Origin of the sequence: Enterobacter sp. 120016 (assembly GCF_018383635.1) — a bacterium.
GTDB classification, from domain to species: Bacteria; Pseudomonadota; Gammaproteobacteria; order Enterobacterales; family Enterobacteriaceae; genus Enterobacter; species Enterobacter asburiae_D.
In genome coordinates, this window is sequence record NZ_JAHAWC010000005.1 from 1 (window position 1) to 115,343 (window position 115,343).

General features: G+C 55.8%; 103 protein-coding genes, 5 tRNA genes, 1 other RNA gene, 1 pseudogene and 1 other annotated feature (1 of these 111 running past the window's edge). Of the genes and pseudogenes, 57 read left to right on the forward strand and 53 right to left on the reverse strand.

The window, feature by feature from the left end; genetic code table 11:
- Positions 1-379 precede the first annotated feature (379 nt).
- The 3 genes from clpB to rluD form a co-directional block, all read right to left on the reverse strand.
- Entirely contained in the window at positions 380-2,953 is a 2,574-nt protein-coding gene (clpB, locus tag KIF87_RS09365) for an ATP-dependent chaperone ClpB (protein ID WP_213328577.1), read from the reverse strand.
- A 129-nt stretch (positions 2,954-3,082) separates the two neighbouring features.
- Positions 3,083-3,814, reverse strand: coding sequence for a purine nucleoside phosphorylase YfiH (gene yfiH, locus KIF87_RS09370; RefSeq protein ID WP_213328578.1), 732 nt, complete (start codon positions 3,812-3,814; stop codon positions 3,083-3,085).
- Positions 3,811-4,791 (reverse strand): 23S rRNA pseudouridine(1911/1915/1917) synthase RluD, encoded by a 981-nt coding sequence (gene rluD, locus KIF87_RS09375; RefSeq protein WP_023333072.1) that lies wholly within the window; start codon positions 4,789-4,791, stop codon positions 3,811-3,813. The genes yfiH and rluD overlap by 4 nt, the downstream gene beginning before the upstream one ends.
- A 131-nt stretch (positions 4,792-4,922) precedes the next feature.
- Here rluD and bamD point away from each other — a divergent pair, with 131 nt between their 5' ends.
- The 4 genes from bamD to pheA all read left to right on the forward strand — a co-directional run bounded on the left by bamD (position 4,923) and on the right by pheA (position 7,697).
- Positions 4,923-5,660: an outer membrane protein assembly factor BamD gene (gene bamD, locus KIF87_RS09380; RefSeq protein WP_063144127.1), complete on the forward strand. Its 738-nt coding sequence runs from the start codon at positions 4,923-4,925 to the stop codon at positions 5,658-5,660.
- 268 nt (positions 5,661-5,928) lie between these two features.
- On the forward strand, positions 5,929-6,270 hold the full coding sequence (raiA, locus tag KIF87_RS09385) for a ribosome-associated translation inhibitor RaiA (RefSeq protein ID WP_003863162.1): 342 nt from the start codon (positions 5,929-5,931) through the stop codon (positions 6,268-6,270).
- Positions 6,271-6,380: 110 nt separating this feature from the next.
- Positions 6,381-6,506 (forward strand) — a sequence feature (Phe leader region).
- Positions 6,382-6,429 (forward strand): pheA operon leader peptide PheL, encoded by a 48-nt coding sequence (gene pheL / locus KIF87_RS09390; RefSeq protein WP_100249759.1) that lies wholly within the window; start codon positions 6,382-6,384, stop codon positions 6,427-6,429. It overlaps the preceding feature by 48 nt.
- 30 nt (positions 6,507-6,536) lie before the next feature.
- Positions 6,537-7,697, forward strand: coding sequence for a bifunctional chorismate mutase/prephenate dehydratase (gene pheA / locus KIF87_RS09395; RefSeq protein ID WP_063144128.1), 1,161 nt, complete (start codon positions 6,537-6,539; stop codon positions 7,695-7,697).
- Here pheA and KIF87_RS09400 read toward each other — a convergent pair.
- From KIF87_RS09400 to aroF, 3 genes are read right to left on the reverse strand one after another with little or no spacing between them, the layout of a single operon-like run.
- Positions 7,694-8,566, reverse strand: a complete 873-nt coding sequence (locus KIF87_RS09400) for an SMP-30/gluconolactonase/LRE family protein (protein ID WP_213328579.1) — start codon at positions 8,564-8,566, stop codon at positions 7,694-7,696. The two genes, pheA and KIF87_RS09400, sit on opposite strands and share 4 nt — an antisense overlap.
- A 60-nt stretch (positions 8,567-8,626) precedes the next feature.
- Positions 8,627-9,748 carry a bifunctional chorismate mutase/prephenate dehydrogenase gene (tyrA, locus tag KIF87_RS09405; protein ID WP_121424407.1) on the reverse strand — a complete coding sequence of 374 codons (1,122 nt, stop codon included), beginning with the start codon at positions 9,746-9,748 and terminating at the stop codon, positions 8,627-8,629.
- Between the two features lie 10 nt (positions 9,749-9,758).
- Positions 9,759-10,829 (reverse strand): 3-deoxy-7-phosphoheptulonate synthase AroF, encoded by a 1,071-nt coding sequence (gene aroF / locus KIF87_RS09410; RefSeq protein ID WP_213328580.1) that lies wholly within the window; start codon positions 10,827-10,829, stop codon positions 9,759-9,761.
- Between the two features lie 213 nt (positions 10,830-11,042).
- On the opposite strand from aroF, the gene KIF87_RS09415 reads away from it, so the two are divergent.
- The 4 genes from KIF87_RS09415 to KIF87_RS09430 all read left to right on the forward strand — a co-directional run bounded on the left by KIF87_RS09415 (position 11,043) and on the right by KIF87_RS09430 (position 13,818).
- A complete protein-coding gene (locus KIF87_RS09415) occupies positions 11,043-11,417 on the forward strand; it encodes a DUF2799 domain-containing protein (RefSeq protein ID WP_213328581.1) in 375 nt (124 codons plus the stop codon).
- 138 nt (positions 11,418-11,555) lie between these two features.
- Positions 11,556-12,107, forward strand: coding sequence for a regulatory sequestration protein YfiR (gene yfiR, locus KIF87_RS09420; RefSeq protein ID WP_228057921.1), 552 nt, complete (start codon positions 11,556-11,558; stop codon positions 12,105-12,107).
- Complete coding sequence (gene dgcN / locus KIF87_RS09425; RefSeq protein WP_213328582.1) at positions 12,100-13,320, forward strand: diguanylate cyclase DgcN/YfiN; 1,221 nt, start codon at positions 12,100-12,102, stop codon at positions 13,318-13,320. The genes yfiR and dgcN overlap by 8 nt, the downstream gene beginning before the upstream one ends.
- Positions 13,321-13,332: 12 nt before the next feature.
- A complete protein-coding gene (locus KIF87_RS09430) occupies positions 13,333-13,818 on the forward strand; it encodes an OmpA family protein (protein ID WP_213328583.1) in 486 nt (161 codons plus the stop codon).
- 2 nt (positions 13,819-13,820) lie between these two features.
- On the opposite strand, the gene KIF87_RS09435 is transcribed toward KIF87_RS09430, so the two are convergent.
- The 7 genes from KIF87_RS09435 to ffh all read right to left on the reverse strand — a co-directional run bounded on the left by KIF87_RS09435 (position 13,821) and on the right by ffh (position 19,259).
- Complete coding sequence (locus KIF87_RS09435) at positions 13,821-15,191, reverse strand: PepSY-associated TM helix domain-containing protein (RefSeq protein ID WP_213328584.1); 1,371 nt, start codon at positions 15,189-15,191, stop codon at positions 13,821-13,823.
- Between the two features lie 39 nt (positions 15,192-15,230).
- Positions 15,231-15,635, reverse strand: coding sequence for a DUF2946 domain-containing protein (locus tag KIF87_RS09440; protein WP_213328585.1), 405 nt, complete (start codon positions 15,633-15,635; stop codon positions 15,231-15,233).
- Between the two features lie 132 nt (positions 15,636-15,767).
- Positions 15,768-16,115, reverse strand: coding sequence for a 50S ribosomal protein L19 (rplS, locus tag KIF87_RS09445; RefSeq protein ID WP_002914145.1), 348 nt, complete (start codon positions 16,113-16,115; stop codon positions 15,768-15,770).
- A gap of 43 nt (positions 16,116-16,158) precedes the next feature.
- Complete coding sequence (gene trmD, locus KIF87_RS09450) at positions 16,159-16,926, reverse strand: tRNA (guanosine(37)-N1)-methyltransferase TrmD (RefSeq protein WP_014832949.1); 768 nt, start codon at positions 16,924-16,926, stop codon at positions 16,159-16,161.
- Between the two features lie 31 nt (positions 16,927-16,957).
- The gene (rimM, locus tag KIF87_RS09455; RefSeq protein ID WP_029741020.1) at positions 16,958-17,497 is read right to left on the reverse strand and encodes a ribosome maturation factor RimM; all 540 of its coding nucleotides are present in this window, start codon (positions 17,495-17,497) and stop codon (positions 16,958-16,960) included.
- A 15-nt stretch (positions 17,498-17,512) separates the two neighbouring features.
- Positions 17,513-17,761 carry a 30S ribosomal protein S16 gene (gene rpsP, locus KIF87_RS09460; protein ID WP_003863133.1) on the reverse strand — a complete coding sequence of 83 codons (249 nt, stop codon included), beginning with the start codon at positions 17,759-17,761 and terminating at the stop codon, positions 17,513-17,515.
- A 136-nt stretch (positions 17,762-17,897) separates the two neighbouring features.
- Positions 17,898-19,259, reverse strand: a complete 1,362-nt coding sequence (ffh, locus tag KIF87_RS09465; RefSeq protein ID WP_014884878.1) for a signal recognition particle protein — start codon at positions 19,257-19,259, stop codon at positions 17,898-17,900.
- A 166-nt stretch (positions 19,260-19,425) separates the two neighbouring features.
- On the opposite strand from ffh, the gene KIF87_RS09470 reads away from it, so the two are divergent.
- Both KIF87_RS09470 and KIF87_RS09475 read left to right on the forward strand, forming a co-directional pair.
- On the forward strand, positions 19,426-20,217 hold the full coding sequence (locus KIF87_RS09470; protein ID WP_014884879.1) for a cytochrome C assembly family protein: 792 nt from the start codon (positions 19,426-19,428) through the stop codon (positions 20,215-20,217).
- 18 nt (positions 20,218-20,235) lie between these two features.
- Complete coding sequence (locus KIF87_RS09475; protein WP_032640969.1) at positions 20,236-21,522, forward strand: HlyC/CorC family transporter; 1,287 nt, start codon at positions 20,236-20,238, stop codon at positions 21,520-21,522.
- 52 nt (positions 21,523-21,574) lie between these two features.
- Here KIF87_RS09475 and grpE read toward each other — a convergent pair whose 3' ends face one another.
- Positions 21,575-22,168 (reverse strand): nucleotide exchange factor GrpE, encoded by a 594-nt coding sequence (grpE, locus tag KIF87_RS09480; RefSeq protein ID WP_023308880.1) that lies wholly within the window; start codon positions 22,166-22,168, stop codon positions 21,575-21,577.
- Between the two features lie 122 nt (positions 22,169-22,290).
- On the opposite strand from grpE, the gene nadK reads away from it, so the two are divergent.
- The 3 genes from nadK to bamE all read left to right on the forward strand — a co-directional run bounded on the left by nadK (position 22,291) and on the right by bamE (position 25,393).
- Positions 22,291-23,169 (forward strand): NAD(+) kinase, encoded by an 879-nt coding sequence (gene nadK / locus KIF87_RS09485; RefSeq protein WP_008502500.1) that lies wholly within the window; start codon positions 22,291-22,293, stop codon positions 23,167-23,169.
- Positions 23,170-23,254: 85 nt separating this feature from the next.
- Positions 23,255-24,916, forward strand: a complete 1,662-nt coding sequence (gene recN / locus KIF87_RS09490) for a DNA repair protein RecN (protein WP_213328586.1) — start codon at positions 23,255-23,257, stop codon at positions 24,914-24,916.
- A 138-nt stretch (positions 24,917-25,054) separates the two neighbouring features.
- Complete coding sequence (gene bamE, locus KIF87_RS09495) at positions 25,055-25,393, forward strand: outer membrane protein assembly factor BamE (protein ID WP_008502502.1); 339 nt, start codon at positions 25,055-25,057, stop codon at positions 25,391-25,393.
- Between the two features lie 108 nt (positions 25,394-25,501).
- Here the strand turns inward: bamE and KIF87_RS09500 are convergent, their stop codons facing one another.
- A complete protein-coding gene (locus KIF87_RS09500; protein WP_023308884.1) occupies positions 25,502-25,789 on the reverse strand; it encodes an RnfH family protein in 288 nt (95 codons plus the stop codon).
- Positions 25,779-26,216 (reverse strand): type II toxin-antitoxin system RatA family toxin, encoded by a 438-nt coding sequence (locus KIF87_RS09505; protein WP_024908332.1) that lies wholly within the window; start codon positions 26,214-26,216, stop codon positions 25,779-25,781. Before KIF87_RS09505 ends, KIF87_RS09500 begins: the two co-directional genes overlap by 11 nt.
- 156 nt (positions 26,217-26,372) lie before the next feature.
- Here KIF87_RS09505 and smpB point away from each other — a divergent pair, with 156 nt between their 5' ends.
- From smpB to KIF87_RS09520, 3 genes and pseudogenes are all read left to right on the forward strand, one after another.
- On the forward strand, positions 26,373-26,855 hold the full coding sequence (gene smpB, locus KIF87_RS09510; protein ID WP_008502505.1) for an SsrA-binding protein SmpB: 483 nt from the start codon (positions 26,373-26,375) through the stop codon (positions 26,853-26,855).
- A gap of 89 nt (positions 26,856-26,944) precedes the next feature.
- Positions 26,945-27,308: a transfer-messenger RNA gene (ssrA, locus tag KIF87_RS09515) on the forward strand.
- 203 nt (positions 27,309-27,511) lie between these two features.
- Positions 27,512-28,736, forward strand: a pseudogene (locus KIF87_RS09520) (integrase domain-containing protein).
- A 137-nt stretch (positions 28,737-28,873) separates the two neighbouring features.
- Here KIF87_RS09520 and KIF87_RS23265 read toward each other — a convergent pair.
- The gene (locus tag KIF87_RS23265) at positions 28,874-32,620 is read right to left on the reverse strand and encodes a hypothetical protein (protein WP_249665860.1); all 3,747 of its coding nucleotides are present in this window, start codon (positions 32,618-32,620) and stop codon (positions 28,874-28,876) included.
- A gap of 367 nt (positions 32,621-32,987) precedes the next feature.
- On the opposite strand from KIF87_RS23265, the gene KIF87_RS23460 reads away from it, so the two are divergent.
- From KIF87_RS23460 to KIF87_RS09550, 4 genes are all read left to right on the forward strand, one after another.
- Positions 32,988-34,736: a hypothetical protein gene (locus KIF87_RS23460; RefSeq protein ID WP_349628218.1), complete on the forward strand. Its 1,749-nt coding sequence runs from the start codon at positions 32,988-32,990 to the stop codon at positions 34,734-34,736.
- 225 nt (positions 34,737-34,961) lie between these two features.
- Entirely contained in the window at positions 34,962-36,839 is a 1,878-nt protein-coding gene (locus KIF87_RS23465) for a hypothetical protein (RefSeq protein ID WP_349628219.1), read from the forward strand.
- Between the two features lie 45 nt (positions 36,840-36,884).
- Positions 36,885-37,796, forward strand: a complete 912-nt coding sequence (locus KIF87_RS09545; RefSeq protein ID WP_213328588.1) for a hypothetical protein — start codon at positions 36,885-36,887, stop codon at positions 37,794-37,796.
- A gap of 398 nt (positions 37,797-38,194) precedes the next feature.
- A complete protein-coding gene (locus KIF87_RS09550) occupies positions 38,195-38,998 on the forward strand; it encodes a DUF4225 domain-containing protein (RefSeq protein ID WP_213328589.1) in 804 nt (267 codons plus the stop codon).
- On the opposite strand, the gene KIF87_RS09555 is transcribed toward KIF87_RS09550, so the two are convergent.
- Positions 38,976-39,290, reverse strand: a complete 315-nt coding sequence (locus KIF87_RS09555; protein WP_213328590.1) for a hypothetical protein — start codon at positions 39,288-39,290, stop codon at positions 38,976-38,978. The genes KIF87_RS09550 and KIF87_RS09555 overlap by 23 nt on opposite strands.
- Positions 39,291-39,691: 401 nt before the next feature.
- Here KIF87_RS09555 and KIF87_RS09560 point away from each other — a divergent pair, with 401 nt between their 5' ends.
- Both KIF87_RS09560 and KIF87_RS09565 read left to right on the forward strand, forming a co-directional pair.
- Positions 39,692-40,048 (forward strand): KPN_00521 family repetitive protein, encoded by a 357-nt coding sequence (locus tag KIF87_RS09560; RefSeq protein WP_029740047.1) that lies wholly within the window; start codon positions 39,692-39,694, stop codon positions 40,046-40,048.
- Between the two features lie 174 nt (positions 40,049-40,222).
- A complete protein-coding gene (locus KIF87_RS09565; protein WP_213328591.1) occupies positions 40,223-40,780 on the forward strand; it encodes a YceI family protein in 558 nt (185 codons plus the stop codon).
- Here the strand turns inward: KIF87_RS09565 and KIF87_RS09570 are convergent.
- From KIF87_RS09570 to KIF87_RS09580, 3 genes are read right to left on the reverse strand one after another with little or no spacing between them, the layout of a single operon-like run.
- Positions 40,772-41,563: an anti-sigma factor family protein gene (locus KIF87_RS09570; RefSeq protein ID WP_213328592.1), complete on the reverse strand. Its 792-nt coding sequence runs from the start codon at positions 41,561-41,563 to the stop codon at positions 40,772-40,774. The two genes, KIF87_RS09565 and KIF87_RS09570, sit on opposite strands and share 9 nt — an antisense overlap.
- Positions 41,560-42,090 (reverse strand): sigma-70 family RNA polymerase sigma factor, encoded by a 531-nt coding sequence (locus KIF87_RS09575; protein ID WP_213328593.1) that lies wholly within the window; start codon positions 42,088-42,090, stop codon positions 41,560-41,562. Before KIF87_RS09575 ends, KIF87_RS09570 begins: the two co-directional genes overlap by 4 nt.
- 7 nt (positions 42,091-42,097) lie before the next feature.
- Positions 42,098-42,625, reverse strand: coding sequence for a tetratricopeptide repeat protein (locus KIF87_RS09580; protein ID WP_213328594.1), 528 nt, complete (start codon positions 42,623-42,625; stop codon positions 42,098-42,100).
- A 759-nt stretch (positions 42,626-43,384) separates the two neighbouring features.
- Here KIF87_RS09580 and KIF87_RS09585 point away from each other — a divergent pair.
- The 5 genes from KIF87_RS09585 to nudI all read left to right on the forward strand — a co-directional run bounded on the left by KIF87_RS09585 (position 43,385) and on the right by nudI (position 58,945).
- Entirely contained in the window at positions 43,385-53,473 is a 10,089-nt protein-coding gene (locus KIF87_RS09585; protein ID WP_213328595.1) for a BapA/Bap/LapF family large adhesin, read from the forward strand.
- An 80-nt stretch (positions 53,474-53,553) separates the two neighbouring features.
- On the forward strand, positions 53,554-54,957 hold the full coding sequence (locus KIF87_RS09590; RefSeq protein WP_213328596.1) for a TolC family outer membrane protein: 1,404 nt from the start codon (positions 53,554-53,556) through the stop codon (positions 54,955-54,957).
- Positions 54,954-57,149 (forward strand): type I secretion system permease/ATPase, encoded by a 2,196-nt coding sequence (locus KIF87_RS09595; RefSeq protein ID WP_213328597.1) that lies wholly within the window; start codon positions 54,954-54,956, stop codon positions 57,147-57,149. The genes KIF87_RS09590 and KIF87_RS09595 overlap by 4 nt, the downstream gene beginning before the upstream one ends.
- Positions 57,150-57,159: 10 nt before the next feature.
- Positions 57,160-58,329, forward strand: coding sequence for a beta-barrel domain-containing protein (locus KIF87_RS09600; protein WP_213328692.1), 1,170 nt, complete (start codon positions 57,160-57,162; stop codon positions 58,327-58,329).
- A 190-nt stretch (positions 58,330-58,519) separates the two neighbouring features.
- On the forward strand, positions 58,520-58,945 hold the full coding sequence (gene nudI, locus KIF87_RS09605) for a nucleoside triphosphatase NudI (RefSeq protein ID WP_193805780.1): 426 nt from the start codon (positions 58,520-58,522) through the stop codon (positions 58,943-58,945).
- A 2-nt stretch (positions 58,946-58,947) separates the two neighbouring features.
- On the opposite strand, the gene KIF87_RS09610 is transcribed toward nudI, so the two are convergent.
- From KIF87_RS09610 to KIF87_RS09620, 3 genes are all read right to left on the reverse strand, one after another.
- A complete protein-coding gene (locus KIF87_RS09610; RefSeq protein ID WP_213328598.1) occupies positions 58,948-59,457 on the reverse strand; it encodes a DUF6622 family protein in 510 nt (169 codons plus the stop codon).
- An 85-nt stretch (positions 59,458-59,542) separates the two neighbouring features.
- Positions 59,543-60,724, reverse strand: coding sequence for an aminotransferase-like domain-containing protein (locus KIF87_RS09615; RefSeq protein WP_213328599.1), 1,182 nt, complete (start codon positions 60,722-60,724; stop codon positions 59,543-59,545).
- A 20-nt stretch (positions 60,725-60,744) separates the two neighbouring features.
- The gene (locus KIF87_RS09620; RefSeq protein ID WP_213328600.1) at positions 60,745-61,632 is read right to left on the reverse strand and encodes a LysR substrate-binding domain-containing protein; all 888 of its coding nucleotides are present in this window, start codon (positions 61,630-61,632) and stop codon (positions 60,745-60,747) included.
- Positions 61,633-61,729: 97 nt separating this feature from the next.
- Here KIF87_RS09620 and KIF87_RS09625 point away from each other — a divergent pair, with 97 nt between their 5' ends.
- Positions 61,730-62,332, forward strand: a complete 603-nt coding sequence (locus KIF87_RS09625; protein ID WP_213328601.1) for a short chain dehydrogenase — start codon at positions 61,730-61,732, stop codon at positions 62,330-62,332.
- Here the strand turns inward: KIF87_RS09625 and KIF87_RS09630 are convergent.
- From KIF87_RS09630 to KIF87_RS09660, 7 genes are all read right to left on the reverse strand, one after another.
- The gene (locus KIF87_RS09630; RefSeq protein WP_213328602.1) at positions 62,326-63,060 is read right to left on the reverse strand and encodes a class I SAM-dependent methyltransferase; all 735 of its coding nucleotides are present in this window, start codon (positions 63,058-63,060) and stop codon (positions 62,326-62,328) included. The genes KIF87_RS09625 and KIF87_RS09630 overlap by 7 nt on opposite strands.
- Before the next feature lie 126 nt (positions 63,061-63,186).
- Positions 63,187-64,566, reverse strand: coding sequence for an amidohydrolase family protein (locus KIF87_RS09635; RefSeq protein WP_213328603.1), 1,380 nt, complete (start codon positions 64,564-64,566; stop codon positions 63,187-63,189).
- Position 64,567: 1 nt separating this feature from the next.
- Positions 64,568-65,524 carry a carbamate kinase family protein gene (locus KIF87_RS09640; RefSeq protein WP_213328604.1) on the reverse strand — a complete coding sequence of 319 codons (957 nt, stop codon included), beginning with the start codon at positions 65,522-65,524 and terminating at the stop codon, positions 64,568-64,570.
- Entirely contained in the window at positions 65,521-67,101 is a 1,581-nt protein-coding gene (locus KIF87_RS09645) for a xanthine permease (protein WP_213328605.1), read from the reverse strand. The genes KIF87_RS09640 and KIF87_RS09645 overlap by 4 nt, the downstream gene beginning before the upstream one ends.
- Positions 67,102-67,112: 11 nt before the next feature.
- Positions 67,113-68,528: a YlbE family protein gene (locus KIF87_RS09650; RefSeq protein ID WP_213328606.1), complete on the reverse strand. Its 1,416-nt coding sequence runs from the start codon at positions 68,526-68,528 to the stop codon at positions 67,113-67,115.
- On the reverse strand, positions 68,528-70,069 hold the full coding sequence (fdrA, locus tag KIF87_RS09655; RefSeq protein WP_213328607.1) for an acyl-CoA synthetase FdrA: 1,542 nt from the start codon (positions 70,067-70,069) through the stop codon (positions 68,528-68,530). The genes KIF87_RS09650 and fdrA overlap by 1 nt, the downstream gene beginning before the upstream one ends.
- 107 nt (positions 70,070-70,176) lie before the next feature.
- The gene (locus tag KIF87_RS09660; RefSeq protein ID WP_213328608.1) at positions 70,177-70,782 is read right to left on the reverse strand and encodes an ankyrin repeat domain-containing protein; all 606 of its coding nucleotides are present in this window, start codon (positions 70,780-70,782) and stop codon (positions 70,177-70,179) included.
- A gap of 320 nt (positions 70,783-71,102) precedes the next feature.
- Here KIF87_RS09660 and KIF87_RS09665 point away from each other — a divergent pair, with 320 nt between their 5' ends.
- From KIF87_RS09665 to KIF87_RS09680, 4 genes are all read left to right on the forward strand, one after another.
- Positions 71,103-72,041, forward strand: coding sequence for a LysR substrate-binding domain-containing protein (locus tag KIF87_RS09665; RefSeq protein WP_213328609.1), 939 nt, complete (start codon positions 71,103-71,105; stop codon positions 72,039-72,041).
- Positions 72,042-72,078: 37 nt separating this feature from the next.
- Positions 72,079-72,378 (forward strand): ArsR/SmtB family transcription factor, encoded by a 300-nt coding sequence (locus KIF87_RS09670; protein ID WP_063144167.1) that lies wholly within the window; start codon positions 72,079-72,081, stop codon positions 72,376-72,378.
- A gap of 9 nt (positions 72,379-72,387) precedes the next feature.
- Positions 72,388-72,909 carry a rhodanese family protein gene (locus tag KIF87_RS09675; protein WP_213328610.1) on the forward strand — a complete coding sequence of 174 codons (522 nt, stop codon included), beginning with the start codon at positions 72,388-72,390 and terminating at the stop codon, positions 72,907-72,909.
- Between the two features lie 79 nt (positions 72,910-72,988).
- Positions 72,989-73,168, forward strand: coding sequence for a GDFGVC terminal motif YodC-like protein (locus KIF87_RS09680; RefSeq protein ID WP_121424487.1), 180 nt, complete (start codon positions 72,989-72,991; stop codon positions 73,166-73,168).
- A gap of 38 nt (positions 73,169-73,206) precedes the next feature.
- On the opposite strand, the gene stpA is transcribed toward KIF87_RS09680, so the two are convergent.
- Entirely contained in the window at positions 73,207-73,611 is a 405-nt protein-coding gene (gene stpA, locus KIF87_RS09685) for a DNA-binding protein StpA (protein WP_213328611.1), read from the reverse strand.
- Positions 73,612-74,104: 493 nt separating this feature from the next.
- Between stpA and alaE the strand changes: the two genes are divergently transcribed.
- Positions 74,105-74,554: an L-alanine exporter AlaE gene (gene alaE / locus KIF87_RS09690; RefSeq protein WP_213328612.1), complete on the forward strand. Its 450-nt coding sequence runs from the start codon at positions 74,105-74,107 to the stop codon at positions 74,552-74,554.
- A gap of 32 nt (positions 74,555-74,586) precedes the next feature.
- On the opposite strand, the gene KIF87_RS09695 is transcribed toward alaE, so the two are convergent.
- Positions 74,587-74,931 (reverse strand): DUF2002 family protein, encoded by a 345-nt coding sequence (locus tag KIF87_RS09695; protein ID WP_023333165.1) that lies wholly within the window; start codon positions 74,929-74,931, stop codon positions 74,587-74,589.
- Positions 74,932-75,091: 160 nt separating this feature from the next.
- Here KIF87_RS09695 and KIF87_RS09700 point away from each other — a divergent pair, with 160 nt between their 5' ends.
- From KIF87_RS09700 to leuA, 13 genes are all read left to right on the forward strand, one after another.
- Entirely contained in the window at positions 75,092-75,418 is a 327-nt protein-coding gene (locus tag KIF87_RS09700) for an ElaB/YgaM/YqjD family protein (protein WP_213328613.1), read from the forward strand.
- A gap of 253 nt (positions 75,419-75,671) precedes the next feature.
- Entirely contained in the window at positions 75,672-75,911 is a 240-nt protein-coding gene (nrdH, locus tag KIF87_RS09705; protein ID WP_213328614.1) for a glutaredoxin-like protein NrdH, read from the forward strand.
- Complete coding sequence (gene nrdI, locus KIF87_RS09710; RefSeq protein WP_213328615.1) at positions 75,908-76,318, forward strand: class Ib ribonucleoside-diphosphate reductase assembly flavoprotein NrdI; 411 nt, start codon at positions 75,908-75,910, stop codon at positions 76,316-76,318. The genes nrdH and nrdI overlap by 4 nt, the downstream gene beginning before the upstream one ends.
- Positions 76,291-78,435 (forward strand): class 1b ribonucleoside-diphosphate reductase subunit alpha, encoded by a 2,145-nt coding sequence (gene nrdE / locus KIF87_RS09715; RefSeq protein WP_213328616.1) that lies wholly within the window; start codon positions 76,291-76,293, stop codon positions 78,433-78,435. Before nrdI ends, nrdE begins: the two co-directional genes overlap by 28 nt.
- Before the next feature lie 9 nt (positions 78,436-78,444).
- Positions 78,445-79,404 (forward strand): class 1b ribonucleoside-diphosphate reductase subunit beta, encoded by a 960-nt coding sequence (gene nrdF, locus KIF87_RS09720; RefSeq protein ID WP_213328617.1) that lies wholly within the window; start codon positions 78,445-78,447, stop codon positions 79,402-79,404.
- Between the two features lie 331 nt (positions 79,405-79,735).
- Positions 79,736-80,947 carry a glycine betaine/L-proline ABC transporter ATP-binding protein ProV gene (gene proV, locus KIF87_RS09725; protein ID WP_213328618.1) on the forward strand — a complete coding sequence of 404 codons (1,212 nt, stop codon included), beginning with the start codon at positions 79,736-79,738 and terminating at the stop codon, positions 80,945-80,947.
- Positions 80,931-82,001, forward strand: coding sequence for a glycine betaine/L-proline ABC transporter permease ProW (gene proW / locus KIF87_RS09730; protein WP_159514766.1), 1,071 nt, complete (start codon positions 80,931-80,933; stop codon positions 81,999-82,001). The genes proV and proW overlap by 17 nt, the downstream gene beginning before the upstream one ends.
- 9 nt (positions 82,002-82,010) lie before the next feature.
- Positions 82,011-83,006: a glycine betaine/L-proline ABC transporter substrate-binding protein ProX gene (gene proX / locus KIF87_RS09735; protein WP_213328619.1), complete on the forward strand. Its 996-nt coding sequence runs from the start codon at positions 82,011-82,013 to the stop codon at positions 83,004-83,006.
- Positions 83,007-83,213: 207 nt separating this feature from the next.
- Positions 83,214-84,398 (forward strand): MFS transporter, encoded by a 1,185-nt coding sequence (locus KIF87_RS09740; RefSeq protein ID WP_213328620.1) that lies wholly within the window; start codon positions 83,214-83,216, stop codon positions 84,396-84,398.
- 313 nt (positions 84,399-84,711) lie between these two features.
- Entirely contained in the window at positions 84,712-85,242 is a 531-nt protein-coding gene (gene mprA / locus KIF87_RS09745) for a transcriptional repressor MprA (protein WP_023308933.1), read from the forward strand.
- A gap of 126 nt (positions 85,243-85,368) precedes the next feature.
- A complete protein-coding gene (gene emrA / locus KIF87_RS09750; protein ID WP_063144178.1) occupies positions 85,369-86,541 on the forward strand; it encodes a multidrug efflux MFS transporter periplasmic adaptor subunit EmrA in 1,173 nt (390 codons plus the stop codon).
- A gap of 16 nt (positions 86,542-86,557) precedes the next feature.
- Complete coding sequence (gene emrB, locus KIF87_RS09755; protein WP_038417314.1) at positions 86,558-88,105, forward strand: multidrug efflux MFS transporter permease subunit EmrB; 1,548 nt, start codon at positions 86,558-86,560, stop codon at positions 88,103-88,105.
- 197 nt (positions 88,106-88,302) lie between these two features.
- Positions 88,303-89,958, forward strand: a complete 1,656-nt coding sequence (gene leuA, locus KIF87_RS09760) for a 2-isopropylmalate synthase (RefSeq protein ID WP_213328621.1) — start codon at positions 88,303-88,305, stop codon at positions 89,956-89,958.
- On the opposite strand, the gene KIF87_RS09765 is transcribed toward leuA, so the two are convergent.
- The 19 genes from KIF87_RS09765 to mltB all read right to left on the reverse strand — a co-directional run bounded on the left by KIF87_RS09765 (position 89,945) and on the right by mltB (position 104,506).
- Positions 89,945-90,709, reverse strand: coding sequence for an AraC family transcriptional regulator (locus KIF87_RS09765; protein WP_213328622.1), 765 nt, complete (start codon positions 90,707-90,709; stop codon positions 89,945-89,947). The two genes, leuA and KIF87_RS09765, sit on opposite strands and share 14 nt — an antisense overlap.
- Before the next feature lie 54 nt (positions 90,710-90,763).
- A complete protein-coding gene (gene luxS, locus KIF87_RS09770) occupies positions 90,764-91,279 on the reverse strand; it encodes an S-ribosylhomocysteine lyase (RefSeq protein ID WP_047646219.1) in 516 nt (171 codons plus the stop codon).
- A 153-nt stretch (positions 91,280-91,432) separates the two neighbouring features.
- Positions 91,433-92,977: a glutamate--cysteine ligase gene (gshA, locus tag KIF87_RS09775; protein ID WP_159514771.1), complete on the reverse strand. Its 1,545-nt coding sequence runs from the start codon at positions 92,975-92,977 to the stop codon at positions 91,433-91,435.
- An 83-nt stretch (positions 92,978-93,060) separates the two neighbouring features.
- Complete coding sequence (locus tag KIF87_RS09780) at positions 93,061-93,489, reverse strand: YqaA family protein (RefSeq protein ID WP_008499541.1); 429 nt, start codon at positions 93,487-93,489, stop codon at positions 93,061-93,063.
- On the reverse strand, positions 93,486-94,052 hold the full coding sequence (yqaB, locus tag KIF87_RS09785) for a fructose-1-phosphate/6-phosphogluconate phosphatase (protein WP_032648006.1): 567 nt from the start codon (positions 94,050-94,052) through the stop codon (positions 93,486-93,488). The genes KIF87_RS09780 and yqaB overlap by 4 nt, the downstream gene beginning before the upstream one ends.
- Before the next feature lie 117 nt (positions 94,053-94,169).
- Positions 94,170-94,246 (reverse strand) — tRNA-Arg (locus tag KIF87_RS09790).
- 160 nt (positions 94,247-94,406) lie between these two features.
- A tRNA-Arg gene (locus KIF87_RS09795) sits at positions 94,407-94,483 on the reverse strand.
- A gap of 29 nt (positions 94,484-94,512) precedes the next feature.
- Positions 94,513-94,589: transfer RNA gene (locus tag KIF87_RS09800), tRNA-Arg, on the reverse strand.
- Positions 94,590-94,653: 64 nt separating this feature from the next.
- Positions 94,654-94,730 (reverse strand) — tRNA-Arg (locus tag KIF87_RS09805).
- A 4-nt stretch (positions 94,731-94,734) separates the two neighbouring features.
- Positions 94,735-94,827: transfer RNA gene (locus KIF87_RS09810), tRNA-Ser, on the reverse strand.
- A 342-nt stretch (positions 94,828-95,169) separates the two neighbouring features.
- Positions 95,170-95,355 (reverse strand): carbon storage regulator CsrA, encoded by a 186-nt coding sequence (csrA, locus tag KIF87_RS09815; protein WP_000906486.1) that lies wholly within the window; start codon positions 95,353-95,355, stop codon positions 95,170-95,172.
- Positions 95,356-95,596: 241 nt separating this feature from the next.
- On the reverse strand, positions 95,597-98,224 hold the full coding sequence (alaS, locus tag KIF87_RS09820; protein ID WP_213328623.1) for an alanine--tRNA ligase: 2,628 nt from the start codon (positions 98,222-98,224) through the stop codon (positions 95,597-95,599).
- A 131-nt stretch (positions 98,225-98,355) separates the two neighbouring features.
- Positions 98,356-98,856 carry a recombination regulator RecX gene (gene recX / locus KIF87_RS09825; RefSeq protein ID WP_213328624.1) on the reverse strand — a complete coding sequence of 167 codons (501 nt, stop codon included), beginning with the start codon at positions 98,854-98,856 and terminating at the stop codon, positions 98,356-98,358.
- A 69-nt stretch (positions 98,857-98,925) separates the two neighbouring features.
- Positions 98,926-99,984, reverse strand: coding sequence for a recombinase RecA (gene recA, locus KIF87_RS09830; RefSeq protein WP_023308943.1), 1,059 nt, complete (start codon positions 99,982-99,984; stop codon positions 98,926-98,928).
- A gap of 89 nt (positions 99,985-100,073) precedes the next feature.
- Positions 100,074-100,571, reverse strand: a complete 498-nt coding sequence (gene pncC / locus KIF87_RS09835; protein WP_023308944.1) for a nicotinamide-nucleotide amidase — start codon at positions 100,569-100,571, stop codon at positions 100,074-100,076.
- A 129-nt stretch (positions 100,572-100,700) separates the two neighbouring features.
- Entirely contained in the window at positions 100,701-101,579 is an 879-nt protein-coding gene (locus KIF87_RS09840; RefSeq protein WP_213328625.1) for a metal ABC transporter substrate-binding protein, read from the reverse strand.
- A 14-nt stretch (positions 101,580-101,593) separates the two neighbouring features.
- Positions 101,594-102,454, reverse strand: a complete 861-nt coding sequence (locus tag KIF87_RS09845) for a metal ABC transporter permease (RefSeq protein ID WP_032660373.1) — start codon at positions 102,452-102,454, stop codon at positions 101,594-101,596.
- Positions 102,451-103,104, reverse strand: a complete 654-nt coding sequence (locus tag KIF87_RS09850; protein ID WP_045355803.1) for a metal ABC transporter ATP-binding protein — start codon at positions 103,102-103,104, stop codon at positions 102,451-102,453. Before KIF87_RS09850 ends, KIF87_RS09845 begins: the two co-directional genes overlap by 4 nt.
- 301 nt (positions 103,105-103,405) lie before the next feature.
- The gene (gene mltB / locus KIF87_RS09855) at positions 103,406-104,506 is read right to left on the reverse strand and encodes a lytic murein transglycosylase B (protein WP_173651697.1); all 1,101 of its coding nucleotides are present in this window, start codon (positions 104,504-104,506) and stop codon (positions 103,406-103,408) included.
- 252 nt (positions 104,507-104,758) lie between these two features.
- Here mltB and srlA point away from each other — a divergent pair, with 252 nt between their 5' ends.
- The 7 genes from srlA (at position 104,759) to gutQ (ending at position 109,669) form a co-directional block, all read left to right on the forward strand.
- Positions 104,759-105,322: a PTS glucitol/sorbitol transporter subunit IIC gene (gene srlA, locus KIF87_RS09860; protein WP_023333189.1), complete on the forward strand. Its 564-nt coding sequence runs from the start codon at positions 104,759-104,761 to the stop codon at positions 105,320-105,322.
- Positions 105,319-106,278: a PTS glucitol/sorbitol transporter subunit IIB gene (gene srlE / locus KIF87_RS09865; RefSeq protein WP_213328626.1), complete on the forward strand. Its 960-nt coding sequence runs from the start codon at positions 105,319-105,321 to the stop codon at positions 106,276-106,278. The genes srlA and srlE overlap by 4 nt, the downstream gene beginning before the upstream one ends.
- A 12-nt stretch (positions 106,279-106,290) precedes the next feature.
- A complete protein-coding gene (gene srlB, locus KIF87_RS09870) occupies positions 106,291-106,653 on the forward strand; it encodes a PTS glucitol/sorbitol transporter subunit IIA (RefSeq protein WP_213328627.1) in 363 nt (120 codons plus the stop codon).
- 14 nt (positions 106,654-106,667) lie between these two features.
- Positions 106,668-107,447, forward strand: a complete 780-nt coding sequence (srlD, locus tag KIF87_RS09875) for a sorbitol-6-phosphate dehydrogenase (protein ID WP_029742071.1) — start codon at positions 106,668-106,670, stop codon at positions 107,445-107,447.
- Positions 107,448-107,514: 67 nt separating this feature from the next.
- On the forward strand, positions 107,515-107,874 hold the full coding sequence (gene gutM / locus KIF87_RS09880) for a transcriptional regulator GutM (RefSeq protein WP_032660364.1): 360 nt from the start codon (positions 107,515-107,517) through the stop codon (positions 107,872-107,874).
- Positions 107,875-107,937: 63 nt separating this feature from the next.
- Positions 107,938-108,711, forward strand: a complete 774-nt coding sequence (gene srlR / locus KIF87_RS09885) for a glucitol operon DNA-binding transcriptional repressor SrlR (protein WP_032660362.1) — start codon at positions 107,938-107,940, stop codon at positions 108,709-108,711.
- Positions 108,704-109,669: an arabinose-5-phosphate isomerase GutQ gene (gene gutQ, locus KIF87_RS09890; RefSeq protein ID WP_029742068.1), complete on the forward strand. Its 966-nt coding sequence runs from the start codon at positions 108,704-108,706 to the stop codon at positions 109,667-109,669. Before srlR ends, gutQ begins: the two co-directional genes overlap by 8 nt.
- Here the strand turns inward: gutQ and norR are convergent.
- Positions 109,666-111,180 (reverse strand): nitric oxide reductase transcriptional regulator NorR, encoded by a 1,515-nt coding sequence (gene norR / locus KIF87_RS09895; protein WP_213328628.1) that lies wholly within the window; start codon positions 111,178-111,180, stop codon positions 109,666-109,668. The genes gutQ and norR overlap by 4 nt on opposite strands.
- Before the next feature lie 186 nt (positions 111,181-111,366).
- Here norR and norV point away from each other — a divergent pair, with 186 nt between their 5' ends.
- The 4 genes from norV to KIF87_RS09915 all read left to right on the forward strand — a co-directional run.
- A complete protein-coding gene (norV, locus tag KIF87_RS09900; protein ID WP_213328629.1) occupies positions 111,367-112,812 on the forward strand; it encodes an anaerobic nitric oxide reductase flavorubredoxin in 1,446 nt (481 codons plus the stop codon).
- Positions 112,809-113,942 (forward strand): NADH:flavorubredoxin reductase NorW, encoded by a 1,134-nt coding sequence (norW, locus tag KIF87_RS09905; protein WP_213328630.1) that lies wholly within the window; start codon positions 112,809-112,811, stop codon positions 113,940-113,942. The genes norV and norW overlap by 4 nt, the downstream gene beginning before the upstream one ends.
- 278 nt (positions 113,943-114,220) lie before the next feature.
- Complete coding sequence (locus KIF87_RS09910; RefSeq protein WP_183078912.1) at positions 114,221-114,379, forward strand: hypothetical protein; 159 nt, start codon at positions 114,221-114,223, stop codon at positions 114,377-114,379.
- Between the two features lie 161 nt (positions 114,380-114,540).
- On the forward strand, positions 114,541-115,343 hold the start of the coding sequence (locus KIF87_RS09915; RefSeq protein ID WP_213328631.1) for an SgrR family transcriptional regulator. It continues 862 nt past the right edge of the window; only the first 803 of its 1,665 coding nucleotides appear in the window; the start codon lies at positions 114,541-114,543; its stop codon lies beyond the right edge, outside the window.

A 115,343-nucleotide genomic window follows, 5' to 3' on the forward strand; every position in this document is an offset into this window, starting at 1 on the left:
AGAGACTTGGTATTCATTTATTGTCCGAAGACATTAAGAATCCATGTCACTTTGAGTGCCCACACAGATTGTCTGATAAATTGTTAAAGAGCAGTGCAACGCGGCTTTCGCTCACCGTTGCGAGGTGGCGTATATTACGCTTTCCTCTTTCAGAGTCAAGCGTTTATTTTCGCTTTTCTCTGTTGACCCGGCGGCGTGTGTGCCGTTGTTCCGTGTCAGTGGAGGCGCATTATAGGGAGTAATTCCGAACCTGCAAGGATTAAGTGAAATTTATTTACTGACCGCTCACTTTCCAGGCAAAACTAACTCCAGACCTCAATTTTCGCCTGGTTTTTAAACAAAAACGAGCCGCAAGCGGCTCGTTTTTGCGTTTTGTGACTTACTGCACTGCCACAATACGATCGTCGTTGGCTTCCAGACGAATAACTTTGCCTGGAATCAACTCTCCGGAGAGGATCTGCTGCGCCAGCGGGTTTTCGATCTGCTGCTGGATAGCACGTTTTAATGGACGCGCACCGTACACCGGATCGTAACCATTCTCGCTCAGCAGCTTCAGCGCATCGTCGGAGATGTGAATTTCATACCCACGCTCTTCCAGACGTTTGTACAGACGCTGCAGCTGGATCTGCGCAATCGACGCAATGTGTTTCTCACCCAGAGGATGGAAGACCACTACTTCATCAATACGGTTGATGAACTCCGGACGGAAGCTATGGCTGACCACACCGAGTACCAGATCCTTCATATGACCGTAATCCAGTTCGCCGAAACGTTCCTGAATCAAATCGGAACCCAGGTTCGAGGTCATGATGACAACCGTATTACGGAAGTCGACCGTTCTCCCTTGCCCGTCGGTCAGACGACCATCGTCCAGCACCTGAAGCAGGATGTTGAACACATCCGGGTGCGCTTTTTCCACCTCATCCAGCAGGATGACGGAATAAGGGCGACGGCGAACCGCTTCCGTCAGATAGCCACCTTCTTCATAACCAACGTATCCCGGAGGCGCACCGACCAGACGTGAGACGGAGTGTTTCTCCATAAACTCGGACATATCGATACGCACCATCGCATCGTCGCTGTCGAACATAAAGTTAGCCAGCGCTTTACACAGCTCGGTTTTACCGACACCCGTCGGCCCCAGGAACAGGAACGAACCAATCGGACGGTTTGGATCGGACAGCCCCGCTCGGCTACGGCGAATAGCGTTCGATACCGCCTCAACCGCTTCGTTCTGACCAATCACCCGATTGTGGAGATCTTGCTCCATGCGCAACAGTTTTTCACGCTCGCCTTCCAGCATGCGCGCCACCGGAATACCGGTCCAGCGAGCAAGCACTTCCGCGATTTCTGCATCCGTCACCTTATTACGTAACAGACGCATCGTTTTCCCTTCTGACTGCGTCGCTATCTCAAGCTGTTTTTCCAGCTCAGGAATTTTGCCGTACTGCAGTTCAGACATCCGCGCCAGATCGCCGACGCGACGCGCCTGCTCAATGGCAATTTTTGCCTGTTCGAGTTCAGCTTTGATGGTCTGAGTGCCGGAAAGGGATGCTTTCTCGGCTTTCCACTCTTCTTCCAGCTCAGAATACTGGCGCTCTTTATCGTCCAGTTCTTCATTGAGCATATCCAGGCGTTTCTTACTGGCTTCATCAGACTCTTTCTTCAGCGCCTGCTGTTCCAGCTTGAGCTGAATGATGCGTCGGTCGAGCCGGTCCAGCTCTTCCGGTTTCGAGTCAATCTGCATACGAATGCTTGAAGCCGCTTCATCAATCAGGTCGATCGCTTTATCCGGCAGCTGACGGTCAGCGATATAACGATGAGAAAGCGTCGCCGCCGCAACGATGGCCGGGTCAGTGATCTGCACGTGGTGGTGCAGTTCATAGCGCTCTTTCAGACCACGCAGGATCGCGATGGTATCTTCAACGCTTGGCTCAGCAACAAACACTTTCTGGAAGCGACGTTCCAGCGCAGCATCTTTCTCAATGTACTGACGATACTCATCAAGCGTAGTGGCGCCGACGCAGTGAAGTTCACCGCGCGCCAGAGCAGGTTTCAGCATGTTCCCGGCATCCATCGCGCCGTCCGCTTTACCCGCACCAACCATGGTGTGCAGTTCGTCGATAAACAGGATAACGTTGCCTTCCTGTTTCGCCAGGTCGTTAAGCACGCCTTTGAGACGCTCTTCGAACTCGCCGCGGTATTTCGCACCGGCCACCAGCGCGCCCATGTCCAGCGCCAGTACGCGACGGCCTTTCAGGCCTTCCGGCACTTCACCGTTGACGATACGCTGCGCCAGCCCTTCAACAATGGCGGTTTTACCGACACCCGGTTCACCAATCAGCACCGGGTTGTTCTTGGTACGACGCTGCAGTACCTGAATCGTACGGCGGATTTCTTCATCACGGCCGATAACCGGGTCAAGTTTGCCCTGCTCAGCACGCTCGGTCAGATCGACCGTAAATTTCTTCAAAGCCTGACGTTGGTCTTCGGCTCCCTGATCGTTCACGCTTTCACCTCCGCGCATTTTCTCAATCGCCTGAGTCACATTGGCGGTGGTCGCGCCGGCAGATTTCAGCAGGTCGGTCAAGGTACCGCGTGATTCAAGCGCCGCCAGAACAAACAGCTCTGACGAAATAAAGTTGTCCCCACGTTTTTGCGCCAGCTTGTCGCAAAGGTTCAGCACGCGTACCAGATCCTGTGACGGCTGAACATCGCCGCCGGTACCTTCTACCTGCGGCAAACGGCTCAGCGCCTGATCGATAGCGGTGCGTAACTGGCCAGCATTAATGCCAGCGGACGTTAATAAAGGACGTACCGATCCCCCTTCCTGATTCAGCAAGGCGCTCATTAAATGAAGAGGTTCGATAAATTGGTTGTCGTGCCCCAGTGCGAGGGACTGGGCATCGGCGAGAGCAAGCTGGAATTTATTAGTAAGACGATCCAGACGCATAACTCCTCCCATAACAGGTCAAATTTGCTACTGGAGATTAAATGAGGTCATCCCTCAATTATTCAAGGTTAATGACCTGAATTATGTGAAAAGAAAACGGCACGTACCGGATCGTCTTGATTCTTTAGGTTATATCAGCCAAATGAAACTTGCCATACGTCCCGTGGTCTTGTCGCGGCGATAGGAGAAAAAATCACCCTTTTCGGTGAATGTGCAGCGATCGCCGCCGAAGATCTGCGACACGCCGACGTTATTCAGGCGCTGGCGGGCGAGCTGGTAAATATCGGCCAGATATTTCTCCCCCGAAGGCAGGAAGGCTTCCACCGCTTGCGGATCTTTTTCCATAAAGGCTTCGCGAACCTCTGGCCCCACTTCAAAAGCGCGAGGACCAATGGCCGGGCCAAGCCAGGCCATAATATTGGCGGGCTCATCGTTAAAGCAGGCGACTGTTTCTTCGAGCACGCCTTCACACAGACCACGCCAGCCCGCGTGTGCTGCTGCCACCTCGGTACCTGCACGGTTACAGAACAGAACCGGCAGACAATCAGCGGTCATCACGGCACAAACGGTTCCCGGAGTATTACTGTAAGAAGCATCAGCGCGTTTAGAAGCATAGGGTTCCCCCGTCAACTTCAGCACCGCGTTACCATGAACCTGTTCCAGCCAGACCGGTTTCGACGGCAAGTTCCCCGCAGCAAACAGACGCCTGCGGTTCTCTTCAACGTGTTCCAGGTTGTCGCCACAGTGCGCACCGAGGTTTAAAGACTCCCACGCGCCCTGGCTAACACCGCCAATACGGGTTGAACTACAGGCAGCCACGCCTGCAGGCAATGGCCACTCCGGGACAATCAGTTTGGTCATAACCAGTCCACTTGATCCTTATGTTCTTCGAAATCAGCACGCATGGCGTCAATAAGGTCCACCATATCCTGCGGGATAGGCGCGTGCCACTCCATCTGAATACCGGTGATAGGGTGATAAAGACGCAGCATGGTCGCGTGCAGCGCCTGACGATCGAATTTTCGCAATACGCTGATGAACTCATCCGATGCGCCTTTAGGCGGACGCGGACGACCACCATAGACCTGATCCCCCACCAGCGGATGGGTAATGTGGGCCATATGCACGCGGATCTGGTGAGTACGCCCGGTTTCCAGACGCAGACGCAGGCGCGTATGAATACGGAAGTGTTCCATAATGCGATAGTGTGTCACCGCCGGTTTACCCATCGGATGCACCGACATATGGGTACGTTTAGTTGGGTGACGGCTGATTGGCTCTTCCACCGTTCCGCCAGAGGTCATATGCCCAATGGCTACCGCTTCATACTCGCGGGTGATTTCGCGCAGCTGCAGCGATTCCACCAGACGGGTCTGAGCAGGAACAGTCTTCGCCACCACCATCAAACCGGTGGTGTCTTTATCCAGACGGTGCACAATGCCCGCGCGCGGGACATCCACGATCGGCGGATAGTAATGGAGAAGTGCGTTAAGTACCGTACCGTCAGGATTTCCCGCACCCGGATGAACAACCAGGTCGCGCGGCTTGTTGATCACCAGAATGTCATCATCTTCATAGACGATGTCCAGTGGGATATCCTGCGGCTCGAAGCGGATTTCCTCTTCGATTTCAGCATTGATGGCGACAGCTTCCCCACCTAACACTTTCTCTTTTGGTTTGTCCCAGATCTTGCCGTTTACCAGCACGCGCTGGTCAAGGATCCATTCTTTTATGCGTGAACGCGAATAATCAGGGAACAATTCGGCCAAAGCCTGATCTAAGCGTTGACCGAGCTGATTTTCGGAGACTGTTGCGGTGAGTTCTACTCGTTGTGCCATAAACTGCTTCTTCGTTTAACGTTGGGTTTTACGGCTTTGCCGTTTAATATAGTGTGCTATTGTAGCTGGTCTTAATCGGGAGCAGGAACAGAGTTTCTCCCGGACAAACATTTGAGGAAAGTCAAAACGTCATGACGCGCATGAAATATCTGGTGGCAGCGGCCACGTTGAGCCTGGCTTTGGTGGGCTGCTCCGGTTCAAATGAACAGGTCCCTGACAATCCGCCGAATGAAATCTATGCGACTGCACAACAAAAGTTGCAGGACGGTAACTGGAAACAGGCGATAACGCAACTGGAAGCGTTGGATAATCGCTATCCATTTGGTCCGTATTCGCAGCAGGTACAGTTAGATCTCATCTATGCATACTATAAAAATGCCGATCTGCCGCTGGCTCAGGCAACCATCGATCGTTTCATACGTCTGAACCCGACTCATCCTAACATTGACTATGTGATGTACATGCGCGGCCTCACCAACATGGCGCTGGACGACAGTGCGCTGCAGGGCTTCTTCGGCGTGGATCGTTCCGACCGTGACCCGCAGCATGCGCGTGATGCCTTCAATGACTTCTCCAAGCTGGTGCGCGGCTATCCGAACAGTCAGTACGTGACCGACGCCACCAAGCGTCTGGTGTTCCTGAAAGATCGTCTGGCGAAATATGAATACTCCGTGGCGGAATACTATACCCGCCGTGGCGCATGGGTTGCCGTGGTTAACCGCGTAGAAGGTATGCTGCGTGATTATCCGGATACTCAGGCAACGCGCGACGGCCTGAAGCTGATGGAGAACGCTTACCGTCAGATGCAGATGACCGCTCAGGCTGAAAAAGTGGCGAAAATCATCGCCGCGAACAGCAGCAACACCTGATTTTGCCTCAATGCAAAACGGCAGCCCTAAGGCTGCCGTTTTTTTATTCATTTTAGAGCGTCGCCGAAGCGCGTTAGCCTCAACACATCCAGTCAACTATGGCCCCAATTTTTGCCTTCGACAAGGTAAATCTCACCTCTTCCTGCCCTGCCTCACAAAAAAGATTCCCTGACAAAAACCGACAAAATAACGTGATCTAAATCACACATTTTGACATTAGGTCGGGTATGCTGGAATCACCAAGACGGAAAGACAAGAGGTAAAATTTATGACAATGAACATTACCAGTAAACAAATGGAAATTACTCCGGCAATCCGCCAGCACGTCGCAGACCGTCTCGCCAAACTGGATAAATGGCAAACTCATTTGATTAATCCACATATCATCCTGTCCAAGGAGCCGCAGGGTTTCATCGCTGACGCAACTATCAATACTCCAAACGGCCATCTGGTCGCCAGCGCAAAACACGAGGATATGTACACCGCTATTAACGATTTGATCAACAAGCTGGAACGGCAGCTCAATAAAGTGCAACACAAAGGTGAAGCCCGTCGCGCCGCAACATCGGTGAAAGACGCCAGCTTCGCGGAAGAAGTTGAAGAAGAGTAATCCTTTAAATTGAGTGTACCGCCAACGCGCCTTCGGGCGCGTTTTTTGTTTTTTATTGACAGGGTGAAAACAGTACGGGTACTTTAACGGTATCAATCACAGGATGACTTTATGAAACTTACGCCGTTCTTCTTCGCATTCTTTTTTACCTTCCCCTGACTGGGAGGCGTTTCGTCGTGTGATAAAGAATGCGAAGACGAACAACAAGGCCTCCCACAGCGGGAGGCCTTTTTTATTGATAACGATAAAATGAGACAGGCAACACTATGACACCGGAAAACCCGTTACTGGATCTGCGCGTAAAAATCAGCGCGCTGGACGAGAAATTACTGGCGCTGCTGGCCGAACGCCGCGCGCTCGCCGTCGAAGTGGGCAAAGCCAAGCTGGACTCCCATCGCCCGGTCCGTGATATCGACCGCGAGCGCGATCTGCTGGAGCGTCTGATCCAGCTCGGTAAAGCGCATCACCTCGATGCCCACTACATCACCCGGTTGTTCCAGCTCATCATCGAAGACTCTGTTCTCACCCAGCAAGCGTTACTCCAGCAGCATCTGAATAAAACCAATCCGCACTCTGCGCGTATCGCCTTCCTCGGGCCGAAAGGCTCTTATTCTCACCTGGCCGCGCGACAGTATGCCGCACGCCATTTTGAAGAGTTTATCGAGAGCGGCTGTGCGAAGTTTGCCGACATATTTAATCAGGTTGAGACCGGCCAGGCGGATTACGCCGTGGTGCCGATTGAAAACACCAGCTCCGGCGCCATCAACGACGTTTACGATTTGCTGCAGCACACCAGCCTGTCGCTGGTTGGCGAGCTGACGATCCCTATCGATCACTGCGTGCTGGTCTCCGGCTCAACGGATTTAAGCAAAATTGAGACGGTCTACAGTCATCCACAGCCGTTCCAGCAGTGCAGCCAGTTCCTGAACCGCTATCCGAACTGGAAAATTGAGTACACCGAAAGCACCTCGGCGGCGATGGAAAAAGTGGCGCAGGCTAACTCCCCAACCGTCGCTGCGCTCGGCAGCGAAGCCGGCGGCGCGCTGTATGGTTTACAGGTACTGGAACGCAATCTGGCAAACCAGACGCAAAACATCACCCGTTTCGTGGTGCTGGCGCGTAAAGCTATTGATGTTTCGGATCAGGTTCCAGCTAAAACGACTCTGCTGATGGCCACCGGCCAACAGGCCGGTGCGCTGGTTGAAGCCCTGCTGGTACTGCGTAATCACAATCTGATCATGACGAAGCTGGAATCACGTCCGATCCACGGTAATCCGTGGGAAGAGATGTTCTATCTTGATATCCAGGCCAACCTGGAATCTGCATCCATGCAGAAAGCCCTGCGCGAACTGGGCGAGATCACGCGCTCCATGAAGGTGCTGGGCTGCTATCCGAGCGAGAACGTGGTCCCGGTTGACCCGGCTTAACGTTCGATAAAGCGGCTTTTCTTCATCCCTGCCACGCTCACGGGCAGGGTGAAGATGGCGCCGGAGAGCGGATACTTCGCCACCTCCTCCACGTCCATATTTTCCCGCGTGGTGGTAATAAACAGCGTTTTCATGTCATCGCCGCCAAAACAGACCATCGTCGGGCAACGTACCGGCATGCGATATTCTTCCAGTTGCTCCCCTTGCGGAGAAAAACGCGCAATACGCCAGCCGTCAAACAGCGCGCTCCAGTAGCAGCCTTCCACATCCATGGCCGCGCCGTCCGGTATCCCTTCGCCGTCTTTAAACTGACGAAACATCTCACGCCTGCCGGGTTCGCCCTGCTCGTCAAGCGGCGTGCGGTAAATAACGCCGTTTGGCGTGTCTGAGGTAAACATCCACCGCTTGTCCGGGCTAAACGCTAAGCCGTTGTGCCCGTGAATATCGCACTGGATCACCTTCGGCGTCAGGTCGTTGTCGATGCGCATCAGCAACGCGCCGTTGTAATCTCCCGGCCCCCAAAAGGTGCCCGCATAGAACCGTCCCTGACGATCGGTGCCGCCGTCGTTAAAACGTGCGAGCTGCGGGTTAGAGGGGTTATCACACACCTTGCGGCGCAGCAGGCCGTGTTTATCGGTCAGCCAGATACCCGTTCGCATCGCAACGATAAAACCACCCTGCTCGCGCAGAGCAAAACAGCCCACCTCCTCATGGAAAGAGAGCACGGTGTGTTCTGCCGTCGACAGATGGTAGCGGTGGATCTCCCCTTCCAGAATATCAGCCCAGTAGAGCGCGTGCTCTTCTGCGCTCCACGTCGGGCATTCAGGCAGATGCCCGGTATAATTCAACAGCAGCTGCGGTTCGGCCATGACAGTTCCCCAAAATAAAAAAAGCCAGCATTGCTGGCTTTCAGTATATACATCATCGCATTACTGGCGACTGTCATTTGCCTGGCGCAACAGCGTTCGGCTCTCACTCTGGAAACGCTGCGCGTAATCGCCAAACCAGTGCTCGACCTTGCGGAAGCTGTCGATAAACGCCTGCTTGTCTCCGTGCTCCAGCAGCGTAATGGCTTCACCAAAGCGCTGATAGTAGCGCTTGATGAGCGCAAGGTTGTTCTCGGAGGACATAATAATGTCCGCGTAAAGCTGCGGATCCTGAGCAAACAGGCGCCCGACCATTGCCAGCTCCAGACGATAGATAGGTGAAGAGAGTGCCAGCAGCTGTTCAAGCTGCACGTTCTCTTCCGCCAGATGCAGACCGTAGGCAAACGTCGCAAAGTGACGCAGCGCCTGAATGAACGCCATGTTCTGATCGTGCTCGACCGCGCTGATGCGGTGCAGTCGCGCACCCCATACCTGAATCTGTTCCAGGAACCACTGGTAGGCTTCCGGCTGACGACCGTCGCAGTAAACCACCACCTGCTTAGCCAGGCTGCCGCTGTCCGGGCCAAACATCGGGTGCAGACCCAGCACCGGGCCAGTATGCGCAGCCAGCATGGCCTGCAGCGGACCATTTTTGACGGAGGCCAGATCCACCAGGATGCAGTCTTTCGGTAAAGGAGGCAGCTTTTCGATGATCTGCTCCGTCACGTGGATCGGCACGCTGACGATAACCATCCCGGCATCTTTCATGAGTTCCGGGGCATGCCCCCAGTCCTCTTTTTCCAGAATGCGCACCTGATAGCCAGAAAGCGTCAGCATTTTTTCAAACAGACGCCCCATCTGCCCTGCACCGCCGACAATCACTACCGGCCGCAGGGACGGACAGAGGGTTTTAAAGCCCTTGTCGTTTTCGCTGGAATAGGATTCCCGCATCACGCGACGCAGAACATCTTCAATCAAATCCGGTGAAACGCCCAGCGCCTGGGCCTCTTTACGACGGGAGGCCAGCATTGAGGCTTCGCGCTCCGGGACGTAAATCGGCAGGCCGTATTTGCTTTTCACCTCACCGACTTCGGCAACCAGCGCCATGCGGCGCGCCAGCAGGTCCAGCAGCGCCTTATCCACTTCATCAATTTGATCGCGCAGTGCGGTCAATTCAGCAACCATAAAAAACCTCTTAAGCCAGACGCGTCGCCAGCGGGCCGTTCAAATCTTTGTGGATCTCACGCAGCAGCGCATCGGTCGTCTCCCAGCTGATGCAGGCATCCGTCACGGAGACGCCGTGCTTCATTGCGCTACGCGGTTGTTCCGATGACTGATTGCCTTCATGAATGTTGCTCTCAATCATCAGTCCGATAATCGAACGGTTGCCATCTTTGATCTGTGCGATCACGGATTCCGCAACCGCAGGCTGGCGACGGTAATCTTTATTTGAATTACCATGACTGCAATCTACCATCAGTGCCGGGCGCAGTCCCGCCTGCTCCATCTCTTTTTCACACTGCGCCACGTCCGCCGGGCTGTAGTTAGGCGCTTTCCCGCCGCGCAGGATCACATGGCCGTCCGGGTTGCCCTGCGTTTGCAGGAGGCAGACCTGGCCTGCCTGGTTAATACCGACGAAACGGTGCGGCATGGCGGCAGCGCGCATGGCGTTGATCGCCGTCGCCAGGCTGCCATCGGTACCGTTTTTAAAGCCAACCGGCATCGACAGGCCAGACGCCATCTCGCGGTGGGTTTGCGATTCCGTGGTACGCGCACCAATCGCGGACCAGCTGAACAGATCGCCCAGGTACTGCGGGCTGTTTGGATCCAGCGCTTCGGTTGCCAGCGGCAGCCCCATGCTAACCAGCTCCACCAGCAGGCGACGCGCAATCTTCAGGCCTGCTTCCACATCAAACGAGCCATCCATGTGCGGATCGTTAATCAACCCTTTCCAGCCGACGGTAGTACGTGGCTTCTCAAAATAGACGCGCATCACCAGATAGAGGCTATCGCTGACCTCCTCCGCTAATGCTTTAAATCGACGAGCGTACTCAATGGCGGTTTCAGGATCGTGAATGGAGCAAGGCCCGCATACCACCAGCAGGCGCGGATCGCGGCCGGCGATAATGTCAGAAATGGTCTGGCGAGAGTGCTCGATCTGAGCCTCCTGCGCGACGCTCAGCGGAAATTCCGCTTTCAGCTGATCCGGAGTGATTAAAACCTGTTCGTCAGTGATATGTACGTTGTTCAGCGCGTCTTTTTGCATGATGGCGATCCTGTAAAGCTCGTTTGCGATAGTTGTTTTCCTCAATGAGGTGAAACCACGATACCATAAAAAGTAAACATTTCAATCCAAAATACGTACACTTTACTTTACACAAGCCAATTTATTGCAAAAAACAGCCGATAAAACCGTAAACTTTAAATTACACACAGATTTTCTTTAGCCAGGCTATGCTGAAGAAAAAGGAGAATAGCTATGCGTTCAATTGCTCTCGCGCTGTTGTCGCTGTTTTTAACGGGCTGTCAGATCAATCCTTATACTTTCCATCCCGACTGGACCAGCCCATCCTGGTTTGATGCCGGTAAAGAAGACGCCATGAATGGCCTGCCGGTTAAAGATAACCAGGCCCTGGCCGATAGTTTTAACGACACACACGTTGATCGTAGCGAATATCTTCGCGGCTATGCCGATGGCCAGAAGAAAGTCTGCGAAGAAGGGTTTATGCATGCCTGGGGATTAGCAGGAAAATCTTTCCCTGCCAGCTGCGATACTGCCGAAAACGCGGCAAAACTGCGTGCGTCATGGCAGAAAGGGATGGATGAAAGTATGCAATCCAGCAGGCTGAATTAAGGCTATTTTTATCCACCGGAAAATAACCAACTGTAGGATTTAGCTTAGGTCGGCCTTAGGCTATTTCTGACATAATGACGGCTCTGATAAACAATGGTATTCTGCCCGCAACTCTTAAGGACATCTATTTCCGGAGCGATGTGGCGGATTCTGGTGAGAAATTTATTCTTGATCTCTTTTTTCCGACTCACTCTGGTGTTAATGCTGTTCCTTATGGTGGGCCCTGCGGCGGCAGGCACGCTTACGGAAACGGATAAATCGGTACGCTCGATTGTCTCAGGCATTGTGAGCTATACGCGATGGCCGTCACTTTCCGGCCAGCCTAAACTCTGCGTCTACGCCACTTCTCACTATACGCACGCCCTCAGCGGCGATGAGGGGCATAGCGAGTTACCTTATACTCCCGTTATTGTTCGTAACGATCGGGAAGCCCTGGCCGCGACGTGCGATGCGATTTATTTCGGGTCTGAATCACCGGCAAAACAACTTGAATTAATAAGTCAATATCAGGGCAGAGCATTGCTATTAATCTCAGAGCAAAATCCGGAATGTGTAATTGGCAGTGCCTTTTGCCTGATAATCGATCGCGGCCAGGTACGGTTCTCCGTCAACCTGGATGCATTGACGCGCAGTGGCGTAAGAGTCAATCCGGATGTATTAATGCTTGCCCGGAATAAGCAGCATGGATAAAGATTTCACTTCAACGCCGCGTCCGACGTTTAAAAGAACGTTAAGGCGAAACAGCATGATAAGCGTCATCATCACGATGACGTTAATATGGCTGTTGCTCTGTTTTGCTTCCGTCGTAACCTTAAAACAATACGCGCAAAAGAATCTCGAACTAACCGGCGCCACAATGAGCCACAGCCTGGAAGCCTCTCTGGTGTTCAACGATTCCCTGGCGGCCAACGAAACGCTCGCAGCCCTGGGCAAACAGGGCCAGTTTGCCCAGGCCGAGGTTATCAACGCGCATAAAAAGCGGTTTGCCTACTGGTCCTGGAACCCGGAAGATAACAACGACACGCTGGGCGCGCTGGTCAGCCGCTGGCTTTTCCCCGTACCGGTTGCGCAGCCCATCATGCATAACGGTGCAACGATCGGCGAAATTCGCCTTACCGCGCGCGACAGCCTGATCAGCCATTTCATCTGGATGTCGTTTGCCGTGCTTACCGGCTGCATTCTTTTTGCTACCGCCGTCGCGCTCGCCATTACCCAGTCTTTGCATCACGGCATGGTCACGGCCCTGCAAAACATTACCGACGTCGTGCATGACGTTCGTACTAACCGCAACTTCTCCCGCCGGGTGAAAGACGGGCGTATCGAAGAGTTTCACCAGTTTGGTGAAGACTTCAACAGCCTTCTGGATGAGATGGAAGAGTGGCAGCTGAAGCTCCAGGCGAAAAACGCCCAGCTGTTGCGTACCGCCATGCACGACCCGCTCACCGGTCTTGCCAACCGCGCTGCGTTTCGTAACAGCATTGCTGCCTTAATGAACGACCCTTCTGCCAAAATGAACTCGGCCCTGCTCTTCCTCGACGGTGATAATTTTAAGTTTATTAACGACACCTGGGGACATGCGGCAGGAGACTGCGTGCTGATTGAAGTCGCCAGCAGGATGATGGAGTTTGGCGACAAGCGTCACCAGGCATACCGGCTTGGCGGTGACGAATTCGCCATGGTGCTGTACGGCGTGCACTCTGAGCTTGAGGTTCAACACATTTGCGCTGCGCTTTCGCAGCAGTTTATCCGTCCGTTTGATCTTCATAACGGACAAAAGGCATCGATGTCACTCAGCATTGGCTTTGCTCTGGCGTGGGAAAATGCTTCCGTGGAAGCGTTACTGGAGAGGGCTGACCGCAATATGTACCAGGTGAAAAACCAGCGTACGAAAACAATAAGTTAGAAAGGATACACTATGTTAAAACGTTACTTCGCGCCGATAGTACTGGCCTCACTGGTTCTGGCAGGCTGTCAGTCGCCGCCGGAAGGCAAATTCACTCCTGAGCAAATTGCGGCGATGAAGTCTTACGGTTTTAACGAACTGAACGGTGACTGGTCACTCGGCATGTCGGACACCATCCTGTTTGATAAAAATGACGCCAGACTGCGATCGGAAAGTGAAACACAGATCCAATCCATGGCCTCCCGCCTGGCGGAAACCGGCCTGAACCACGCGCGAATGGACGGTCACACGGATAATTACGGTGAAGAAAGCTACAACGAAGCGCTGTCGTTAAAACGCGCCAACGCCGTGGCCGATGCCTGGGCGAAGGGGGCAAATATCCCGCGCAGCAATCTCACCACGCAGGGATTAGGTCAAAAATACCCGGTTGCGAGCAACAGTACCCCGCAAGGGCGCGCTGAAAACCGCCGCGTCGCAGTGGTTATCAGCACGCCATAGGGTTATTTAGCGGATGGTTCGGCGAGCGTCACCCTGGTTGCCGCTCGCCAGCGCAGCCAGTCCACCAGAACAAACAGCGTCAGGCTCGCGCCCATGACCGGCAAGGCCAGCCCCAGCAGTACGCTGATTATCACCGTAACCCCTCTCCCCCACCCTGACAGCGCCAGCCAGCTCTGACTAAGCGTCTGCACCGGATCCACGGCCGACTGTGCCGGACGGCGCATCCACCACATCCGGTAACCCCAGATGATGAGCACGCACAGGGCGAGACCGAACGCCACGAGCAGCAGCTGATTCACCAGCCCGAATAAGATCCCCATATGGAAATCTACGCCCCAGCGGGTTAGTTTTGCCATTAGCGGGAAATCCTCGAATCGGGTTCTGTCCAGGACCTGCATCGTAGAAGGATCAACCGCAACGGCATCGACCTGGGTCGGCCAGCTGCGATCGATTTCCGTCACGGTCCAGGCGCGATCCGCCGTTTTCGCCGGGCGGATCTCCAGCCTGTTGGCATCAATCCCTGCGTTACGCGCCGCGTTTAACACCCCTTCAAACTGCGTCAAATCCATCGCCATTTCCGGCATCATCATTCCGCCGCGATGGCCACGGTGTTCGGCATGTTCATCCACGATCTCATGTTGGCCGGAAAGCGTCGTGTTCACCTGCGGGGTCAGCCAGTTCATCTCAGCCCGCAGCCTGTCAACGTTCCCACCAGCCCACTGGGACCAGGTCAGACCGGTTGCCGAGAACAGCAGCATTCCGCCCAGAAGACTCCAGCCCAGCGTCACGTGCAGGCGACGTCGATTCTGGAAGCGATTATTGATCCGCCGTTTGGGGCGGGTATAAAACCACAGTGCAACACCGCCCAGCGCGGCAATCCACATCCAGGAGGCCGCAAGCTCACTGTAGAGTCGCCCCACGTCCCCCAGCATCAGAGAGGTATGCAGGTAATCAATGGTCTGACGCAGCGGTAAAATCCCGCTGGTGCCGTATACCGTCATATCCCCCAGCACCGTCAGGCTTACCGGATCAATAAAAATAGACCTGTTCTCCGATGGCCCAAGCGCCGGGTCAGCAAACATCACGCGGGTGGTTTCACCTTCAGCCAGCCCCGGACGCACGGCGTGCAAACGCACATCCGATCCAACGGTTTTTTCCGCCACGGCAATTTGTTCCGCCAGCGGCTGCGGCACGCCCACGGAATCCGTGTGGAGCGCGTGCCGGTAGAGCGCATTCTCCAGCTGCGGGGTCGCCACATACAGCGTACCGGTCAGCGCGGCAAAGAAGATAAACGGGCCGACAAACAGCCCAACGTAGAAATGGAGGCGACGCAGCAGGTTTCCCCATGCCGCGCGCGGAGTGCAGGTAGTCATACTTTTCCTTTTTAAGGCAGTAAGTTATCGATTTATTTTTTAAAGGGAAAAAGCAGACTGCCGCGGCGGCGCGCGGGTATCAGGATAAAGCCAGGGGAAAAAGTGCCAGTGACTGACCGCCTGGCGCGGCGGCTTAACGCGAAGCCTCTGCAGCACCACGCTGAGCAGGACGATCAGCGCCAGCATCACGCCAGGGACGTGCGCTAACAGCACGCAGTAGCCGCACGCTTCCGCATGGTCGACAGGCATCGTGTGCGGCATATCGCCGTGATGCTCATCCATCGACATCATGCTCATGTCATGATGCATGGCTGGCATCGCGCTCATGGGATCTTTCTGCAACGAGACGGAGATAAGCGGCGCTACCACGATCAGCAGGATCGCAAACAGCGCGGTCAATGCCGCTGCGCATTTCCGGTTAGGCTGATGCAGTACCTTATCCACGTCCCCTCCACTCAAGAGGCAAGCATTGTAAATGATTTATGACAAAAGGGTTAACGTGAGAAATGCGCAGGGATAAAAAAAGGGCCGGCCTTTCGGCCAGCCCTTTCTAACAGGATGTCGCTTAAGCGAATCTTAGTTCAGACGCTCTTTAATACGAGCAGACTTACCAGTACGCTCACGCAGGTAGTACAGTTTAGCTTTACGTACAGCACCACGACGTTTAACAGCAATGCTGTCAACTACCGGAGAGTGAGTCTGGAAGACACGCTCAACGCCTTCGCCGTTGGAAATTTTACGAACAGTGAATGCAGAGTGCAGACCGCGGTTACGAATAGCGATAACCACGCCCTCGAATGCCTGCAGACGTTTTTTGGAACCTTCAACAACCCATACTTTCACTTCCACGGTGTCACCTGGACGGAAGGAAGGTACGTCCTGCTTCATCTGCTCTTGTTCAAGTTGCTTAATAATGTTGCTCATAATTTAATCTCTTATCCTGGGTAAACTGATATTCGGGAGCGTATTACGCATTCCCATCATGTTCATGCTGCTGGTGCGCGTGTTCAGTTTTGAACTCGGCCAGCAACTTTGCTTGCTCTTCAGTCAGAGCCAGGTTTTCCAGAAGTTCAGGTCTTCTAAGCCAGGTTCGGCCCAGCGACTGCTTCAAACGCCAGCGACGTATCTCGGCATGGTTTCCAGACAGTAACACTGCCGGTACTTCCATCCCTTCTAACACTTCAGGACGAGTATAGTGTGGACAGTCCAGCAACCCATCGGCAAAGGAATCTTCCGTTGCCGAAGCTTCATGGCCCAGAACCCCCGGAATGAACCGGGCGACGGAGTCAATCAGCGTCATTGCGGGTAACTCACCACCGCTGAGAACGTAATCGCCGATAGACCATTCTTCGTCAATCTCGGTTTGAATTACGCGCTCATCTATTCCTTCGTAGCGCCCACAGACCAGAATCAGCTTTTGATTCGTCGCCAGTTCGCTCACGCCCGCTTGATCAAGCTTGCGTCCCTGAGGTGACAGATAAATCACCTTTGCGCCTTCACCTGCCGCGGCTTTTGCTGTGTGAATAGCGTCCCGTAAGGGTTGCACCATCATTAGCATCCCCGGTCCGCCGCCGTAAGGACGATCGTCCACGGTACGGTGCCGGTCATGAGTAAAGTCACGAGGACTCCAGCTCTGGATGCTCAGCAGGCCATTCTTTACTGCCCGGCCAGTTACCCCGTAATCGGTAATCGCGCGGAACATTTCAGGAAACAGGCTAATTATGCCAATCCACATAGCGCCGTCTTTTACCGTTTATCCGGAGAATTTAAAAACCAGGATCCCAATCTACTTCAATGGTTTGAGTAGTGAGATCGACTTTCTTGATAACCTGTCCATCGAGGAACGGAACCAACCGCTCCTTGATGCCAAATGCATCTTTCAGGTTTGCCTTAATGACGAGAACGTCATTTGACCCGGTTTCCATCATATCGATGACTTTCCCCAGGCTGTAGCCTTCGGTAGTGACTACCTGGCAACCCATAAGGTCTTTCCAGTAGTAGTCGCCCTCTTCCAGCTGTGGCAACTGCGACGAATCCACGACAATTTCACAATTAGTCAGCGCATTCGCGGCATCACGATCGTCAACGCCTTTCAGCTTGATGATGATGTCCTGATTGTGGTGACGCCAGCTTTCCAGCTCGACCTCTTCCCACTTACCGCCTTTCTGGATAAACCAGGGCTGGTAATCAAAAATGCTATCAGCGTCTTCAGTGGAGGAAAACACTCTGAGCCAACCACGGATACCGTAGCAAGAACCCATTTTTCCCAATACGATCGGTTCAACAGGTGCTTTATTGCTCATCATGACCACCGTGACAGATTAAGCTGCTTTGTTTGCTGCTTTGATCAGCGTAGCAACGCGATCGGAAACAGTAGCGCCCTGGCCAACCCAGTGAGCGATACGATCCAGATCCAGACGAGTTTCTTCTTCTGCGCCAGCGGCCAGTGGGTTGAAGAAACCAACGCGCTCGATGAAGCGACCGTTGCGTGCATTACGGCTGTCAGTCACAACAACCTGGTAGAACGGACGCTTTTTAGCGCCGTGACGAGCTAAACGAATAGTAACCATAACATCCTCTTGTGTGAATAAAACAACCGGGCCCCATCGAGGAACGGAGCCCGGGTGTCATATTAAAAGCCCGAAAATTTTACTGATTTTTGGGGAAAATGCAATCAGCATCTTGATACTGAGCACGAAACACGGTTTATCGGCCAGGGAATCCTGGGGGCATCATCCCTTTCATTCCGCGCATCATCTTCGCCATGCCGCCTTTCTTCATTTTCTTCATCATGCGCTGCATGTCGTCGAATTGTTTCAGAAGGCGGTTAACGTCCTGCACCTGCATGCCGCAACCGGCTGCGATACGGCGTTTACGGGAACCTTTGATGATGTCCGGGTTAGCGCGTTCTTTAAGGGTCATCGAGTTGATGATCGCCTCCATACGCACCAGCACCTTGTCATCCATCTGCGCTTTCACGTTGTCAGGGATCTGGCCCATGCCCGGCAGTTTGCCCATCAGGCTGGCCATGCCGCCCATGTTTTTCATCTGACGCAACTGCTCAAGGAAGTCGGTGAGATCGAAACCGTCGCCTTTTTTCAGCTTGCTGGCCAGCTTCTCGGCCTGCGCGCGGTCAACCTTGCTCTCGATATCTTCGATCAGCGACAGCACGTCGCCCATGCCGAGGATACGGGAGGCAATACGATCCGGGTGGAACGGCTCCAGCGCTTCCGTCTTCTCGCCCACGCCGAGGAATTTAATCGGCTTACCGGTGATGTGACGAATGGAGAGCGCCGCACCGCCGCGGGCGTCACCGTCCACTTTGGTCAGCACCACGCCGGTTAACGGCAGCGCTTCGTTAAACGCTTTCGCGGTATTCGCCGCATCCTGACCGGTCATGGCGTCGACAACGAACAGGGTCTCTACCGGGTTGATAGAGGCATGCACCTGCTTGATCTCGTCCATCATCGCTTCGTCAACGTGCAGACGACCGGCGGTATCCACCAGCAGCACGTCGTAGAATTTCAGCTTCGCTTCTTTCAGCGCCGCGTTAACGATGTCGACAGGCTTCTGCGCCACGTCGGACGGGAAGAAATCTACGCCGACCTGCTCGGCCAGGGTTTCCAGCTGTTTGATCGCCGCCGGGCGATAGACGTCCGCAGAGACCACGAGCACTTTCTTCTTGTGCTTTTCACGCAGGAACTTACCCAGCTTACCGACGCTGGTCGTTTTACCCGCACCCTGCAGGCCCGCCATCAGCACCACGGCCGGCGGCTGAGCCGCCAGGTTAAGCACCTGGTTCTCTTCGCCCATCGCCGAAACCAGTTCATTACGAACGATTTTGACGAACTCCTGACCCGGGGTCAGGCTTTTGTTAACTTCATGACCAACCGCCTTCTCTTTTACGCGGTTGATAAAATCACGAACAACCGGCAACGCAACGTCTGCTTCCAGCAGCGCCATGCGCACTTCGCGCAGCGTTTCCTTGATGTTCTCTTCAGTAAGGCGTCCGCGGCCGCTGATGTTGCGCAGCGTGCGCGACAAACGATCGGTTAAATTATCAAACATTGTCTCTCGCCTGAGTAGAAACGTTGGGCCGCCATGGGCGACACATACACAGAATTTTGCCGGAGTATAACATGAAGGCGCCTTTGTTGTTATGCAACGGTTGGAGCAGGCGTCACGTAACGTTATACTGCTTCTCTTTCTTATTAAGACAACTGTCGATGCCTATATGCCTGTTTTCGCACTGATCGCCCTTGTTGCCTACTCTGTCAGCCTCGCGCTGATCGTTCCCGGACTGCTGCAAAAAAACAGCGGCTGGCGGCGCATGGCTATTCTTTCCGCGGTGATCGCACTGATTAGCCACGCGTTTGCGCTGGAATCACGCATCATTCCCGGCGACGGCAGCGTGCAAAACCTGAGCGTCCTCAACGTCGGCTCGCTGGTCAGCCTGATGATCTGTACGGTAATGACCATCGTCGCGTCTAAAAATCGCGGCTGGCTGCTGCTGCCGATTGTCTATACCTTCGCGCTGATCAATCTGGCTCTCGCCACCTTTATGCCTAATGAATTCATTACGCATCTTGAGGCCACCCCGGGGATGCTGGTGCATATCGGCCTGTCGCTCTTTGCCTACGCGACGCTGATCATCGCCGCGCTTTACGCCATGCAGCTCGCCTGGATTGACTACCAGCTGAAAAACAAAAAGCTGGCGTTTAACCACGAGATGCCGCCGCTGATGGTCATTGAGCGTAAGATGTTCCACATCACCCAGGTGGGCGTGGTGCTGCTGACGCTGACGCTCTGCACGGGCCTGTTTTACATGAAGAACCTGTTCAGCGTGGAGAACATCGATAAAGCGGTGCTCTCCATCATCGCGTGGTTTGTCTATATTGTCCTGTTATGGGGCCATTATCATGAAGGCTGGCGCGGTCGCCGCGTGGTCTGGTTCAACGTAGCGGGCGCAGGCATTCTTACTCTTGCCTATTTTGGCAGCCGCTTCATACAGCAATTTGCTGGCTAAGAAACAAAGGAGTTCCCCCTGGAACACATCTCCACCACCACGCTGATCGTTACGCTGATCGTCATGGTGGTCATTTCCGCCTATTTCTCCGGCTCGGAAACCGGCATGATGACCTTAAACCGCTACCGGTTACGTCATCGCGCTAAGCAGGGTAACCGTGCCGCACGTCGCGTTGAAAAACTGCTCCGCAAGCCGGATCGCCTGATAAGCCTGGTGCTCATCGGCAACAACCTTGTCAACATTCTGGCCTCCGCCCTCGGCACTATTGTCGGGATGCGCCTGTACGGCAACGCCGGGGTGGCGATTGCCACCGGCGTGCTGACGTTCGTGGTGCTGGTGTTTGCCGAAGTGCTGCCGAAAACCATCGCCGCGCTTTACCCTGAGAAAGTCGCCTACCCGAGCAGCTTCCTGCTGGCACCGCTGCTGATCCTGATGATGCCGCTGGTCTGGCTGCTAAACATGGTGACGCGCGTACTGATGCGGATGGTGGGGATCAAAGCCGATGTCACCATCAGCAGCGCGCTCAGCAAAGAAGAGCTTCGCACCATCGTGCATGAATCCCGTTCGCAGATCTCCCGACGCAATCAGGACATGCTCCTGTCGGTGCTGGATCTGGAAAAGGTGAGCGTAAACGACATCATGGTGCCGCGTAACGAAATCGTCGGTATCGACATCAATGACGACTGGAAAGCCATCGTTCGCCAGCTGACGCACTCCCCGCACGGGCGCATTGTGCTCTATCGCGACTCGCTGGATGACGCCATCAGCATGCTGCGCGTGCGCGAAGCCTACCGTCTGATGACCGAGAAAAAAGAGTTCACCAAAGAGGTGATGCTGCGCGCCGCCGACGAGATTTACTACGTGCCGGAAGGGACCCCGCTCAGCACGCAGCTGGTGAAATTCCAGCGCAACAAGAAGAAAGTAGGCCTGGTGGTCAATGAGTACGGCGATATTCAGGGGCTGGTGACGGTCGAAGATATTCTGGAAGAGATTGTCGGGGACTTTACCACGTCAATGTCGCCTTCCCTCGCGGAAGAGGTTACCCCGCAAAACGACGGCTCGGTGCTGATTGACGGTAGCGCGAACATTCGTGAACTCAACAAAGCCTTTAACTGGCATTTGCCGGAAGATGAGGCTCGAACCATTAACGGGATGATTCTGGAAGCGCTGGAAGAGATACCGGCGGCGGGCACGCGGGTACGCATTGAGCAGTACGATATTGATATCCTGGACGTGCAGGACAATATGATTAAGCAGGTTAAAGTCCTGCCCGTGAAACCGCTGCGCGAGAGTATCGCTGAGTAAGGCTGTAGGCCGGGTGAGGCGAACGCCGCCACCCGGCACTACGAATGGCAAATTACGCTTTCGCTTTCGCCACGGTCACCATCGCAGCGCGAATGGTACGGCCGTTCAGGGTGTAACCTTTCTGCATCACGCCCAGCACTTTACCGGCTTCCACCTCTTCGGACTCCACCATGGCAATCGCCTGGTGAACGTTTGGATCCAGCGGTACGTCGGTATCGGCAATCACTTCCACGCCAAACTTACGCACCACGTCGAGCATGGATTTCAGCGTCAGTTCGATACCTTCGATCATCGCCGCGTTGTCCGGATTCGCTTTGTCAGCCACTTCCAGCGCGCGATCGAGGCTATCAATTACCGGCAGCAGTTCGTTGACGAATTTCTCCAGCGCAAATTTATGCGCCTTCTCAACGTCCTGCTCGGTACGACGACGCAGGTTTTCCATTTCCGCCTTGATGCGCAGAACACCATCGCGTTCGCGATTCTGTGCTTCTACCAGCTGGGCTTCCAGATTCGCAATTTTTTCATCGCGCGGGTCCACCTGCTCAGCAGATGCGTCTGGCTCTACAGCCTCAACTTCATCGTGCTGTTCCGTGATAATTTCTTCAGGGGCTTGCCCCTCAGGCGTTTTCTGTTCTTTACTACTCATGAATTTCTCCGCGTTTTTCTGCATTCATCTCGCTAACTTCGCTTATTATGGGGATCAGTTTCCGGGATTCAAGGGAACAAGACAGATTGTCATCATTCATCAGGCACAAGGACCTCCAGAAAATGAATAATCATTTCAGGTGTATTGGGATAGTCGGGCATCCGCGTCACCCTACCGCACTAACGACACATGAAATGTTGTATCGCTGGTTGTGTAGCAAAGGCTATGAAGTGATGGTCGAGCAGCAGATTGCCCAGGAGCTGCAGCTCAAGAGCGTCAAAACCGGCACGCTGGCGGAAATTGGCCAACAGGCCGATCTCGCCGTGGTGGTGGGCGGCGACGGCAACATGCTCGGTGCGGCCCGCACGCTGGCGCGCTATGACATTAAGGTCATCGGCATCAACCGTGGCAATCTCGGCTTTTTAACCGACCTCGACCCGGACAATGCGCAACAGCAGCTGGCCGACGTGCTGGAAGGCCACTATATCAGTGAAAAACGCTTTTTACTGGAAGCGCAGGTATGCCAGCAGGACTGCCAGAAGCGCATCAGCACCGCGATTAACGAGGTGGTGCTGCACCCCGGTAAAGTGGCGCACATGATCGAGTTCGAAGTCTATATTGACGAAATTTTTGCCTTCTCCCAGCGTTCTGACGGGCTGATTATCTCCACCCCGACCGGCTCAACCGCCTACTCGCTTTCTGCCGGCGGCCCGATCCTGACGCCTTCGCTGGATGCCATCACCCTGGTGCCAATGTTCCCGCACACGCTCTCCGCCCGCCCGCTGGTTATCAACGGCGACAGCACGATACGTCTGCGCTTCTCGCACCGCCGTAACGACCTGGAGATCAGCTGCGACAGCCAGATAGCGCTGCCGATCCAGGAAGGTGAAGATGTCCTCATTCGTCGGTGTGATTACCACCTGAATCTAATTCATCCGAAAGATTACAGCTATTTCAACACATTAAGCTCGAAGCTTGGCTGGTCAAAAAAATTGTTCTGATTTTGCATCCAGTACTTTACTGTATAAAAAACCAGTTTATACTGTATGAAAACACAGTTATGGTTTTTCATACAGGAAAACAATTATGCTGGCACAACTGACCATCAGCAACTTTGCCATTGTTCGTGAGCTTGAGATCGATTTCCACAGCGGCATGACGGCGATCACCGGGGAAACCGGTGCAGGTAAATCCATTGCCATTGATGCCCTCGGCTTGTGCCTTGGCGGTCGCGCAGAGGGCGATATGGTGCGCATGGGCGCAAACCGTGCCGACCTGTGCGCCCGTTTCTCCCTGAAAGACACCCCTGCCGCCCAGCGCTGGCTGGAACAGAACCAGCTTGAAGATGGACGTGAGTGTTTACTTCGCCGCGTGATCAGCAGCGACGGTCGTTCACGTGGCTTTATCAACGGCACGGCGGTTCCGCTTTCCCAGCTTCGCGAACTCGGCCAGCTGCTTATCCAGATCCACGGCCAGCACGCGCATCAGCAACTCGTCAAACCTGAACAGCAGAAAGCGCTGCTGGATGGCTATGCGGGTGAGTACGCGCTTACTCAGCTTATGGCGGAGCACTATCGCCAGTGGCATCAGAGCTGCCGTGAACTTGCCCAGCACCAGCAGCAAAGCCAGGAGCGCGCCGCACGTGCGGAGCTGCTGGCGTACCAGCTTAAAGAGCTGAACGAATTCAACCCGCAGCCGGGTGAGTTTGAGCAAATCGACGAAGAGTACAAGCGTCTGGCAAACAGCGGTCACCTGCTCTCAACCAGTCAGTATGCGCTCAACCTGCTGGCGGATGGCGAAGACGTGAACCTGCAGAGCCAGCTATATAACGTCCGCCAGCTCATTACCGAACTGGTCGGCATGGACAACAAGCTTTCTGGCGTCCTGGATATGCTGGAAGAAGCGGCGATTCAGATCTCCGAAGCCAGCGACGAACTGCGCCATTACTGTGAACGTCTGGATCTCGACCCGAACCGTCTGTTTGAGCTTGAGCAGCGTATCTCCCGTCAGATTTCACTGGCGCGCAAGCACCACGTCACGCCGGAAGAGCTGCCGGGCTACTACCAGTCTCTGCTGGAAGAACAGCAGCAGCTTGACGATCAGGCTGACTCGCAGGAAACCCTCTCTCTGGCGGTGAACCTGCACCATGAACAGGCGCTGGCGACAGCGCAAAAGCTGCATGAAATCCGTCAGCATTACGCCCAGGAGTTAAGCCAGCACATCACCGACAGCATGCACACGCTGGCGATGCCGCACGGCGTCTTTACCATTGATGTTCGCTTTGAAGAGAACCACCTGACGGCGGAAGGTGCGGACCGCATCGAGTTCCGCGTCACCACTAACCCGGGGCAGCCGCTGCAGGCTATCTCCAAAGTGGCCTCCGGCGGTGAACTGTCGCGTATTGCACTGGCGATTCAGGTGATTACCGCGCGTAAAATGGAAACCCCGGCGCTGATTTTCGATGAAGTGGATGTCGGCATCAGCGGCCCAACGGCGGCGGTGGTGGGTAAACTGCTGCGCCAACTGGGCGAATCAACGCAGGTGATGTGTGTCACCCACCTGCCGCAGGTCGCGGGCTGTGGCCACCATCACTTTATCGTCAGCAAAGAAACCGACGGCGAAATGACCGAAACGCACATGAAGCCGCTGGATAAACGTGCGCGCCTGCAGGAGCTGGCACGCCTGCTCGGCGGCAGCGAAGTCACGCGTAACACGCTCGCGAACGCGAAAGAACTGCTGGCGGCATAAACTTTTTCGGGATCTCAGGGTCATACAGAACAACAAAAACGCCGCCAGACCGGTTTCAAAGTGGGGCAAGGTCTATTATCATCGGCATATTACATATGAGCCGCGTTCTGCTCGGGCCCGAAAAGGAATCAAATCACTATGCGTTGTAAAATGCTGACCGCTGCCGCAGCGGTTCTTCTGATGTTGACCGCAGGCTGTTCCACTCTGGAGAAAGTGGTTTACCGTCCTGACATCAACCAGGGGAACTACCTTACCCCTAACGATGTGTCCAAAATCCGTGTGGGGATGACACAACAGCAGGTCGCTTATGCACTGGGAACCCCGATGATGTCCGATCCGTTCGGCACTAACACCTGGTTCTATGTATTCCGTCAGAAGCCGGGCCACGAAGATGCGACCCAGCAGACCCTGACGCTGACCTTCAGCAGCGCCGGTGTGTTGACCAACATCGACAACAAGCCTGCCCTGACCAAATAATCAGAAGTCAGAAATGCAAAAAGGTGCTCATTGAGCACCTTTTTTGTATCTGAATTCTTGCGCAGAATCGTAGCCCCGGTAAGCGAAGCGCCACCGGGGGAGAAAGCGCTACTTACCCGCCTTCTCCGCACGCTGACGACGCAGCTCTTTCGGGTCGGCAATCAGCGGACGATAAATCTCCACCCGATCGCCCTCTTTCAGCACATCACCCAGCTTCACCGGACGGCTGTAAATCCCGACCTTATTCTTCGCCAGGTCGATATCGCTGCGAAGCTCAAGGATGCCGGACGCGCGGATAGCTGCCTCAACGGTTGCCCCCTCTTCCAGCGTCACGCGCTGCAGATACTGCTTCTCCGGCAGCGCGTACACCACTTCTACAGCAATCTTATGCGACACTGTAAACCTCTTTGGCGCGGGTGGTGAACGCCTGAACCATATTGGATGCCAGCTCTTTAAAGATGCGGCCAAACGCCAGCTCAATCAGCTTATTGGTAAATTCAAAGTCCAGCTGAAACTCGATGCGACAGGCGTCAGCGCTCAGCGGCGTAAACTTCCAGCCCCCCATCAGGGTTTTAAACGGACCATCCACCAGATGCATCAAAATACTCTGATTGCTGGTCAGCGTATTGCGGGTGGTGAACGTCTTGCTGATCCCCGCTTTGGAGACATCCACCGCCGCAGTCATCTGCGTCGGGCCGGACTCCAGAACGCGGCTCCCGGTGCATCCCGGAATAAATTCTGGATAAGACTGAACATCGTTCACTAACTGATACATTTGTTCCGCGCTGTAAGGCACGAGCGCAGTACGGCTAATCTGAGGCATAGCATTTCCCATGGTCACACAACGGACAAATAATAACATTTATCACCTGTTAAAAAAACGCTAAGCCTCATCTCGTGCTAAGATAGCGCGTTAGACCTCACAGGACGCAATGAGGTGACTTTTTGAAATCAGATTACCGACGGCTTTACGACACTTATGACGAAGAAAAAAGCACATAAACCAGGCTCGGCGACCATTGCGCTCAACAAGCGTGCTCGCCACGAGTATTTCATTGAAGAAGAATTCGAAGCTGGCCTTGCGTTGCAGGGCTGGGAAGTAAAATCGCTGCGCGCCGGGAAAGCCAACATTGGCGATAGCTACGTGATCCTGAAAGATGGCGAAGCCTTCCTGTTCGGCGCGAACTTTACGCCGCTGACCGTCGCCTCCTCGCACTACGTGTGTGACCCAACGCGCACCCGCAAGCTGCTGCTGAACAAGCGTGAGCTGGAATCTCTCTACGGACGCATCAACCGTGAAGGTTTCACCGTGGTCGCCCTGTCGCTGTACTGGAAAAACGCCTGGTGCAAAGTGAAAGTTGGCGTCGCGAAGGGTAAAAAACAGCACGACAAACGTACTGACCTGAAAGAGCGCGAGTGGCAGTTGGATAAAGCGCGCATCATGAAAAACGCAGGACGTTGATTCTGCACACTTATTGTACTATTCAATAAGTTAGCGTTCCGGGCTGGTATCCAGGAAGTGAAATCTGGTATACTCAGTTCAACACTATTGGGGCTGATTCTGGATTCGACGGGATTTGCGAAACCCAAGGTGCATGCCGAGGGGCGGTTTGCCTCGTTAAAAGCCGCAAAAAAATAGTCGCAAACGACGAAAACTACGCTTTAGCAGCTTAATAACCTGCTCTGAGCCCTCTCTCCCTAGCTTCCGCTCTTAAGACGGGGATCAAAGAGAGGTCAAACCCAAAAGAGATCGCGTGGAAGCCCTGCCTGGGGTTGAAGCGTTAAAACTAATCAGGCTAGTTCGTTAGTGGCGTGTTTGTCCGCAGCTGGCGTGCGAATGTAAAGACAAACTAAGCATGTAGTACCGAGGATGTAGAAATTTCGGACGCGGGTTCAACTCCCGCCAGCTCCACCAAAATTCTCCATCGGTGATTACCAGAGTCATCCGATGAAGTCCTAAGAGCCCGCACGGCGCAAGCCCTGCGGGCTTTTTTGTGCCTCAATTTGTCCCGCGAAGTCTGAAGCCAACTAATTAAATCCGAACCTTATAGGCACCTTGTTAGGCACCTCATAAAGCTTTATTGTTTTTGAGGTGCCTAAAACTATGGAAACCCGGCAATGGCAAGACAAACCAAACCTCTATCCGTTAAGGAAATCGAATCTGCTGAACCCAAGGAAACGGACTACGTTCTCTATGATGGTGATGGCCTTGAGTTACTCATCAAATCCAGCGGGAGCAAAATCTGGCAGTTTCGCTACATTCGTCCTGTTACCAAGAAACGTGTGAAGAAGAGCATAGGCCCCTACCCGTCAGTTACCCTTGCCGATGCAAGAAACTATCGCGCAGAGTCTCGTTCTCTTCTGGCGAAACAAATCGACCCTCAGGAACATCAGCAAGAACAACTTCGCAGTTCGCTGGAAGCTAAAACCAATACTTTCCAGCTCGTGGCTGAACGTTGGTGGAATGTGAAGAAAGCCAGCGTGACCGAAGACTACGCAGAGGATATCTGGCGCTCTCTTGAGAGAGATGTTTTTCCTGCGATTGGCGACATTAGCGTTACAGATATTAAAGCTCACACGCTGGTTCAGGCCGTCCAACCGGTTCAGGCCAGAGGAGCACTGGAAACCGTTCGTCGCCTGTGCCAGCGCATTAATGAGGTCATGATCTATGCCCAAAACACAGGGCTGATTGATGCTGTTCCCAGCGTTAATATCGGTAAAGCCTTTGAGAAGCCGCAGAAGAAGAACATGCCAAGCATTCGACCGGATCAGCTACCTCAATTGATGCAGACGATGCGTACGGCCAGCATTAGCCTTTCAACACGATGCCTGTTCATGTGGCAACTTCTTACCATCACCCGCCCTGCCGAAGCGGCTGAAGCTCGTTGGGAAGAGGTAGACATGGAAGCGCGAGAGTGGAAGATTCCTGCAGCACGCATGAAAATGAACCGCGACCATACTGTTCCATTGTCAGATGAAGCAATTGCAATACTGGAGATGATGAAGCCGTTAAGTGGAAATCGAGAATTTATCTTTCCCAGCCGCATCAAGCCAACCAGCCGATGAACAGTCAAACCGTTAACGCATCGCTGAAACGCGCAGGGTTTGGTGGAGTGCTCGTTTCACACGGTTTGCGATCTATTGCCAGTACAGCCCTTAATGAACAAGGTTTTCCGCCTGATGTCATTGAGGCGGCACTTGCCCATGTGGATAAGAACGAAGTTCGTCGAGCGTACAACCGCAGCGACTATCTGGAGCAACGTGGTGGGCTGATTTTGTAATGGAAGCAGATCGCGGAAGCATGATTGAAGGTGGGATGAAAGGAATGCGGTTAGTTGGATGACTTGTCGTAGCTAAAACCCGTTCTGTTCTTGGGTGGGCTAACCTAGAGGTCTGCAAGATTAAAAAACGCAGAAAGAAGTTAAACCCTGCACTTAAGCAGGGTTTTTATGATTTATACTAATTTTTTTTTGCATCTTTCTAATTTAAATCAGCCTTGGCGGCTCGAATATCTGCGTGTTTTGCGGAGTACTCCCATTCGTCAGCGATTCTAAATAGCATTGCAGAAGTACGGACGCAGTGGGGCATTGAATTTGCCCATTCTCGGTACTGCTCAGCTAATTTCCTTTCTTGGTTTCCACCTTCGTAAAGCATACGAGTAAATACCCCTCTTTTATTGTACCTACCAATTTGTATACCTTGCTCTAACTCATCAGAAGATAATATTTCAATGATGTGCCGAATTGCTTCATGTGGCCAAGAATTATCTACTGAGCTATTAGGGGCATGTGCCAGAATTTTGCCTACTACATGATCAGTGATTTCTTGGCGATGATGCAATTTTGCTAAATGACGTACATTCTCACACCAATCTTCAAGTTTATCTTGATCAATTTCATTGTCTATCTGCCCAGGGAGTATTTGTAATTTTTCAAGTAATCTGTATATAGAAGTAGCTCTTTTAACTTCCAACTCCGATGGTTCTGTTTGTTCATCTTCGTCACTACGATATACAATACATATTGCTTCTATAAAAATCTCTGGCTTTTTCATCATTAGACGATGAAGGATAAGTGGCTCATCTCTATCCGGAAAACAAGGCAAGTAGGTCATTTCCTTAAATGCCAAATCTGTTTCAGAGACATCGCTACGTTGTTTAAGTTCATCAAAAACTTTTTTTACATAATACGATAGCATTGTATCAAATTGGATATCTTGGCTATTTATTTCTTTAACGACTATATCGAGTAGATATAAAAGTGTTGTAGATGGAATCTCAGAAAGGCGTTGGCTTGCTGATATAATAGCAGCAAGCCCCCGGCCCCTTTCTATATATTTATCCATAAGGACAAATAAATCTGAAGTTTTACCCATCATTGCAATAGGTTGTTTCTGCAACCAATATTTTTCTTTGATGTTATCCTCAAACCCTTCAATAACGTTCCATATCTCTTGTGAATCTCTTAACGATGCTAAGATTTTCCCAGCCCTATCAGGAGTAATTTCAAACTGTTTAAAACACACCTTTATTTTATTAAGCCATTCAGTACCAAAGCATTCAACACCATATTGCATTAACAACCCACATGCTTCATCAATATTTTTTTTGTTGTTAATAAGCATTACAAACAAATCATTTAGCTTTTCTTCATCCAACGAGAGTGCTGATATATGCTTTGCTGCAATAAAAACATTATTAACTTGTTGAAAAAGATCTTTCACCCCAAGCAAGCCTAAAGTAAAATATATTTCCCTAAGCTTTTCACTTCGCATTTCTTCGACAGAGGATAAAATCCCGCCAGCATTTTCAATTGACTCTTCAATATCAGAACCCCAATCATTGAATATCCATAAACTGGCTCTAACCATGTCATTTGGTTTATAATCATCGAGTATTTTCGCAATTTTCTCCATAGACTCAACTTTAAAGGCCCAGTTCGCATCTGAATATTTTTTATGGCGAGAATACTCATGACGCAAAGCCTCCCATACGATGAACTGATCCTCATCAGTTTGTTTAGAAAGGCAAAATTCAAGATGAGCAAGTGTTTCATCTATTGCATTTTCAGGGAATGAGCTTAAATGAGAGATTAGGATTTTCCATCTTGTTGGGAGTATACCTGCAAGTTTAATTGCTTCTTGGATAATAAAGAGTTGTCCCTCCCAAACAACGCCCCACGTTAGTTTTTCTACATCTTTATCCGACTCTCTGAACTTCATTTTTTGGTTTTGATCAGAGGTATCGTGGGAACGAGGAAGGAGATTTTGTAACAAACTCCACCCGATACCAGGAACAATAGTGATAATTTTTTTTATAATTGCATTTCTAACTTTTACTGGTGCCCATGTATTAGGAGACCATGCCAGAAAAATGGTTCTTAAACTATTAAGAGGGCGATCTGAGTAAGTTCCACCGGGATCTATTACAGCGAGTTTTGCAAGACAGATTGCAGCGCGTAATAAATATGTTTCTTCCCAAGCCAAGGCTTCCAATGCCCATTTTAATCCATGATAATGACTTCGAGGAGTTAACAGCCCTTTATCTTCATTGAATATTGGAGCAATCATTTCCCCATTGCCCTTAAGCAATTGCTCAAGGGCATAAAGGAAAGGGCCCGGGGCAGCTTCTGCCAGCAGTGGAAGTTGATCCCGCAAACTAACAAAAAGTCGATGGTCGTTAGCAAGTCCTGGAATACTCTGAACTATTTTATTAACAAAATCTTGGGGTGTCATACCAGTAACCCGGAATTCGGCCTGTTCATGTAGTATTGCCATATGTAGCAAAACTGTTGTCATTCCATTACGTAACCACGAGCTATAAGACGTTTTAATAACATTGTCAGGAACAAACAGATCTTCGGCCTTTGGAGATTCAGGAATATAGGAAAAAACCTCTCTTACAGCCTTCTCAAAGCGCTCCAAGTGTTCTTCACCCAGTAAATAGCCTAAATGTACAAAAGCATCTACCGACGAACGCAATGACCAAATATCATCCACTCGATCAATTGGAGAATCGCGACGTTTTGTTAATAGTCTTAATGGATTTTCAACTTGAGAATAGTCTGTATAGCCAGCTAGTTGCTTGAGAATTAACTTATCTTTCTCTGAACATGTACTCCATGCACCAGCTAATAAAGCAGGGAGCAATTCAGGGTTGTCTTTCCATTCAGGTGATTCAGCCGTGCTACTTGATATCTGGCGAGCCAAAACAGACAAACTTCGGCCACACTGCCGCGCCATTTGATAACTTTTAGCTGAATCAAACCCCATGGTTTCAAGAGCCTTACCTAAAGATATGCTATCCGGGCGGATCAGAATTTCGTGATCAGTTCGTGTTTCATCGGCTCCGGCACTTACCACTGTGATAGATGATTGCTGTAATAAACCGGCTAAAACTCTTGCTCGATCACGTGGTAAGAAGATCATTCCTCTTTTTCCAGAAAGCTGTCTTGCAGCATAATCCGTATCAATAATTAGTGCTCGACTTTGAAAGGAACGTCTAAGTTCCGCTTCAGTGGTTCTGATAGCTGCAATCGCAAAAGCAATAACCTCATCTGGAGAATCTGCAGCTAAAGATATTTTTCGACCATTTTCTCGTAACTCATTCAAAAAACGCTCTTTTTGCTTTTCTCTCCCCGCCAGCAAGACTGCTTCAGTTAAAGGGGGACTAAATTTAGTGGAAAATTCATCCCAAAACTCCTTAATGCTTCTAACACCAACCTGTGGCATGAGCTCAAGATGGTAGCGAGCGTAGTAAGCCGCTACAGCAGGGCAAACACTGAGCCAATCTTCAAGCATAGAACCATCAATTAATTTGATATCTTTCCACTTACCACTACTGCGTTTCTCTTGTAGCCAGTCTTCAAGCTTTACCTTAGGATTATCCCATGTTCTTAATGAAGCGAAAACAAAAGTAGTCTTTAGACGTATCTCTGGAGCAACTTCGCGTGTTCTTTTTTCGTAATCAGAGTTAGCTTTATCAAGCAATTTTTCATTAACACCAAACTCCCAGAATGAATCGCCATCAGGAACATAGGGGCCCTCCCCCTCAGCTTTAAGTACACCGTCATAACCTCTAACCTGTCCCTTATCACCATTAGGAAATCTAATTTCAGTAATACTGTTAGCCGTTGCACGTATAAGATCAGCGATTAGTGCTGGAAAAATGACTTTTGCAGGAATAGAATCTGCCCATTGCTGAAGGTTAAGTGCTTTTATCCATTTCATATTTTTACCCTACCCAATAAAATTTTAAACAACCAAATCCAAAAAAAGAAAACCTAATATTAAAAAGTCATTTTTAGTGTACACAAAATGCTAACAAAGCTGTTAAAGAGTAAAAATCCGGGCTTATTTCTTGCTCTTAATCTTAAACATTAGCCTGTCCTTTGTTCATACCAGAACTTAGTTTCATACATACTGATAGTTCTACGTAAAAGTGGGTATGATCGACATCACAGTTCCGAGTCAGAACATCTTAACCAATTGAGGGGGATGGTTTTAATTGCAAATGTTCAGCGGACATCTCTTCCCTCATTGGTTAGACTAAGAGCCACTTTTTCTATGGTCGCAATATCTTTTATAGGGTTTAAAAGTGGCAATCTTTGACATTGAAAAGGACGAATTACTTCGGCTTTCCGATACTCAGCTAGAAGAGCTGATAGCTCGGCTAGCAGAAGCTGAAGTGGCAATGCATGGCCATAGCCCTGCATGTGTAAATTGGTCTGGTTCAATTACAGCCCCTGACGGAGGAATCGACATCCATGTTCAGGTTCCAGTTGATCAACTGAAAGCAGGCTTTCTTGTAAGACCTGATACGGTCTTTCAGGCAAAGAAACATAAGATGCCTAAGGCTGCAATTGAGAGGGAAATTGGCACCGGCAAAGCACTTTCTCCCATCATTTCTGAACAAGCCAGAAAGCAAGGCAGTTACATCATTGTCAGCCTGGGTGATGATTGCTCGCCGTCAGGAAAGAAGGATCGTCTCAAAGCGATGAGGGATGCAGTAAAAGATGATCCTAACGAAAGTTATCTTCATCTTGATTTCTACGACCGCTCCAAACTCATCCAATGGTTGCGCCAACATCCATCAGTCATGCTGTGGGTAAAAGCAAAGCTTGGGCAAGGGTATTCCGGTTGGCAACCCTACGGAGCCTGGAGCAATCCACCACAAGGTGTTACAGACACTTTAATCTCAGCCCCAGGCGTAACCATTACTTTACCATCGGGAAAGGGGCAAAAACTCAAAATTGATGAAGCAATTAACCCAATGCGAGCACTGATCCGTTCGACGAATAAGGCTGTTCGTATTACAGGATTGTCTGGTGTTGGGAAGACTCGAATCGTTCAGGCGCTCTTTGATGAAACTGTTGGAACAGATGCGCTTGACCGGACAGTAGCTATTTATGTTGATACTGGCTATGAGCCAGTACCGTCAGCTACAGCAATGCTTGATAACCTGCTCGCTGAAGGCCGACGAGCAATTATGATCCTTGATAATTGCCCATCAGAACTCCATGCTTCGCTTGCCAGCAAAGTATCATCCGCAGGGAAAGAAGTAAGTCTCATCACGATCGAGTACGACATTAGGGATGACAAACCACAGACAACTGAGGTCATCCACATTGAGACAGATGGTCCAGAGGTGGCAGAGCAACTTCTTATCCGTCGTTTCCCTTCTATTGGTCAGAATAATGCCCGTCGGATTGCAGAGTTCGCAGATGGGAATGCAAGAGTGGCTTTGGCTATAGCGGAAAGAGTGGAGGAAGGTGAGAGTTTAGCCCTACTTTCAGATGCGCAGTTGTTTAATCGCTTGTTTGAACAACGTAATCATCCCGACGGCCATTTACGGGAGCAAGCTGAAATATTGTCACTGGTGTATTCGTTCTCGATATCTAGTCCAGATGCAGCTACCGATGAACTGGAAATATTAGGTGCGCTCTCTGGTTATCCCAAAATACAGTTATTCAAAGCTGTTACGAAGTTGATGGAACGTCACGTTGTTCAGAAAAGATCCCACTGGAGAGCCATCCTTCCCCATGCCATTGCTAACAAGTTGGCAGCTTCTGCACTTAATAGTATTCCGATTGATCAACTTAGGACGACCTTTGAAGCTCCGGATCGGCAACGATTATTGATGTCGTTCGCGCACAGGTTGGGACTATTGCACAGCCATGCTGTGGCTAAAGAGATTGTTGAAGCTTGGTTACAGCCCGAAGGGCTGCTTGGAAAAATAATAGACCTAGATGGTGTATCGACACGCATTCTGAATTATGTCGCTCCAGTTGCCCCGGGAGCTTTGCTTGAGCGGATTGAAGAAACGCTTGTTACGTCTAATTTTTAGCATTTTAAATCACGCTACAACCCACAACGAACAGCAATTATCAAATTGTTGCAGTTACTTGCATATGAATCGAAATACTTTGAACGATGCATTAAGCTCTTAATCTGTATCGCAGACCAGGAAAGCGCGGGCAATAATTATGATTCGGCTCGAAATAAGATAAAGAGGTTTTTCCAACCGTATCTATCCGGTACCCATGCCTCTTTAGATCAACGTGTTGCGATCATGAATGAATGCATTGGTTCAAGTATGGCCGGACGTAGAGGGTTGGGGCTCGAAATGCTTGAAACTGCTCTCAGCGGACCATCGTGGACAGGATTCGGGATTAATGAGTTTGGTGCTCGGCCAAGAGATTATGGATTTCGGCCCAGCTACGATGAGCTTGTTGAGTGGCTAATCACCTTCATCGATATTTTGGTGAGATTAGGAACCTCAGGAGTGCCCGAGCTTGAAGACGATGCCAGGCGGATCTTGGCTGATAAATTTCGCTGGATTTGGCGTCATGAAGGAATAAGGTCAAAATTAATTGATGCGGCTCGCAAGCTACATGCCCATCGCCCTTGGGGTGAAGGCTGGAAAGCTGTCCGCTCAACAATTTACTTTTTCCATACAAAAAGAAAAGATAACGAAGACATAGAACCATTGCCGGAAATACTTGTGACATTGGAACGAGAATTAGAACCTAATGACTTGGTTCCGGCAGTCATGGCTTATGTACTCAGTAAGGGGCGCGATTTTTGGGCGCTAGATGCTGATTATGAACACCAAGGACCTAACAAATTCAGTGAAATCAGGAAAATACTTGGTGCCAAAGCTTTCAAGTTGGGACACGAATTTGCAGTATCTACCCATGGACTTGATGAGTTGTGCCCTAATCTTTTTTTGCGGGATGGAATGCCCTATCGCGTCGAATTTGGTAAAGGCTTAGCTAACGGGGCTCCTGACCTACGAATTTATTGGCAGCAACTAATCATTCAATTGGATCTACAACACAAATCTCAAAGTGATGTTTCGGTCATTCGAGGTTTCATTGAAGAGACTCATTCTATCGATTCAGCATTAGCGCAGGAACTGCTCGATCAGTGCGCACAACATTCCGAACTTCGATTCGAATTAGTCAACCTGCATCCTTGGCAGGAGTTTACTGAAATCGATCTGGATCGCTGCATGTCGCTTCTGGATGACTCTGACATACAGCCCCATATGTATGGGGCAATTCTGTGGGGTGAGCAATTCTCTAATTTGCCAGAAAGCAGGGTTCTCGAGCTTGCTCAAAGGCTGCTGAATAAACCGAATGGTGATGAAGTAGTATTGGAAGCACTGAGTATGAAATTAGCTGATAAAGGAGATGCTACGGATACACTAGGTCTTGCGCTACGAAAAATCGGACTTTCCGCTGCAATCCAGAGGTTCCGAAGAGATCACAACGATCTCGGCGGATATCTGGATTATGCAATGGAACGTGTTATCGATGCCACATTGCGCTTCGATGGCAACGAGGCTGAAAAGCTAGAATGGCTGAATACAATCTTCGCTGTTGTTGATGAGCATTTTGGCTACATTTTTTCTTCCGAAGACGCTATCGGTATCACCGCTGCATGGATGCCAAAAGAATTTCTCAGTCGCATTTTTGATGGTACGGATGTTCAACAACAGAGGCGGCTGCATTTCATCAATCATGATGATTCACATCAGTCTCCTATTGCGAAAATCGATGTAGATATTTTGATTGAATGGTGCGGGACCACTAAAGACCCTCAGGTATGGGCTTCAGTCGCTTCAGGTATTAATCTATGGTCAAAAGACGGGGAGCAAAGTCCTATTTGCTTGCAGGATGATGCTCTGAGATTTCTAGAAGCCTCACCCGAGCCACGAGCCGTCCTTGAGATCTTTGCCGAACACGTAGCACCTTCATCATGGTCCGGTAGTCGTGCGAACGTCATGCAACCCAGGGTTGAAGCGATAGGCCGGTTGGTCACCCACGAGCGTGCAGACATTTCTAAGTCGGCCAGAGCTGTATATGAAAAACTGACTAACTGGGTTGAAAAGGAAAAAGAACGTGAGCGATTGGAAGATGAGGCATTGGAACAACGGTTTGAATGAAGGCTAGTAACCGCCTTCACAGGAATTCTGTTTAAAGGAGAAATCATGGAATCTGCACGTGATAAATATACCAGTGAGATTATTGAGGCAGAAGATCTTTGGTTACTTGATGTTGTAGATACGAACAGTTACGTATGCTGGGGATGTGGGATTGAGATGTATCCTTCTGCTTGGCAAAAAGGAAGTAAGAAAAGACCTTCGTTTAATAAAATGCCTGGAAAAGAGCACATTAATTGCGATGCTGATGCAGAAAGCACAGTGGTTAAACAGGGGCAGAAGAAAAGTGTCCGCCGCATGTTAGATAGCGCACCGGGTTTGATGCCTGCAGGATTAAAACTGATTGAAAATCGACCCGTTGTTGATCCTGACACTACTGGTAGCAACAACAAACCCAATCCAATACGTTCTACAACATCGGCATCCAGCGAGGGAAATGCTCCAGCGCGGCAATCCCGCCGCCCGGTTAATGCTATTCGCCAGATTTGTAGGGCATTTATTCGCTTCCCGTATGACCGTGGTATGTCATTAAATATCCCTAGTATTGATGCCGATACTTACATGACCGCGTTTAAAAAACTTAAAGATCCGGTTCAGCCTTACCCGGAGCGCCGAATTTTTTATTCACAGTTGTTGTGGCAGAAATTTGAGCAAGACGAAAACCGAATTGTCATTCCGCTCTCGGGAGAATGGGCAAAAGACGAATTTGGTAAGTTTAAGCCCTCGCGTAGCTATAAACTACATATTGAGTGGGGAGAATGGTCAAAAGCCAAAAAGACTATGCTTTTGAATGAGCTTGAAACTGTGCAGGAAGAAGCAAAAGAAGCAGTAAATAAAAAAGCTAAAGAGAGAGCTCAAGTCTTCTTTATCGGTGAGCAAAGCACTGAGAATCCGGAAATCTTCTACGTAAATGATTACCGGTTAATCTGCGCGATTATGGGATATATAATTTACCCCTGACATTTACGGGCCTTCCAGCAAAGGGAAGATCCGTACAAAGTAGTTTTTTGTCAGTACCGCCATTGTAAGTATCTCCATAATGGTGCTGTTCTCATTTAGAGATCTTCCGGCAAGACATCGTTTGTTGCTCCGGGTCTTTAAGACAAATAGCGGATACTGAGGCATAAGCGTTCCCCCGACGATAATGAGAATCAGTATAGAGTACCATTCGTGCGGATTTTCATGATTCCCCCTATCCAACAGGGGGGACTTCATAGTAATAAAGGCAAAAAAAATTTTTTCTGAATTATGACACGGCCCTCTGGGGTGCCTCTTGCACTGCAAGAACATATGCAAACGAGTAAACATTGTTATATGCTTTTGGCCGGAGCTGTCATAACGCGTTCATGAGGGTATATATGGATATTTCGCTGCTTACAGGACAACAGACTAAAGCATGGTCAGCGACCATGATTAATCTGGAAGCTCGTAAACTCATTAACACTGCAAACATGGTAGCGGCTAACCATCTCAAGGATGGGCTCACCAGAATTCAGTTCATGGAAGACGTTAAAACTTATATAACTGAGCAATTTTCTCTTGCCCGCAAAGCGAAATCCGACGAAGAAGGGATTTCCTATATAAAAAATCTCAGGGCAGAGAACGAGAATCTTCTTGAACAAGATCGCCTGCTCAGAACGAAAGCAGCGCAGCTTTATGCCAGGGTTGAGTTCATCAAGGAAAACAATAAAGTTGTTGGCTATGTCATCTCCGCTGTACAGGTTGTTTTTGCTGGGTTACAAGCCGCAGGTGGATTACTCCTTGCGAGCTCAATGACACCGGTCGGTGTGTTGTTAGGTGCAACACTGGTAATTGATGCGGCTAATACCGTATCCAGAGAAGTGAATAATCAATTACTGTACAAACCTGATTCGCAGGGATTTATCGCTGACACAGCGATGTCGGTTGCAGAGTTTATGGGATTTCGCGGTGAGGCTGGTCTGGCTGCGTATAAAACGGTAAGCCTTGCTGCCAATGCTTACAGCGTATTTGGTTTACTTCGCAAACCTGGCTCCTGGCGTTTGTTTTATTTTATGCGCTCAGATTTTTACAGAAAAATGGACTCAATGAGTCGGCCAAAACTTACTATGAAAATCATCGGATATGGCATAAACGCAAAAATTGTTTTTGACTTACTGTCTATTGATAATAGCCCCTCTTAAATCGCCAGGCTTTATACGTTAATTTGAGAGGAGTCATCCAACAGAAGATGCCAAAGATAAACAGCACAGCAACGCCTGATGAGATGATATTTTCTCGGGAAGCGAAGCAAACAGCCAGTATGAACAGAAGAGTAAGTACGACTGAAAGTATAACAGTCCCTTTAAATCGATTTGAAAGCGCAGGAAGCAAAATATCCAGCGTCGAACGCTGAGTATCCACATAGCGTTTAAGTTTTTGCAGCTCTTCTTTTGTGAAACCCGACTTAAGCAACGCTTCTTCCGTTATCGCCATGCCATTCCCCTTCTTCTAATCAAAGTCAGTATACCGTGATCTTTGCAAAAAAAAACCGACCAACAGGCCAGTAGTTTATAGTGTTACCCCTTGGCTTTGACAAACATCAACACCCTCTCCCCCCTCCTGTGCAAAATTACCCATACCACCCAGCGCTACGGATTAGCCGCCCAACCCGGAAGGAACCCCAACATGTACAAACCCATAACCGTCATAATCTTCATTCTCCTGACTCTCGCCGCCCTTGCTGAAATAGGCTTTTTATCCTTTGGATAATCCTCAGGCGAAATATCCCTCATCAAGGCACATTGATCTCATTACAGTTTTTTCCTAAAGCCATCCCGCTTCGCCTGTGCCATGCTGAATCACGCTCATAACCGATAACGTTAAATGAGGATATTATGAAAAAAACAATTATCGCATTATCTGCCGTTCTGCTGGCTTCCCCAGTATTTGCTGCGACCACACATGCAACTGACGATACCGTCGCTGCGGCGAACGCAAACGCCAACGAGGCGAAGCAAAAACTGCACGAAGAGCAGAACAAAGGTGAAGAGCTGAAGCTGAAACAGAAGCATGCTGCGGAAGGCAAAAGCGAGAGCCTGGGCAGCAAGGTCAGCGAAGATTCCCAGAAAGCCTGGCATAAAACCAAACAAGGCACCGAGAAAGGGTGGGATGCCACCAAAGAAGGCGCTGAGAAAGGCTGGAACAAAACCAAAGAAGGTGCCAGCGAGCTGGAAAAGAAAGTCACTGAGTAATCCCTTCGAAAGGCCGCGCAAGCGGCCTTTTTTATTCCCCGCAGCGCTGTGTTCTCAAGGCTACACTTGTCACCAGGTCCGGTTATCGCGCTCCGGTTGAAATAATGTCAACAAAGCCGAATAGATCCCGGAGGTAACGCGTTTACTCCCTGCCCCCCTAAAAGAGATCCTGAGATGCTGCGACGCCTGGTGATAGTGCTTGTTTTGGTTTGTCCGTGGGCGATGGCAGCCCCGAAGAGCTACATTATCGACACCGATAACACCGACATTCGGCTATCGTGGCATGCCTTTGGCGGCATCCTCTCCTGGGCGACGTTCAGCGGCGTGACGGGCGCCGTGACGCTCAATCCGGAGAACGACGTCGACGACCATATTCACGTCACCATTCCCGTAGCGACGCTTGTGGCGTCAAACAAGCTGCTCACCTGGCAGCTGAAAAGCGACATGTTTTTTGAATCTGAGCGTTATCCGACTATCGAGTTCATCAGCTCTCGCGTGGTCGCTCAGGGCGACGGGCGGTACAGGGTATTCGGCACGCTGACCGTGCGAAACATTGCCCGCCCGGTGATTCTGGAAGCCATCGTGAAAGACCCGCACGCCCAGGCTCTCACCCTGGATGCCACGACGGCGATCTCGCGCGCGTCCTACGGGATGGATAAGTTTGCGCTGGTGGTGGACGATCGTATTGCCATCGCCATTGCGATTAAGACGAACGACGTGCCGTCATCCTGAGATGAGCCGCTGTAGCTGCTCCGCGTTTCCCCGCAGGTGAGACGGCGGGTTACGGCCAATCAGGACAAACTGGTAGCCCGCCTCCTGCCACCACGCCAGGTTCATGCTGTGCCGCTGCTCCTGGCGCAGAGAGGCCGTCGTCTTCTCATCAACAGGAGAGATACAGAGCGCCATCGGGCCGTAGTCGGCGTTGATCCAGGCAATCTGCGCGATAGAGGTGGTTTCATAGCGCAGCATTCGCACCATTTTCAGCTCAGCCCCCTGCAGGACAAGCTGCGACATTTGCAGCTTCATGCCGATGTCCTGCGCGGCCCGTTCCAGCCCGCGCTGCAGGACCGGCGTTGCGCTGTCCATATCCAGCAGCGTCTCGACGCTGTACAGGGACATATATTGCGCTTCCAGGTCGCGAATGTGGGCGTTCTCATCCGCCGGCGCGGAAGCGGGCCTCAGCAGGTAGCCCAGCCCGGAGCCGACCATCAAGAAGCTGACCGAGGCGGCAATCAGCGCCCGCCTGCTGACGCCAGCCGGCGTGGAGGACTGTGGCTCGGGAATCGCTGCCAGACGCGCCTGCATTGTCTCCAGAGGGGCGTCATCCAGGAGAGAGGCAAACGCCCCGGCGAAATCCTGGCTGCTTTTCATCAGTTCGGCGGTTCGCCCGGAGAGGCGTTCGTCAATTTTCATCTGTTCTTCAAATTGCTGCGCGTCGGCGCGGCACATCTCGCCATCTATCCATGCCACGATAGCGTCGTCGTTGTAAGGCGGTGCAAAACGGTGCGAGTTCAAGAGCGTTTCTCCTTTACCGGAGGCAGAGCGTCAGCGGACCTGGCAAGCCGAGCCCGTGCCGTTACCAGGCGGCTCATCACGGTACCGATTGGCACCGCCAGGGTCTCCGCCGCCTCCTGGTAGGTAAAGCCTTCGACATAAACCAAAAATACCGCGTTGCGCTGGGCTTCAGGCAGCGCGTTCACGCGCTGCATCACCTTCAGGTAATGCAGGCGCGTCTCATCCTGTTCGCGGGTGTCCGGCGCCAGAAGCTCATCGCTGGCCACAAATCCCTGCCCCTGACGCACGTGTCGTGCCCGAAGCTCAGAGATCCAGATGGAGTGCAGTATCGCGAACAGCCACCTGTCGATGCGCGTGCCCGGCGTATACTGGCTGCTCCTTTCAAGCGCACGCACGCAGGTGGACTGAACCAGCTCTTCGGCGATATCCGTGTTTCGCGACAGCACCAGCCCATAGCGCCAGAGACGCGACAGGTGTGCCGCTAACTGTTGACGAACCTCACTGGTAGCGATGTGTTTTCCCTCCACGAGAAAATCAGGATTCCGGATGTCCGTTGATGGCGGCCTGCAGGTCACGGTACTCTTCGCAGGACTGGCCACAAATACCGGCAATCACCTTCAGCTGTTCTTTCGCGAGGTCAGGACGTCCTTTTACCATCCACGCTTCACCGAGATATTCCCGGGCTTTGGCATAATCCGGTGCGATAGCCAGCGCGCGCTGGTAGTAACCAATACCTTCGTCCGTGCGGCCAAGTTTACGCGTGGCGAACCCGCGATAGTTCCACGCTTCAGCCGTATTGCCATTTTTCAGCGAATCAAGCAGATTCAGCGCCGCCTGGTACTCGCCTTTTTTCGCGAGATGGTACGCATAGTTGGTTTTGTCCTGGTCGCTGAGGCTGCTGCTCTTGTCCGGCACACATTTCTGGGTGGCGCTGTCATACACCTGTCCGGAAGGACAGTCGGGCGTTTTGCTCTCGGTACTATTATTGCCCATTGCCAGCGCCAGGGGGGAAAGCAGGGAAAAAATCAGCACCGGGATCAAACGAAGCGAGGTCGTGTTCATATAAAGCTCCAGGGTAAGAAGGGAGTGACGTCAGTAAACGCCCGACTGACGAGTTTTATTCATTCTCCCCGTAATTTTTTTTCTGTCGCAAAATCATGCTGACGTCGTAGGCCCAACGAAAATGAACCAGGCTATTTTATCCTTGCCTTAACGTTATTATTTTCGCGTGATAGCAGAATTTTAACCCTACATAAGAATATATTTCATTGCGCAAGTGACATAATATATTTTATATCAAAAACGTTACCCTAACTTAAATGAATATTAAGTGTGATTAAACAATGACGTTTTACATTATATCCAAAATGCCCCCTACCAATTATCATACTGCCTAAACCACATTAATAATCAACATCGCAATGTGAAATTAAAATCATATAAAACAGATAGTTACAGCAATGCAATTATTTGCAATACGAATATATTAATGCCCTCTTCACTGTTTCCGCACTTATTTACGAAAGCTTAATTTGCACAACATGTGTTTTCTGTCTATATCATTTTTATATCCTCAAAAATAATTCCTCTATTAATTACAGGGTTTTACAAAACATAAAATACGAAAAAAACGGTTCTCTTTCATAAGAAATTAGATTCGCTCTGATGTTGCCACTCTAAATCCTGGCGGGCATCGTGCGCGCTAAAAACAACGGTCAGTGCTGCGTAATAACAGCGACTGCGCCGGGGCGCCCTTTACCTTCTGCAGAGATGGCTCGTCTTGCTCGCCGTTCATGACACATCTGCTGGAGTAATACCTAAATGAGCCAAATCTCTGTTATATCGAAACTTACTGGCGTGGAAACGACCACGGAAGGCACACAGGTTACGCTGAGCCATTCCTCTATCGTTGAGCTTCATGTCGAGCGAGCAAGCGTCTCCCACTTCGCGCGAAGTGGTAACGATCTGCTGGTTACGCTGCACTCCGGCGAGGTGATCACCCTTAAAAATTTCTACGTCACGGACGCGCAGGGCGTGAGCCAGCTGGTACTGCAGGACAGCAACGGCGCATTATGGTGGATCGAAGATCCGACCGGAGCCGCCACGTACGAATCTATCGCGTCTACGGACGTGCTGCTCGCGGCCTCCGGGAGTGACGCCGGTGCCGCCGCCATCTGGCCTTGGGCACTGGGCGGCATTGTCGCAGCGGGCGGCATCGCGGCGGCGGCAAGCACCGGCGGAGGTGGCGGTGGTGGCGGCAATAACAATGGCACCAACCCCAACATACCTGTCGATCCTGCCGATCCGGATACAACACCGCCGAATCCGCCTTCCGGTCTTACGTTCTCTTCAGATGGCAAAACCGTTACCGGTACCGCCGAACCCGGCAGTACCGTTACGCTGAAAGACGCAAACGGTAATGTTATTGGCACAGGAAAAACGGGCAGCGATGGCAACTTTACCGTCTCTCTCGGCACACCGTTGACCAACGGCGAGCAGGTGACCGCCACCGCGACGGATAACGCCGGGAATACCAGCCCGGGCACAACGCTCAACGCGCCGGACATCACCGCGCCCGATGCGCCAGCAATCACCAGCGTAACGGACGATATTGCCCCGCAGACGGGGGCAGTCAGCAACGGCGGCAGCACCAACGATCAGCGTCCGCAGCTTACCGGCACCGGCGAAGCGGGCTCGACCGTGACGATTTATGACGGCGGCGTCGCTATTGGTACGGCGGTGGTCGCCAGCAACGGCACCTGGACCTTTACCCCGTCGGTTGACCTGAGTGAAAGTACTCACCAGATTACCGTGCGGGCAACCGACGCCGCCGGCAACACCGGGCCAGCCTCACCGGTATTTACACTGACTGTGGATCTTACCCCGCCGGACGCACCGACCGCGATTGTACTGACCGACGATACGGGCAATATCAGGGGAACCATCACGTCGGTCGCACCTACCGATGCTTCGCTGCCGATCCTGGCGGGAACGGGCGAGCCCGGTGGGACCATCACCATCTATGATAACGGCGTGGCGATTGGCACAACGACGGTGCTGCCCAACGGCACCTGGAGCGTTACCCCAGACGGTCCGCTCCCGGACGGGACGCACTCAATTACCGTCACTGAAACCGATGCCGCCGGAAACCAGAGCACGGCCTCAGAGCCTGTCATCTTCACCGTGGACACCACGCCGCCGTTAGCCCCTGGAAACCTCGTGGTGTCGAATGATGGCGGCACCATCAGCGGTATAGCGGAGGCAGGCAGCACGGTGACCATCCGTGAAGATGGCGTCACCCTTGGCACCGCTGTTGTCGATAGCCAGGGCAACTTCAGCCTGACGCTGACCCCACCGAAACTCAACGGCGAAATCCTGACCGCCGACGCCACCGACGCGGCAGGCAACACGGGGCCTGCCACCTCCGCGGCGTCACCGGATATTACCCCACCGCAGGCACCAATTATCGTGTCTGTGATTGATGACGTGCAGGCCACCACCGGCCCCGTAGGCCCTAACGGGATTACCAACGACCGGGCGCCGACCGTGAACGGAACGGGCGAGGCGGGCTCGACCATCACGATTTATAACGGCAGCGATGTCCTCGGTACGACGGTTGTTCCCTCCTCCGGCCTGTGGAGCTTTACGCCGCCCGCACCGCTGACCGATGGCACGTACGTGCTGACGGCAACGGCGACGGATCCCGCCGGTAACCCGAGCGGAATATCAACCGCGTGGACAATTAACGTCGACGGGACGGCACCCGGCGCCCCGGTTATTTCACAAGTCGTGGACGATGTCCCCGGGCGTACCGGCTCGCTCGATATTAATGAGACCACCAACGACGCCACCCCGACGCTCAGCGGTACCGCCGAACCAAACGCGACGGTCACCGTCCGCGTGGACGGTGTTGCTATTGGTACGACCGTCGCCAATGGCCTTGGCGTATGGATCTTTACGCCTTCCTCGCCGATCGGTGAGGGTCCGCACGCCCTGACCGCCGTAGCGACCGACGCGGCAGGTAACACCAGCGGCGTCTCCAACACCTGGACTCTGACAGTTGACAGCGTCGCGCCTGCCGCTCCGGTGATTACCCAGGTGATAGATGATGTGCCGGAGCGCCTCGGTGCGCTCACCTCCAACGACAGCACCAACGACACCACCCCCACGCTCAACGGCACGGCTGAACCGGGATCGACAGTCACCATCCGCCTGGATGGCACCGATCTTGCCACGGTTCCGGTCGACAACAACGGCGCGTGGAGCTATACCCTCACTACGCCTCTAGGCAGCGGGCCTCATACCTTTACCGTTGTCGCCACCGACGCGGCGGGGAACACCAGCCAGCCGTCAAGCGGCTTCACCCTGACCGTCGATACCACACCGCCAACAGCAGCCACCATCGCCACCGTGACCGATGACGTCGGCGGCGTTCAGGGCACGCTCAGCAGCGGCGATACCACGGATGACACCAAACCGCTGCTGCAGGGCTCCGCCCCGGCGGATGCGGTAATCACCGTTTATGACGGCGCCACCCTGCTCGGCACCGCCACCCTCGACGGCAGCGGCGGCTGGAGCTTTACGCCCGTTACCCCGCTCACCGACGGCCCGCATTCCCTGACGGTTCACGCCACGGATGCCGCTGGCAATACCACCATCTCCAGCCCGTTTGTATTGACGGTAGATACCGTCGCGCCTGCCACGCCGGATATCCCGACAATTACCGTCAATCCTGGCGGCACAGAAATACCGCTGAACCCGGGCGAAACCACCCGCGACACCACGCCAACCCTGAGCGGTACCGGCACGGCGGGCGATACCGTGACGATCTACAACGGCGGCGTCAAACTTGATGATGTCATCGTGGACGGTACCGGCCACTGGACCTGGACACCATCAACCCCGCTGCCTAACGGCACCTATGACATTACCCTGACCGTCACCAACATGGACGGTACGGGCAACGAAAGCGCCCCGTCGCAGCCGGTCACCATCACCATTGATACCGACCCGCCTGCCACGCCTGCGGCACCGACCGTCACCGACAGCGTCACCCAGATCACCGGCCCCGTTCCCGATGGCGGAACCACCAACGATCCGCGACCGGTCCTGAGCGGCACCGGTACGCCGAACGACGTAATCAACATCACTGACACGGTCAACGGCGGCACGCCAACCGTCGTTGGCACCGTCACGGTAGACAGCAACGGCAACTGGAGCTGGCGCCCTGGCAGCGACATTGCGGAGGGCAGCCACGTCTATACCGCCACCGCCACCGATGAGGCGGGCAACGTCTCTGACCCGTCGCCAGCGATTACGATCACCGTGGATACCCTGGCGCCGGATACGCCGGTCATTAGCGCCGTCGGCGGTGAGCCGAACGGCGGCTACATCACGGATACCACACCGACAGTCGGCGGAACCGGCGTTAACGGTGAGACGGTGATCGTCTACAACAACGGCGTCGAGCTGGGCCGCGTCGTGGTGGCGAACGGAGAATGGAGCCTGACGCTTCCAACGCAAACGGACGGCCCGCTAAACATTACCGTGGCGGGCGTAGATGCAGCGGGCAACGTCAGCGCCCCGAGTTCGATCTTTACCGTGACGCTCGATACCGTTGCGCCTGGGATACCGCAGATTAATGCCGTTTCAGACAGCCAGCTCACCAACAACGTGCTCTACACCCGCGACGGCACGCCGACCCTTACCGGGACCAGCGAACCCGGCACCACCGTTATCGTCTCCATCGATGGTACCCCGTCGGGCGTGCCGGTGACGATACAGCCGGACGGCAGCTGGAGCTGGACCGCAGGCACAACGCTGTCGGATGGTTCTCATACCTTCACTGTCTCCGCTACCGATCCTGCGGGTAACGCCTCAGGAAGTTCAGCACCGCTGAGCGTGACGGTGGATACCCTGGACCCAGCCGCCCCGGGCAATCTTAGCCTTGCTCAAGAAGGTACGCCGCTGACAGGCACCGCCGAAGCAGGCGCACTCATCACCGTTAAGGATAGCGGCGGTAACGTCATTGGTACCGGGGTTGCGACCGGCGGCAGCTTCTCCATCGCGGTCAGCCCGGCCCCGCTGGATGGCGCGACCCTGACCGTGACCGCAACCGATGCGTCCGGACGTACCAGCCCTGATGCGACTTACAATGTCACCGGTACGCTTCCGAATCTTCCTGACGTGCCCGCGATCACGGCGATCAACGACGACGTCGCCCCAATCACAGGCGACGTGAAGGACAAAACCACCAACGACACTACCCCAACCCTCACCGGTACGGCTCAGGCGGGCAGCCTGATCACCATCTATCTGGACGGTAGCGCGACGCCATTGACGACGGTAACCGCCGACGGCAGCGGCAACTGGAGCTATACGCCACCCGCGCTTGGCGAAGGGCTGCACACCTTTGAGGTGACCGCGACCCTCAATAACCTGACCAGCGGCCGCTCTCCGGCGGCCAGCGTCACCGTCGACCTTACTGCGCCGGGCACGCCAACTATCGGCGCGGTGATTGACGATGTCGGTCCGGGCACCGGCCCGCTGACCAGCGGCCAGACTACCAACGACAACCAGCCGACCCTCACCGGCACCGGCGCGGTGGGCGATACCATCTCCATCTACAACAACGGCGTGCTGCTGGGCAGCGTGGAGGTCGGCAACACCGGCACCTGGAGCTATACGACGCCTGCCCTGACAGAGGGCAACCATGTCCTGACCATCCGCGAAACCGATCCGGCAGGAAACCAGAGCGGTCCTTCGGCGGGCTTCACCGTCGTGGTGGACTCCGTTTCCACCACGCCGGTTATCACCAACGTCACGGATAACGTCGGTAACGCCGCCACTACGGTGGTTAGCGGCAGCGAAACGAACGACGCCACGCCAACCCTTTCGGGGACTGCGGATGCAAACAGCGTGGTGACCATTTTCGACGGCGGCACGCAGATTGCCGTGGTCACGGCTGACATCAACGGCGCATGGACGTTTACCCCTGACACCGCGCTCGGCGAAGGCTCGCACAGCTTCACCGTCCGAGCGACCGATCCGCAGGGCAACGTCAGCGCGGTCTCTGCCCCCTGGAGCGTGGTGGTTGACCTGACGGCACCGACGGTTCCGACGCTGGATACGGTAAATGACAACGTCCCTGGCGGCGTTACGGGCAACCTCACCAGCGGGCAGACGACCAACGACAGCACCCCTACGATTAGCGGCACCGGGCTGGCGGGCAGCACCATTCACATCATGAACAACGGCACGCAGATTGGTACTGCGGTTGTTGACGGAAGCGGCAACTGGACCTTTACGCCGACCGCGCCGCTGGGCGACGGCAGCTACTCCCTGCGCGCATATGCAACGGATGCTGCAGGCAACGCCTCGGCGAACTCGTCGGTCTTTGCCTTTACCATTGATACCGCGGCCCCTGGCGTACCGGTGGTAACCAGCGTGATTGACGATGTCGGTCCGGTCACCGGGGCGCTCACGTCAGGCAACAGCACCAACGACGCGCGTCCAACCTTCAACGGCACGGGCGACGTGGGTTCTACCGTGCACGTGATCGTTGATGGCACCGAAATTGGCACTGCGGTGGTGAATGCCCAGGGCAGCTGGACCTTCACCCCGGGTACCGATCTGCCCGACGGGCCGCACGCCATCACCTTCAACGCCACCGACGCGGCTGGCAATACCGGCAGCACGACGACGCCGTTTAACCTGACGGTGGATACGGGCGTGCCGTCGGCACCGGTCATTTCGACCGCGGGTGACAACGCGGGTAGCATTCAAACCCCGCTCACTTCCGGGCAGAGCACCGACGACACCACGCCGACGCTGAACGGTACCGCGACCGCCAACGCCACGGTCACCGTTTATGAAAACGGGCAGCCGGTCGGCACCGTTCAGGCGGACGGAACCGGCGCATGGAGCTTTACGCCGTCAACGCCGCTGGCTAACGGCAGCCACACCTGGACCGCCACGGTCACCGATGCAGCGGGCAACGTCAGCCCGACCTCGCCGAACTTTACCCTGATTGTTGATACTGCGGCACCGAACGCGCCGGTAATCAGCCAGGCGATAGACGACGTAGGCAGCATCACCGGCCCGCTCACGTCCGGGCAAACAACCGACGATACGGTACCGCGCCTTGTCGGGACCAGCGAACCGTTTGCCACCGTGAAGATCTATGAGGGATCTACGCTTGTCGGAACGGGCACCGCGGACGGCAGCGGAAGCTGGAGTATCTTGCTCAACACCACGCTGACGGCGGGCGCGCACAGCTTCACCGCGCAGGCGACGGATGCGGCAGGCAACACCAGCGTGTCGTCCACCAGCTTCAGCCTCACCGTCGACACCACGCCGCCAGCGCTGCCGGTGCTGACCAGCATTCTGGATGACGTGGGCAATGCGGCAACGCCGGTCGCGAACGGCGGGTTCACAAACGACGCGCAGCCGACCCTCACCGGTACGGCGGAAGCGGGATCGACGGTGAAAATCTTTGATAACGGCGTACAAATCGGCAGCGTGACGGCAACCGGCGGGGCGTGGAGCTTTACGCCATCCCCGGCGCTGAGCAACGGTCCGCACAATTTGAGCTTTACCGCCACCGATGCGGTAGGCAACGCCAGCTCGCCTACCGCCGGGTATGTGATTAACGTCGATACCCTCGCGCCGGGCGCGCCGGTCATCAGCTCGGTCATTGATGATGTCGGCAGCGTCACCGGGCCGGTGACCGGTACGAATCCGACCAACGACACGCGCCCAACGCTCAATGGGACAGCCGAAGCGAATGCCACGGTGCGGATCTACGATGGCATCACGCTGGTGGGCACGGTGACCGCCGACGGCAGCGGCAACTGGACCCTGCCGCAAACCACCACGCTGACGCAAGGCACGCATAACTTCACCGCCACGGCCACCGATGCGGCGGGCAACACCAGCGTGGCGTCAGCCGTAACGACGATTATCGTCGATACGACCGCCCCGACGGCGCCGACCGGGACCTTCAACGCCGACGGTAGCGTCCTGACCGGGACTGCGGAAGCAGGCAGCACCGTCTCTATCCGCCTTGCGGACGGCTCGACGGTGACCGCCATGGCGGGCAGCAACGGCACCTACAGCTACACCTTCATTAACAAACAGATCGAAGGCCAGACGCTGCAGATCACCGCCACCGACGCCGCTGGCAACGCCTCGCTGCCGGGCTCTGCCCTTGCGCCGGTGGTGCCGTTCTCCGCCAGCAATAACGTCGAAGAGCTGAACCTCAGCACCACGGCAACCGTGACCAACAGCCAGTACAGCGATTACGGCTTCCTGCTGGTCGGCGCCGTGGGCAATGTCCTGACGCTGCTGGGCAATGATACCGCCCAGGTGAACTTCACGGTGGGCAGCGGCGGCAGCGCGGATATCGTGGTGAACGCCAACGCTACGGGGGCGGTGCTTTCTCTGCTCAATACCCTGGAGCTGGTGGTTCAGCATTACGTCAACGGTGCGTGGACCACCGTGGTGGATACCGGCCAGCCGCAGTTTGCCGATCTGCTGACCCTCGGCGCAACCGGCGTCTCGCTGAACCTGACCGGGCTGGCTGACGGCAACTATCGCGTGCTCAGCTACAACACCAACCTGCTGGCGACCGGCTCCTACACCAGCCTCGACGTGGCGGTAAAAGAGACCGGTCCGGGTACGGTCACGGGCGATACCAGCCTCAACGGCAACGTGATCCTCGATACGGACCCGACCGCCGGCAGCGACAACGCGCCGGCCGGAACCACTATCTCCGCGGTCACTAACGCCCAGGGCATCACCACCAGCGTGAACGCCGACGGCACGGTGATCCAGGGCAAATACGGTACGCTGACCATCAACCGCGACGGCAGCTACACCTATAACCTGACCGATACCAGCGCCGCGGTCATTGGCCGGACGGAGAGCTTCACCTACACCATCACCCACAACGGCGTCAGCGCGTCGGCACAGCTGGTACTGTCTCTGGGTGCCGGTACGGTAATTAACGGCATTGTGGCGGTGGACGACACGGCCTCGCTGACTTTCGACACCAGCGTGCACGAAATCAATAACGGCGCCTCGTCTCAGGGCGGCTTTACCCTGGTGGGCATTAATCTCGGCAGCACGCTGGGGCTTAACCTGCTCGACGACATGACCAACCCGATTATCTACAACGTGGAGGAAGGCACGACACGCACCATGACCATCCAGGCCTCCGTGGGCGGCGTGGCGCTGGCGTCGGTATTCGATCTGTACGTCTATAAGTTCAACAACGCCACCCAGACCTTCGAGCAGGTTCGCGTCGAGTCGGGCTGGCTGCGCGCCCCGCTGCTGGGGGGCACGTCATCCCAGCTGACGCTGAATCTGCCCGCCGGGGAGTACCTGTTCTTACTCAATACCGCATCGGGGATCGCCGTCCTGACGGGCTACACGCTGAGCGTCCTGCAGGATCATGTCTACAGCGTGGCGAGCATCAGCGAAACCACCACGGGCGACGTGCTGGCGAATGACCCTGTTCCGGCGGGCACCGTGGTCACGGAAGTGAACGGCGTGACGGTCAACAGCAGCGGAACAACCGATATTCAGGGGGAATACGGCACGCTGACCATCAATTCGTTGGGCCAGTACACCTATACCCTGAGAAGCGGCGTGGGGGCGGACCATATCAGCACGCCGGACACCTTCGTCTACACCGTTACCGCGCCTGACGGCTCGAAGGATACGGCATCGCTTAACATCACCCCAACAGCGCGGGCGATGGATGCGGTGAACGATGTCAGCAGCACGATGGACCTCACCTCGGTGCACCACACGTCGGTCTACTCGGATACTACCGTGGGCGTCGCCAACTGGACGACGGCGCTGTTTTCTTCAACCCAGGGCTCCGGCAGCGGAACCTTCGTGGTCGACCCGAACACCGCGCTGCACAACGCGTCGCTGCACTTTAGCGTGGCCTCGCTGCTGTCGCTGGGCGGGCTGACGGTGAACTGGTCCATCAGCGACGGCTCGGGCGTGATCCGCAGCGGCTCCTTCAGCGGCGGCTCGCTGCTGGGCGGCAGTATCGACGTCCCGCTGACCGGGCTGGATCTCAACGCCGGGACCTATACGCTGAACTTTACCGGTAGCGTCCCGGGGCTGAGCGTCGGGACCATCACCATCACGCCAAGCGTGAACGGCACCACCTACTCGCTGAGTGATTTCGACGTCACCGGCAGCCACACCGTCAACGGCAATATCTTTGACGGAACCGATTCTGGCGGCGTGCTGGATCAGCTCCACTCGGTGGATACCCGTCTGAGCGTGACCGGTTACAACGGCGTGGCCACCACGCTGGATCCGTATACCGGCAGCGCAACGGTGAACATCACCGGCCATTACGGCATCCTGGCGATCGGCGCTGACGGTCATTACACCTATACCCTCAACAGCGGGGTATCGCTCTCATCCATGACGTCGAAGGAGACCTTCAACTACACCCTGACCGACTCTGCCGGGAGAACGGACAGCGCCATCTTGACCATCAATATGGCGCCGCAGTTCATCAGCTCGGAGCATAACGACGCCATCTCCGGTACGGCCTACGGCGATACGCTGATTTACCAGGTGCTGAACAGTACGGTGGGGAATGCCACGGGGGGTAACGTCAGCAGCACCGCGGGCGATCACTGGACCGGCTTCTCGCTGGCGCAGGGAGACAAGATCGACATCGGCGATCTGCTGGTGGGCTGGAACGGTAGCGCCTCGACGCTGGGGAATTATCTCCATGTCACTAATAGTAATGGCAATACCGTGATCTCCATCGACCGTGACGGTACAGGGAGCACCTACACTAATACCACGCTCGTTACGCTTGATGGCGTTCAGACCACCTACGACGAGCTTGTTAACCAGCAGCACATCATTACCTGATAGCACCTGCAAGAGATGACCCGGGCGCACAGCGCCCGGGCATAAATAATAAAGCTATATTTTTTTAATAGGGACATGACATGGGAATGAAGATGCCTTACTGGTGGCTTTCGTGCTGCCTGATATCTGTGCCCGCTCTCTGCGCGAACCCGGCGGCAATCATCAATACCGGACAGCTTCGCGAAACGCAGGAACTCCCCTCGCTCAATGGCCGCGTCGCCCCTGCGGCTGGCAAAGCCGCCCCCGGTTCATTGCAGCTTGGCGAGGCCGTCAACCGCGCCGTCACCTGGCACCCGGCCATTAGCGAAGCCGTGGGGAAACTCTATGAACAGAGCGAAGAGGTGGACGTCGCTAAATCAAAATACTATCCGCAGATTAATGCCGGCGTGGACAGCGGTTATTCCCATGACGGCGATCAGAACGGCTTTACGCCGTCGCTTGTGCTCTCTCTCTCACAGATGCTCTACGACTTTGGCAAAGTGGCCAGCCAGGTGCGCGCCGAGAGCGCCGGCGTTGCCCAGCAGCAGGCCAACGTGCTGGTGAGTATCGACACTATCGCCCACGATACCGCCATCGCCATGGTGCAGGTGCAAACCTTGCAGCAGATGGTCGACACCGCTAAAGAGCAGCTCGACGCCCTCTCCTCGATTGGCACGCTGACCCGCCAGCGTAACGACGAAGGGGCCACGTCGCTCTCTGACGTGGTGCAGACCGATGCGCGCATTGAAGGCGCGCGCGCCCAGCTGATGCAGTACCAGGCCAGCCTGGACAGCGCCCGCGCCACGCTGATGAGCTTTCTCGGCTGGAACAGCCTGAACGCCATCAGCAATGACTTTCCGCAAAAGCTGGGCCGGAGCTGCGACATCGCCGAGCCGGATGACCGTCTGGTGCCTGCGGTGCTTGCCGCCTGGGCGCAGGCTAACGCCGCCCAGGCTAACCTCGACTACGCCGACGCGCAGATGACGCCAACCGTCTCGCTGGAGCCGGAGGTGCGTCACTACATGAACGATCGCTATGCGGGGAGTGAAACGCGGGATCGCACCCAGTATTCCGCCTGGGTGAAAGTGCAGATGCCGCTCTACCAGGGCGGCGGCCTCACCGCCCGGCGTAACGCTGCCGGACACGCGGTGGAGGCGGCGCAGTCCACCATTCAGCGTACGCGCCTTGATGTCCGCCAGAAGCTGCTGGAAGCCCGCAGCCAGGTGATGAGCCTGCAAAGCACGCTGCAAATCCAGGGCCGCCAGGAGGCCCTCAGCGCCCGCACCCGCGAGCTGTACCAGCAGCAGTATCTCGATCTCGGCTCGCGCCCGCTGCTCGACGTGCTCAACGCCGAGCAGGAGGTCTATCAGGCTCGCTTCACCCAGCAGCAGACCCTCGGTCAGCTGCACCAGCTGCAGCTCAACTGCCTGTATAACACCGGGCAGCTGCGTCATGCGTTCGATCTTGATAACCGCACCATCCAGACCGTGGAGATCCAGCCATGAAGCAGCGTGATATCCCGCAAGGTGAAAACATGACGGATGAGGCGCTGGCGCAGTGGGCGCAGGCCTTTGGTTTTGTCGCCACGCGCTACCGCGTCGCCTGCTCTCCCGGCGCGCTGCTGGCAGGTGCGCCGTGGCTAAAAGGCAAACCGATGGTACCCGCCCTCACCCAGCTGGCCCGCGAGGCGGGGCTGTCGTTTCAGCTCCTTACCGACGATCGGCAGGCGATCAACAGCTGGCGTCTGCCGGTGGTGGTGGCGATGCATGACGGCAGGATCGGCGTGATCGAGCATTTCGACGGGGACGATACGCTGGAGGTCAGCTTTTTCGGCGATGAGACCTACACCAACCGGCTGTCGATGACGGTGATGCTGCCCGCTATCCGCCACGTTATTGCCCTGCGTCCTCTCGCCGCGCTGAAGGACAGCCGCGTGGACGCCTATATTTCAAAATACCGCCCGGACTGGCTCTACCGGCTGGTGATGCGCGACCTGCGCCCCTACAGCTGGGTCATGCTGGCCGCCCTCTTTATCAACGTGCTGTCGCTCTCCGGGATCGTCTTTTCCATGCAGGTCTATGACCGGGTGATCCCCGCCCAGTCCTACCCGACGCTTTACGTCCTGACCATTGGGGTGCTGATTGCCACCCTGTTTGGCTTTGTGCTGCGCGTGGCGCGCGGGCACATTATGGATCTGCTGGGCAAGCGCTCGGATATGCGCGTTTCGGATCGCGTCTTCGGCCACGCGCTGCGGCTGCGCAACAGCGCTATTCCCCGCTCCACCGGCAGCTTTATCTCCCAGCTGCGCGAGCTGGAGCAGATCCGCGAGATGGTGACCTCGTCCACCATCTCAACGATTGTCGACCTGCCCTTCTTTTTACTGTTCGTGGTAGTGCTGGCGATCATCGCGCCGCAGCTGGCGTGGATCGCCCCGGTCGCCGCGGTGATCATGGTCCTGCCCGGCCTGCTGATGCAGAAGAAGCTGGCGGAGCTGGCGAAGCAGTCAGCCCATGAATCGACCCTGCGCAACGCGGTGCTGGTGGAGAGCGTGCAGGGGCTGGAGGACATCAAGCTGATGCAGGCGGAAAACCGCTTTTTGCAGCAGTGGAACAGCTATATCCAGATCACCGCGGAATCCGGCCTGCGCACCCGCGAGCTGACGCAGAACCTGATCAGCTGGGGAATGACCATTCAGAGCCTGGTCTACGCCGGAGTAATTGTGGTCGGCGCCCCGATGGTGATCGACGGCACCCTGACCACCGGCTCGGTGGTCGCCGCGTCGATGCTGGCCTCCCGCATGATCGCCCCGATGGCGACGCTGTGCGGCGTGCTGGCCCGCTGGCAGCAGGTCAAAGCGGCAAAAGAGGGGCTGGACAGCATCATGCAGCTTCCCACCGAGAACCAGCGCGAGGAGACGCCAATTCGTCAGGACGTGTTGCGTGGGCACTATCTCTTTGAACAGGCGCAGTTCCGCTATCACCCGGAGGATCCGCGCATGGCGCTGCGCATTAACCGGCTGGAGATCCGTCCGGGTGAAAAAGTGGCGATTCTGGGGCGCAACGGCGCGGGGAAATCGACCCTGCTGCAGGCCATGGCGGGCGGGATGGACCTGGCGGCCGGCGAGCTGCGGCTTGATAACTTCAGCCTGCCGCATCTCGACGTCGCCGACGTCCGGCGCAACGTCGGCTTTATGACCCAGAACGCCCGGCTGTTTTACGGCACCCTGCGCGAAAATATCACCCTCGGCATGCCGCGCGCCACCGACGAAGAGATTTTCGAGGCGCTGGAGCTGACCAGCGCGGCAGGCTTTGTGCAGAAACTCCCCAAAGGGCTGGACTACCCGATCATGGAAAACGGCGTGGGGTTATCCGGCGGGCAGCGGCAGTCGATTCTGCTGGCGCGAATGCTGCTGCGCGATCCGAATATTGTGCTGATGGATGAACCCACCGCGTCGCTGGACGAGCACACCGAGCGGGAATTCATCCAGCGTCTGGGCGACTGGCTCGGGCATCGCACCCTGATTGTTGCCACGCATCGCGTACCGGTGCTGGAACTGGTGGAGCGCGTAGTGGTGTTGAAAGAGGGCATGCTGGTGATGGACGCGCCAAAAGCCCAGGCGCTGAACAACAGCCGCATGCAGCAACAGCAGCAGGCAGCAACCGGACGGGAGTGGAAAAATGAAAATCAGTCAGCGTGACGTGGCGGCAATGGACGATCTGGATAACGCCCTCGACTCCGAAAGCGGCTACACCGGCGCGCGTCGGATCGTGCTCTTCTCGCTGCTGATGTTCGTGGTGCTGGGCGTCTGGGCGTGGTTTGGCATGCTGGATGAGGTGTCAACCGGCTCGGGTAAAGTGATCCCCAGCTCGCGCGAGCAGGTCTTACAGTCTCTCGACGGCGGGATCCTCACCGAGCTGAACGTGCACGAGGGCGATCAGGTGCAGGCCGGACAGGTGCTGGCGCGGCTCGACCCGACGCGTTCCGAATCGAACGTCGGCGAAAGCGCGGCGCGCTACCGGGCTTCACTGGCCTCCAGCGCCCGCCTGTACGCCGAGGTGAACGATCTCCCGCTGAAGTTCCCCCCCTCGCTGGCACAATGGCCGGACCTGATGGCTGACGAAACGCGGCTCTACAACTCCCGCCGCGCGCAGCTGGAGGATACCCAGCGGGAGCTGCGCGCCGCGTTAGATCTCGCCAATAAGGAGCTGGCCATCACCCAGCGTCTGGTCAAAACCGGCGCCGCCAGCCACGTGGAGGTGCTGCGCCTGCAGCGGCAGAAAAGCGATCTGGAGCTGAAGCTCACCGACTTGCGCTCGCAGTATTACGTTCAGGCGCGCGAGGCGCTCTCCAAAGCCAACGCGGAGGTGGATATGGTTTCGGCCATCCTCAAAGGCCGCCAGGATTCCGTGACACGTCTGACGGTAAAATCCCCGGTACGCGGGATCGTGAAAAACATCAAGGTCACCACCATCGGCGGCGTGATCCCACCCAACGGCGAGCTGATGGAGATTGTGCCGGTGGACGATCACCTGCTGATTGAAACCCGCCTGTCGCCGCGCGATATCGCCTTTATCCACCCGAACCAGGAGGCGCTGGTCAAAATCACCGCCTACGATTATGCCATTTACGGCGGGCTGCACGGCGTGGTGGAAACCATTTCCCCGGATACCATCCAGGACGAAGCCAAACCAGAGGTGTTCTATTACCGGGTGTTTATCCGCACCAGCCAGGATTACCTGGTGAATAAGGCGGGCAGGCACTTCTCGATTGTGCCGGGGATGATTGCGACGGTGGACATTAAGACCGGAGAGAAAACGGTGCTGGATTATATGATCAAGCCGTTTAACCGGGCGAAAGAGGCGCTGAGGGAGCGGTAGTCAATCGCCTTACCCGACCTACGTTCTAAAGCTAAGGGGAACGTGGTTTTCTCCCTCTCCCTGTGGGAGAGGGTTGGGGTGAGGGCATCACAAAACGTGGAAAACCGAGGGGGGAGAATCGAACATCCCTAACATAACCTTCCCACTTCTTCTGCTAAAGTAGCCCAAATTCATTTTTCAGGAAGAAATCATGCGCCAACGAACCATTGTCTGCCCCATCATCCAGAACGACGGTGCCTATCTGCTGTGCAAAATGGCCAACGATCGCGGCGTGTTCCCCGGCCAGTGGGCCCTCTCCGGCGGCGGAATGGAGCCGGGCGAAACCATGGAACAGGCGTTGCGCCGTGAGATCCGCGAAGAGCTGGGCGAAGCGCTGGAGATCGCCTCGGTCACGCCATGGGCTTTTCGCGATGACATCAGAGTGAAAACCTACGCCGATGGCACCACTGAGGAGATTTACATGATCTATCTGATCTTCGACTGCATCAGCACCAACCGGGCCGTCACGTTTAATGACGAGTTTCAGGAGATCGCCTGGGTTAATCCGGAATCGTTAAAAGAGCTTGATCTCAACGAAGCCACGCGTATTACCTTCGCCCAAAAGGGCCTCCTGTAAATTCAGACCGGAACACGGGCGACATACACCCCAATATAGCGCGCAAATTTCCCGAGAAACACGCCGGCAAACACGCCGCCGGAGACGATCGCCAGCGCGCTCATGGCGGGCTGCTGCATCGTCTGGGGAGAGACCGCGCTCATCACGCCCAGCACATATTTCACCCCGAACGCCAGCATCATAAACGGCAGCGCGGTGTAGTCTGCCTGGCGGAAAAGGGTGCGCGGCGCCTCTGCACGGGTAATAACCGCCTGCTTAATCAGGAAATACCCCAGCGCGGCCCCGGCGAGGATCCCCGCCGTCCACAATGCGACAGTCCCGGGGGTTAACGTGCGGTAGACCACCAGATCGTAAATATCCCAGATAAGAAAGATCGCCGGAATGATGGCAAGCCTCTCCAGCGTAACGGTGGTGGGCCTGCGGGCTTTAATGCCGCGAGAGATGAGGAAGATAAACAGCACCCATACCCAGACGGGCGTGTGGGTAACGACACCGATCAGAAATTCAAACATGGAACTCACCATGAACGATCGCGGCCCGTGCCGCCCTGAACGCGTATTGCGCATAACGGCAGGAAAGCCATTATGCGCAGCTCTTTTAGAGCGATTTTTTCAGGCGTTGAACCGCCTCTTTCAGATCTTCATCCGTTGGCGTCACAAATGACATGCGCAGCGTCGTTGGGTCTGGCTCATTGCAGTAGAAAAACGCGCCAGGCACAAATACTACGCCGTTGCTTAACGTTTTTTCAAGCCAGCGGGTGGTGTTACACCCATTATTCATCTTCGCCCACAGGAACATACCGCCCTTCGGCTTGTGGAACGACATCACATCGCCCAGCTCGGCCTCCAGCTCGGTTGCGAACGTCTGGTATTTCTGACGATAGGCTTCGCGGATCGTTTTAATCTGATCGGCCAGACGACCGGTTTTCAGGTACTCATACGTCATCAGCTGCGACAGCGTGCTGGTGTGCAGATCGGTGGTTTGCTTAAGGTTCACTACCGCGCGCTTCAGCCATTCCGGCACCAGCACCCAGCCTACGCGAGTCCCCGGCGCGAGTATTTTAGAGAAGGTTGAGGTATACACCACGTTCTCTTCATTGCCGATATCTTTGGCATGGGCAATCAACGGGCGGAAGACTTCATCGGTATAATTAATTTCGCTGTACGGGTCGTCTTCAATAATCACGAAGTCATAGCGCTTCGATAATTCCACCAGCTGCTTACGGCGCGCTTCAGACAGCGTGACGCCGCCGGGGTTACCAAAGGTTGGAACGATATAGACCGCTTTGATAGCTTTCTTTGCCGCCAGGGCCTCAAGTTCGTCGACCTTCATGCCGTCGCCGTCGGTGCCAACGGATTCAAAGTTGGCCTGCGCCAGGCCGAAAACCTGCAGCGCGGCAAGATAGGTTGGACGCTCAACCACAACGGTGTCACCCGGGTTGATTAACGCACGCGCCAGCACGTCAAGCGATTGCTGCGAGCCGGAAGTAATAACAACATCATCGGCCTTACAGGCGATACCGCGCCCCTCGCAGATGCGCTGAATTTCTTCGCGCAGCCCCGGGACGCCTTCCGTCAGGCCGTACTGGAACGCCTCGCCAAAATGCTGTGATAAGACGGCATCGGCAGCAATTTTAAGCCCTTCGTGATCGAACAGATCGGGATTAGGGATACCCCCGCCCAGCGAAATCACCCCTGCCATTTTGCTATGTTTTAATAATTCACGGATGGCAGATGATTGCAGGCCCTGCGCGCTGCTGGCGAGTTTGTTTGCAGACATTCTTTGATTACCTTCTTTTTTTATATTGTGCCCAATCTTAGCAGAATATGGGCGATAAATTCCGTAAGCTTAGGCAGTTGACGTAAATCCTGACGCCACAATAAATGCACCGGCCTCGGCGCGGGCGTGTACTGCTCCAGCACCCGCACCAGCCTGCCGCTTGCCAGCTCTTCCGCCACCAGCACTTCCGGTTGCAGCAACAGCCCCGCCCCGGCTCGCGCCGCCATGCGTAAGCCGTAGCCGTCGTTACATCTTAAGATCGCATCCCGCTTCCAGCGCACCTCCCCTTCCACGCCCGGCAGCCGCCACTCGTTACGCGCGGTCCACACCGTGTGCGAAAGACACAGATGATCCACCAGATCGTCTGGCGTTTGCGGCGTGCCGTGTCGCGCTAAATAATCCGGCGCGGCGCAGATCACCATGTTGTAGGGGCACAGGTATTTCGCCACCAGATCGTCATTGCGAACGTCACCAATGCGAATGGCCAGATCGACGCCCTCCTCCACCAGATCGACCATCCGGTTGGTAAGATCCAGCTCGATGCGTACCTCCGGGTAGCGCTGTAAAAAGGTTGCCGTCAGCGGGGCAATCACGCAGCCGCCAAACGACGTGGGTGCCGTGACGCGCAACGTTCCGGCAGGTGCAGCCCGCAGCCGCTCGACTGCATTTTCAGCAATGGAGACCTGCTCCAGCACCCGCTTCGCCTCGTCGAAATAGACCCGTCCGGCATCGGTCAGGCTCTGACGGCGCGTGTTGCGCTCCAGCAGTCGCGTGCCGAGCTGGGACTCCAGCAGGGCAATATACTTCCCCACCATCACCGCCGACATCTCCAGACGTGACGCCGCGCCGGTAAAGCTGCCGCTTTCCACCACCGCAATAAACGTCTCCATACCGCGAAGCTTATCCATATTCCGAACCTCTGGTTAGCAATCTTCTAACTGTAGCCCAGTTTATCTGCATTTTTATTTATTAAAGAATAAAGGCTCACAACATAAGGAGTCGGCTATGAAAATCGTCATTATTGGTGCCAGCGGTACGGTCGGTCGTGCAGTAACGGAAGAGCTGAGTCGTCGCCACGAGGTCATCCGCGTGGGTCGCACGCAGGGCGACGAGCAGGTGGATATCACCTCGCAGGCGAGCGTCCAGGCGCTGTTTGAGAAAATAGGCCCGGTGGATGCGATTGTTTCCGCCAGCGGTGGCCTTCACTTTGGCCCGCTCGCGACCATGAAGGACAGCGACTTCAACCAGGGCCTGCAGGATAAACTGCTCGGGCAGGTGCGACTGGCGCTGACCGGCCAGCACTATCTGAACGAAGGCGGCTCGATTACGCTGATAAGCGGGATTGTGGCACACGAGCCGATTGCGCAGGGCGTGAATGCCACCACGGTAAATGCGGCGCTGGAAGGGTTTGTCCGCGCCGCAGCCTGCGAGCTGCCGCGCGGGATCCGCATCAACCTGATTAGCCCGACGGTACTCACCGAATCCGCCGAAGCGTACGACGGATTCTTCCCGGGCTTTGAAAGCGTTCCCGCCGCAACCGTGGCGCTGGCCTACCGCCGCAGCGTGGAAGGCGTGCAGAGCGGGCGGGTGTATAAGGTGGGTTACTGAGCCTTACGGGCGGCGATCAGCACCAGCATCGGGCGCTCCGCCTCTTCGGCCAGCGCGGGCCAGGCGTCAATCTGCGCCTGCGCTGGCCCCCACTCGTTGACCTCGCTTACCGTTAATCCGGCCCCGATCAGCGCGTTAAGCGTGGTGCCGAGCGTGCGGTGGTATTTCACCACCCCGTCCGCCAGCCAGTTGCTGACGCGCCTGCCTTCATCCTGATAATGGTTTACGCCCCAGAACCGCTCGCCGTTATCGTCAGTCAGCCAGCCCTGACGGGTGGCGCAGGTGTAAATGGGGTGCTCCATCGAAAAGACCAGGCTTCCGCCGGGTTTGAGCGCGCGCTGAACCCTGGCGAACAGCGTGTCCAGCTCCGGCAGGTAGTGCAGCGCCAGCGAGCTGTAGACCAGATCGAGGCTGTTCTCGTTGAGCGTGAGAGATTCCAGATCGCTACGCTGATAGTGAACCTGTGGGTCAGCGGTAAGCTCCGCCGCGCGGGCGAGCATCTTTTCTGAGATATCCACGCCGGTCACTTCAGACGCGCCCAGCTCACGGGCTGCGCGGCAGAACCAGCCGTAGCCGCAGCCGAGATCGACAACCGATTTGCCGGTTAAATCCGGCAGCATGGCCTTAAGCGCAGGCCACTCCGGCGCGCCGTCCAGACCCTGTACCGAGCGCGGAAGCTGGGCGTAGCCTTCAAAAAACGCCGGGTTGTCGTAGATGTTTTGTGCCATGGCAGATCCCTCTTTAAGAATGTGACTCCCAGTATAAAACATTGCCGGGTGGCGCTGCGCTTACCCGGCCTACGATTTGAGGGTTTCAGTAGGCCGGGTAAGGCGAAGCCGCCACCCGGCTCGCTTTTAGCCCACAGTACCCCAGACCAGATTTCCCTTATGGAACGTCGCGGTACGCGGTGAAATGCGCGCCACGGCCTCGGCGGAGCAGGAGGCATCCACCAGCACAAAGCTGGCGTCGTCCTGCGCTTTTGGCCACACGCGTTCGCCTTTGTCGTTCAGCGGCAGCACGTCGCCGGTGGCGATACCGAGCGCACGGGAGAGCGTCTGCTCGTTGGGACGAATATAGAGCTGCGCATAGAGATTCGCTTTCTCCAGCATGTCCCCCAGACCGTACGGCGACCAGTGATCGATCACGCTGTCGGTGCCGGTCATCACGAACACGCCCTTCTCGCGCAGCTGCTTCAGCGGCATATGCAGGGTGCCAATCGGCACGGTGGAGGCGATGGTCACCTGCTGCGCCGCCATGCGGGTGGCGATCTCATCCACCTGCTGCTCGTTGAGCGTCGCCAGCGCGAAGGCGTGGCTGATGGTTAACCTGCCCTTCAGCTCCGGCGTTTTCTCCACGGTTTCGACCATATAGTTCACCGCCGCCACGCCTGCCGGGCTGGTTTCGTGCAGGTGAATGTCCACCCCTTTGTCGTAGTCCAGTGCAATCTGGAACATGGTGTCGAGGGATTTCTCCATCGCGCCGTCGACGTTGGTGGGGTCCAGCCCGCCCACGTAGTGCGCCCCCGCCTGCATCGCCTCGCGCATCAGCTTTTCGGAATTCGACAGCAGCAGGCCGTGCTGCGGGAAGGCAACGATTTCGCAGTCAAAACCCGCTTTGCGGCGCGCCAGCACCGCCTGCAAATTTTCCAGGTTTTTCAGGCCGGAAACCGGCTCAATATTGCAGTGGCTGCGGGCGATGGTGGAGCCTTTCGACTGGATCAGGTCGATCAGCTTTTCCGCACGTTCCTGGGTGTAGGGCTGCAGCTCCGGCAGCAGCTTCTGCTCAAGGCGGATCATGTCCTGAATCGTGGTGCCCGCCGGACGGTTCAGGGAGCGCCACGGGCCGCCGTAGAAGGTTTTATCCAGGTGAATGTGCATGTCGCGCATCGCCGGAAGCATCAGCTTGCCGCCTGCGTCATAGTGCGGCAGCGTGGCGTCGGCGTGGCTCTTGTTGTCGCGCAGGGCGACGATCTTCCCGTCCTTGATTTCCAGCGTTTTCAGTTCGGTGCGGGTGCTCGTCGCCACGCCGCCGTCGACGTTAAATCCGGCTTCGAGCAGCACGTTGTCGAGATAGTAATGTTTCGCGGTGATGTTCATCGGTTTACCCGTCTCGCAGGTTGGCTTTGCGGAGTCAGCAGCATACGCGACGGATCCGGTCGCGCCAAACAGCGCACAGGCGGTGACCATTTTGCCGCTCTGGCTAATAAACTCGCGGCGGCTTTTATTTTCACTCATCTTATCTTCCTTCATTAACGATATGGGTGCCGGTTTCCCCGCGCAGCGCCGCGGGCAGGCAGTCCGGCGAGGTGACGATCACCCGCTTGCCGCCGTGGCTTAAAAATTCCAGCGAGGCGACGATTTTGGGCAGCATGCTGCCCGCCGGGAAGTGGCCTTCATCCATATAACGCGTCATCTGCGCCACGTTAACGGTGTCCAGCGCCTGCTGGTTTGGCTTGCCGAAGTTGACGCACACCTTTTCCACGCCGGTGGTAATCACCAGCACGTCGGCACCGATCTCCCGCGCCAGCAGCGCCGTGGAGAGATCTTTATCAATCACCGCGTCGACGCTCTGATAATCCCCCTGCTCGCTGCGCACGACCGGGATCCCGCCGCCGCCCGCGCCGATCACGACATACCCTTTTTGGGTCAGCATCTTAATGGCATCCGCCTCAACAATCCGCAGCGGCTGCGGTGAAGCCACCACGCGGCGATAGCCACGGCCGGAGTCCTCAACAAAACGCCAGTCCGGGTGCGCGCGCTGCAGCTCATCGCGCTGCGCCTCGCTGAAGAACGCGCCGATAGGTTTCGTCGGGTGCGTAAAGCCGGGATCGTTTTTATCCACCTCCACCTGCGTGACGACCGTGACCGCTTTTTGCTCCCCGCGCGCGGCCAGGCAATTGTTGAGCGCCTGCTGGATCAGGTAGCCGATGCCGCCCTGAGTATCCGCCACGCAGTTTGCCAGCGGGGTCAGCGGCAGTCCTTCCCGCTCGTGGGCGATTTCGGCGCGGCGCAGATCCAGCCCCACCTGGGGGCCGTTGCCGTGGGTGAGCACGATGTCATAGTCGGAGGCCAGCATTTCCAGCACCGACTCTGCCACCGCTTTCACCGCCTGCGCCTGATGTTCAACCGACTGGCTGGCGTTGTCTTTGATAATGCTGTTGCCGCCGATGGCGACGACCATAAGCTCTTTCATTTTGTTTCCTTTAGAAGGTGCGTTCTGGTGCCCTCACCCCGGCCCTCTCCCACAGGGAGAGGGGGATTAACAGAGGTATCCAGCACATGCTTCACCACAAACATGCCGCCCATCATCAGATACGCGGTGACGAACATCAGCGAACTGCCTTCGGCAAAGCCCACCACCGGGGCGTGGATCACCCCAAACAGCGCCAGCAGCGCCCCACCCGCAGCCGCAACGGCCCCGCGCAGCGGTTTGTTGATGATGGCGAAGATGGCGATACAGCCCCACAGCATGCTGGCGAGCGGTGCGCCGTTCCCCAGATGGACTAAACCCTCGTAGTAGATCCCCTTGCTGTGCAGCACCTCGGTGCCGATTTTGGCCGCGCTGGTGCCTGCCGCCCCCATCACGCTGTTCATCATGGTCAGCGCCCAGTTGGCGATCCACGGGAACAGGCAGATGAAGATAACGGGCACCTCTACTTTGGGCGTTTCCCTTACCACCTGGTTGGCCGTCACGACGCCGATAAACACCAGAATCGGCACGATGGCGGTCATCGGAATGATAGCGAGCATAAACGCCCCCAGCCCGAACAGCGGCACGATGAACATGGTCACGCCCGAGGCCAGCGTGTAGCCGATGCTGGCCCCCATCGCTTTCCAGCCGGGGTGGCCGACGTAAACCGTCACCGGGAACGGGTTGCCCATCAGGCAGCCGAGCATGGAGGCCAGACCGTTCGCCAGCATCACCTTGCGCGTCGGATACGCATCCCCCGCCGCGTGGGCGCTTTCGATGTTCTCCAGGTCAAAGATGTAGTTCGCCAGCCCCAGCGGCACGGCAGAGGCAAGATACGGCAGCGCGTGCGGCAGGCCCTGCAGGAAGCCTTCCACGTGCACCTGCGGCGGGTTAAAGCCGAAGGATGACATGGACGCTTTTATCGCTTCCGGGCTTTGCAGGCCGGAGATCCACGCCAGTGCGGTACCGGCTATCAGCAGCAGCAGGCCGGTCGGGATACGGGCGAAAATCGGCTTTTTGCCAAACCAGTTAATGAAGATCAGCAGCAATACGATGAACGACACGGTCGGCGCTTCAAACGCCTGCAGCATCGGGTTCATCGCCAGCAGCAGCAGGCCCAACCCGGAGAGGCACGACAGCAGCACGGTACGCGGGATCATCTTGCGGATGGTTTCCCCTAAAAACGAACCGCCCGCGAGGATCATCGCCTCCACGAAGCACCAAACCAGGCCAATCTGGATCGCAAACTCCGCATCGCCCGTTTGCTGATAAACCGGCATCAGCACCAGGAAGGTCACGGTGAAAATTGACGGCGCGCTAGGGCCGGACGGCAGCGCGGTCACATCCGTTCGCCCGGTGGCACGCGCCATCTGCATGCCGAACCAGGCGTAGCAAATACTCGCGACCAGCACCGCCAGCCCGAAGGCTGGCGCGATGCGTCCATAAACAATCTCCTTCGGGATGCCGACGACAAAAATGAGCAGCCCCATCATGGTCAGCAAATTGGTCAGGTTGTTGGTCATCAACCCGAAATAGGCCGCCCAGTCACCTCTTTTCCACTCCAGTTTCATGTTTTTCATGGATGCTTGCCTTATAAAAAGTAGCGATCGCGGAAGGTCAACAGCGCCTTTTCAAAACAGCTAAACGGCGGGTGAACGATGCCCGCCCCAATCATGCCGATACCGGCGTCTTTGTGAGCAATCGCGGTGTTGATCACCGGCAGAATGCCGCTGCCCGCGACTTTGGTGATGTCGATGGCGGTTGGGATGCCCATAAACGAGAGCAGCGGAATGGTGACGTTCGGGTTTTCGCCGAGGGTGATTTCGCGCATCTGACGGGAGAAGTCGATGGCTTCATCTACCGTTCCGCCCACCAGCGCAACGATTGCCGGGGCCGTCGCCATCGCAAAGCCGCCGATGCCGTAGGTTTCGGTAATGGCGCTGTCGCCGATATCCAGCCCGGAGTCTTCCGGCTTATAGCCCGCGAACATCGGGCCAATCACCTGCTGCGCCGGGCCGGTGAACCACTGCCCCGGCAGGCCGGAAACGCGCAGGCCAAATTCGTAGCCGTTGCGCGCCATGGTGGTGACGACGGTGCTGTACTCAATGCCGTGAGCGGCGTCCAGCGCGGCCTTACACATCGCCATCCACGTCGGGCCGGAGAAGTAGTCGCTGCTGGCAACGAACTCAAATACCTTGCGCTGCTGCTCCACCGGATAGCCCGCCTGAATCAGCCCCGGCGTCAGCGCCTGAATAAGCAGCGTGGTGCCCGCGTTGTTGCGGTTGTGGCACTCGTCGCCCATGTGCAGCGCCTGGGCCAGCATCAGGCGCAGGTCGATTTCGCCGATAATCTTCATGGCGTCGCGCAGCATTGGGCCGAGCACGTCGCGCATCCAGTTCAGGCGGTCGATCACGCTCTGGTCGTTGGCCCCCATGCGCAGGATCTTCGCCATCTGCTCGCTGAGGTTGGTGAACGCGCGGTTGCCGTAGGTTTTGTTTTCAACGATGTGCATAAACATCGACGCGGAGGTGACGCCCGCCATCGAGCCCACGCAGTCATGCTCGTGGCACGGCGAGAAGGTAATATCGCCTGAAGCCGCCAGCCTTGCCGCGTCGTCCAGATCTTTCGCCAGCCCTTCAAACACCAGCGCCCCGGTCACCGCGCCCTTCATCGCCCCGCACATGTTTTCCCAGGAGACGGGCGGACCGGCGTGCAGAATGGTGGTGCGGGTCATGCCCGGCACAACGTTAATGGCCTGGTCATAGCCCACCAGCACCGGATGGGACTGAATAATGCGCTCAAGGGCGATTTGGTTAGCGGCGGCGATTTTCTCCGCCAGCGGTTTTTCCGCCAGCTGGTCAAGCGCCTCAACGACCTGCATATTGCCCTGCCCCGGCGGCGTCCAGTCGAGCTGGGTCACGGGAACGTGCTGTTTTTTGAGGTCATCGCTGAACATCGCAATGCCGACGTTAATGACGTTCAGCGGCTGGTTGAATAAGGTCGTCATTATGCTTTCTCCCCTTTGCAAACAAATTCGCGTGCCAGTAATCCGGTATTGGTGCTGCTGCTGGCCCAGATGACGCCTGCGTCGGTCAGCAGCTGACACTGCTGCGCCAGCGGCTGCGGATCCTGGTCGGTGCCGAGCACGTAGCCGAGGATCTCAAGCGGACGGCGATCGGCCTTCGCGATAGCCTGCGCCTCTTTGATGGCATCGAGCATCACGCCGACCGGATCCTCGTGCGCGCCGAAGCCCAGCACGAAGTCCATCACGATCACGCCCACCTCCGGATCGCGCGCCTCCTGCAGCAGGCGGCTGATGCGGTTGGTCGGGTCGATCATCGGGTGCGGCTTGCCGTTGGTGAAGTCGTCGTCGCCAAAGTCGAGGAAGGTGTGGGCTTTACTGACGCTGATGTCGCTCAGGCGCTTAGCCGGATCCGGCTGGATGTTGCTGTAGACGTCGTCGAATTTCGCAAGCGCCGCGAACATCGCCTCGTCGCACAGGGTGCCGCCGCAGAACAGGCCGCGAATGTACTTCTGCTGCGGCGTCAGGCGAGCGCGCACCTCTTCAATCAAAGGCCAGTTGAGCGGATGCAGATCGAGGGATTCTTTTTTGATGCCGGTGAGCAGGACGGCCTTCAGGGCAGCCTCTTTGGTGCCGCGGGCAAACTGCAGGCCGTTTTCATCGGCGGGCGGTTCGCTGCGGCCGAGGAAGCAGACGACCACCGGCTTGCGGCAGGCTCTGGCGCGGGTCAGTACCTTTTCTGCCACCGCTGGCGCGGGCGGCTTGGAGATCAGCGCGATAACCCGGGTGCCCTCGTCGGCTTCCAGCATATCAATGGCGTCGAGCATCATCAGGCCGCCAATTTTCTCGCTGAGATCGCGCCCGCCGGTGCCAATCAGCTGCGATACGCCGCCGCCGAATTCGTGAATGCGCACGCTCAGCTCCTGGCTGCCGGTGCCGGATGCGCCGACGATGCCAATCGAGCCGCGGCGCACCGCGTTAGCAAAGCACAGCCCCGCGCCGTTGATGATGGCGGTGCCGCAGTCCGGCCCCATCATCAGCAGCCCTTTCCGGTGCGCGAGCTGCTTCAGCGCCAGCTCGTCGTCGAGCGACACGTTGTCGGAGAAGAGCATCACGTTAAGGTCGTTTTCCAGCGCCTGGCGCGCTTCGCGGGCGGCGAAGGTACCGTTGACGGAAATGACCGCGAGGTTGCTGTCCGGGCGATGGGTTTTGGCGCTGGCAATCGTCGCGTAGCGCGCCTCATGGGAGCCTGCGCTCTCTTTACGGGTGAACAGCGCTTCAATAGCGGCCAGCGTTTCATCATTCGCAGCGTCGCCTTTAATCACGATCATCAGGTCGCCGTTTTTAGCTTCGGCTAATTCCGGCGTTAATAGCCCGAGGTTTTTTAAGACGCCTTTGTTCATTTCCGTCGCCATGGCCACAAACGCCTGATCGACGCCCGGCAATTTATTGGCTTTGGTGGAAACGGACATTAATGAGACCGAGTCAAAATAAGTGTTCTTTTTTATGACGATTTTCGTTGGCATTATTTTCTCCTGAAAGCGGATAAAAGGGGGCCGCCGTCGTGCAAAATGCACGTCGGTAAAAAATACTTTTGAATTAACGGCCAGCCGGAAAAGGCTGGCCGAATACGTTATGCGCCCGCCGCCAGCAGCAGGTTTGCTATCGCATCGAAGCCTTTTTCCCTCGCCAGTTCGAGCGGAGTTTTGCCGTATTTGTCGGTCATGTGCGGGTTTGCGCCGTGATCCAGAAGCAGCTTGACGATCTCCTGCTGCTTCGCGCCGCCGTCGTTGAGCACGATCGCTTCCAGCAGCGGCGTCCAGCCGACAAAGTTGGTGTGGTTGACGTTGATATCGGTTTTTTCCAGCAGCTCGCGCACGATCTCCACGTGCCCTTTTTCACTGGCTGGCGTAATGCCCACGCCGCCAAAACGCGTCAGGCGGTCGAGATCCGGATTTGCCGGAAGGACAATGCGCAGCAGAGTGATATCGTTGGTCAGGCAGCTAATCAGGAAGGGGTTAAAGCAGGTCTGATCCTGTTTATCAATATCCGCCCCGGCGGCAATTAATAACTCCACGCAGGCATAATTTTTTTTCAGGCTGGCAATAATAACGGCGGTTCTTTTCTGTCGATTGGTGGCGTTAATATCCACGCCTTTTTCCAGGCAGGCTTTTAGCGCATCGCTATTGCCCTCTTCTGCCGCCAGCAGAAATTCAGTAACGAGTTCGTTCGCAGACATATTCAGACTCCCGATGTTTTTATTTCTGTTGACCTGAGAATAGCAACAGCCTGGTCATAAAAGAATCCGCTTAAAAATGATTCATCGACAGTCAATTCATTGTTGAGTTAAATTCAACAAACCGGTCAAAACGTGCGTCTGTGCAATCTTTTTCTTATGTTTCCCCACGTTTTAGCGCTCGAGACTGCATTATGCTTATGTCTGACGAAGCCTTACTGCATGCGGCTTTCGGCAAATAGTCAGAACTGTGATCGGCTTCAAATGTGTTGTAACAACGCTGTTAAAATATGTTCAAAACTGATGGCTGAAGGGAGTGAGATATGAATTCCATCTTTACCGAAGAGAACCTGCTGGCCTTTACTACCGCCGCACGCTTCGGCAGCTTCAGCAAAGCCGCCGCCGAGCTGGGCGTGACGACCTCCGCCATCAGTTACACCATTAAGCGCATGGAGACAGGGCTGGACGTGGTGCTGTTTGTCCGCAGCACGCGCAGCATTGAGCTGACCGAGTCCGGGTTTTACTTTTACCGTAAGGCCACCGACCTGCTAAACGACTTCCACGCCATCAAGCGCGGGATAGATACCATTTCGCAGGGCATCGAGGCGCGGGTGCGCATCTGTATTAATCAGCTTTTATACACGCCGCGCCACACCGCCAGGCTGCTGCAGGTGCTGAAAAAACAGTTCCCGACCTGTCAGATCACCGTGACCACCGAGGTGTACAACGGCGTCTGGGACTCCATCATCAACAACCAGGCCAATATCGCGATTGGCGCGCCGGACACGCTGCTCGACGGCGGCGGGATTGATTACACCGAGATCGGCGCCATCCGCTGGGTCTTTGCCATCGCGCCGGAACACCCGCTGGCGTTCACCCCGGAGCCGATAGCGGAAAGCCAGCTGCGCCTGTATCCCAACATCATGGTAGAAGATACCGCGCACACCATTAACAAAAAGGTCGGCTGGCTGCTGCACGGTCAGGAGGCCATTCTGGTGCCGGACTTTAACACCAAATGTCAGTGTCAGATCCTGGGCGAAGGGATAGGTTTTTTACCGGAATATATGACCCGGGAGGCGGTAGACGCGGGGCTGCTGGTTACCCGACGTATTAATAACCCGCGTCAGGACTCGCGTATGCTGCTCGCCACACAGCATGCCGCAACCGGCCAGGTCACGCGGTGGATCAAACAGCAGTTTGGCCCTGCGGGGGCGCTGACCCACATCTATAGCGATCTCCTCTGGCGCGAGGCCACAAATTAGTTTAGCATTTACTTAATTAAGTAATTGCTAAACTATCATGACCGAACTTGAACAGCTTCAGGCCAGCGCCGGGCAGGCCGCCACACTCTTAAAAGCGATGAGCAACCCGCGTCGTCTGCTGATCCTCTGCACCCTGTGCGGAGCGCCCGGCACCAGCGCGGGAGAACTGGCGCGAGCCACGGGGCTAAGTCCTTCCGCCACGTCGCAGCATCTGGCGCGCATGCGTGAGGAAGGGCTTATCGACAGCACCCGCGACGCGCAGCGCATTCTCTATTTCATTAAAAACGATGCGGTACATCAGCTGATCAGCACCCTGAAAACCCTTTATTGCCCGTAAGGAGCCGTCATGTCCCTTCCTCTTCTTTCCCCGCGCCAGGCGAATGCCCGCGTCGCTGAAGGCGCAAAACTGATTGATATTCGTGATGCCGATGAGTACGCCCGCGAGCATATTCCCGCCGCGCGCTCCGTGCCGCTGGATACCTTACCCGGCGGACTTAACGCGCAGGCGGGTGATACGGTGATTTTTCACTGCCAGTCCGGCGCCCGGACGTCGGGGAATGTCGACCGCCTTGCTCAGGCCGCCGCGCCCGCGCTGGCCTTTGTGGTCGAGGGGGGCATTCAGGGCTGGAAGCAGGCCGGGCTGCCGACCATCGAAGACAAATCCCAGCCGCTGCCGCTGATGCGTCAGGTGCAAATTGCCGCCGGGCTGCTGATACTCTGTGGCGTAGTGCTGGGCTATAGCGTCTCCAGCGGCTTTTTCCTGCTCAGCGGTTTTGTCGGAGCCGGGCTGTTGTTCGCCGGTGTGACGGGCTTTTGCGGTATGGCGCGACTGCTCAAGGTGATGCCCTGGAACCGGCGTACCTCATAAGCAGTAATCGGTGAAATACGCTGTACCCGGCGTCATGCGTGGGCTAAGGTGAAGATCGCTAAAACGATGAGGAGGTAATATGTTTTCTGTCGGTGATTATGTGCAACCGCGTAAAGGCGGCCCGAAGCTGAAAGTGCTCGAAGTGAACGGTGACAGCATTGTGGCGGTCCAGGCCAGCAATGAGCAAGGCGAGAAATATACCCTGAAAGCTGCCGAACTGGCGCCGTATACCGAAGAAGGCGATTTCGGCGTCTGCTGAACAGCCAGCCGGGCGGCGTGTTCCGCCCGGCTAACCTGTTAGATCAGAAAATCATCCAGTGATTTACCGTTTGCCAGCGCGCTGGCAATAGGCTTCGGCGTGCGGCCCTGGCCGGTCCACGTTTTCTCTTCACCGTTCTGGTCAATAAAACGATATTTTGCTTCACGCGGCTTGCGCTTTTTCGCTGGCTTACCCGCCTGCACCCGTTCAGAGCCCAGCAGGTCAGTCGGTGAAATACCATCGGCTTTCATCAGCTCCAGCAGGGCATTAATTTTTTCCTGCTGCTCGGCACGCTGATGCTCTAATTCCGCCAGCTCACTCCGTTTCTCTTCAGTAACGACCCTGACCTTTTCCAGCGTTTCCTCAAGAACGTCCAGGGTTAATTCACGCGCCATGGCGCGCAGAGTTCGGATATTATTAAGATTCTGTAACGTCAAAGACATATTATTTGAAAACCTTCTCTTTAGGGTAAATAGATAAATCGTCGACAGAATAATTCATTTCCATAGAAATATCTACCCGCGAAGCCCTCCGGTCAGCCGCGTAAATATCTTTAAATATCACATTAATATTATCTTATGACACAGATGGGATACGCACAGATTCAATCACCACATCAATATAAATGGTCAACTTTAATCCAAATTTCAGCATCCTACGCTACACGCAACAGGAGCAAATCCCATCTCGACACCATAAACATCAACCATCTGATTTACATGAAAAAATCATCAAGCGAGACAGATTATAACGAACCGAACAAAAAACAATCAACTTTAGAGAATTTTGTGGACAAAAGGCGATTAAATAAAAATTAATCACTAGTTGTTAGTTCAAACTCAGAGATATACGCTATACACGTCAAACAAACCAACCTAAAGCACTAATCGCTTCGGGAAAATCGTTTCTTTTGTGTTCTTCTCAAGGAGTTCAGACATGTTCTCACCGCAATCACGCCTTCGCCATGCCGTGGCGGATACTTTCGCGATGGTTGTCTACTGTTCCGTTGTGAACATGCTGATCGAAATATTCCTCTCCGGAATGTCCTTCGAGCAGTCACTTTCCTCTCGTCTGGTGGCGATCCCGGTCAATATTATTATTGCATGGCCTTACGGGTTATACCGCGATGCGGTAATGCGCTTCGCGCGTCGTATCAGCCCCGTAGGCTGGGCGAAAAACCTGGCGGACGTTCTGGCGTATGTGACGTTCCAGTCGCCGGTTTACGTGGCCATTCTGCTGACGGTGGGCGCAGACTGGCACCAGATCGCAGCGGCCGTCAGTTCGAATATTGTGATTTCAATGCTGATGGGTGCGGTATACGGCTATTTCCTCGACTACTGCCGCCGCTTGTTTAAGGTCAGCCAGTACAGCCAGGCAAAAGCGTGATGTGAAGCGACTGGCGAAAGCCAGTCGCGAATTTACTGTACGTCGCCAAACAGTCCCTTCAAAAACCGCTCCAGCGCCATGCGTGAGCTGAAGCCATGCGGAATACCATAATGCTCATGCCGTTCGCCGCCTAAATAGAGCGGAAATTGCTGATAATGATCGCAGGTTTTAATATCCGAGGCAGGCTCAGCAAATGACAGACTTCTGTCTTTCAGCGTCGGGTGAATAATGAGAGCGGTACGTCCCATTCTTGCTTCGCGATTAACGTAAACATAATTCTCGCCACGGCGATATCCATACGCTTTTGATGTCACCTCATCCATGGTGAATCCCTCTTTTTCAAGAACGCGCGCCACCTCATCAGGTCGTAAATACATATCTCTTCCTCGTTATCTTTTCCTGCCCGGCCACCTTACAGTATTCAGCATTAGCAGGGCTTTCAGAATAATCCATAAACTGCCGGATAACGCGTGATGCGCTTCAGATATTAAATTTCTGAACTAAACTGAACGGGAACACAAAATTACGGAGGATCGTATGTTTAACAGACCGAACCGAAACGATATTAATGACGACGCTCAGGATATTCGTAATGATGTCAGCCAATTAGCGGATACGCTGGAAGAGGTGCTGAAGTCCTGGGGAACTGACGCGAAGGACGAAGCGGATGCCGCAAAACGTAAGGCTCAGTCTCTGCTCCGTGAAACCCGCGCGCGCTTGAACGGGCGTACGCGAACGACTCAGGCTGCCTGCGATGCGGTCAGCTGCGCAACGACCTTCGTGCGCGAAAAACCGCTCTGCACGCTGGGCACGGTCGCGGCCATCGGGATCTTCGTGGGTGCCCTGCTTAGCCTGCGTAAATAACCCCCCTCGCGCACGTTTCTCAGCCCCGGTGGCCAATGGCTGCCGGGGCTTTTCTTTGCCTTCTCGCCAGAAAAACCCGCATAGCCGGCCCTGCCCCGCTGTGCTCATCATAGGGGCAATATCAATCTAAATTTCCCATATCTTGTATGGTTGAAACTTAAGACAACTACATCTAGTATTCCTTTTAGCAAGACACACACAACCTGACGCGACGATTCGCGCCGCACCCTTATTTTAAATGGAAATACGAATCATGAGCATTATTATTTACACTCGTAACGATTGTGTTCAGTGCCACGCCACAAAACGGGCAATGGAAAGCCGTGGCGTAGCGTTTGAGATGGTGAATATTGACCAGGTCCCCGAGGCCGCAGATACCCTGCGCAAGCAGGGTTTTCGTCAGCTTCCGGTGGTCATCGCCGGGGAGACAAGCTGGTCCGGCTTCCGCCCTGACATGATTAACCGCCTGACCGCGCAGGCCGCCAGGGCATGAGTGGGCTGGTTTTCTTCTCCAGCAGCTCGGAAAACACGCTCCGCTTTATTGAGCGCGTCGGGCTGCCTGCGGTGCGCATTCCGATCAACGAGCGGGAGCGGATCCGGGTAGAGGAACCTTACATTCTGGTGGTGCCCAGCTACGGCGGCGGCGGCACGGCGGGGGCCGTTCCCCGTCAGGTGATCCGCTTTCTCAACGATCCTCATAACCGCGGGCTAATCCGCGGCGTTATCGCGGCGGGGAATCGCAATTTCGGCGATGCCTTTGGCCGCGCCGGGGATGTCATCTCTCTAAAATGCGGCGTGCCGTATCTCTATCGTTTTGAGCTGATGGGGACACAGCAGGACGTCGAAAACGTGCGTAAAGGAGTGAACGAATTTTGGCAACGACAACCGCAGAACGGGTGATTCAGGCGACACCGGATTACCACGCATTAAACGCCATGCTTAACCTCTACGATCGGGAGGGGCGCATCCAGTTCGATAAAGACAGTGAGGCGGTGGATGCCTTTTTTGCCGCCCACGTGCGGCCCAACAGCGTGACGTTTGCAAGCCAGAATGAACGTCTCGACTATCTGATTAAAGAAGGCTACTACGAAGAACGCGTGCTGACCCGCTACGACCGCGCCTTTGTGGTGACGCTGTTTGAACGCGCTCATGCCAGCGGCTTTCGTTTCCAGACGTTTCTCGGCGCGTGGAAGTACTACACCAGCTATACCCTCAAGACCTTTGACGGCAAGCGCTACTTAGAGAGCTTTGAAGATCGCACCGTGATGGTGGCCCTGACGCTGGCGCAGGGTGATGAAGCGCTGGCGGAGCAGCTAACCGAGGAGATCCTCTCCGGACGCTTCCAGCCCGCCACGCCGACCTTTCTCAACTGCGGCAAAGCCCAGCGCGGCGAGCTGGTCTCCTGCTTCCTGCTGCGTATCGAAGACAATATGGAGTCAATTGGCCGCGCGGTGAACTCGGCGCTACAGCTTTCCAAACGCGGCGGCGGCGTGGCGTTTCTGCTCTCTAACCTGCGTGAAGCGGGCGCGCCGATCAAGCGCATCGAAAACCAGTCCTCCGGCGTGATCCCGGTGATGAAGATGCTGGAGGATGCGTTTTCGTATGCTAACCAGCTTGGCGCACGCCAGGGCGCGGGGGCGGTTTACCTGCACGCGCATCATCCGGACATTCTGCGTTTTCTCGATACCAAGCGCGAAAACGCCGACGAAAAAATCCGCATCAAAACCCTGTCGCTCGGCGTGGTGATCCCGGACATCACCTTTAAGCTGGCCAGGGAGAATGCCGACATGGCGCTCTTCTCGCCGTACGATATTGAGCGTATTTATGGCAAAGCGTTTGGCGATGTGGCCATCAGCGAGCTGTACAACGAGCTGGTGGCCGACGATCGCATTCGCAAAAAAACCATCAACGCCCGCGAGTTCTTCCAGCGGCTTGCGGAGATCCAGTTTGAGTCCGGCTATCCGTACATCATGTATGAAGATACGGTGAACCGCGCGAACCCGATTGCCGGGCGCATCAATATGAGCAACCTGTGCTCGGAGATTTTGCAGGTCAACAGCGCGTCAGCCTACGACGAGAACCTGGACTACGCGGACATCGGCAAGGATATCTCCTGCAACCTCGGGTCGCTGAATATTGCCCACACCATGGATTCCCCAGACTTTGGCCGCACGGTGGAGACCGCCATTCGCGGGCTAACGGCGGTGTCGGACATGAGCCATATCCGCAGCGTGCCGTCTATTGAAGCGGGTAACGCCGCGTCGCACGCCATCGGGCTGGGGCAGATGAACCTGCACGGCTATCTGGCGCGGGAAGGCATCGCCTACGGCAGTCCGGAAGGGCTGGATTTCACCAACCTCTATTTCTACACCATTACCTGGCACGCGCTGCACACCTCGATGATGCTGGCGCGCGAGCGCAACCAGCGCTTCGCGGGCTTTGAGCAGTCCCGCTACGCCAGCGGGGCGTATTTCAGCCAGTATCTGGAAGGCGACTGGCAGCCGAAAACCGAAAAAGTGCGCGCACTGTTTGCCCGCGCGGGGATTACCCTGCCGACGCACGAGATGTGGCAGCAGCTGCGTGACGACGTGATGCGCTACGGCATTTATAACCAGAACCTGCAGGCCGTACCGCCGACCGGATCGATTTCCTACATCAACCACGCCACGTCGAGCATTCACCCGATCGTGTCGAAAATTGAAATTCGTAAGGAAGGCAAAACCGGGCGCGTTTACTACCCTGCCCCGTTTATGACCAATGAGAACCTGGCGCTCTATCAGGATGCGTATGAGATAGGCCCGGAAAAAATCATCGATACCTACGCGGAGGCGACAAAACATGTGGATCAGGGGCTGTCGCTGACGCTGTTCTTCCCGGACACCGCCACCACGCGGGATATCAACAGAGCGCAGATCTACGCCTGGAAGAAAGGCATCAAAACGCTGTACTACATTCGCCTGCGCCAGCTTGCGCTGGAAGGCACCGAAATCGAAGGCTGCGTGTCCTGCGCGCTGTAAGGAGAAAGGATGAAACTGTCACGCGTGAGTGCCGTTAACTGGAACAAAATCCAGGACGACAAAGACCTGGAGGTGTGGAATCGCCTGACCAGCAACTTCTGGCTGCCGGAAAAGGTCCCGCTCTCTAACGATATTCCGGCCTGGCAAACGCTCGGCCACGCCGAACAGCAGTTGACGATCCGCGTCTTTACCGGCCTGACGCTGCTGGACACCATTCAAAATACCGTCGGTGCACCCGCTCTGATGAGCGACGCGCTGACGCCGCACGAAGAGGCGGTGATGTCGAACATCAGCTTTATGGAGGCGGTGCATGCCCGCTCCTACAGCTCGATTTTCTCCACCCTGTGCCAGACCAAAGACGTGGACGCGGCCTACACCTGGAGCGAAGAGAGCGAGTCGCTACAGAGAAAGGCGGAGCTGGTGCTGGCGTATTACCGGGCCGACGAGCCGCTGAAGAAGAAGATCGCCAGCGTGTTCCTGGAATCCTTCCTCTTCTATTCCGGCTTCTGGCTGCCCATGTACTGGTCGAGCCGAGGCAAGCTCACCAACACCGCCGATTTGATTCGGCTCATCATTCGTGATGAAGCGGTGCACGGGTATTACATCGGCTATAAGTATCAGAAAGGGCTGGAGAAAGTCAGCGAGGCAAAGCGCGAGGAGCTTAAAGGCTTTGCGCTCGATTTGCTGATGGATCTGTACGACAACGAGCTGAGCTATACCGAAGAACTCTACGCCGGCACCGGCTGGGAGGACGACGTGAAGGCCTTCCTCTGCTACAACGCCAACAAGGCGCTGATGAACCTGGGTTACGACGCGCTGTTCCCGCCGGAGATGGCGGAGGTGAACCCGGCTATTCTGGCCGCACTGTCGCCCAATGCTGACGAAAACCACGATTTCTTCTCGGGATCGGGCTCATCGTATGTGATGGGCAAAGCAGTGGAAACCGAGGATGAAGACTGGGATTTTTAATGAACGCTAACGTTCGTTAATTTAATATAAACCCAACAATTCCCTCTCTAATATTTACAAAACAACTACACTGTAATTTCCGCGTCATATTCGCCTGAATCATTCCGATTCAGGCGAAATTTCCCGATGCAGCAGCAAAAAATTGAGAAAAATTCAAACCGCCCTCAGCCCTTTATTCATGGGAAATTCAGCCGTTTCGCTTGCGTCAAAATTCCGCCCTCAGCCCGACGCAGGGTTGTCTCAGATTCTCAGTATGTTAGGGTTATGCCCGTTAACAATTTACCATGGTAATCATATCGGCATAAACAAATAACAGGACACTCTCTATTGCATGGCAATTAAATTAGAAGTGAAAAATCTTTATAAAGTATTTGGCGAGCACCCGCAGCGCGCATTCAAATATATTGAGAAAGGCCTTACGAAAGAGCAAATTCTGGAAAAAACCGGGCTATCGCTTGGCGTTAAAAACGCCAGTCTGGCCATTGAAGAAGGCGAGATTTTTGTCATCATGGGATTATCCGGTTCGGGTAAATCCACTATGGTTCGCCTTCTCAATCGCCTGATTGAACCCACCCGCGGACAGGTGCTGATTGACGGCGTGGATATCGCCAGAATATCAGACGCAGAGCTTCGCGAGGTGCGCAGAAAGAAGATCGCAATGGTGTTCCAGTCATTCGCGCTGATGCCGCACATGACGGTACTGGATAATACCGCCTTCGGTATGGAATTAGCCGGCACGCCGGCTCAGGAACGTCAGGAAAAAGCCCTTGATGCACTGCGTCAGGTCGGGCTGGAAAATTATGCGCATGGGTACCCGGATGAACTTTCCGGCGGTATGCGCCAGCGCGTGGGATTAGCCCGTGCATTAGCCATTAATCCAGACATATTATTAATGGATGAAGCCTTCTCCGCCCTCGATCCGTTAATTCGCACCGAGATGCAGGATGAGCTGGTAAAATTACAGGCTAAACATCAGCGCACTATTGTCTTTATTTCCCACGATCTGGATGAAGCCATGCGTATTGGCGACCGTATTGCCATTATGCAAAACGGTGAAGTGGTGCAGGTCGGCACGCCGGATGAAATTCTCAATAATCCGGCGAACGATTATGTCCGCACCTTCTTCCGCGGCGTGGATATTAGCCAGGTCTTTAGCGCCAAAGATATTGCCCGTCGAGCGCCAAACGGCATTATCCGTAAAACGCCAGGCTTTGGCCCGCGCTCGGCGCTTAAGCTGCTGCAGGACGAAGACCGTGAATACGGTTATCTGGTTGAACGCGGCAATAAATTTGTTGGCATTGTCTCCATCGACTCCCTGAAAACGGCTCTCACTGAGAACCAGGGAATCGATGCGGCGTTAATTGACGCTCCGCTTGCCGTGGACGCCGAAACGCCGCTCAGCGAGCTGCTCTCTCACGTGGGCCAGGCGCCGTGCGCCGTACCGGTCGTCGGTGAGGAACAACAGTACGTCGGCATCATCTCAAAACGGATGCTGCTGCAGGCTTTAGATCGCGAGGGGGCAAACAATGACCGATCAATCTAACCCGTGGGGCACCACTGAAGCAGCGGACAGCGCTGCGCAATCCGCCGACGCGTGGGGTTCCACGCCCGCTCCTGCCGATGGCGGCGGCGCGGCAGACTGGCTGAACAGCGCACCCGCGCCTGCGCCAGAACACTTCAACATCATGGATCCGTTCCACAAAACGCTGATCCCGCTGGACAGCTGGGTTACAGAGGGGATCGACTGGGTGGTCACGCACTTCCGTCCGGTCTTCCAGGGGATCCGCGTCCCGGTGGATTACATCCTGAACGGCTTCCAGCAGCTGATGCTGGGCATGCCGGCACCGGTGGCGATTATCCTGTTCTCCCTGATCGCCTGGCAGTTCGGTAGCGCAGGGATGGGGATCGCTACGCTGATTTCGCTGATTGCCATTGGCGCGATTGGCGCGTGGTCGCAGGCGATGATCACCCTGGCGCTGGTGCTGACCGCCCTGCTCTTTTGCATTGTCATCGGCTTACCGATGGGGATCTGGCTGGCGCGCAGCCCGCGGGCGGCGAAGATTATTCGCCCGCTGCTGGATGCGATGCAGACCACCCCGGCGTTCGTCTATCTGGTGCCTATCGTGATGCTGTTCGGCATCGGTAACGTGCCGGGGGTGGTGGTGACCATTATCTTCGCCCTGCCGCCGATTATTCGTCTGACCATTCTGGGGATCAACCAGGTGCCTGCGGACCTGATCGAAGCGTCACGCTCGTTCGGTGCCAGTCCGCGTCAGATGCTGTTTAAAGTTCAGCTCCCGCTGGCGATGCCGACCATCATGGCGGGCGTTAACCAGACGCTGATGCTGGCCCTGTCGATGGTGGTGATCGCCTCGATGATCGCCGTTGGCGGTCTGGGTCAGATGGTGCTGCGCGGCATTGGCCGTCTCGACATGGGGCTGGCCACCGTCGGCGGCGTCGGAATTGTGATCCTCGCCATTATTCTTGACCGCCTGACCCAGGCCGTCGGTCGTGATTCACGCAGTCGCGGCAACCGTCGCTGGTATACCACCGGCCCTGTCGGGTTACTCACCCGCCCTTTCACCAAATCAAAATAAGGAACAACGATGCGACATAACGTACTTTTTGCTACCGCGTTTGCCACCCTTGTCTCCACCAGCGCGTTTGCGGCAGATCTGCCGGGCAAAGGCATTACCGTGCAGCCGGTGCAGAGCACCATTTCGGAAGAGAGCTTCCAGACCCTGATCGTCAGCCGCGCGCTGGAGAAGCTGGGCTATACGGTCAACACGCCGAGCGAAGTGGATTACAACGTGGGCTACACGTCGATTGCCTCCGGTGACGCCACCTTTACCGCGGTGAACTGGCAGCCGCTGCACGACGACATGTATGCCGCCGCCGGTGGCGACAAGAAATTCTATCGCGAAGGGACCTTCGTGACGGGTGCCGCGCAGGGGTATCTGATCGACAAGAAAACCGCCGATAAGTACCACATCACTAATATTGAACAGCTGAAAGATCCGAAGATCGCCAAACTGTTCGACACCAACGGCGACGGCAAGGCCGACATGATGGGCTGCTCGCCGGGCTGGGGCTGTGAGGCGGTGATTAACCACCAGAACAAAGCCTTCGATCTGGCGAAAACGGTCGACGTGAGCCACGGCAACTATTCAGCGATGATGGCCGACACCATTGCCCGCTTCAAAGAGGGTAAACCGGTGATCTACTACACCTGGACGCCATACTGGGTGAGCGACGTGCTGAAGCCGGGTAAAGACGTGGTGTGGCTGCAGGTGCCGTTCTCCTCCCTGCCGGGCGAGCAGAAGGATATCGACACCAGGCTGCCGAACGGCATGAACTACGGCTTCCCGGTGAACACCATGCATATCGTGGCCAACAAAGCCTGGGCGGAGAAAAACCCGGCGGCGGCGAAGCTGTTCTCGGTGATGAAGCTGCCGCTGGCGGACATCAATGCCCAGAACGCGATGATGCATGCGGGCAAATCGTCTGAAGCGGATGTGAAAGGCCACGTGGACGGCTGGATCAAAGCCCACCAGCAGCAGTTTGACGGCTGGGTGAAAGAGGCGCTAGAGGCGCAGAAGTAAAGTACTTTCCCCTCACCCCAGCCCTCTCCCGAAGGGAGAGGGTGTTAGCGTTCCCTCTCCCCGTGGGAGAGGGTTAGGGTGAGGGCACCAGACCGCACCATCCCCTAAACCGCACAATACATCACCCAACAATCCCCCAACTTTCACAATCATTAGCTATTATGGTTTCCGGAAAAATAATCACTCAACTAACGATTCCTGAAACTAATGACAAAAACAACTCAAGGGCTTAGCCCCGCACTCATCCTTTTAATGTCCGTGGCAACGGGTCTGGCAGTCGCCAGCAACTATTACGCGCAGCCTCTTCTCGACACCATCGCCCGCGCGTTCAATCTCTCCGCCAGCTCCGCAGGCTTTATCGTCACCGCTGCACAGCTGGGCTATGCCGCCGGGCTGCTGTTCCTGGTACCGCTCGGCGATATGTTTGAACGGCGAATGCTGATCGTCTCCATGACCCTGCTGGCTGCCGGTGGGATGCTGATCACCGCCAGCAGCCAGTCGCTGACGATGATGATCGTGGGTACCGCGCTAACGGGGCTGTTTTCCGTGGTGGCGCAAATCCTGGTTCCGCTCGCCGCGACCCTCGCCTCCCCGGAAAAACGCGGCAAGGTGGTGGGCACCATCATGAGCGGCCTGCTGCTGGGGATTTTGCTGGCGCGTACCGTTGCAGGGCTGCTGGCAAGCCTCGGCGGCTGGCGCACCGTATACTGGGTGGCGAGCGTGCTGATGGTCATCATGGCGCTGGCGCTGTGGCGCGGGCTGCCAAAGGTGAAGCAGGAAAATCACCTGAACTATCCTCAGCTGCTGGCCTCCGTTTTCAGCCTGTTCACCCAGGATAAGCTTCTGCGCACCCGCGCCCTCCTGGGCTGTTTCACCTTCGCCAACTTCAGCATTCTGTGGACGTCAATGGCGTTTCTGCTGGCCGCGCCGCCGTTCAATTATTCCGAAGGGGTGATTGGCCTGTTCGGCCTGGCCGGCGCCGCTGGCGCACTGGGCGCGCGTCCCGCAGGCGGGCTGGCCGACAAGGGCAAATCCCACCTGACCACCTCCGCAGGGCTGGTTTTACTTCTGCTCTCCTGGGCGGCGATCTGGTACGGACACATCTCGGTGCTGGCGCTGATCGTCGGTATCCTGGTACTCGATCTCACCGTGCAGGGCGTTCACATCACCAATCAGACCGTCATCTATCGCGTGAAGCCAGAGGCGCGTAATCGCCTGACGGCCGGATACATGACCAGCTATTTCATTGGCGGCGCTGCGGGTTCGCTCATTTCCGCGTCAGCGTGGCAGCATGCAGGGTGGTCTGGGGTATGTGCGATTGGGGCCATCGTCGCCGCTCTTAACCTGCTAGTATGGTGGCGCGGCTACCATCGTCAGGATGCAATTCACTAAGATTTACATTGCGTTGGCCTCTTAGGGTGTTAAGAGGCCCTTCACTCTGTTAATGTAAACGTAATCATTTATCCCAGAAATTTTAATGTGGGTGACATATTTACAATCGGCATGAATAGTTCAGACCCCCGTCCTCACATCCTCTCTTCAGCGGGTTCACACCCTACGCTTTCTGTGCTCACCGGGTCACGGACTTACCCGGCGCTTTCTGATGGTGACATAAGTTTGGCGGATATAACCGCACAAATAATTCATTTACATTATTTGTCACTATCGTTACTATATCGGCTGTAATTAATGAGGTTATGCCCAAATGGATAGTTCGTTTACGCCCATTGAACAAATGCTTAAATTCCGCGCCAGTCGCCATGAGGACTTCCCGTATCAGGAAATCCTGCTGACCCGCTTGTGCATGCACATGCAGGGTAAGCTACTGGAAAACCGTAATAAAATGCTGAAAGCTCAAGGGATTAACGAGACGTTGTTTATGGCGTTGATTACGCTGGAGTCTCAGGAAAATCACAGCATTCAGCCTTCCGAACTGAGCTGCGCGCTGGGCTCCTCCCGTACCAATGCGACCCGTATTGCCGATGAACTCGAAAAGCGTGGCTGGATTGAGCGCCGTGAAAGCGACAACGATCGCCGCTGCCTGCATCTGCAACTGACCGATAAAGGTCACCAGTTCCTGCGTGAGGTGCTGCCACCTCAGCACAATTGCCTGCACAAACTCTGGTCTGCCCTCAGCACCGCCGAGCGCGACCAGCTTGAGCACATCACTCGCAAGCTGCTCACCCGTCTGGACCAGATGGATGAAGACGGCGCCGTTCTTGAGGCGCTGCGCTAACGCGACGACACGCTCACCATTCCAGATTCATAAGAAAACCGACAGGCCAGCACGTCACACTGCTGGCCTTTCTGACAACAGGTCGGCTCAGCCGATGTGAAAATAAGAAGATCGTGGAGAACTACAATGAGCGCAAATGCGGAGAGCACTACCCCGCAGCAGCCGGGCAACAAGAAAGGCAAACGTAAGAGCGCCCTTCTTCTGTTGACCTTGCTCTTTATCATTATTGCCGTGGCATATGGGATCTATTGGTTTTTAGTACTGCGTCATGCTGAAGAGACTGACGACGCGTACGTGGCAGGGAACCAGGTACAAATTATGGCGCAGGTGTCGGGCAGCGTGACGAAAGTCTGGGCTGACAATACCGACTTTGTGCAAAAAGGCGATGTGTTGGTGACCCTCGATCCAACCGACGCCCAGCAGGCGTTTGAAAAAGCACAGACCGCGCTGGCCTCCAGCGTCCGTCAGACACGCCAGCTGATGATCAACAGCAAACAGCTGCAGGCCAACATCGACGTGCAGAAAACGGCGCTGGCGCAGGCGCAGAGCGACCTGAACCGCCGCGTACCGCTCGGCACGGCTAACCTGATTGGCCGTGAAGAGCTGCAGCACGCCCGCGATGCCGTTGCCAGCGCTCAGGCACAGCTGGATGTGGCCATTCAACAGTACAACGCTAACCAGGCGATGGTGCTGGGCACCAGCCTGGAAAACCAGCCCGCCGTACAGCAGTCGGCGACCGAAGTGCGCAACGCGTGGCTTGCCCTGCAGCGTACCAAAATCGTCAGCCCGATGACCGGCTACGTCTCCCGTCGTTCCGTCCAGCCAGGGGCGCAGATTAGCCCAACCACGCCGCTGATGGCGGTCGTGCCGGCAGACAATCTGTGGGTAGACGCCAACTTTAAAGAGACGCAGCTTGCCCATATGCGTATCGGCCAGACCGCGACGGTTGTCAGCGACATCTACGGCGACGACGTGAAGTACACCGGTAAAGTGGTCGGCCTGGATATGGGGACCGGCAGCGCCTTCTCCCTGCTGCCTGCGCAAAACGCCACCGGCAACTGGATCAAAGTGGTTCAGCGTCTGCCTGTGCGTATTGAGCTGGATGCCAAACAGCTGGCGGATCACCCGCTGCGTATCGGCCTCTCTACGCTGGTGACGGTCGACACCGCCAACCGCGACGGTCAGATCCTGGCAAGCCAGGTTCGCAGCAGCCCGGCTTATGAAAGTAACGCCCGTGAAATTAGCCTCGATCCGGTCAACAAGCTGATTGATGACATCGTGAAGGCAAACGCCGGTTAATCCGAAGGTGAGCGTTATGCAACAGCAAAAGCCGCAAAAACCGCTGGAAGGCGCGCAGCTGGTCATTATGACCATCGCGCTGTCGCTGGCGACATTCATGCAGGTGCTGGACTCCACCATCGCGAACGTGGCGATCCCGACCATCGCCGGTAACCTTGGCTCGTCGCTGAGCCAGGGGACCTGGGTCATTACCTCGTTTGGGGTGGCAAACGCCATCTCCATTCCGATTACCGGCTGGCTGGCAAAGCGCGTCGGTGAAGTGAAGCTGTTCCTCTGGTCGACGGTATTGTTCGTTCTTGCCTCCTGGGCGTGCGGCATGTCCAGCAGCCTGACGATGCTGATCTTCTTCCGCGTTATTCAGGGGATTGTCGCCGGGCCGCTGATTCCGCTGTCGCAGAGCTTACTGCTGAACAACTACCCGCCCGCCAAGCGCTCCATCGCGCTGGCGCTGTGGTCGATGACCGTGATTGTCGCCCCGATTTGCGGACCTATCTTAGGCGGCTATATCAGCGACAACTATCACTGGGGCTGGATCTTCTTCATCAACGTACCGATTGGCGCCATCGTGGTAATGCTGACGCTCCAGTCGCTGCGCGGAAGAGAAACCCGGACGGAACAGCGGCGTATCGACGCCATTGGTCTGGCACTGCTGGTTGTCGGCATCGGTAGCCTGCAGGTCATGCTCGACCAGGGTAAAGAGCTGGACTGGTTCAACTCCCGGGAGATCATCATCCTGACGATTGTCGCGGTGGTGTCGCTGAGCTTCCTGATTGTCTGGGAGCTGACGGACGATAACCCGATAGTCGACCTGTCGCTGTTTAAGTCGCGAAACTTCACCATAGGCTGTCTGTGTATCAGCCTCGCCTACATGCTCTACTTCGGCGCGATTGTACTGCTGCCGCAGCTGTTGCAGGAGGTATACGGCTACACCGCAACCTGGGCAGGTTTAGCCTCGGCGCCCGTTGGATTGATTCCGGTTCTGCTGTCGCCGATTATTGGCCGCTTCGCCCACAAGCTCGACATGCGCAGGCTGGTGACGTTCAGCTTTATCATGTACGCCGTCTGCTTCTACTGGCGCGCGTATACGTTCGAACCGGGAATGGACTTTGGCGCCTCCGCGTGGCCGCAGTTTATTCAGGGCTTTGCCGTGGCGTGTTTCTTTATGCCACTGACCACCATCACGCTTTCCGGTTTACCGCCTGAGCGCATGGCGGCGGCATCGAGCCTGTCGAACTTTACGCGAACGCTGGCGGGCTCGATTGGTACGTCGATCACCACCACCCTGTGGACGAACCGTGAATCGATGCATCATGCACAGCTGACCGAAGCGGTGAATCCGTTCAATCCGAACTCTCAGCAGATGTACAACCAGCTGCAGGGAATGGGCATGACGGAGCAGCAGGCGTCAGGGTGGATTGCCCAGCAGATCACCAACCAGGGACTGATTATCTCGGCCAACGAGATTTTCTGGATATCGGCAGGGATCTTTATCGTCCTGCTGGGACTGGTGTGGTTTGCTAAACCGCCGTTTGGCGCCGGTAGCGGCGGCGGCGGTGCGCACTAGTCCTGTGCGCTGGATGCCGGGTGGCGGCTACGCCTTACCCGGCCTACGATAACCGGGCCATCATCCGTAGGCCCGGTAAGCGTAGCGCCACCGGGCAACCGCCCCGGTTGTCCAGAACGCGATAGCCATTGTCAGTTCCGATAAAGCAGCGCGCCTGAAATCAATTCACGATAGTGAAAAGACAACAGGAGCGCATCATGCTGAACACACCCGCCGACAAGTACCAACCCTATCCGATCCTTTCCCTGCCCGACCGCCGCTGGCCGGAGCAACGCATCACCCGCGCGCCGCGCTGGCTCTCAACCGACCTGCGCGACGGCAACCAGGCCCTTGCCGAGCCGATGGACAGCGCACGCAAGCTGCAATTCTGGGACCTGCTGCTGGGCTGCGAATTCAAAGAGATCGAGGTCGCTTTTCCTTCCGCCTCGCAGACCGATTTCAACTTTGTTCGTCAGCTGATTGAAGAAAACCGCATCCCGGATGACGTCACGATTCAGGTGTTAACCCAGGCGCGGGAAGATCTTATTCATCGCACTTTCGAATCCCTGCGCGGTGCGAAACAGGCCACCGTCCATCTCTATAACGCCACCGCCCCGCTGTTCCGCCGCCTGGTGTTCGGCATGGAGAAAGCGCAAGTCGTCGAGCTGGCGACGCGCTCCACGCGGCTTATTCGTCAGCTGTGTGAAGAGAACCCGGACACCCGCTGGCAGTATGAGTATTCCCCGGAAACCTTCTGCTTTACCGAACCGGAATTTGCGCTGGAGATTTGTGAAGCCGTGGCAGAGATCTGGCAGCCGTGCGACGAACGGCCCATGGTGATCAACTTACCGGCCACCGTCGAAGTGAGCACGCCGAACGTCTATGCCGACCAGATCGAGTATTTCTGCCGCCACTTCAGCCGCCGCCGCGACGTCTGCATCAGCGTGCATCCGCATAACGACCGCGGTACCGGCGTCGCCAGCGCCGAGCTGGCCGTAATGGCGGGCGCAGACCGCGTGGAAGGCTGCCTGTTTGGCAACGGGGAGCGCACGGGCAACGTCTGCCTGGTGACGCTGGCAATGAATCTCTACAGCCAGGGCGTCAGCCCGAATCTGGACTTTAGCGATATGAACCGGGTGGTGGAAGTGGTGGAAGCCTGCAACCAGCTGCCGGTGCATCCGCGCCATCCGTGGGCGGGTCGGCTGGCCTATACCGCCTTCTCCGGCTCGCACCAGGACGCGATCAAAAAAGGCTTTGATGCCCGCAGGCCTGGCGAGCGCTGGGAGATGCCCTATCTGCCCGTCGATCCGCAGGATATCGGCTGCACCTACGAAGCGGTGATCCGCGTAAACAGCCAGTCAGGGAAAAGCGGCAGCGCGTGGCTCATCGAACAGAATCATGGTCTGAAATTACCCCGCGCCCTGCAGCAGGATTTCAGCCAGCACGTACAGCAGGAAACCGATCGCCACGGAAAAGAGATGACGCAGAATGCACTTTGGCAGCTGTTCCGCACCCGCTACGGCCTGGTAGCCACGCCGCAGTTTGCGCTGCAATCCTACCGCAGCGACAGCCAGCAGGACGGCCAGCTGCGTTTGACGGCAAGCATCTCTACGCAGGGGGGAACGCGTCAGTTGGAAGGTCAGGGTAACGGTCTGCTCTCCGCCGCAGCTCAGGGCTTAAGCCGCTGGGTCAACGCCCCGTTCATGATTAAGGATTATCACGAGCATACGTTAGGTGAACGCAGCGACAGCCGCTCGGTGGCCTACATCCGCTGCCTGTTCCAGGACGGCAGCAGCCGCTGGGGCGTGGGCATTGACAGCGACGTGGCGCGCGCGTCGCTTCAGGCGCTCTTTAACGCCGTCAGTCGTTCTTAAAGTAATCGCTGGGGGAGACGCCCATCACCCGGCGGAACATCGCCGTAAAGGCGCTGTGGCTGCCGTAGCCCAGCTCCAGCGCCACGCGCAATACCGGCTGGCCCTGCGCCAGCCGCACTAAGGCTTCCAGCAGGCGCGCCCTTCTCAACCACTCGCCGTAGCTTAATCCCGTCTGCTGCTGAAAATGGCGGTTCAGGGTGCGCTCGCTCATGTTCGTCATGCTCGCGGCCTGCGCGCTGCTCCAGCTTTCCCCCGCGTTTTGCCGGATTTGCAGACACAGGTGACGTAACGCCTCACTTTCCGGCTCCGGCAGATGAAACGGCAGCACCGGCATAGTGCGGATTTCATCGAGAATGAGCTCATAGACGCGTTCATCCCGGCTTCCGGGTGAGTACGATTCAGGTAAAGCAAGGGAGACGAGGATCAGCTCGCGCAGCAGCGGCGCGATCTGCACGATCTGGCAGGTTGCGGGGAGATCGGCCCGCGCCAGCGGATCGATGAACAGCGTTCGCGCCGCCACGTTGCCGGTGATGCGAAGCGAGTGCTCTGTCCCCGCCGGCAGCCAGACGCCGCGACCGGGAGGAACTACCCAACAGCCCGATGCGGTATCCACCCGTACCACGCCGCTCAGGGTGTGCAACAGCTGCGCGCAGTCGTGCTCATGCCACGGCTCGCTGTCGCCATGAACATAATCATGGGCAAACGGAACGAGGGGACGATGGGTAAAGGAGAAGGTTGCGGTTGTGGTCATGGGGTTAAACAACCCTCACCCTACCCTCTCCCTGAGGGAGAGGGAAAAGGTGCACTAGATGTGCAGTTCCTGCAGTTTTTCTTTTGGCAGGGCCAGCTCTTCGTTGCTGTTCACGCGAACATCACGCTCGATGATGTGACGCGCGATTTCCTGCGCTTCTTCCAGAGAGTGCATCTGGTAAGTACCGCACTGGTAAACGTTCAGCTCAGGGATCTGGTTCTGCTCTTTCACCTTCAGCACGTCTTCCATCGCCGCTTTCCACGCATCTGCGACGCGTTTCTCGTCAGGCACACCAATCAGACTCATGTAGAAACCGGTACGGCAGCCCATCGGAGAGATATCGATGATCTCAACGCCGTTGCCGTTCAGGTGGTCACGCATGAAGCCAGCGAACAGGTGCTCCAGGGTATGAATGCCTTTCTCTGGCATCACTTCTTTATTTGGCACGCAGAAACGCAGATCGAAGACGGTGATCGTGTCGCCGTGCGGGGTGTGCATGGTCTTCGCCACGCGAACTGCAGGTGCTTCCATACGGGTATGGTCGACAGTAAAGCTATCTAATAACGGCATACGTCACCTCCGATAGTGATTTTTTTTAAAATAAACTGAACTCTTCTACAGAATGCGCGTCTGAGTATATGAAAGACGCGCATTTGTTATCATCATCCCTGAATTCAGAGATGTATATTTTGGCCACAGCGATGTGGCCTTTTTCTTTTCTGCTTAAGCCTGCTTCGCCAGAAACGCCTCAAACGACTCGGTATCCGCCGCTTCAACTTCTTTCTGACGCACAACGGACGCATCGCGTTCCGCTACAAAATCCGCTTCGCTCAGCACTTCTAACGGCTCCTGCATCAGCATCTCACGGTACTCCGCTGAGAGTGAACGCCCCGTGCCGCCAATGCCCTGATCGATCATAGAACGCAGAATGCGTGCTGAGAACGTCAGTTCCGGATTATCAAAACTTTCCACCAGCCGATCGCAGATCTGTTGATACGCGTCGCCGCCGTCGATGCTGTCCATTGTCCGGGCAACACGCTTCAGGTCACGGAACAGATCTTTGCCGACTTTGGTCAGCGGGAACTGTGCCGTTTCGCAGCCGATACCGAGCGTCAGACCAGGTTTACGCCCTTCCAGAATCACGCGGTTCCAGTTTGTACGGGTGCAGAGCAGTTCGTCTGAACTCATTTCCGGCGCATCCGCCAGCACGCACCAGACCATAAACAGATCCAGGAAGCGAATCTGCTGTTCATCAACGCCAATCGGTGAGAACGGGTTGATATCCAGCGAGCGTACTTCAATGTATTCAATCCCACCGCGCTGAAGCGCATCCGACGGGGTTTCACCGCTGCGCGTTACGCGCTTAGGACGAATAGGCGCATACAGCTCGTTTTCAATCTGCAGCACATTGCTGTTGATTTGCAGGCGCTTGCCGTCTTTTTCGAGGCCGATTTTCTCGTACTCTTCCGACGGGGTTTTGATCGCCCGCTTCAATCCTGCCACATATTCGTGCAATTCGTTAAACGTAATACCGAGATTGCTTTGCGATTTATTGGTATAACCGAGATCGCTCAGGCGCAGAGAGGTCGCGTACGGGAGATAGTACATTCCGCACTCGGTCTTCTCGAACGGCAGCGTGGTCGGTTTCCCCTGCAGGAACGAAGAACAGATCGCCGGGGAGGCACCAAACAGATACGGGATCACCCAGCCGAAACGGTAATAGTTGCGGATCAGGCGGAAATAGCCCTCAGAGATCGCGTCTTTATCTGTTTCACCGCATTTCGCCTGCCAGAAAGCCATTGGCAGCGAGAAGTTGTAATGCACGCCAGAGATCGTCTGCATCAACGCGCCGTAGCGGTTTTTCAACCCTTCGCGATAGAGCGTTTTCAGCCGACCGATATTTGACGTGCCGTACTGCGCCAGCTCAATCTCCTGGCCCTGCTCGATATAGCACGGCATGCTGAGCGGCCACATACGTTCGTCGCCCATGTTGCGCGCGGTATAGCGATGGATATCGCGCATGATCGTCAGCATATGATCAATATCACCTTCTACTGGCGTGATGAACTCCAGCAGTGCTTCAGCGAAATCGGTTGTGATCCATTTATGTGTCAGCGCCGAGCCTAACGCCTTCGGGTGACCCGTCGTCGCTAAGCTACCGTCCGCGTTAACGCGCAGCGTTTCACGCTCAAGACCACGCTGAATACCCTTCAATGCCTGAGGGTGGTTTTCCAGCCAGGCCAGCGCCTGAGATACGTCCGGGATCAAATTGACCTCCCGCCTGTCAAAGTAATGTTACTCAGCATAATTGTAATGGTTGACGATTGAAGGTCGCGTATTCATTCCACCAATTAGTGCCACCACGTCATACCCTGTAGTGTTGCCCACGCCACGAGAACATAGCGCAACGCCTTGCCAAGGCACAAAAAAAAGAGCACCGGTCCCCAGGAGATGCGCATCCATCCCGCCAGCAGACACAGTAAGTCGCCTATTACAGGCATCCAGCTTAATAACAGCGTGGCAGCGCCATAGCGTTTTAGCCAGCCGACTGCCTTTTCCTGCCAGCGCGATTTTTCGCGCAGCGGAAAGAAACGCCCAAGAATAACGTTAGTCAGCCCTCCAAGGCTATTACCCATTGTTGCTATTAATACAAGCAGCCAGGGCTGACTCACGCCGGACAACAGCATCGCCACCAGCACCACTTCCGAATTTCCCGGTAACAGCGTGGCGCTTAAAAAACTGCTGGCGAATAATGAGGCGAGTGACAGCGCGTCACTCACAGTAAGCGCACATCCACCGCATCCATTCCGGCATCACGCGCGGCCTGGATACCAAAATCGGCATCTTCAAACACGACACATTTTGCCGCCGGGACGCCCATTAACTCAGCGCAAAGCAGGAAGGTGTCCGGTGCGGGCTTATGATGTTTAACATGATCGGCGGCGACCACGGCAGAAAAATAGTGGCGCAGGCCAAGATGATTGAGTAATGCCTCAGCAATCGCACTTTCGCTGCCCGTTCCGACCGACATCGGGCGACGCCCGTGCCACTCTTTTACCACATCAATCAGCGGCAGAGGGCGTACGGTATCTAAAAGCATGGCTTTTACCGCATCGGTTTTTTCGCGCGCGAGCAGGTGCGGGTCGAGATCGGCCTGATTCAGTTCAATCACGGCCTGTGCAATACGCCAGGTGGGGGATCCGTTGAGGGCAATCATCGCCTGAAGATCGAAACGCATACCGTAGCGGCCCAGGACGTCAGTCCAGGCTTGACGATGCGTGGGTTCGGTATCCAGGAGAGTGCCGTCCATATCGAAGATCAAACCGTCATACTGTGCGTACATCGTGCTCTCGCTAAACGATTAACAAAGCATTACTTTATCGTAAATGGTGATTTTTGTCGCTGATTGAGAGTGTGATTGCTGACGGAACGTCGAAGGAATAAACAAAGAAGGGGAATATGGTGCATCCGGGAGGATTCGAACCTCCGACCGCTCGGTTCGTAGCCGAGTACTCTATCCAGCTGAGCTACGGATGCATCAGGGAACTACTTTCAGAAATAATAATGGTGCATCCGGGAGGATTACTCGGCTGCGCCTCGCCCTGCGGGCCGTTGCTGAAGCAACGTTATCCTCCCTGGTGCTCGCGATTAACTCGCAGACCTTGAAACAACAGCGTGGCTATTATCTCGGAGAATATGGTGCATCCGGGAGGATTCGAACCTCCGACCGCTCGGTTCGTAGCCGAGTACTCTATCCAGCTGAGCTACGGATGCATCAGGGTACTGCTTTCAGAAATAGTAAATGGTGCATCCGGGAGGATTCGAACCTCCGACCGCTCGGTTCGTAGCCGAGTACTCTATCCAGCTGAGCTACGGATGCATCGGGATTTACTACTGTACTGCTCGATATTCATATCACTTCTAAAGCAATATGAAGTAATAGATGGTGCATCCGGGAGGATTCGAACCTCCGACCGCTCGGTTCGTAGCCGAGTACTCTATCCAGCTGAGCTACGGATGCAAAATGGCGGTGAGGCGGGGATTCGAACCCCGGATGCAGCTTTTGACCGCATACTCCCTTAGCAGGGGAGCGCCTTCAGCCTCTCGGCCACCTCACCACACAACGCCTCTTTCGAGTGCTTCGAGTTACTCGTTAAGAGCTTCTCGTCGCTGCGTGGCGCATATATTACTTTCTGGGACTTATAAGTCAAACAATTTTCCAAAAGCTTTTATCGTTTGCACAAATCACACGCAATTCGCATGTAAAAGCCGCAAAGAGGGTGTTTTATAAGCGGATTTTGCAGGCATCTTCACAGAAAACCTTTGCAGAAATGGCGGCGTAAGGGCGAGTTTAGGGTAACGGAGTGGTTAAAAAGAGAGCGTTTGAAATTAAACGGTAACGTTGAGCAGGAAAAATGACAGGAGGGTTGCGTCTCGCCCGACAGCGAGACGCGACAATATCAGTAACTGGACTGCTGGGATTTTTCAGCCTGGATACGCTGGTAGATCTCTTCACGGTGGACAGATACTTCTTTAGGAGCGTTAACACCAATACGTACCTGGTTACCCTTTACCCCTAAAACTGTCACGGTGACCTCATCCCCAATCATGAGGGTCTCACCAACTCGACGAGTCAGAATCAGCATTCTTTGCTCCTTGAAAGATTAAAAGAGTCGGGTCTCTTGTATCCCGGCATTATCCATCATATAACGCCAAAAAGTAAGCGATGACAAACACGTAAAGTGTAAGCAGTCACGGCATCACATTCTGTTAAACGTAAGTTTAGCCGATATACACAAACTCAACCTGACTTTATCGTTATCGATAGCACAGTGAACAAGACGCCATAACGTTACCGCTATGGCGTCTGCTTGTGCTTTGTAGTTATTACAGTTTCGCGCTTACCCAGCTTTCAACGCTGGCCAATGCCGCAGGAAGTGCCGCCGCATCCGTACCACCGGCTTGCGCCATGTCCGGACGACCGCCACCCTTGCCGCCCACCTGCTGAGCGACCATACCAATCAGTTCCCCTGCTTTTACGCGGTCGGTCACATCCTTAGAGACGCCCGCAATCAGAGAAACCTTACCTTCTGCCACTGTCGCCAGCACGATAACGGTAGAACCAAGCTGGTTCTTGAGATCGTCGACCATAGTACGCAGCATCTTAGGCTCAACGCCCGCCAGATCGCTGACCAGCAGTTTGACACCCTTAATGTCTACAGCCTTGCTGGAGAGGTTTGCACTCTCCTGCGCCGCAGCCTGCTCTTTGAGCTGCTGCAGCTCTTTTTCCAGCTGACGCGTGCGATCCAGCGCAACGCGCACTTTCTCGCCCAGGTTCTGGCTATCGCCTTTCAGCAGCTGCGCGATGTCGTGCAGCTGATCGCTCTGCGCATGCAGGCTGGCAATCGCACCTTCACCGGTCACCGCTTCAATACGACGCACACCTGCCGCCGTGCCCGACTCGGAAACAATGCGGAACAGGCCGATGTCACCGGTGCGCGATGCGTGCGTACCGCCGCACAGCTCGGTAGAGAAGTCGCCCATGCTCAGCACGCGAACGCGGTCGTCATATTTCTCACCAAACAGCGCCATCGCACCTTTTTTCTTCGCGTCCTCGAGCTCCATGATGTGGGTCTCGATTGGCAGGTTACGACGGATCTGCGCGTTCACCAGATCTTCCACCGCGCGGATTTCAGACGGTTTCATCGCTTCAAAATGCGAGAAGTCGAAACGCAGCACTTTATCGTTAACCAGAGAACCTTTCTGTGCAACGTGGGTACCGAGTACGTCGCGCAGGGCAGCGTGCATCAGGTGGGTTGCAGAGTGGTTCAGACGAATGCGCGCGCGGCGAGCTTCATCCACGTTAGCCTGTACGCCCTCGCCCACTTTCAGAGAACCGGAAACCAGTTTGCCCTGGTGACCAATCGCCTGACCGTATTTCTGGGTATCGCTGACGCTGAAGCTGAAACCGTTGCCTTTCAGTTCGCCCTTATCGCCAACCTGGCCGCCGGACTCCGCGTAGAACGGCGTTTTGTCCAGAATGACAACCGCATCCTGGCCCGCGCTAATGCTGTCCACGGCTTTACCGTCAACAAACAGAGCGGTCACTTTGCCGGTCAGTTCCAGCGCGTCATAACCTTTGAATTCTGACGCGCTATCAACGCGGATCATCGCGTTGTAGTCTGCACCGAAACCGCTGGATTCACGCGCACGACGACGCTGCTCTTCCATCGCGGCTTCGAAGCCCGCTTCGTCAACTTTGATGTTGCGCTCGCGGCAAACGTCCGCCGTCAGGTCAACCGGGAAGCCGTAGGTGTCGTACAGGCGGAAAGCGGTTTCGCCATCCAGCGTGTCGCCCTTAAGTTTCGCCAGCTCTTCGTCCAGCAGCGCCAGACCGCGCTCCAGTGTACGTGCAAACTGCTCTTCTTCGGTTTTCAGAACCTGCTCTACCTGCGCCTGCTGGCGTTTCAGCTCATCACCGGCAGCACCCATCACGCCAATCAGTGGCCCAACGAGTTTATAGAAGAAGGTGTCCTTCGCGCCCAGCATGTTGCCGTGACGGATGGCACGACGAATGATACGACGCAGCACGTAGCCACGGTTTTCATTCGACGGGATAACGCCGTCGGCAATCAGGAACGCACAGGAACGAATGTGGTCCGCGATAACGCGCAGAGATTTATTGCTGAGGTCGGTCGCACCGGTCACTTCCGCGACGGACTTGATCAGCGTGCTGAACAGATCGATGTCATAGTTGGAGTTAACGTGCTGCAGAACCGCGGCAATACGCTCCAGACCCATACCGGTATCAACGGAAGGCTTCGGCAGCGGCTCCATCGTACCGTCGGCCTGACGGTTGAACTGCATGAAGACGATGTTCCAGATCTCAATGTAGCGATCGCCGTCTTCTTCCGGGCTGCCTGGAGGGCCGCCCCAGATGTGGTCGCCGTGATCGTAGAAGATCTCGGTGCACGGACCGCAAGGACCGGTATCACCCATCTGCCAGAAGTTATCAGACGCGTATGGCGCGCCTTTGTTATCACCGATGCGAATAATACGCTCGCGCGGGATCCCGACTTCTTTTTCCCAGATTTCGTAGGCTTCGTCATCGGTTTCATAGACGGTAACCCACAGACGCTCTTTCGGCAGGTTGAACCAGTTTTCACCGGTCAGCAGTTCCCACGCATATTGAATAGCATCGTGTTTGAAGTAGTCGCCGAAGCTGAAGTTACCCAGCATTTCGAAGAACGTATGGTGACGCGCGGTGTAACCGACGTTTTCCAGGTCGTTGTGTTTACCGCCCGCACGCACGCAACGCTGTGAGGTTGTGGCGCGGGAATAATTACGCTTGTCGAGACCAAGGAACACGTCCTTGAACTGGTTCATCCCGGCGTTGGTAAACAGCAGAGTCGGATCGTTGTTCGGTACCAGGGAGCTGCTGGCAACAACCTGGTGTCCCTTACTATGGAAAAAATCGAGAAACGCCTGACGGATCTCAGCGGTGCTCTTGCTCATAATTATCCTGAAATCAAGCTAACGAAATGTCGTAGCCAGCCTGTATCGGTAAACCGTTGGACAGACCAGCTACTGGAAAAAGTGGGAATAAGATAAGTTTTCTTGGGTGGGAAGTAAAATCCCGCATGCGTTCAATCGGCAAAATTACGCCAGATATCCTGAATATCTTCCATCAGAAAGCCGCGGTAGAGCAAAAAGCGCTGGATTTTGACTTTTTCTGAAAATTCACGCGGCAGCGGTTCGCCGTATTTACGTATCGCCTGTTCTCTGGCTAGCTCGCACCAGTCAATATCGCATTCGCGCATCGCTTTTTCGATGGATTCCCGGGCCACCCCTTTCTGGTTCAGCTCCTGCCGGATGCGCGCGGGCCCATATCCTTTGCGGCCGCGGCTGGCGAGAAAGCGTGAGGCAAAACGTTCGTCATCGAGATAGTGATGCTCATAGCACCAGGCGATCACGCGGTCATAATCTTCCGCGGTGGCATCAATCTCTTCCGGCCCGTTTTTACTCATCACCGGAGCCGACAGTTTTCGCCGCAGCTCCTGTTCACTGTGGTCACGCACTGCCAGGATGCGCACCGCGCGGTCCAGTAAGCGTGCATACGCGGGTCGACGTGTTGTCGGTTCACTCATAAAAAAACCTGCTGATTCAGAAATGCAAAAAGGGCCGCATCAGCAGCCCTTCATTTTTAAACGAAAGAATTAAAAGTCTTCGTTAGTTTCTTCAGCATCCGCGGCATCCACCACGAAATCAGGTTTGGAGTCCTGGTTGTTCAGCAGAAGCTCACGCACCTTCTTCTCAATCTCTTTCGCCGCAGCCGGGTTCTCTTTCAGCCAGGAGATCGCGTTCGCTTTACCCTGACCAATCTTGTCACCGTTGTAGCTGTACCAGGCGCCCGCTTTTTCAATCAGCTTCTCTTTCACGCCCAGGTCAACCAGCTCGCCGAGGAAGTTGATCCCTTCGCCGTAGAGGATCTGGAACTCAGCCTGTTTGAACGGCGCGGCGATTTTGTTCTTCACAACCTTCACGCGGGTCTCGCTACCCACCACGTTCTCGCCCTCTTTCACCGCGCCGATACGGCGGATATCCAGACGGACAGAGGCGTAGAATTTCAGTGCGTTACCACCGGTAGTGGTTTCCGGGTTACCGAACATCACACCAATTTTCATACGGATCTGGTTGATGAAGATCAGCAGCGTGTTGGACTGCTTCAGGTTACCGGCCAGCTTACGCATCGCCTGGCTCATCATACGTGCCGCGAGGCCCATGTGAGAGTCACCGATTTCGCCTTCGATTTCGGCTTTTGGCGTCAGTGCGGCAACGGAGTCGACCACGATAACGTCAACGGCACCAGAACGCGCCAGCGCGTCACAAATTTCCAGCGCCTGCTCACCGGTGTCCGGCTGAGAACACAGCAGGTTGTCGATATCCACGCCCAGCTTGCGGGCATAAACAGGGTCCAGCGCATGCTCGGCATCGATAAACGCACAGGTTTTACCTTCGCGCTGTGCCGCGGCAATCACCTGCAGCGTCAGGGTGGTTTTACCGGAGGACTCTGGCCCGTAGATTTCTACGATACGGCCCATAGGCAGACCGCCAGCGCCCAGCGCGATATCCAGAGAAAGCGAACCGGTGGAGATGGTTTCCACATCCATGGAACGGTCTTCACCCAGGCGCATGATGGAGCCTTTACCGAATTGCTTTTCGATCTGGCCCAGTGCTGCCGCCAACGCTTTCTGTTTGTTTTCGTCGATAGCCATTATTACTCCTGTCATGCCGGGAGAAGCGACTGTGCTTCACCGTGGATTTCTGTTCTGTTGGTGCAATTATACTGTATGGTCATACAGTATCAAGTATTTTGTAGAAATTGTTGCCAGAGCGTTTTTAACGCATAAACGGTTGCCTGACGACGCACGCTTTCGCGATCGCCGCTGAAGCACTCCCGGCGGGTGATCCCTTCCCCTTTGGAGGTGGCGAACCCAAACCAGACGGTGCCGACAGGCTTCACGTCGCTGCCGCCGTCCGGGCCCGCAATGCCGCTAATGGAAATCGCGTAATCTGCGCGCGCCTCTTTGAGCGCGCCAATGGCCATCTCTATCACCACCGGTTCGCTGACCGCGCCATGCTGTTCAAGCGTGGATTCGCGCACGCCAATCATCTGTGCTTTAGCTTCGTTACTGTAGGTCACAAAACCGCGTTCAAACCAGGCGGAACTGCCGGCAATATCGGTAATCGCTTTCGCCACCCAGCCGCCGGTACAGGATTCCGCAGTGGTGATTGTCGCGCCACGCTGCTTCAGTGCAAGGCCAACGATCTCGCTAAGCTGCATCAATTCATGGTCAGTCATTCTCGCTCCAGGCATCAGAAAAACGTGCAGCACAAGATAGCACTTTCTCGTCAGATGTGGGGATGCACTTCAGGTTTTACGAGGGGGCTTCAGAAAAAAGCCGGTACGGACGCACCGGCGGTGGAAAGGTTATTTCATGCTCTCAGCGAGGGTGTTCACATTGTGGCGAAACGCCTTAACGTAGGTGTCTGCCGCCCCACCTTTTGCCGACAGCGCTTCGGGGTAAAGCTCGCCCCCAGGCTGCGCGCCCGTCGCCGACGCAATCTGCTTAACCAGACGCGGATCGAGCTGATTTTCCATAAACCAGGTTTTCACGCCGTCGGCTTTAATCTGATTGATAATCTCAGCGACCTGCGCCGCGCTGGCTTCGCTCTCAGACGACAGCCCCTGCGGCGCCATGAACGTCACGCCGTAGGCGCGGCTGAAATAGCCGAAAGCGTCATGGCTGGTCAGCACTTTACGCTTCGCCGGCGGGATCTGGCTAAAGCGCGTTTTGGCCCAGTTATCCAGCTGGCTAAGCTGCGCGATATACGGTTTACCGGAGGCTTCCAGCGCGGCTTTATCATCCGGATCGGCTTTCACCAGCCCGTTCAGGATATTTTGTGCATAGCGCGCCCCGTTCGCCGCGCTGTTCCACGCGTGCGGATCGGTGACGGTTTTGCCGTCCTCTTCCAGGGTGTGGGTTTTCACCCCGGCTGAAGCCACCACCAGCTGCCCCTTAAATCCGGAGGCTTTTACCAGACGGTCAAGCCAGCCTTCCAGCCCCAGGCCGTTCACCACCACCACATCAGCCTTGCTCAGGGCCGCGCTGTCTTTCGGCGACGGTTCGAAGGTATGCGGATCGCCGTCCGGCCCGACCAGCGTCGTCACCTTCACATGGTCGCCGCCTACCTCCTGCGTGATATCCCCCAGTATCGAAAAGCTGGTGACCACATTCAGCGTTTTCGCCATCACGCCGTGCGACATCATCCCCAGCGCGAGCGCCACTACAAATCCTGTACGTTTCATCGTTTCCCCTTGCGTTAAAAAAGCGCGCGCAGGCTGCCAGCGAGCCTGCTTCGCGTACCCAGTAAAATGGAAATAAAGAACAGCGCGCTGGCGGTGAGCACGATGGATGGCCCGGCCGGTAGACTCATCGCCCAGGAGAGGCTCAACCCCAGCCATGCGCAGAAAATACCGCTGATACCCGCCATCAGGAGTAAGGCAGGTAACGTGCGCACCCAGCAGCGTGCCGCCACGGCCGGAAGCATCATCAGTCCGACGGCCATCAGCGTGCCGAGCACCTGAAAACCGGCCACCAGGTTAAGCACCAGCAGCGCCAGAAACAGTCCGTGCAGCAGGCCAGGCAGCCAGCGGGCGTTCACCTGGAGCCAGGCGGTATCAAACGCTTCTGTAACCAGCCCGCGATAAAACAGCGCCAGCGTAATAAGGGTGAACATACAAACGCCCGTGACAAACAGCGCGGCGTCGTTGTCCACGGCGAGGATGGAGCCAAACAGCAGATGCAGCAGATCGACATTTGACCCGCGCAGCGACACCAGCGTGACCCCCAGCGCCAGCGAGCCAAGATAAAACCCGGCAAAGCTCGCATCTTCTTTCAGCGGCGTGCGTCGACTGACCAGTCCGGCCAGCAGCGCCACGGTAATTCCCGCGATAAAACCGCCAATACTCATCGCCAGCAGCGACATCCCGCTGAGCAAATACCCCACGGCGACACCCGGCAAAATGGCGTGAGAAAGGGCGTCGCCCATCAGGCTCATCCGACGCAACTGAAGAAACACACCGAGCGCGGTAGTGCTGACGGAGAGCGCCAGGCAAACCACCAGCGCGCGACGCATAAAGCCGTACTCAATAAACGGCTGAAAAAAGAGATGCCAGATCATGCCACCCTCACCCGCTCGGTTTTCCACTGGGGGACGTCAGCATCCAGCCGTAACGTCTGCGGGAAATGGCGCGACACGCGCTCGCTGTCGTGCAGTACCGCGAGCAGCGTTTGCCCCTGCATATACATCTCCAGCATCAAATCCATCAGCACGCTGCAGGTGGCTTCATCGACCCCGGTAAAGGGTTCATCCAGCATCACCAGCGGCGCCTGCTGCACCAGGACGCGGGCAAAGAGCATGCGCTGAAACTGACCGCCGGAGAGTTCATCGATGGTGGATAACGCCATGGACTCAAGCCCAACGCGCTCAAGCGCGCTGGCAATGCGCAGCCGCGTTTCGCGACGAAACCCGGAAAAAAGCGAAATGCCCGGCCAGCAGCCCATGCTTACCACGTCCTGTACGGTCAGCGGAAACTGCGCCTCCAGCGCGTGACGCTGTGCCAGCCAGCCGATTACCGGACGCTTACCCTGCCAGCGGAAGCCGCCGCTGACGGGAGGAATAAACCCCGCCAGCGTTTTTAGCAGCGTGGATTTCCCGCAGCCGTTAGCGCCGATAATGGCGGTCATGCTTCCGCGTTCAATGGTGCCCGAGAGGGGCCGCGTAACGGGCTGGCGTTCATAACCCGCAACCAGTTCATTCATCACAATCATGGCAATGCCACCGCCCAGCGCACGGCCAGCCCGATAAAGACAACCAGCACCAGCGCCAGCAAAAGCCGAACCAGAGCAGACAGAGAAAAAAGGGACGTTGACATGTCGACACCGCATTAAATGTTATAACATAACAATAATGAAAGGCGGATAAGATGTAAATGGCGGGTTTGAAAAGGGAGTGTGGCGAAATGTTTCTGCGGAATTTCCCTCTCCCGTGGGAGAGGGCATCAGGCCGCACCTTGCGTGCAGCCATGCCGGGTAGCGGCGTTGCCTTACCCGGCCTACCCGTCGGAGCGGCTTACTGACTAAACGGTGACGCCGCCGGAACGCGCGCCTGCGACACCGCCAGCCCCAGCTGCCACACCGCCATCGCATAGTGGGTGCTGTGGTTATAGCGGGTGATGGTGTAGAAGTTCGGCATGCCGTACCAGTACTGATAACCGGTTCCCACATCCAGACGCAGCAGACTCACCTGATCGACATTGCCCAGCGGCTGGGTTGGCGTTAAGCCTGCCGCCGTCAGCTGTGCGACGCTGTATTTGGTTTTGAAGCCGTTTTCCAGACCAAACGCCTCGCCGTTTGCCTGCACCGCAACTTGCCCACCCGGCGTCCAGCCGTGCGCTTTGAAGTAGTTCGCCACGCTGCCGATGGCATCCACCGGATCCCACAGGTTGATGTGACCATCACCGTTAAAGTCGACGGCATATTGCTTATAGGAGGACGGCATAAACTGGCCGTAGCCCATCGCGCCGGCAAACGACCCTTTCAGATCGAGCGGATCGTCCTGCTCGCTGCGCGCCATCAGCAGGAAGGTTTCCAGCTCGGAAGAGAAATACTCCGCGCGGCGCGGGTAGTTAAAGGAGAGCGTCGCCAGCGCGTCCAGGATGCGGGTTTTACCCATCACGCGGCCCCAGCGGGTTTCCACGCCGATAATCCCGACGATGATTTCAGGCGGTACGCCGTACACCTGCCACGCGCGGTTGAGCGCATCTTCGTACTGATTCCAGAACACCACGCCGTTTTGCACGTTGTCCGGGGTAATAAACTGTTTGCGGTAGCGCAGCCACGCGCCGTTCGGCCCGCTCGGCACCTGGGCCGTCGGCGCCTGACGGTCCATCAGGCGCAGCACGTAGTCCAGACGTTTTGCCTGAGACAAAATTTCGTGCAGCTGCTGTCTGTCAAAGCCGTGTTTGCTCACCATTTTATCGATGAACTGCTCGGCCGCCGGGTTATTCGCGAAGTCGCCGCCCATCTGCATCATATTGTGCTGCGGCTCCAGCAGGAATCCTCCGGAAGGCGCGCCTGCCGTTTGCTGAACGGCTTCGGTCTTAGGTTTGCTACTACAGGCAGACAGCAGAATAAGCGCAGGCAACAGCGCTGCATAACGACGCTTGAACATGAGACATCCATTTAACGGGTTCGATAAGAACCCAGTATGGTAAAGCATCCGCAACACCTCAAGGAAGCGGTACGCACCTCCCCCACGCAAATCCGCGCTTTTTTCCACCGAAAATCATTCACCTCATCAATAAACTTTCAAAATAATCCATTTTTCTTTCATTGTGAGATCTAACTAACACTTTAAAACCTTTCAAAGTGATTATTATTAGCCCAGTCAGACAAAAACAAAAAAGCCCCACAGGAGAGAAGAATGATAGAAACCATCACCCACGGCGCCGAGTGGTTCATCGGGCTGTTTCAGAAAGGCGGAGAAGTGTTCACCGGCATGGTGACCGGGATCCTGCCCCTGCTGATCAGCCTGCTGGTGATCATGAACGCGCTGATCAACTTTATCGGCCAGCAGCGCATTGAACGCTTCGCCCAGCGCTGTGCCGGGAATCCGCTGTCCCGCTACCTGGTACTGCCGTTCATCGGTACCTTCGTGTTCTGTAACCCGATGACCTTAAGCCTCGGTCGCTTCATGCCGGAAAAGTACAAGCCGAGCTACTACGCCGCCGCCTCCTACAGCTGCCATTCGATGAACGGCCTGTTCCCGCACATCAACCCCGGCGAACTGTTTGTCTATCTCGGGATCGCCAGCGGCCTCACCACCCTTGGCCTGCCGCTCGGCCCGCTGGCGGTGAGCTATCTGCTGGTCGGCCTGGTCACCAACTTCTTCCGCGGCTGGGTGACCGACCTCACCACCGCCATTTTTGAGAAAAAAATGGGCATCCAGCTTGAACAGAAAGTCCATCTTTCAGGAGCCACAGCATGAACCGGATCCGCATTGAGAAAGGCGCGGGCGGCTGGGGCGGCCCGCTGGAGTTCGACGCCACCGAAGGCAAAAAGATCGTCTACATCACCGCAGGGACGCGCCCGGCGATCGTCGACAGGCTGCGCGAGCTGACCGGCTGGGAAGCGGTCGACGGCTTCAAGGAAGGCGAGCCGCCGGAAGCGGAAATCGGCGTGGCGGTGATCGACTGCGGCGGCACGCTGCGCTGCGGCATCTATCCGAAGCGCCGCATTCCGACGGTGAATATTCACTCCACCGGAAAATCCGGCCCGCTGGCGCAGTACATCCTTGAGGACATTTATGTCTCAGGCGTGAAGGAGGACAACATCACGCTGGTGAATGGGACTCCCGCGCCGCAAAAAGCGGCCCCGCGCGAGTACGACACCAGCAAGAAAATCACCGAGCAGAGCGACGGCCTGCTGGCGAAGGTCGGGATGGGCATGGGTTCCGCCGTGGCGGTGCTGTTCCAGTCCGGACGCGACACCATCGACACGGTGCTGAAAACTATCCTGCCGTTTATGGCGTTCGTCTCGGCGCTGATCGGTATCATCATGGCGTCCGGCCTGGGCGACTGGATTGCCCACGGCCTCGCCCCGCTCGCCAGCCACCCGCTCGGGCTGGTGACGCTGGCGCTGATCTGCTCCTTCCCGCTGCTGTCGCCGTTCCTCGGCCCGGGCGCGGTGATTGCCCAGGTCATCGGCGTGCTGATTGGCGTGCAGATTGGTCTGGGGAACATTCCCCCGCACCTCGCCCTGCCCGCCCTGTTTGCCATTAACGCCCAGGCGGCGTGCGATTTCATCCCCGTTGGGCTGTCGCTGGCCGAAGCGCGCCAGGACACCGTGCGGGTGGGCGTGCCGTCGGTGCTGGTCAGCCGCTTTCTGACGGGCGCGCCGACGGTGCTGATTGCCTGGTTTGTCTCCGGCTTTATTTATCAATAAGAGGTTCCTGCGATGACCGTCATTTACCAGACCACCATTACCCGCATCGGCCAGAGCGCGGCCGACGCGCTGAGCGACCAGATGCTGATCACCTTCCGCGAAGGCGCCCCGGCGGATATCGAAGAGTTTTGTTTTATCCACTGCCACGGCGAGCTGAAGGGCGAGCTGAAGGCAGGAAGCCAGCTGGAGCTGGGCGAGGCGAGCTATGCCGTGACCGCCGTCGGCGACGTGGCCGAGCAAAACCTGCGCGAGCTGGGCCACATCACCCTGCGTTTCGACGGCCAGCCGCAGGCCGAGTATCCCGGCACGGTTCACGTGGCGGGCCCGGTTCCGCAGGCTATCACCCCAGGCTGCACGTTAAAATTTGTTGCGTAATTAAGGAGAAACACATGAGTCAGGTTGCCGTTGTCATTGGTGGGGGACAAACCTTAGGCGAGTTCCTCTGCCGTGGGCTTGCCGCAGAGGGTTACCGCGTGGCGGTAGTGGACATTCAGAGTGAAAAAGCCGCCCGCGTGGCGGACACCCTCAACACCGAGTTTGGTGAAGGGACGGCGTACGGGTTTGGTGCCGACGCCACCAGCGAGCAGAGCGTGATGGCGCTGGCCCGCGGCGTGGACGAGATTTTTGGGCGTACCGACCTGCTGGTCTACAGCGCGGGGATTGCGAAAGCGGCCTTTATCAGCGATTTCGAACTGGGGGATTTTGACCGTTCGCTGCAGGTGAATCTGGTGGGCTATTTCCTCTGCGCCCGCGAGTTTTCCCGTCTGATGATCCGCGACGGCATTCAGGGGCGCATCATTCAGATCAACTCTAAATCAGGGAAAGTGGGCAGCAAGCATAACTCCGGCTACAGCGCGGCGAAGTTTGGCGGCGTGGGGCTGACGCAGTCTCTGGCGCTGGATCTGGCCGAGTACGGCATTACCGTTCACTCGCTGATGCTGGGCAACCTGCTGAAATCGCCGATGTTCCAGTCCCTGCTGCCGCAGTATGCCACCAAGCTCGGCATAAAGGCTGAGGAAGTGGAGCAGTACTACATCGATAAAGTGCCGCTGAAGCGCGGGTGCGATTATCAGGACGTGCTGAACATGCTGCTGTTTTACGCCAGCCCGAAAGCCTCGTACTGCACCGGGCAGTCGATCAACGTGACCGGTGGGCAGGTCATGTTCTGATCGAGCGGCCTGATGCCCTCACCCTAACCCTCTCCCACCGGGAGAGGGAACAAAACAAGGAGTCGATATGGTAACCGCACTCATCACCGTCGCCGCCCTCGCCTGGCTGTGCCAGATGGCGTTTGGCGGCTGGCAGATCCACCAGTTTAACCGCGCGTTTGATGCCCTGTGCCAGAAAGGTCGCGTCGGGGTCGGGCGTTCCGGCGGACGCTTCAAACCGCGCGTGGTCGTCGCCGTTGCGCTGGACGAGCACGACCAGGTGTGCGATTCCCTGATCATGCGCGGCATGACCGTCTTCGCCCGTCCGGTGAAAATCCAGGCAATCAACGGCATTTCGCTGCAGGAATTACGGCCTGATGTGATCTTTCCCCATGATCCACTCTGTCAGAATGCACTATCATTAGCGCTTAATCTGAAACATGGATAATTTCGTTGTGAAAGCTATAGACTTGCGAAATTATCATTTCGCAACCTAAGGAACGAAGCGCCTATGAAACCTCGTCAGCGGCAGGCGGCCATTCTCGAACATCTGCAAAAGCAGGGAAAATGTTCGGTAGAGGATTTGGCCCACTACTTTGACACCACCGGCACGACAATACGCAAGGACCTGGTATTGCTCGAAAATTCTGGCGCCGTCATTCGAACCTACGGCGGCGTGGTGCTCAATAAAGACGAAGCCGACCCGCCTATCGATCACAAAACGCTGATCAATACCCACCAGAAAGCGCTGATTGCCGAAGCCGCCGTAAAATTTATCCACGATGGCGATTCCATCATTCTGGATGCAGGCAGTACCGTCCTGCAGATGATCCCGCTGCTCAGCCGCTTTAACAACATCACGGTGATGACCAACAGCCTGCACATCGTCAACGCCCTGTCGGAGTTCGACAGCGAGCAGACCATCCTGATGCCCGGCGGCACCTTCCGCAAAAAATCGGCGTCGTTTCACGGCCAGCTGGCGGAAAATGCCTTCGAGCACTTCAGCTTTGATAAACTGTTTATGGGCACCGACGGCATCGACCTGAACGCGGGCGTTACGACGTTCAACGAGGTGTTCAGCGTCAGTAAAGCGATGTGCAACGCCGCGCGGGAAGTGATTTTGATGGCAGACTCGTCGAAGTTTGGCCGCAAAAGCCCCAACATTGTCTGTAGCCTTGAAAGCGTTGATAAGCTGATTACCGACGCGGGTATCGATCCGGCGTTCAAGAAAGCGCTGGAAGAGAAAGGAATCGACGTGATCGTAACCGGAGAAAGAGATGAGTGATTTTCTGTTAGAAACGGGCCGCCAGACGCTGATGCTGGAACTGCAGGAAGCCAGCCGCCTGCCGGAACGTCTGGGCGAAGATTTTGTCCGCGCCGCCAACACCATTATCCACTGCGAAGGCAAAGTGATCGTGGCGGGCATCGGTAAATCCGGCCATATCGGCAAAAAGATTGCCGCGACGCTCGCCAGCACCGGCACCCCGGCGTTCTTCGTGCATCCGGCAGAGGCGCTGCATGGCGATCTGGGGATGATTGAAAGCCGCGACGTGATGCTGTTTATCTCATACTCCGGTTCGGCCAAAGAGCTGGACCTGATTATTCCGCGCCTGCAGGAAAAATCGGTCGCCCTGCTGGCGATGACCGGCAAATCCCGCTCGCCGCTGGCGCTGGCCGCCAAAGCGACGCTGGATATTTCCGTTGAGCGTGAAGCCTGTCCGATGCACCTCGCCCCGACCTCCAGCACCGTTAACACGCTGATGATGGGCGACGCGCTGGCAATGGCGGTGATGCAGGCGCGCGGCTTTAACGAAGAGGATTTCGCCCGTTCGCATCCGGCGGGTGCGCTCGGCGCACGCCTGCTGAATAAAGTGCACCATCTTATGCGCACCGACGATGCCATTCCGCAGGTCAAACTCGATACCAGCGTCATGGACGCGATGCTGGAGCTGAGCCGCACCGGTCTGGGGCTGGTTGCGGTGTGCGATGACAACGGGAGCGTCAAGGGCGTGTTCACCGACGGCGACCTGCGCCGCTGGCTGGTGGGCGGCGGCAGGCTGGAAACAAACGTGTCGGACGCCATGACCAAAGGCGGGCTGACGCTCAACGCCGAAAGCCGCGCCATTGAAGCCAAAGAGGTGCTGATGAAGCGCAAAATCACCGCCGCACCGGTGGTGGATGATGCCGGCAGGCTGTGCGGCGCCATCAACCTGCAGGACTTCTATCAGGCCGGAATTATCTAACCCTTCAGTCCCAGACGCTTCGCCAGCCTGTGCAGGTTGGCGACGTCCATCTCCAGCGCACGGGCGCACGCCGCCCAGCTGCGGTTATTCTGCTCCAGCGCGCGGGTAATCCTCTGACGCTGAAACGCCTCCGTGGCTTCACGCAGATTTTCATTCGCTATCTCTGGCGCAGCCTGCGCAACAGCCGGTGCGCTTTCATCCTGGAGCGCAAAATGCCGGGCGTGGATCACCACTTCGTCACCCGAACGCGTCGCCCGCGCCAGCACCACCGCGCGGTGAATCGCGTGCTCCAGCTCGCGCACGTTGCCCGGCCAGCCGTAGCTCATCAGATGCGACCGTGCCCCCGGGCTCAGCACCACGCGGGAAAGCCCCATCCTGAGGCGGCACTGCTCGCAGAAAAAGCCCGCAAGCAGCACCACGTCGTCCCCGCGATCGCGCAGCGGCGGCACGGTAAGCGGGAACACGCTCAGGCGATGAAACAGGTCGGCGCGGAACTGCCCCGCCAGCACCGCTTCACGCAGGTCGCGGTTGGTAGCCGCCAGCACGCGAACGTCCACTCTGTGACTGCGGTCATCCCCCACGCGCTGGATGTCGCCGTACTGCAGCACGCGCAGCAGCTTGGCCTGCAGCGACAGGGAGAGCTCGCCGATTTCATCCAGAAACAGCGTGCCGTTATCGGCCATTTCGAACTTGCCGCTGCGGTTGCTGATGGCCCCGGTAAACGCTCCCTTAACGTGACCAAACAGCTCGCTTTCCGCCACGCTTTCCGGCAGCGCGGCGCAGTTGAGGTACACCAGCGGGTTCACCGCGCGCGGCGAGGCTTCGTGAATGGACTTCGCAACCAGCTCCTTACCGGTGCCAGTTTCCCCGAAGATCAGCACGTTTAAATCTGAGGCGGCAACAATCTCAATCTCTTTTTTGAGCTGCGCCATACCCGGAGAAAGGCCGATCATCTCCGTGTGCGTTACCTGCTCAAACGCCGCCGGGCTGCCGGGAAGAATGTTCTGGCTCTCCAGCTGTTCAATCAGCAGGGCATTGTTCAGCGCCCCGGCGGCCAGGGCGGTAATCAGGCGCAGCTCTTCGTCGCTAAAGGTGTCGAACTGGTCCGGCGACAGGCCGTCGAGGGTCAGTGCGCCAATCAGATTTTGTCCGGCAAACAGCGGCAGGCCGATACAGGCATGCACCTTCAGGCTCTCCTGTCCGGGAATCAGCCCGTCGTACGGGTCGGGCAAGTCGCTGTCCGCCGGGAAACGCACCACGTCACCCGCGCGGGCGATGGTTTCCAGACGCGGATGGCCCTCAAGGGTAAAACGCCGCCCGAGCACGTCCTTCGCCAGCCCGTCGATAGCCAGCGGAATAAACTGCCGCCCCTCGTAGCGCAGCAGCGCCGAGGCGTCGCACGCCAGCACGTGGCGCAGCGTGGAGATCAGGCGCTGAAAGCGGTCCTGATGGCCGATACCGGTCTGCAGCTCAATGGCGATCTTCGCCAGCACGTCTACGGAAAAGCTCATATTGACCTCGCTGTCATTTTGACAATGCATGTTGTCATATTGACACTTTTTTTGATAGTCAAAATGACTACCCATTACGGATCATAAAAATATTAATTAATTAAAATCAACAAATTAAAAGTTGGCACGCAACTTGATATAAGCAAATCATCTTATTTGAAAATGCTGTATTACGTAGAGGTTGCTATGTCTATTCTGGTTAAAAATAACATTCATTGGGTCGGTCAACGTGACTGGGAAGTGCGCGATTTCCACGGGACGGAATACAAAACGCTGCGCGGTAGCAGCTACAACAGCTATCTCATCCGCGAAGGAAAAAACGTGCTGATCGATACGGTCGATCACAAGTTCAGCCGCGAGTTCGTGCAGAACCTGCGCAGTGAAATCGACCTGGACGCCATCGACTACATCATCATCAACCACGCGGAAGAAGATCACGCCGGTGCGCTGACCGAGCTGATGTCTTACATTCCGAACACGCCTATCTACTGCACCACCAACGCCATCGACTCGATCAACGGCCACCACCACCATCCGGAGTGGAACTTCCACACCGTGAAAACCGGCGACGCGCTGGATATCGGCAACGGCAAGCAGCTGATCTTTGTGGAAACCCCGATGCTGCACTGGCCGGACAGCATGATGACCTACATGACCGGCGACGCGGTGCTGTTCAGCAACGACGCCTTCGGCCAGCACTACTGCGACGAGCGCCTGTTCAACGACGAAGTGGACCAGACCGAACTCTTCGAGCAGTGCCAGCGCTACTACGCCAACATCCTGACCCCGTTCAGCCGCCTGGTGACGCCAAAAATCACCGAGATCCTCGGCTTCAACCTGCCGGTGGACATGATTGCCACCTCCCACGGCGTGGTATGGCGTGAGAACCCAACCCAGATTGTGGAGCTGTACCTGAAGTGGGCGGCGGACTATCAGGAAGACCGCATCACTATTTTCTACGACACCATGTCCAACAACACCCGCATGATGGCGGACGCGATTGCCCAGGGCATCAACGAAGTTGACCCGAACGTGGCGGTGAAAATCTTCAACGTGGCGCGCAGCGACAAGAACGAGGTATTGACCAACGTCTTCCGCTCCAAGGGCGTGCTGGTGGGCACCTCCACCATGAACAACGTGATGATGCCGAAAATTGCCGGTCTGGTAGAAGAGATGACCGGCCTGCGTTTTCGCAACAAGCGCGCCAGCGCCTTTGGCTCCCACGGCTGGAGCGGCGGCGCGGTAGACCGTCTCTCCACCCGCCTGCAGGATGCAGGCTTTGAGATGTCCCTGAGCCTGAAGGCGAAATGGCGTCCGGATATCGACGCCCTGGAGATCTGCCGCCAGCACGGTCGCGACATTGCCCGTCAGTGGGCGCTCGCCCCCCTTCCGCAAGCGGCACAACCATCCGAACAGCAGGAAGCCTGCGCCTGTGCCGCCGCGGCAGCCGCCGATCTCGGCCCGCGCATGCAGTGCAGCGTCTGCCAGTGGATTTACGATCCTGAGCTGGGCGAACCGCTGCAGGATGTTGCTCCGGGCACGCCGTGGCGCGACGTGCCGGACAACTTCCTTTGCCCGGAATGTTCCCTCGGAAAAGACGTCTTTGACGAACTGAGTACGGAGGCAAAATGAGCAACGGTATCGTCATCATCGGCTCGGGCTTTGCCGCCCGCCAGCTGGTGAAAAACATCCGCAAGCAGGATGCCAGCGTGCCGCTGACGGTGATTGCCGCCGACAGCATGGACGAGTACAACAAGCCCGATCTAAGCCACGTCATTAGCCAGAATCAGCGCGCCGAAGACCTCACCCGCCAGACGGCGGGGGAGTTCGCAGAGCAGTTTAACCTGCGCCTGTTCCCGTACACCTGGGTCACCGACATCGATGCCGCCGCCCGCGTGGTGAAAGCAAAAGAGAAGACCTGGCAGTACGACAGGCTGGTGCTCGCCACGGGTGCCTCTGCGTTCGTACCGCCGATTGAGGGCCGCGAGCTGATGCTCACCCTCAACAGCCAGCAGGAGTACCAGGCCAGCGAAACGGCGCTTCGCGACGCGCAGCGCGTGATGATTGTCGGCGGCGGGCTGATAGGCACCGAGCTGGCGATGGATTTCTGCCGGGCGGGCAAATCCGTCACCCTGGTTGACCACGCGGCGAGCATTCTGTCGTCGCTGATGCCCGCAGAAGTAAGCAGTCGCTTACAGCATCGTCTGACCGACATGGGGGTGCATCTGCTGCTCAAATCGCAGCTACTGAGTCTGAGCAAAACCGAAGGCGGCATTCGTGCCACGCTCGACCGCAGCCGCGGCGTTGAAGTGGATGCGGTTATCGCGGCGACGGGCCTGCGCCCGGAAACCGCGCTGGCGCATCGCGCAGGCGCTGAAACAGGCCGCGGCGTGAAGGTAAATAGCTATCTGCAAACCAGCCAGCCCGATATTTACGCGTTAGGCGATTGCGCGGAAATTAACGGTCAGGTGCTGCCCTTTTTACAGCCGATTCAATTAAGCGCGATGTATCTGGCGAAAAACCTGCTCGGCGGCAGCGCGCCGCTGAAATTACCCGCCATGCTGATTAAAGTCAAAACGCCGGAATTACCGCTGCATCTTGCCGGTGAAACGCAGCGTCAGGATCTGAACTGGCAAATTACCCTCGAACCGCAGGGAATGGTCGCGCGCGGTGCCGATAATGAGGGTCAGCTACGCGCCTTTGTCGTCAGTGAAGACCGGATGAAGGAGGCTTTCGCGCTGCTGAAATTGTTACCTGCTTAACCCTCGTTTTGCCGGGTGGCGCTTTGCTTACCCGGCCTACAGCACGGCCACGCTTACTTAACCTTTGGATTTAATTATCCACCGCCCCGATGTCCCGGGGCTTTTTTTTTACGCATTCTATTCATCAAATAAATGCAAAGCAGGTATATCATCGCTATCAATCCCTTATTTATTATTTCCATTAATACTTAAATGCGGAACAGCTTAAAAACATCACCCTGTTTTATTATTCGCATCCGGCTTAGTCTGAAAAGGTATTAATCAGCCGGAGACAAATCATGGCGACTTTTCATAAAGAACTCAATTATCTTTCTCGCTATTTCAAAGAAGCGAAGCATGCGGAACACATTTTATTTCGCTGGCTTTATTTGAGCCCGGAGGCGCGCATTGAGCGTCTGCGTGAGCTGATGATGCCGGTCAGTGAACCTGAGCGGTAATTGCCGGGTGGCGCTACGCTTAGCCAGCCTACAAAGCCCGTAGGCCCGCGCAAGCGTAGCGCCGCCGGGCTAAAAACCGGAACACTTTACGTAAACCAGCACTTTTTCTTCCGCAAAAAAATCCTACACTCTCAGCATCCCTTTTTCATCGGTATGCCGCGATGCGCCAGCTTCAGAAAATCCGTCAGTATCAACGGCTTTATCAGCACTACGGCGCAGCGCCTGCGTCCACGACCATCGCAGAAGTCGCGGAGGTTGCGCTGTGCAGCGAACGTCATGCGCGCACACTGCTGCGCCAGCTCGCGCAAAGCGGCTGGCTAAGCTGGGACGCGCAGCCGGGGCGCGGACACCGTGCTACCCTGCACTGCCTGACCACCACCAGCGAGCTGAGCGCGCCGCTGATGCACGCCTGCCTGGAGAAAGGGGATTACCAGAGCGCGCTGCAGCTGGCCGACGGCGATCCGGCCAGCCTGCACCACATCATCACCCCGTTTTTAGGCGGCAAATGGCTTAAGCACCAGCCGACGCTGCGCATTCCGTGGTATCGCCCGCTGACCTCGCTGCATCCTGCCCTTCAGCGCCGCCGCGCCGAACAGCATATTATCTGCGCGGTTCACGCGGGGCTGACGCGCTACGCGCCCGGCCACCCGCAGCCGGTAGCGGATTTAGCCCACCACTGGGATACCCGTGACGATAAACGTCGCTGGCGCTTTTACCTGCGCAGCGGCGCGCACTGGCATAACGGGCAGGCCATCAGCGATGAAGATGTTCTCAGCGCGATGCAGCAGATGCTGGCCGATCCGGCGCGCGGCGCGGGGCTCGCGCACGTTAAAACGGTGTCGCTTGTCGCCCCCTGGTGTCTGGAGATTGCGCTGAACGCGCCCGATGCCATGCTGGCGCATCGTCTCGCGCATCACGCCTGTCGCCTGCCGCATCCGCAGCAGCCGACTATCGGCGCGGGTCC

What these genes read in the sequence shown, in the direction of transcription:
- grpE (WP_023308880.1), bottom strand. Translation starts at nt 22,168, where the DNA reads ATGAGTAGTAAAGAACAGAAAACGCCTGAGGGGCAAGCCCCTGAAGAA.
- trmD (WP_014832949.1), bottom strand. Translation starts at nt 16,926, where the DNA reads ATGTGGATTGGCATAATTAGCCTGTTTCCTGAAATGTTCCGCGCGATT.
- srlB (WP_213328627.1), top strand. Translation starts at nt 106,291, where the DNA reads ATGACCGTCATTTACCAGACCACCATTACCCGCATCGGCCAGAGCGCG.
- nrdH (WP_213328614.1), top strand. Translation starts at nt 75,672, where the DNA reads ATGAGCATTATTATTTACACTCGTAACGATTGTGTTCAGTGCCACGCC.
- raiA (WP_003863162.1), top strand. Translation starts at nt 5,929, where the DNA reads ATGACAATGAACATTACCAGTAAACAAATGGAAATTACTCCGGCAATC.
- mprA (WP_023308933.1), top strand. Translation starts at nt 84,712, where the DNA reads ATGGATAGTTCGTTTACGCCCATTGAACAAATGCTTAAATTCCGCGCC.
- KIF87_RS09695 (WP_023333165.1), bottom strand. Translation starts at nt 74,931, where the DNA reads ATGTATTTACGACCTGATGAGGTGGCGCGCGTTCTTGAAAAAGAGGGA.
- clpB (WP_213328577.1), bottom strand. Translation starts at nt 2,953, where the DNA reads ATGCGTCTGGATCGTCTTACTAATAAATTCCAGCTTGCTCTCGCCGAT.
- KIF87_RS09555 (WP_213328590.1), bottom strand. Translation starts at nt 39,290, where the DNA reads ATGGCGATAACGGAAGAAGCGTTGCTTAAGTCGGGTTTCACAAAAGAA.
- rimM (WP_029741020.1), bottom strand. Translation starts at nt 17,497, where the DNA reads ATGATGAGCAATAAAGCACCTGTTGAACCGATCGTATTGGGAAAAATG.
- stpA (WP_213328611.1), bottom strand. Translation starts at nt 73,611, where the DNA reads ATGTCTTTGACGTTACAGAATCTTAATAATATCCGAACTCTGCGCGCC.
- KIF87_RS09415 (WP_213328581.1), top strand. Translation starts at nt 11,043, where the DNA reads ATGCGTTCAATTGCTCTCGCGCTGTTGTCGCTGTTTTTAACGGGCTGT.
- luxS (WP_047646219.1), bottom strand. Translation starts at nt 91,279, where the DNA reads ATGCCGTTATTAGATAGCTTTACTGTCGACCATACCCGTATGGAAGCA.
- KIF87_RS09545 (WP_213328588.1), top strand. Translation starts at nt 36,885, where the DNA reads ATGGAATCTGCACGTGATAAATATACCAGTGAGATTATTGAGGCAGAA.
- alaE (WP_213328612.1), top strand. Translation starts at nt 74,105, where the DNA reads ATGTTCTCACCGCAATCACGCCTTCGCCATGCCGTGGCGGATACTTTC.
- KIF87_RS09615 (WP_213328599.1), bottom strand. Translation starts at nt 60,724, where the DNA reads ATGTCTGCAAACAAACTCGCCAGCAGCGCGCAGGGCCTGCAATCATCT.
- yfiR (WP_228057921.1), top strand. Translation starts at nt 11,556, where the DNA reads ATGTGGCGGATTCTGGTGAGAAATTTATTCTTGATCTCTTTTTTCCGA.
- gutM (WP_032660364.1), top strand. Translation starts at nt 107,515, where the DNA reads ATGGTAACCGCACTCATCACCGTCGCCGCCCTCGCCTGGCTGTGCCAG.
- KIF87_RS09565 (WP_213328591.1), top strand. Translation starts at nt 40,223, where the DNA reads ATGCTGCGACGCCTGGTGATAGTGCTTGTTTTGGTTTGTCCGTGGGCG.
- nadK (WP_008502500.1), top strand. Translation starts at nt 22,291, where the DNA reads ATGAATAATCATTTCAGGTGTATTGGGATAGTCGGGCATCCGCGTCAC.
- nrdF (WP_213328617.1), top strand. Translation starts at nt 78,445, where the DNA reads ATGAAACTGTCACGCGTGAGTGCCGTTAACTGGAACAAAATCCAGGAC.
- nrdI (WP_213328615.1), top strand. Translation starts at nt 75,908, where the DNA reads ATGAGTGGGCTGGTTTTCTTCTCCAGCAGCTCGGAAAACACGCTCCGC.
- rpsP (WP_003863133.1), bottom strand. Translation starts at nt 17,761, where the DNA reads ATGGTTACTATTCGTTTAGCTCGTCACGGCGCTAAAAAGCGTCCGTTC.
- KIF87_RS09850 (WP_045355803.1), bottom strand. Translation starts at nt 103,104, where the DNA reads ATGATTGTGATGAATGAACTGGTTGCGGGTTATGAACGCCAGCCCGTT.
- emrA (WP_063144178.1), top strand. Translation starts at nt 85,369, where the DNA reads ATGAGCGCAAATGCGGAGAGCACTACCCCGCAGCAGCCGGGCAACAAG.
- pheA (WP_063144128.1), top strand. Translation starts at nt 6,537, where the DNA reads ATGACACCGGAAAACCCGTTACTGGATCTGCGCGTAAAAATCAGCGCG.
- KIF87_RS09560 (WP_029740047.1), top strand. Translation starts at nt 39,692, where the DNA reads ATGAAAAAAACAATTATCGCATTATCTGCCGTTCTGCTGGCTTCCCCA.
- KIF87_RS09740 (WP_213328620.1), top strand. Translation starts at nt 83,214, where the DNA reads ATGACAAAAACAACTCAAGGGCTTAGCCCCGCACTCATCCTTTTAATG.
- KIF87_RS09670 (WP_063144167.1), top strand. Translation starts at nt 72,079, where the DNA reads ATGACCGAACTTGAACAGCTTCAGGCCAGCGCCGGGCAGGCCGCCACA.
- recA (WP_023308943.1), bottom strand. Translation starts at nt 99,984, where the DNA reads ATGGCTATCGACGAAAACAAACAGAAAGCGTTGGCGGCAGCACTGGGC.
- bamE (WP_008502502.1), top strand. Translation starts at nt 25,055, where the DNA reads ATGCGTTGTAAAATGCTGACCGCTGCCGCAGCGGTTCTTCTGATGTTG.
- proX (WP_213328619.1), top strand. Translation starts at nt 82,011, where the DNA reads ATGCGACATAACGTACTTTTTGCTACCGCGTTTGCCACCCTTGTCTCC.
- KIF87_RS09610 (WP_213328598.1), bottom strand. Translation starts at nt 59,457, where the DNA reads ATGTTTGAATTTCTGATCGGTGTCGTTACCCACACGCCCGTCTGGGTA.
- yqaB (WP_032648006.1), bottom strand. Translation starts at nt 94,052, where the DNA reads ATGTACGCACAGTATGACGGTTTGATCTTCGATATGGACGGCACTCTC.
- dgcN (WP_213328582.1), top strand. Translation starts at nt 12,100, where the DNA reads ATGGATAAAGATTTCACTTCAACGCCGCGTCCGACGTTTAAAAGAACG.
- gutQ (WP_029742068.1), top strand. Translation starts at nt 108,704, where the DNA reads ATGAGTGATTTTCTGTTAGAAACGGGCCGCCAGACGCTGATGCTGGAA.
- srlA (WP_023333189.1), top strand. Translation starts at nt 104,759, where the DNA reads ATGATAGAAACCATCACCCACGGCGCCGAGTGGTTCATCGGGCTGTTT.
- KIF87_RS09765 (WP_213328622.1), bottom strand. Translation starts at nt 90,709, where the DNA reads ATGACCACAACCGCAACCTTCTCCTTTACCCATCGTCCCCTCGTTCCG.
- KIF87_RS09630 (WP_213328602.1), bottom strand. Translation starts at nt 63,060, where the DNA reads ATGGCACAAAACATCTACGACAACCCGGCGTTTTTTGAAGGCTACGCC.
- KIF87_RS23465 (WP_349628219.1), top strand. Translation starts at nt 34,962, where the DNA reads ATGAATGAATGCATTGGTTCAAGTATGGCCGGACGTAGAGGGTTGGGG.
- KIF87_RS09620 (WP_213328600.1), bottom strand. Translation starts at nt 61,632, where the DNA reads ATGGATAAGCTTCGCGGTATGGAGACGTTTATTGCGGTGGTGGAAAGC.
- proW (WP_159514766.1), top strand. Translation starts at nt 80,931, where the DNA reads ATGACCGATCAATCTAACCCGTGGGGCACCACTGAAGCAGCGGACAGC.
- KIF87_RS09585 (WP_213328595.1), top strand. Translation starts at nt 43,385, where the DNA reads ATGAGCCAAATCTCTGTTATATCGAAACTTACTGGCGTGGAAACGACC.
- KIF87_RS09635 (WP_213328603.1), bottom strand. Translation starts at nt 64,566, where the DNA reads ATGAGTGAAAATAAAAGCCGCCGCGAGTTTATTAGCCAGAGCGGCAAA.
- KIF87_RS09600 (WP_213328692.1), top strand. Translation starts at nt 57,160, where the DNA reads ATGGACGATCTGGATAACGCCCTCGACTCCGAAAGCGGCTACACCGGC.
- KIF87_RS09840 (WP_213328625.1), bottom strand. Translation starts at nt 101,579, where the DNA reads ATGAAACGTACAGGATTTGTAGTGGCGCTCGCGCTGGGGATGATGTCG.
- smpB (WP_008502505.1), top strand. Translation starts at nt 26,373, where the DNA reads ATGACGAAGAAAAAAGCACATAAACCAGGCTCGGCGACCATTGCGCTC.
- bamD (WP_063144127.1), top strand. Translation starts at nt 4,923, where the DNA reads ATGACGCGCATGAAATATCTGGTGGCAGCGGCCACGTTGAGCCTGGCT.
- leuA (WP_213328621.1), top strand. Translation starts at nt 88,303, where the DNA reads ATGCTGAACACACCCGCCGACAAGTACCAACCCTATCCGATCCTTTCC.
- fdrA (WP_213328607.1), bottom strand. Translation starts at nt 70,069, where the DNA reads ATGCCAACGAAAATCGTCATAAAAAAGAACACTTATTTTGACTCGGTC.
- emrB (WP_038417314.1), top strand. Translation starts at nt 86,558, where the DNA reads ATGCAACAGCAAAAGCCGCAAAAACCGCTGGAAGGCGCGCAGCTGGTC.
- rplS (WP_002914145.1), bottom strand. Translation starts at nt 16,115, where the DNA reads ATGAGCAACATTATTAAGCAACTTGAACAAGAGCAGATGAAGCAGGAC.
- recX (WP_213328624.1), bottom strand. Translation starts at nt 98,856, where the DNA reads ATGAGTGAACCGACAACACGTCGACCCGCGTATGCACGCTTACTGGAC.
- KIF87_RS09550 (WP_213328589.1), top strand. Translation starts at nt 38,195, where the DNA reads ATGGATATTTCGCTGCTTACAGGACAACAGACTAAAGCATGGTCAGCG.
- KIF87_RS09680 (WP_121424487.1), top strand. Translation starts at nt 72,989, where the DNA reads ATGTTTTCTGTCGGTGATTATGTGCAACCGCGTAAAGGCGGCCCGAAG.
- mltB (WP_173651697.1), bottom strand. Translation starts at nt 104,506, where the DNA reads ATGTTCAAGCGTCGTTATGCAGCGCTGTTGCCTGCGCTTATTCTGCTG.
- KIF87_RS09470 (WP_014884879.1), top strand. Translation starts at nt 19,426, where the DNA reads ATGCCTGTTTTCGCACTGATCGCCCTTGTTGCCTACTCTGTCAGCCTC.
- KIF87_RS09400 (WP_213328579.1), bottom strand. Translation starts at nt 8,566, where the DNA reads ATGGCCGAACCGCAGCTGCTGTTGAATTATACCGGGCATCTGCCTGAA.
- srlE (WP_213328626.1), top strand. Translation starts at nt 105,319, where the DNA reads ATGAACCGGATCCGCATTGAGAAAGGCGCGGGCGGCTGGGGCGGCCCG.
- rluD (WP_023333072.1), bottom strand. Translation starts at nt 4,791, where the DNA reads ATGGCACAACGAGTAGAACTCACCGCAACAGTCTCCGAAAATCAGCTC.
- KIF87_RS09430 (WP_213328583.1), top strand. Translation starts at nt 13,333, where the DNA reads ATGTTAAAACGTTACTTCGCGCCGATAGTACTGGCCTCACTGGTTCTG.
- nudI (WP_193805780.1), top strand. Translation starts at nt 58,520, where the DNA reads ATGCGCCAACGAACCATTGTCTGCCCCATCATCCAGAACGACGGTGCC.
- recN (WP_213328586.1), top strand. Translation starts at nt 23,255, where the DNA reads ATGCTGGCACAACTGACCATCAGCAACTTTGCCATTGTTCGTGAGCTT.
- KIF87_RS09650 (WP_213328606.1), bottom strand. Translation starts at nt 68,528, where the DNA reads ATGACGACCTTATTCAACCAGCCGCTGAACGTCATTAACGTCGGCATT.
- KIF87_RS09665 (WP_213328609.1), top strand. Translation starts at nt 71,103, where the DNA reads ATGAATTCCATCTTTACCGAAGAGAACCTGCTGGCCTTTACTACCGCC.
- csrA (WP_000906486.1), bottom strand. Translation starts at nt 95,355, where the DNA reads ATGCTGATTCTGACTCGTCGAGTTGGTGAGACCCTCATGATTGGGGAT.
- srlR (WP_032660362.1), top strand. Translation starts at nt 107,938, where the DNA reads ATGAAACCTCGTCAGCGGCAGGCGGCCATTCTCGAACATCTGCAAAAG.
- KIF87_RS09645 (WP_213328605.1), bottom strand. Translation starts at nt 67,101, where the DNA reads ATGAAAAACATGAAACTGGAGTGGAAAAGAGGTGACTGGGCGGCCTAT.
- aroF (WP_213328580.1), bottom strand. Translation starts at nt 10,829, where the DNA reads ATGCAAAAAGACGCGCTGAACAACGTACATATCACTGACGAACAGGTT.
- KIF87_RS23265 (WP_249665860.1), bottom strand. Translation starts at nt 32,620, where the DNA reads ATGAAATGGATAAAAGCACTTAACCTTCAGCAATGGGCAGATTCTATT.
- KIF87_RS09590 (WP_213328596.1), top strand. Translation starts at nt 53,554, where the DNA reads ATGGGAATGAAGATGCCTTACTGGTGGCTTTCGTGCTGCCTGATATCT.
- pncC (WP_023308944.1), bottom strand. Translation starts at nt 100,571, where the DNA reads ATGACTGACCATGAATTGATGCAGCTTAGCGAGATCGTTGGCCTTGCA.
- KIF87_RS09700 (WP_213328613.1), top strand. Translation starts at nt 75,092, where the DNA reads ATGTTTAACAGACCGAACCGAAACGATATTAATGACGACGCTCAGGAT.
- KIF87_RS09640 (WP_213328604.1), bottom strand. Translation starts at nt 65,524, where the DNA reads ATGAAAGAGCTTATGGTCGTCGCCATCGGCGGCAACAGCATTATCAAA.
- KIF87_RS09505 (WP_024908332.1), bottom strand. Translation starts at nt 26,216, where the DNA reads ATGCCTCAGATTAGCCGTACTGCGCTCGTGCCTTACAGCGCGGAACAA.
- proV (WP_213328618.1), top strand. Translation starts at nt 79,736, where the DNA reads ATGGCAATTAAATTAGAAGTGAAAAATCTTTATAAAGTATTTGGCGAG.
- tyrA (WP_121424407.1), bottom strand. Translation starts at nt 9,748, where the DNA reads ATGGTTGCTGAATTGACCGCACTGCGCGATCAAATTGATGAAGTGGAT.
- ffh (WP_014884878.1), bottom strand. Translation starts at nt 19,259, where the DNA reads ATGTTTGATAATTTAACCGATCGTTTGTCGCGCACGCTGCGCAACATC.
- yfiH (WP_213328578.1), bottom strand. Translation starts at nt 3,814, where the DNA reads ATGACCAAACTGATTGTCCCGGAGTGGCCATTGCCTGCAGGCGTGGCT.
- alaS (WP_213328623.1), bottom strand. Translation starts at nt 98,224, where the DNA reads ATGAGCAAGAGCACCGCTGAGATCCGTCAGGCGTTTCTCGATTTTTTC.
- KIF87_RS09595 (WP_213328597.1), top strand. Translation starts at nt 54,954, where the DNA reads ATGAAGCAGCGTGATATCCCGCAAGGTGAAAACATGACGGATGAGGCG.
- norW (WP_213328630.1), top strand. Translation starts at nt 112,809, where the DNA reads ATGAGCAACGGTATCGTCATCATCGGCTCGGGCTTTGCCGCCCGCCAG.
- KIF87_RS09910 (WP_183078912.1), top strand. Translation starts at nt 114,221, where the DNA reads ATGGCGACTTTTCATAAAGAACTCAATTATCTTTCTCGCTATTTCAAA.
- KIF87_RS09435 (WP_213328584.1), bottom strand. Translation starts at nt 15,191, where the DNA reads ATGACTACCTGCACTCCGCGCGCGGCATGGGGAAACCTGCTGCGTCGC.
- norR (WP_213328628.1), bottom strand. Translation starts at nt 111,180, where the DNA reads ATGAGCTTTTCCGTAGACGTGCTGGCGAAGATCGCCATTGAGCTGCAG.
- srlD (WP_029742071.1), top strand. Translation starts at nt 106,668, where the DNA reads ATGAGTCAGGTTGCCGTTGTCATTGGTGGGGGACAAACCTTAGGCGAG.
- KIF87_RS09660 (WP_213328608.1), bottom strand. Translation starts at nt 70,782, where the DNA reads ATGTCTGCGAACGAACTCGTTACTGAATTTCTGCTGGCGGCAGAAGAG.
- KIF87_RS09845 (WP_032660373.1), bottom strand. Translation starts at nt 102,454, where the DNA reads ATGATCTGGCATCTCTTTTTTCAGCCGTTTATTGAGTACGGCTTTATG.
- KIF87_RS09675 (WP_213328610.1), top strand. Translation starts at nt 72,388, where the DNA reads ATGTCCCTTCCTCTTCTTTCCCCGCGCCAGGCGAATGCCCGCGTCGCT.
- KIF87_RS09625 (WP_213328601.1), top strand. Translation starts at nt 61,730, where the DNA reads ATGAAAATCGTCATTATTGGTGCCAGCGGTACGGTCGGTCGTGCAGTA.
- norV (WP_213328629.1), top strand. Translation starts at nt 111,367, where the DNA reads ATGTCTATTCTGGTTAAAAATAACATTCATTGGGTCGGTCAACGTGAC.
- KIF87_RS09580 (WP_213328594.1), bottom strand. Translation starts at nt 42,625, where the DNA reads ATGAACACGACCTCGCTTCGTTTGATCCCGGTGCTGATTTTTTCCCTG.